Source organism: Photobacterium sp. AWH4_225 (assembly GCF_056158405.1).
This window is the reverse complement of sequence record NZ_JBSWTF010000001.1, coordinates 2420762-2536104: the sequence shown is the minus strand read 5'-3', so window position 1 is coordinate 2536104 and position 115343 is coordinate 2420762. Positions and strand designations below refer to the sequence as shown.

Here is a 115343-nt window from a genome sequence, read left to right as displayed (position 1 = left end):
TAAATACCCCCCACTATTTAACCCACCGCGTTTGATTTGGTTATTGGAATTTCGGTGGTTTTATTTAAATCATAGTCAGAAATGGAAATGATGTGCTAGAAGAAACAATAAGATTTTTAGCAGTTTACAACGTATGAGACAGTCATGGTGAGATAGTACAGAAGGAGAGCAGCGTATGAATAACTCTTTAGGGATAGGGTTGTGTATACCCCCCAGAGGCTGGTAGGGCAACCTCTGGGAGGGGAACTGTTTTATTTCTCTGCTTCGACTTTTGCTTCTTCCTTACGTTTTATCGGCTGGTCGCCAATTGTCGTCTTCCCTGGGCAGATTCTTTTGACCGGACACTTTGGACAGCCCCACACTGCAGCGTACGGACATAGTGCCATTTCCTTGCTTTTCTTCGACATTGAACACCTCTTTTCTCTCAACGATTGCTTTTTATATAAGAAAGCCGGGCCACATAAGTGGCCCAGCCTTTATTTACGCGATGATCACTTCACAAGTTCAGCAATCACCAGTTTGCGTGTGATTTTTTCTTGTAGGTTTTCAGGTTTATCAAGGCCAACGCGCTTTAGCAGAATATCAATATCATGGCCCGGCTTAGGTGCAGACAATGACTGGGCGATAGCTTTCAGTTTACCTGTTGGCGTGGCACATTTAGATTTCAGTGTCTTCAGTGCTTTACCCAGTTTTAGCTCTTGGTCGGTGAAGCTACATCCAAATGGGAATGGGCCGAAAATATCCTGGTCAGTGTACTTCTTGTAGAAAGCCTGAATCGCTTCTGGCGTGTTGTTGGCATACTCTTTCGGGATTTGGTAATCCTTGGCGACTTTGCCAGCTGCTTTGGCTTCTTCTAGCAATTGTTGCTGGAAGCGTGAGTCGGCAATCTTGATAAGCTCGGTGTATACCACGTGGTCTGGTTTACTACGCAAGTTGGCAATACCGTACTCAGTAACCACGATATCTCGCAACTGGCGTGGAATAGTGTTGTGGCCATAGTTGAATAGGATGTTCGAGCGCAGCTTACCGTTACGGAAAGAGCAGCTACGGATCTTGATAATAGAGCGGGATTCGCGCATTTGGCCTGACTGGGCAACAAAGTTGTACTGGCCGCCGACACCACTGACCACTTGACCGTTTTCCAGCGCATCGGAAACGACCGAACCATCCAAGGTGACCATCATGCCCGAGTTCATGAAGCGGGCATGCTGGCGCTGAGCCTGTTTAAGCTGCTGGCTACCAAGGAAATGATCATATAGGTCATTGACGTAATTCACGCTGGTCATGCAGAACTTGTCGTGATCTTCCTGGGTAAAGTTGTTTAGCTCGTGGTAGAAGTCTTTCGGGCCGATGAAGAAAGCACCGTGCATCACTGTACCGCCTTTCAGGCGTTGGCCTAGTGCGTATTTAGTGATCCACTCAAGGGCATCCTTGTCTTGGATATTAGCTTTACTGGTGCCATCGGTGGTTTTCAATTTACCGTCTACAAATTCAACGTTATCGTTGAAAATACCAAAGCGCTTGAGGTACTTAACGTCGGCAGCGGTTAGCTCAGCTGAAATCGCTTCACGCTCAAGCAGTGCCAACAAGGTCATTACCGTCACTTCGTGAGTGATCAATTCATCGTTGAGCAGGCGCTGGATAGTGAGGTCTTCAAACACTTCACGCTTGAGGATGCCGGCGCGGTAAAGATGGACAAAGCCATCGACCATTAGCTCACTACAGCCGTAGAGGCCTTTCTCGAAAGTACCTGTATCACCCACTTCTTTGCAGACAGGGAATTTTTCGTAGATGTTCAGCTCAGACAGCATTTTGTTATACATACGGTTCTGCTGGTGGCGAACAAGGGCGCTGTAGGAGAGGGCACTACTAAGGGAGCCGATCCCCACCTGAAGGGTACCGCCGTCTTTGATCAAGGCGCTGGCGTAGAGGCCGATCATATGGTCTTCCGCAGAAATGCTGGCATGCGGCGCAGCAAACAGTTGGTAGTCTTTGTGATCAGGCAGGCTGTTGCCATCTAGGATGAAATCGAACTCAGAGCTCGCCACTTCAGCATGGTTTTGCATGAAAGGCATGTTGCTGTTTACTTCGCCGATAATGGTGATATTTCGGCCTTGCGCTTTCTGCTTCTCGATTTCGATGGCGAAGTCCAGTGCCAGATCAGAGTTACTGCTTAGGCTGTAAGTCGTCACACCGTCCACAGTGCGTGCTGCGACCAACTGACCAATGACGTTGACGCCTTTATCCAGCAAATCACGAACAGCATGGGTGTAGTTGGTAGACGTGTAGTTTTGCTGCTGCGGTGAATTCATAAAGCTACCGGCTTTGAAGAAGAATTCACTGATAGTGATGTTACTCGGCACCTTGCCAGCACGCAGATCCATGATGTAGTCAATATCAGGGACATCTTCAAACTCACGGGCAACGAACGGTTCTAGGAAGCCGCGTTCAATTTTGCTTTTGCCTACCGGCTTTTCTAGGGTGATCCCGGTTTCGATCCTCAAGCTGATGCTTGGATCTTTCTTTGCTCGTTGATAAAGCGCATTCACAAAGCTAACAGGCTTACCGATAGCAAGTGGCGCGCCAAGGACAATGTTCTTACCGACAGTTGCAATGATTTGATCAACCAGATCGTCTGGCTTGGCGATAACTTTTGCGGGAGCTTTCGTTGCGGAGTCAGACGCTTCAAGGGATGGGTTTGGGTATGATGAATCTACGATTTCTAAAACTGACATAGTGCATTCCTTGTTCGATATTATTCATATATGTTCTTATAGTTGTTATCCCCTCATTGTTGCGCCTGAACTTAGAGCGTTCACTCTATTTTTGGACAAAAAAGCCCCAAATTTTGTCTAGTGTGTGGTTTTGGGACTTCAGTCACGTGTATGCGCAATCGGCATTGCTAATGTGTACGCATACCATGAAACCAGTGATTGTTACCTGCAGAGCGTTGTGTGAGCTGCTTACCAATTCCTTGGTTGAATTAGAAAGATTGATCTAATTCTAATTGGTAGGGTTTAAGCATCGAAAAAGATATTTCTCTGATTTGTTGAGGATAAAGTGATGATTACTCCTAAGAAAATTATTGGAACTGTAAAATCTGCCACCCAGATGGGTGAGTCTTCTGTCCGTACTGTGATTTACGCAGGCCTAGGTGCATACAGCAAAGGTACCGAGCAAGTGGGCATGGCGCAGCACATGGTAAGCAAGCAAGTTCAAGATTTGGTTTCCAAAGGCAGCGAAGTGGAAACTGAAATGGTTGAGCGCATTAAAGATACTAAGCGTGGCTTGTTCGGTCAGGCTGAGTCGCAATTCAATCATGCCTTCAACGCGACTTGCGGTATTGACCGCGATCGTTTGAGCAACTTCGAAGAGAAAGTGGACCGTCTTCAAGAGATGGTAGAAAAGCTGTCTGCAAAGTCGAAGTAACGGAAATTACACAATAGCGACAATGGCAAAGGGACAGACCTTGATTGGGTGGCATTAGCGCCAACTAGTTATCAAGTCAGGAGTTATTGCTCACCCGTCAGACCATGCCACACCGCAAGAAAGGATTAGATTTATGCCGAGTTTGTCTCTGCTGGATTTCAGCTTCATTGCCTTTGAAACGGCAAAAACCCCTATGCATGTTACTGGTTTGGTCATTCTTGATCCGCCACAGGAGCATGCCGGGACTTATGCCCAAGAACTCTATGCCAGTTTCCTGCAGCAGCCGGAAATGGTGCCACCGTTTAACTGGAAGCTTAATTGGTCACTGACAGGTCGTCCGAGCTGGACCACGGTAAACCACGTTAATTTGGAAGATCACCTGCGTATTACCATGCTTCCGTCCCCGGGGAACGAGCAGCAGTTGCAGCAGGTAGTCGGTCGCTTGCACAGCCAAGTGTTGGATCGAAGCCGCCCGATGTGGGAAGTGTGGGTGATCGGCGGGCTTGAAAATAACCGTGTTGCGCTAGTGCTGAAGATCCATCACTCGATGGCAGACGGCGTTCGAGCCAGTAAGATCTTTACCCAGAGCTGTGCCACTTCGGTGGAAGAGTCATTCAACAAGCCAATCTGGCAGTGTGATTTAAGAAAAACCCCGCGTCAGCGCCGTGAAGAATCTCACCTTACCGACATGGTGATGAAAACCGCAGTGGCAGCGACCAAGCAGATTTCCTTGATCCCATCAATGTTCAGGTTGGGTAGCAAACTGGCACTAAAAGCGGTCAATATTGCTGATTGTGACTTGAAAGTACCATTTACTGCACCGAAAACGCCTTTTAACCTGAGCCCTAAGCGCAGCCGTGCGGTTAGCCTAGGTCACTTTTCTATTAAGCAGCTGAAACACATTAGCCGCATCACTGGCGCATCGATGAACGATATCCTGTTCACCATCAGTGATATTGCGCTCAACCGTTACCTCAACGACAGGGCGATCCCTATCCGTAAGCCGTTGGTAGCAATGATGCCTATCAACCTGCGTGCGAAAGGGGATGAAGGCAAATCGGGCAATAAGATGTCGATTGGCCATGTTGAGTTGGGTAAGCAAGGGTTGTCTCCGCTTGAGCGCCTTGAGTCTATCCAGCACGCGACTACGGATCTGAAAAACGAAGCCCTGAATATTTCGCCAGATGCTTACATCAACTACTCATTGCTGGTAAATGGTGTTTCGCTGTTCAGTGGTAAATTTGGTTTGAATAACTTCATTCCGCCAGCCAGTAACCTCCTTATCTCCAATGTGCCAGGTGCTAAAGAAGAGCTTTACTTTATGGGCGCCAAGGTTCGCGAGCAGTACCCTGTATCTTTGTTGATGCCGGGTCAGACTCTGAACATTACCTTCTTCAGTAATGCCGACACTATGTACTTCTCGTTGGTGGCCTGTAACCAGTCGCTACCGGGCTTCGAGGTGATCACCGACTACATGTGTGATGCCTTTGCCGAGATTGAGCAGGAAGTGATGGAAACGGCTGCACAGGCTGTCGCCGAGCAGCTTGGTTATCAGCATGATGAGTCGTTGGCGGTTGAGCTGGCTGTTGAAGCGGCACAGGAGTCGTTGACGCCAGAAGATGATGAGTTCGAAAAGCTTTATCAGGAAAAGCAGCGCAAAGTCGAAGAGCTTGAAAAGCAGTTGGCAAAACTGACCGAGATGCTATCAGCGACTGTCGATATTGACCCGGAAACCCCTGCGACTAACCAGGACGAAATCAGCCCTGCACCTCGCAAAGTGAGAGTGAGAAAGGCCAAGAGCGCTAGCTAGTTAGCCAAGATTACCAGCTAGTTAGCAAGGCTGTTTAAACCTTCGAAAGCCAGAACTACGAAAGTGGTTCTGGTTTTTTTATCGTATGCGCATATTTAGTTGTATGTGCATGTTTTTTCGTGACTGGCGCAGGTAGGGCAGACAGATATAAAAAAAGGCCGCATTGCGACCTTTCGTAAAAGTTGGGAGCGAGCTGTGTGAGGCTTATGCGTAAGCGGCAGTCAGTTCAGCGACTTTGTCGACATACTGCTGCATGGCTGTTTCTGCATCCATACCTTTTAGTTTTTCCCACGCGTCGTATTTCGCGCCGCCTTTGAAGTCAAACATGCCAGGGCGTTTGCCTTTCACGTCACCGTCTGTTGCTTGCTTGAACAGCGAGTATAGTGCTAGTAGCTCGTCGTTAGATGGGCGTTTAGTCAATGCTTTTACGTCAACTTGAGCTTGTTCAAAACTCGCTTTTAGATCTGCCATGATGTGTTCCTTTACTTGTACCTAGCCAGCACAAAAAAGTGTGCCGAGATAATTGATGAAAACTCTTTGCGTCCAGTAAATGGACAAGAGGAAACCGTTAGGTTTAATGAATATAGAAAATGCTGTATTCCTTTAGCCAATACATATTTGCACTGGTCTGAGGTCATGTCTCCTATTAAATGCAAAAAGTTTAATATGGATCACTATTTAATTTTCAGTGATGAAATAATTCATAATCTATGAGGTATTTGCCCAATCAGAATTAAACTACACTATGATTAAATGAAACAAAAAATAGATGATAAAGACTGGAATTATTAATTGGCTGGCTGAACAAGGATTATTCTATTGAGGGAAAGCTATGTATGACTTCATTATTGTAGGGGCGGGTTCGGCAGGATGCGTGCTTGCAAATAGACTATCATCTGATCCTTCTTTAAAAGTCTGCCTCATTGAGGCCGGCCCAAAAGACAGTAGTCCGGTTGTCCATGTTCCTTTGGGCATTATCGGCATGATGCATTCAAAGAAAATGAACTGGCGCTACTACACCGACAAAGAACCTAATCTGCAAAGCCGCCAACTGTTCTGGCCGCGGGGCAAGACATTGGGAGGAAGTTCCTCATCCAATGCGATGTGCTATATCCGTGGCCATGCCAGTGACTATGATGAGTGGTCAGCGCTGGGCAATAAAGGCTGGAGTTACGATGAAGTGCTGCCGTATTTCAGAAAATCAGAAGCGCAAGAACGTGGTAGCGATGACTATCACGGTGCGGATGGACCATTGCATGTATCTGATTTGCGGATAAATAACCCACTCTCTGATGCATTCCTCAAGGCAGCAGAGCAAGCAGGGCACAGCATCACCACAGACTTCAATGGCAAGGAGCAAGAAGGGGTCGGCTATTATCAAGTAACCCAAAAAAACGGCCAGCGCTGCAGTTCGGCGGTAGCCTACCTGCGCCCAGCCGAGCCACGTTCAAATCTGACGGTTATTACTGATGCAACCACATCTAAGGTGCTGATTAAAGAGGGTAAAGCAACAGGGGTTGAATACTTCAAAGGCGGCCAGAAACATCAAGTTATGGCGAGCAAAGAAGTTATTTTAAGTGGTGGGGCGATTAATAGCCCACAGCTGCTGATGCTCTCTGGTGTCGGGGACCAGCAAGAACTTAACGCCCATGGTATTGAAGTGAAGCACCACCTTCCTGGGGTAGGAAAGAACCTTCAAGACCACCTTGATGTGCTGGTGGTAACCCGTGAGCGTACTTTCCATTCTGTCGGTTTTTCGCCGGTCGCTCTTACCAGGGCGATCAAAGGAATTTTTGATTACTTATTGTTTAGAAAGGGAAATTTTACGACTAATATCGCAGAGGCTGGGGGATTTGCCAAAACGTCGCCGGAGCTTGATAAACCGGATGTTCAGTTCCATTTTTCTCCGTGCTACTTGGATAACCATGGTTTGAACTTATGGCAAACGGTGAAGCATGGCTATTCACTACATGCTTGTAATTTAAGGCCAAAAAGCCGAGGTAGCTTGGGGTTAGTCAGTGCTGATCCGCTAGAGCCACCACGTATAACCGCGAATTACCTCAGTCATCCTGAAGATATGGAAGTCATGCTCAAAGCGATTAAGCTTTCACGGCAGATATTGAAGCAGGCTGGGTTTGATCATTACCGCGGCAAAGAGGTCTTCCCGGGTAAGGAAGTACAAACTGACGCACAGTTAGAAGAGTTTATCAGGCGTAAAGCGGAATCTATTTATCACCCGGTGGGCACCTGTAAGATGGGGCATGATGACCAAGCCGTGGTCGATGAAAGGTTGCGTGTTCATGGGGTAAAAGGACTCCGTGTTGTCGATGCGTCGATTATGCCAACCTTGATTGGTGGTAATACGAATGCACCTACCATCATGATTGGTGAGAAAGCAGCTGACATGATATTGGATGATATATCCATCATCGAGACGAATATTTCCAAGCTGAAAGATTGTGTAGCGTAAATAGATTGATATAAATGTTTAAGACGCGATAAAAATACTTTTATCGTGTCTTTTCTTTTTACGTGAAAGTTAGTATGAACATTCTAATTTTTTATTCTATTATGGTTTGTTGCTTTTGGTTTTATTTGCATTTATTAATTTTCTAATTAAGATTGAAAATCTGCTTTTCTTCTCCCTGCTAAAATCGGTTGTTAATTCTAATCCATATGCTTAATATCAGATAAATAGATGGTATTTATTTGAGGTAGTAATGATTTCTAAAAACGAATGGAGCGAAAAGCTCAAAAGCCTCAAGGAAGATATTTCTAGCAAAGTGATAGAAAACTCGGAGTTTGCCAAACAACGGGTGGTTGAGCTGCTGGAGCACGGACTGCCGCCAGCTCAAGGGGATGCTTTGCTAGCAAGTTTCAATGGTTTGGTTGGTGACCATTTACTGCAGAGAAACAGCCGTTTCGCCATACCTATGGTGTTCACTGATCATACCCAGCATTTAAGCGATGATGCCGAAGCGCTTGAGCGCCAGATCCCTGATGCGTCTGGGCGCATCGTATTGTGTGTCCATGGCTGGTGTATGGCTGATAAAGGTTGGGTCAGGAAAGGCCACGATCACGGTAAGCAATTTATCAATGCGGGCTATACCCCTATCTACCTGTGGTACAACACCGGCAACCATATCTCCCTCAATGGCGAAGAGTTTGCCTTTAGGTTAGAAAAGCTCTTGCAGGCTTGGCCTTGTGAGGTCAAGGAGCTGGTGATCATCGGTCATAGCATGGGCGGTTTGGTTACGCGCAGTGCTTGTTACTATGCTGGCATCAATCAACTACAGTGGCTGCAGGTACTTCGTACCTTTATTACCTTGGGGACACCGCACAATGGTGCACCACTGGCGAAGCTAGCTTGTTGGATTGATGAACAAGTGGCAGATACACCTCAGTTGAAGTTTTTGCAAAAACTGGGGGAGATACGCAGTAGTGGCAGTAAGGATCTTAGCCGGGGTTACATTGTTCACGAGGATTGGCAGGCACCGACGATTCCTTTCAAGCAAGCGGATCAGGACAAAGCCACTGGCACGGCGTTGATCCAAAGGCCTACGCTGCCTGATACGGTTCAGTGTTATGCTATTGCGTCTTGTCTTGGCAAGAACATCCAGGATGAGAACAACCGCAAACTAGGGGATGGGTTGGTGCCTGTATCCAGTGCGCTAGCAGAGAGCTCAAAAGGAGTAATGGCACTCAATTACCCGCCAGAAAATAAGTGGGTTGTTGGTGGGGTTGATCATCTTGACTTGCTAAACCATCCTGCAGTCGCGGCGAAAGTCAGCGAGTGGGTGCTTGGTAACACGCTGTAACGCAATAGCCTGGCCATACATACTCTTCAGAAAAGCGCCTGACTGATTCATTACGCGGGGATTTACATATAATGGAAAGCATATATAATGCTTTCCATATGTATTGTTTGCTGCCGTGAGTCACATGAGACGCATCTTATTTTTATGTACCGGAAACTCAGCCCGTTCTCAGTTAGCAGAAGCCGCTATGCGGCACATGGCGGGTGAGCATTACCAAGTTGTTAGTGCAGGGATGGCACCAGAGGAAGTGGATCCTCGTGTTTACCGTGTATTGGCCGAGCGCGGCATCAATAGCGATAACTTAAAGAGTTGTTCGGCTGCTGAGCTTGAAGGGCAGCACTTCGATACCGTGATCACCCTGTGCGACAAGGCCAGTAATGAATGTGCCTTGTTCCCTGACTCCGACGCACTCCTTCACTGGGATTTTAAAGATCCCAAGCCACAGAGCGGCGATCAACCTTTTCGTGACACCTTAGACGGCTTGGAAAGTCGCATGGCACTGTTTCTGATGCTCAATGGTGAAGAACACGATTCGGTGATTGGCCCAGTTGAATTATTTAAAGTGCTTAGCGATCCGCTACGCCTGCGTATCTTGATGTTGATTGAAGATGAGCAAGCGCTGACAGTTGGCGATCTGGTCGATGTACTTGGCGTGAGCCAGCCTAAAGTCTCCCGCCATCTTGCCTTGCTGCGTGACGGTGGTGTGCTGGAGACCCAGCGGGAAGGGCAGTGGATTTTTTATCATTTGGCTATGCAATTGCCGGTTTGGATTCGCCATATCCTTGCTACAGTGAGAAATGGTAATCCGGGTATGATCAATGACGAAAAGATCAAACTCAGCCATCGTGAAGAGCGTAAAAAGCCAGGCTTTAGCAAAGTTAGCTAGTATTTTTATTTTAAAATTAATTAGAAGTAAGTTACTTATTTATAGGTGCAAATATGTCAAACACACACCCATTCTGGACCCTGCCTTTAGAAGATAGCGGCAAACTGCTACTGACTCCATGTCCAGGTACCAAAGAAGTTTCTCTGCACGACTCGCTAGTGCAACTTAAAGAAGCTGGCGCAACAGCAGTACTAACAGCCCTTGAGCCAGAAGATCTACCGGAAGGTGGTTTGGAAGCGCTGGCGGAAGAGTGCCGTGGCCTAGGTATGCGTTGGTTCCACCTACCTATCGAAGATGACTGTGCACCGGGTGCTCAGTTTGATGCAAACTTCCCTGAAGCTAACAAAGCCGCTCAGGCCATGTTGGATAACGGTGATGCGATTGCTGTTCACTGCATGGGTGGTTCTGGCCGCACAGGTTTGATTGCAGCACGCATTATGCTTTCTCGCGGTGCAGAACTGAACTCAACAATAGAGAAGATCCAAGCACTTCGCCCGGGTGCCTTCCAGCGTCAGCCGCATATCGATTACATCCAGCAGTACAAGTAAGTCATTGCCGTCAGGCTTTCCTTACTCAATGAATGAATGCCCTGCTTTTGCAGGGCATTTTTGTATCTGGCACTTATCAACTAGATTCCGTCATTCTCTCGTTATCTCGTAACGGTAGCTTGGAAATAGCGTAACTATAATTTGCTTTGTGACCCACTCATACAGCGAAGGAAAAGTGCCTATCTCAGTACCTAACGTCACTGTGCTATGCCCTTGGCAGTTACAGTAGTAATTAATTGAAAAAAGATCTGGAAAAGCAGTTCGGATCTGGCTAGTATATGCGGCATACCATATATATGCTAAATCATATGTTCAAGTTAACGGTTTAAGGAAAGTGGATTATGGCTATCAAAGTAGGCATTAACGGTTTTGGTCGTATTGGTCGTTTGGCGATGCGCGCTGCGTTTGATTGGGAAGAAGTGGAATTTGTTCAAATCAATGATGTAGCGGGTGACGCGAAAACATTAGCTCATTTGATGGAGTTCGATTCAGTACAAGGCCGCTGGCATCATGCCGTGACTTCTGATGGTCAATCGATGCAGATTGGTGACTCTGTGATCCGCTGTACGCAAGAGCGCGATATCGATGCGGTAGATTGGTCTGGTTGTGATGTGGTTCTGGAAGCGACCGGTGTTCACCGTGAAATGGAATACCTGAACAAGTACCTAGCACAAGGCGTTAAGCGTGTTGTCGTTTCTGCGCCAGTGAAAGATGACAGCGTGTTGAACGTGGTAGTGGGTGTGAACGATTACCTGTTTGATGCTGACAAGCATAAGATTGTCACAGCGGCTTCTTGTACTACCAACTGTATTGCCCCTGTTGTTAAGGTTATCCACGAGAAATTCGGTATCGAGCAGTCGTCATTTACGACGATTCACGATCTGACAAACACGCAAACTATCCTAGATGCGCCGCACAAAGATCTTCGTCGTGCCCGTGCATGTGGTATGAGCCTTATTCCAACCACTACTGGTTCTGCGAAAGCGATCATTGATATCTTCCCTGAGCTTGAAGGCAAGATTAACGGCCACGCGGTTCGCGTACCTCTAGCTAATGCGTCACTAACAGACATCATCTTTGATCTAAGCCGCGATGTGACAGCGGAAGAAGTTAACGCAGCACTGAAAGAAGCGTCTGAAAACGAGCTTGCAGGTATCCTAGGTTACGAAGACCGTCCTCTGGTATCTATCGACTACAAAGGCGACCAGCGCTCAACCATCGTTGATGCACTATCAACCATGGTTGTGAACGACCGTATGGTGAAAGTGTACGCTTGGTACGATAACGAAATGGGTTACGCAACCCGTACGTCTGAGCTAATCCGTAAGGTTGGCCTAGCGTAACTAACACAGTACCAATGGCCAGCCCCAGTTATTGGGGCTGGCCTTTGTAATATATAGTGGTACACAGCAACAAACAGTAGAGTGAGTTATTGCATGATTTCGGCTATTGCCAACCTCTCCAAAGATGTTCGCCAGTACATGCTGGTGACATTCAATTACTGGAACTTCACCATTACCGACGGCGCGCTGCGCATGTTGGTCGTCTTACATTTCCACCAGTTGGGTTACAGCTCGCTGCAGATCGCCTCGCTCTTCTTGTTCTACGAATTTTTTGGTGTAGTCACCAACTTGATTGGTGGCTGGCTGGGTGCCAAGTTGGGACTGAACCGTACTATGAATATTGGTTTGGCGATGCAGGTCGGTGCGCTGGTTATGCTAGCGGTACCGTCGGCGTATCTGACTGTACCTTGGGTGATGTTGGCGCAGGCAGTTTCAGGTATCGCTAAAGATCTCAATAAGATGAGCGCTAAGAGTGCCATCAAAACCTTGGTTCCAGATGAAAAGCAGGGCGCTTTATACAAGTGGATTGCTATCCTGACTGGTTCTAAGAACGCGCTGAAAGGTGCTGGCTTCTTTATCGGTGGTTTGCTACTGGCCGTTGTTGGCTTCAAAGGCGCAGTTCTAGCTATGGCAGCGGTATTGGCGTTGGTACTTATCCTCAGCTTGGTGTCACTAGAAAAAGACATGGGCAAGGCCAAAAACAAAATCAAATTTAAGCAGATCTTCTCGAAAAGCGAGAGCATCAACATTCTCTCTGCGGCCCGTATGTTCCTGTTCGGCGCAAGGGATGTTTGGTTCGTCGTTGCCCTGCCAATCTATCTAAGTCAGGTGTTTGATTGGGACCATACTATGGTCGGCGGCTTTTTGGCCCTATGGGTAATTGCTTACGGTTTTGTTCAGGGTATCGCACCGAAAATTACCGGTAAATCGAAGGGCACAGTGCCTGACGGTCGTGCCGCGATGGGGTGGGCCGGTTTGCTGAGCCTTATCACCATGGGGGTTGCCCTCGGCGTGCAGTTCAACTGGCAGCCAGAGTTTACTATCGTGGTTGGCTTGTTGATCTTCGGCGCGGTGTTCGCGGTTAACTCTTCACTGCACTCATACCTGATTGTGAGCTATGCCAAAGACGACGGTGTTTCACTTGATGTCGGCTTCTACTACATGGCTAACGCGATGGGTCGTTTGATTGGTACCGTACTGTCTGGTTTGGTTTATCAGTATGCGGGTTTGGCAGCATGTTTGTGGGTATCGGTGATCTTCTTGGTACTGACAACGATTATCTCAATTCGTCTGCCTGCACACCCTGAAAAAGCGAAAGCCTGATTGCGTGATGTCATCGCTGAATCAATAAAACGCTTATAATTTATAGCCCAGCCACCGAGCTGGGCTTTTTAGTATGAGAAGACTAAGAGAACTGCAAATTTAGTGGTTGAAAAATGTGAGATATTTCTTCTTCTTGATCGAGTTTTGTTCATTCAAATCAAAACATTAAAAAAACGCGTTGACTCATTTCTGTAATCGGTTAAAGTAATTCTCGTCTTCAGGGCAAAGTCCACAAGAAGCAATGCGACACTAGCTCAGTTGGTAGAGCGCAACCTTGCCAAGGTTGAGGTCACGAGTTCGAACCTCGTGTGTCGCTCCAAATTTAAAGATGGTGTTTACAATACTAAACGGCATCGCAAAGAATTGCGTGCCCTGGTGGTGGAATTGGTAGACACAAGGGATTTAAAATCCCTCGGCGTTCGCGCTGTGCCGGTTCAAGTCCGGCCCGGGGCACCATCTACACAGAAGCCTCAGCAGAAATGCTGGGGCTTTTTTGTGCCTGATCATCTTTATAAACAATCTCAACATATGTCGAGATTGTTGCCTGCAATCCAAAACTTTCTGTTATTCGTTCAATCCCAGCAATCCAGCCAAAGTTAAGCCGAAAAGCTGCTGGATAAGCGCTAAGCCGTCTTCGTTTGGTAATTTATGCCGAATGATATTGAGAAGACCTTTCGCACCTAATGCGCCTTGTCCCTGATTTTCGTGCTTAGCAGCGTGCATCATGAGCATCTTCATGATCATTTTGAACTCTTTGGATTCAAGCGACTCAGTCCAAGATTGGATGAGCGCCTCTTTAGACTCGAATGACAGATGATCCATGATAATCGGTAGCACCTTTCCGTCCATGGCTACAGCAAAATCCTGATTGGAAGGGTAGTAGCCTTGTAAGGTGCTTTTGCGAAGTCCGGTTTCTTTGCTCAGGCGATCATACGTCACGTATTCCCAGCCTTCATTAAGAAAGATTTTCAAAATTATCGCATTATAGGTGGCAAAATTTTCTTGCCACTTTTCTTTAGTAATACGGGCCATGTCATACCCCATAAAAAATGAAGTGTGGATATTATCATACTTACCCTGGCCTCTTATAATGGCTACCGTGAGTTATTAACCCGCTATGTTTGGGTCATATTTTTAGGTTTGTCCCTCTAGGGCAGTATCTCTGTCATCATTTGCTACAGCATCTCTTGTATTTTTTTCCGCTGCCACAAGGGCAGGGATCATTTCGCCCCAGTCCTTGTGCTGAAGAGGGCAGTGGTGGCAAGTAGCGCTGGATGTCAGACGCTGGCCTGTTATGTCGCAATAGATCAGCCATGATCGCCATTGGCTCTTCAACATGTTTGAAATACATGAAGTAGCCAGGGCAGAGGTAGTTGTGATCAATTTTGCCCGACGGCCCGCGTTCAAATCTTTGTTTGGGACAACCGCCATTACAAGCTGGTAGATATCGACATTGTCGGCATTTGTCATTGAGAGTGTCGAATTTGTCCTTCCCGAACTGAAGTGCGCTTTCACTATGGTTCATGGACGAGATAGAAGTTTCATGGATATTGCCGAGCTTGTACTCAGGGTATACATAGTGATCGCACTGGTACAAATCACCATTGGCTTCCAGCGCAAAAGCATGGCCACATTGCTTGGAGAAAATACAAATGCCGGGAGGTTGTCCTAACCAGCTTGCAAGTGTTGTATCAAAAATTTGCACGAAGGTCTGGCCGACATCGTGACGTATCCAATAATCAAATATGGTCGTTAAAAACTGGCCATACTCCTCAGGATCGACAGACCACTTGGTGACTTTACCAAAAGATTGGTCTGGGCTGGCAAGCGTTTGTTGAGGGAAACCTTGTTGGGCATTATCGCGTTCTACCAAAGGAATAAATTGCAAGAAGTTTGAGCCGGTACTTTTGAGGTATTGGTAGACCCGTAATGGATGCTTCACATTCTGTGCATTTACGACGGTAAGTGTATTGAATTCAACCTGATGTTTTTTCAATAGTTCGATAGCGGCTACTACCTTTTGGTGAGTCCCTTTGCCGCTTCGTGTCACGCGATAATGGTCATGTAAATCTTGTGGTCCGTCGATTGAAACCCCAATTAAGAAGTTATGCTCTTTGAAAAACCGGCACCACTTTTCGTTAAGTAAAATGCCATTGGTTTGAAATGCATGAGTGATGTGTTTGTTATGGCCATACTTGTCACACAACTCTACAACCCGTTGGTAGAACGCTAACCCCATGAGAGTCGGCTCTCCACCTTGCCAGGTAAACTGAACGCTTTGGCCGGGTTGGGCTTCTATATGCTGTTTGATGTAAGCGTCCAGTGTTTCATCAGGCATCTGCCAATCACTTTGCCTGTCTGGGTAAAGCTTGTCTTTTTCTAAGTAGAAACAGTATTCACAATCTATGTTGCAGACTGAACCTGTAGGTTTGGCCATTACATGGCAGCCAAGAGATTGATGCATTGTTGATCCTAATTGCTGTTTGGTGTCCACATGTAGATAAGGTAACCGACTGTCATAAGGGTAATCAGTGATGATAGATACCTTTTTACCCAATACTCCGTACGTGTAACTGCCATCATATTCTCGAAAACTTGAGTGAAGCGGAAGCGGCAGTACACTGTTCCAAGAATGGCTGAAAACATCATTAATAGGCCGATTAAGGACAGACGGGGGAAAGCATATTGATCAGTAGCCTTGAAAAACGGTAGTCCCAGAGCGAACAATACCAGCTGGGTTCTTAGCCAAGACATCGCGGTTCGTTCTGGTTGTAGGCCTGGGTCCTTATTCATAGGTTGATGACCAGTATTATCACAGAGGTGAGAAACAACATGATGATACTGATTACTTTGAGAAAACCGGTGTAGTGGAGGTCGGTTTTTGTCCGCATCGCTTTTTCATTTTGTGCCCAGCGGCGGTATGCAAAAATAGCCAGTAAGCCAGAGCAGAGACACAAAAATGAGGAAATTATTATTCGTACTGAAGGATTGGCGAGATCTGGTGTCAATTGATCGATACCTATCGCACCGGCAAGCAGCGCAAGGGAGGTGCGTATCCAGGCTAAGTAAGTGCGTTCGTTAGCCAGGGAGAATCGGTAGTCCGGGGCTTCTCCTTCATTTCGCCAGGCCGTTTTGGAATTTAGTGTTGTATTTTTCATAGATAAATTAATTGTGCAGTAATGTTTTTCGGTAGTTTGCTAATTGCTCTAGATCTACCGGAAGCGGTTTTCGACTGCTTTTGTCAAGAATTCCTGAGTCTTTTAACGTCTTGCAATATCTGATCACTGTGGTGGTATCAGTACCGCTGTATTCACCTATTTCACGGTAGGTCCAAGGATATTCAGGATATGTTTGAAACATATAATAAATTGTATCGAGAATACGTTTCTTGGCACTAAAGGCATTAAATTGCATTAATCTTTTTTCGGCTTCACCTAATTCAGAGCACACTTCCTGCATTAATAAATTGGCCAAATTAGGAGAGGCTGTGTCGAGATATTTAAAATCGTTTACATTCACTCTAATTAAAGCACTATCTAGCATTGCTCTGGCTGTAGATGGGTAGTTTTGTGCGGTAAAGAGAGAACGGTAGCCAAAGTATGAGCCTGGCCCATAGATCCTTAGTAAGGATTCTTTCCCGCTTTCAGAAACTTGGTATAAACCCACTAAACCTTGATCTACATAGTAAAAACCCTTAGCAGGCAAGCCATTATGGTATACGACTTGCTTTTTGCTAACGTCAATGTTGTCTATGTGATCTTTTAATTGCTTGCGAATATCAATAGCCATCAGTAAGAGTATGCCTGAAAAATCACTAGAGATACTTTACCCGATATTTAGCTAAACAAATATGATCATCGCCATAAAATATAAGCTTGTTGATCCCGTAAAGTAATTATTAGTGAAAGCGTTTACAAGCATATAATTACAACTGTTTATTGGGGTTCACATATCATGGATATGGTAGATCTTTTCGTGGGTGTATTAGCAACAGAAGCCTTAATGCTAAAAATAGCGTTGGGAAGTATTTTTGGATTATGTCTGGGGCTAACAGGTGTTGGAGGTGGGGTATTATTAATCCCGATGTTACAGCTCTTCTGTGGCATGCCGCCAGTACTTGCAGTGGGTACGGCAAGTTTGATATCAGCGCTGGTAAAAGTGAATGCATCTATTGTTCATGTGAAAGCAAAGAATGTCTCTTGGCGGAAAATTTCAATCCTGTTTGCTGGCGCTTTACCTGTGACCCTTTTGGTGACTCAGGTGGTGATTTATTTCAATGAGCACCCATTACACCAGGAGACCACGCAATCAATTATTACAACTCTGGTGACTGTTGTGATGGTTGGTTCATTAATGTCGGTATTTCACAAATATAGGTCCTCACCCAAAAGCAAGAATACGGCTGCGGCTGTAAGTAACAGCGATAAAAAGGCACTCGTCTCTGGTATGTTTTGCGGTTCAATATTAGGTTCAACGGGGGTCGGTGGCGGGGTTTTGCTACTTCCTGTGCTCAATAATGTTTTGAACCTTGATATCAAGAAAGCTATTGGCTCATCTGTGGTTCTCGCCCTATTTTTATCAGGCTTTGCAGCGCTTGGTTATGCCAAAGGAGGGCAGGCAGACATCTATACAGCAATATGGTTTGTCGTTGGCTCATTCATCGGTGTACCTGTCGCAGCGTCTTTGCTGAGTAAAATTTCGGAGCAAACAACCTATATCATTACCTTGCTGGTTATCTTGGTGAGCCTAGTACTGTATACAGTGTTCTGAGTTTTCAAAGCAATCTTAACTTAACCAAAAGATTAAGCCCCTTTCCATTATTCAATAATGGGAAGGGGCTTTTTAGTGATGTCTATGTTGGCCAATGATTATGATGCAGTATAAGTCGAGAGTATTTTCGAAAGCTCGTCTACTTGAAAACCAATTGGTTGGGTAAAGTTGGTCAAGGCAATGAGCCCACCATCAAGTTGGTTGATATCAGCTAGCATGGCTGCATTTTCTGCTTTTAGGCCGCCGCCATATACAACAGGTAATACGGTATTGAAGTTTGCTTCTACCGTTTGCTTTATAAAGTCTGTGATAAGACCAATATAGTCGCTGTTAGGAGGCGTTTTACCTGGGCCAATAGCCCATACTGGTTCATAAGCTAGCAGAACATTATTGTTCAGTTGCTCTGCTGGGATGTGTGAGAGACTGGAAATGATCTGGCTTTCCAGCGAACTTTTAGCTCGTGCAAGTTGCTCTTCCTCAGTACCGGTCCCGCGCTCTTCTGCTGTTTCGCCAATGCAGATGACAGCTTTCATGCTTTGCTCCAGTGCACAGCAGGCTTTTTCACTGATAATGGTACTTACCACTTTGTTTGCGGAGTAACTACAAAACTCTTCTGCGCCACTGTATTGGGAGATAACAAAATTAAGGTGGCGGCGTTCTTCGCAGTGCCCAATGATACTTGCTTTGCTCCCTAGTGTTGCTTGTGTAGCTGCTATAGGGTGCGAGGTAAAAGCACCGAAATTTCCCCCGACAGCAACGTCTTCACGGTGGCAGCTTTGGCTACCGATAGACATATTTTTGATATCTGTATCTGGGTTTGATTGTAACTGTTCGATTGCTGTATGCAGAAGAATATCAGGAACGAATACAGATAGGTTTATTTTGTCATTTTTTCCCCAGCCTGTATCAACAATACTTTGGATAGTTTCTTTTATCCATACAACAGGGTTATCTGATGGACAAACGCCACCTCTTTCTCTGCTAACTTCAAATCTTTTTAAATTAATAAGTATGTTCTTTTTCATTTATTTTGTTCGCATATTGGTAGGGAGTGTGGAGCAAATATAACAGTGTTTGAAATTTTGGTGTGTGATATTGATCGCTATTTTATATAGTGTGATTATTGTCACATTACCGATTTAGGTGTTGTATAAGTTGAGCTTGCTCAACGCCTTTTAGGGCTGATATTTGGTTGGCAAGTGCTTGGACATCCGTACTTTTACCTATGATAACGGTATTTTCTAGGCACAACTCGTGCTGCAAATGAACGTGTGTCGTACATTGAACCTGAGTGCGGCTATCATGTTGAAGGTGATTGATTTTTTCACTGAGGCCCCGCTGGTGGTGGTTGTAGACGATGCTGAGTACTCCCACGACGTTTCTGTTTGGCGTCCGCCAGTCGTCATTTGTTCGGTTTTCACGAAAGAGATCACGGAAATACTCAGAGCGCGAGCCATATTGGCGTTCCGTCAGTGTATCCATCATTTCTTGATAAAGTTGCTTGGGAAAAGACAGTGAAAATCGGACAATTTCTTTATTTGAATTACTCATGTGATATAGATCACTCTTACTGTTTGTGTGATTTGTATCACTCACGTTAACACGAATTTGATGATAGTGTTAACTGTACTTACCGTCCGAAAATTAAAAATGTGATGTCGTCTAAAAAATATTTCCTACAGATCTTTGCGGTGTTTTTTTGCGCTTTTATTTCAACACAAATTTATGCTGCAAATAATAAGCAATGGATATTAGGGCTTAGCGATGAGCCTGAAATGGGACTGGATCCAGTGATGGGGTGGGGGAGGTATGGTGATCCCCTGATTCAGTCAACATTGTTAAAACGCGGTGATGATTTAGCACTTCAACCGGATTTAGCACGGCATGTTTCGGTTTCTGATGATCGCCATGAATGGAGTGTCGACTTAAGAGAGGATGCCCGTTTTGGCGATGGTTCAGCTGTGACCTCGGAAGATGTTGCCTTTACATACAGCCAATTGCAGCAGGGCCTCTCTTTACATGATGCGAGCATGATTAGAGAAATAATCGTCGACGATGAATACAAATTACGTTTTCGTTTGGTATCACCTGATTTGGGGTTTGCAGATTTATTGGCGTCTGTTGGTATCGTACCGAAACACGCTTACGGGCCTAATTATGGTCAGATGCCTTTAGGTAGTGGACCGTTCCGGTTCGTGCGTTGGGATAAAGGCCAGCAGGTTGTCTTAGAGCAAAACCCTTATTATTACGGTCAAAAGCCCGCAGTCGACCGATTGATCATCGTCTTTGCCAGCGAGGATAGCCTTATTTCTTTGGTTCGTAGTGGTCAGATCCACTTGGCTTCCATTCCGCAAAGATATGCTCGCCTTGTTCCTGATAATTATCAACTCTTGACTGTTGAGACGAATGACAACCGTGGCATCGTTTGGCCTTTTAATGCTCCTTCGGCTAACCAGCCTGGAAACAGCGTGACGTCGGATATTGTTATTCGTCGTGCCGTCGATCAGGTTATTGACCGTGAGTTGTTGGTTAAAAGTGTTCTGCAAGGCTACGGTCGACCAGCCTTTTCCCTTGCCGATGGTTTGCCATGGGGACCTACAAATCAGCAGCGTGAAGAGACTAACGTGGGTGAAATATCTCATCAGCTAGAGCAGGCAGGCTGGTTGCTGGATAAGCAACGAAACATAAGAGTAAAACAAGGAACAGCAGCAAGCTTTACCCTCTATTACCCTGCGGGAGACAGCCTTCGAGAGCAACTCTCGCTTGCCGTAGCGTCTATGGTTGAGCCGCTGGGCATTAATGTCGTCGTTCGTGGAGCCAGTTGGACACAGATAGGACACGCGATGACAACGAATCCAGTTCTGATGGGGTTTGGTAGCCATGCAATCAACGAAATGTTCTTGGTTTATGGCAGCGAATATGCTGGCGAAGGGTGGTATAACTCCGGTTACTATGGCAATGAAGTCGTTGATTTATCATTGAATGCGATTAAACATGCCACAAATAATCAAGAGGCTCAGCCATACTGGGACACGGTCTACAAACAGTTAGAAGATGATCTGCCATGGAGTTGGCTAGTCAACATTGATCACCTTTACGCGGTAAATGAATGCCTAGATATCGGCTCGCCGCTTCCTGAACCTCACCAACATGGCTGGCCAATCACCCGTACTATCGAGCAATGGCAATGGAGATGCCAGTAATGGGTCATAAACTTCAACACCTTGCTACTGTATGGCGTCTGCTATTACTGACTATATTGGTGTTAGCCATGACGTTCAGTTTGCTGGCTGTTTCACCGGTTGATCCCGTGCTTTATTACACCAGTGATAATTTGTTTGCGATGAGCGCAGATCATACGGCGCAGTTTTCCGCCCAGTTAGGACTCGACCAATCCCTGTCTACCCGCTTTGGCAATTGGTTTTGGCTCTTGCTGCAAGGGGAGCTTGGTTATTCGATTTCTCAGCAGCAGCCAGTTATGGAGATCTTACAACAGAGGGTACCACTAACACTCAGGCTGATGGTTATGGGGTGGGTCGGCTCGCTTATTCTTGGCTATTGCTCGGGGATTTTGGCCGCTTTTTTCCGTGGTAGACCCATTGATCGATTGATCCGTGGGTTGTGTTGGGTTTCTGCTTCTGCTCCGGCATTTTGGATTGCTTTGCTGGCGCTGAGCTTGTTTGGAGTTTCGCTGCAATGGGCGCCGGTTTGTTGTGGTGCACCTATTGGCATTTCTCCCGACTCGATTGGTTGGGCTGAACAGCTGCCTTACTTGGTGTTGCCTACCATTGTTCTATCGCTAACAGGCATGGGGCATATCGCAATGCATACCCGCGAGAAAGCCGTTCAGGTGCTTGAAAGCGAGCATGTATTGTATGCCCGTATGCACGGCAAAACAGGATGGGCGATATATCATCAGCATCTGCTTCGAAATACGTTGACTCCAGCTATTGTTTTGCAATTTGCCGGGTTATCGGAATTGCTCGGTGGCTCGGCGCTTATTGAGACGGTGTTTAATTTTCCCGGTATTGGAATGACAATGGTTGTTGCAGGTTTGAATGGTGACATTGCTCTGTTGATGGCCGTGACTATGTTGTCTATGCTCTTGGTGTTTGCTGGTAATGGGATTGCCCGGTTCATCAGTGTCAAATTACTTCCTGAAGGGAGGTCGCATGTCTGAACCCAAGCAAAAGAGCATATCTCGTTTACGAAGGAATATTGCGTCCCTTACTGCTGTTTTTATCGGCATCCTATTTTATTGCGCGATACTGCCAGTTCAGAGCCAAGCCGTGGACTTGCATCAGGTGCTTATGCCTCCATCGGTTGATAACTGGTTTGGCACGGATGTCATGGGGCGGGATATGTGGGGACGAACCGTCAAAGGGCTGTTGCTGAGTATACAAATCGGCGTCGGCTCAGCACTGCTCAGCGGGCTTATTGCATTGTTGCTGACAGTAATCGCAGGCCTTAATCGACGCTGCGAGTGGGGGGTGTCCCTAATTGTCGATACGTTCATGGCCATTCCGCATTTATTGTTGCTGATCATTATGACATTGGCTCTTGGGGGAGGAATGAATGGCGTTATTTGGGCTGTAGCGCTAACCCACTGGCCTAAGCTCACCCGCTTGCTGGTGGAAGAGCAGCGCGGGCTGTTAATGTGTCAGTTTGTTCTACTCGCAGGGCAATTCGGCCGGCCAAAGTGGTCTATCATATGGCACCATGTGTTTCCCTTCCTGCTTCCTCATTGCCTTATTGGCATCTTACTGATGATCCCGCATGCATTGATTCATGTGTCGGGACTTACCTTTCTTGGTTTTGGTTTAGAGCCGACTACTCCTTCCATCGGCATTTTATTGTCTGAAGCAAGTCGTTATATGTTATCGGGCAATTGGTGGTTGGCGGTATTCCCAGGCCTGGTTCTATTGGCGGTATTGCTGCTGCTTTCAGCCATAGGGCAAGCATGTGTTCGACTCTCTCAAATTAAGGGCTACTAATGCTATCAGTTAATCAATTAACGGTCTGTTGTGGTGAAAGTGGTTTACTCGATGACGTAACATTTTCGGTGAAAAGTGGTGAAAAGGTCGGGATCGTGGGCGCAAGTGGCAGTGGAAAAACCATTCTTGCTTATGCATTGCTGGGACATTGCCCTGAGGGGTTTGAGATGAAGGGCGCGGTTGACTGCGGCGGGGATATTGCATTGGTCCCGCAGTCAGCGGCTTGCCTTAACCCGACGACACGCATTGAACGGCAGTTAGCAGAGCTCGCTTGCAGTGATGACGAGTATCACAAGGTTGTTAACCACTGCCAATTGAATGAGATTTTATTGCATAAATACCCCGGTGAATTATCGGGCGGAATGGCCAAGCGCGCACTGATAGCTTTGGGGCTTGTGCAAGGGAAGGAGATTATTGTCGCCGATGAACCGACTTCAGGTTTGGATTTTACGCGAAGCGAACAACTGCTGTCGTTATTGACCTCACCAAGGTTAAACCAGCAAGCAATGATTATTATCAGCCATGATATTGTAGCGCTTACCCGGCATGTCGATCGCTTATTGGTATTCAGAGACGGTCAGTTGGTTGATGATGTCACTATTGAGCCTGGTTGGGATAAAGGGTGTCACCCTTATACCCATGCTCTTTGGCAGGCCGCACCAGAACATTGGTTTAATGATAACGAGGAACACTATGCTAAGTCTGCGTAATGGTGCGTTTGAATATGGGCACCAGCGTTTATCTTTTCCCGATGTCAGCATCCAACCTGGCGAGCGGGTGGGTTTATATGGTCCAAGCGGCTGCGGTAAGTCAACGTTGGCACAGGTGCTAGCTGGATTACTTACGCAATCCCAGGGGGTATTGTCACAGCCATTAAAACGAAAAGGGGCGGGTTCGCCGGTTCAATGGATCAGTCAGTCACCTGAGTTCGCGTTCAATCCTCGTTGGCGCCTCTCTCGGTCTTTGGCCGAGAGCTACTCTGTGTCAGAGTCGGTATTGGCTCGCTATCGGGTAAAACCGCAATGGTTAGAGCGGTTACCAAAACAGTTGTCAGGCGGTGAATTACAAAGGCTGAATATTGTCAGGGCATTGGCTCCTTCAACTGAGTTTTTGATTTGTGATGAAATCACGGCGCAGCTCGATGCTATTACCCAACAAGAAATATGGCAGGTGTTACTGCAGGATCTAAAGACGAGAAATATGGGGGCATTGGTTATTTCTCACAGCTACCCATTATTGAAGAATGTCTGTGATAGGGTAATTGAATGGCCTGAAGACATTGACCTAGATGCGCAGCTAAAAGCGCAATAAAAAGCGCACGTAACAGCGGGCTAATCCAGATTGAAAATGCTGGTGTTAATGTGAGTAACTGAACGGTTCTCTTATCAAGAGAATATTAAAGCCCCTCGAAATAGATGACTATTTCGAGGGGCTTTTCTTCGAGGGGGCTTCAACAATATGTGGGCTGTGCGAAATGAAACTTAGCTAGGCTATTAAGATTGGCGCAATACTTCTTGGGCTTTTTCACAGCTGGCAAGCTGTCTGGCTCCCATGAATTCGCAGCTTAAAGCTGCTACGTGGTTGGCGGTAATAATCGCTTGCTCGAAAGCGTGTCCTTTACCGACCTGCATCGCCAATATACCGATGAAAATGTCTCCAGCACCAGTCGTGTCAGCGACTTCGACCTGATGACCAGGCAGGTTTTCAAAGTGTCCCTCATGCATCCAAGCACAACCTCGTTGGCTTAGTGTAACCACGGCAGAGCCGCCAACACGCTTAATGGCTTTATTCAGGGCACGCTTATGTTGAATATCCGAGGTCATTGCCAGCAATGAAGGGTGGTTGAAGACGCAATAATCAGCGAGTTCGAGGAGCTCAATGAGTGCGTTGTCAAAGTAGCTGACTCGAAGGAACGTAGGGATCCCTTTTTGTTTAGCCAGTTCAAACAGTACTTTTGCACCTTCAGGCCATGTCAAATCGGCGACGATAGCGGCGGTGTTTGATAAATCCATGCCAAAGAGTGAGGACGTGTCTTTGGGCATTGAAGGATCATTGTAGACGTATATTTTCGATGAAAGCTGTTCGTCGAGGATGATGGTCGCGATTGATGACTGGACTTGCTCGTATTTTAGGCAGTGCTCAATGTTGACGCCATGGGCAAGGAGCTCGTCCGAAATTTGCTGACCCACCATATCGATACCCATGCGACCGATGAAGTCAACTTTCTCTCCCGCGTTTGCAATGGCAACGGCTGCGGTAGCCGCGACGCCCCCGCCACTGACAGAGAACCCTTCAGCGTAAGACTTTGCGGCTTGCAGTTGCGATGTACTGACCGAAAAAGTTTGGTCCCAAGTGGCGTTTCCGATGCAAATGACTGTTTTCAAATTAATCTTCTTCTAATTGTTGTTTGGTAACCAAATTACTGATTATTGTAACGGATTAGTATTTTAAGTGGTATTGAAAGTCACATGGTGAAGAATCGGGCCACCGAAGTGGCCCTAACCACTACACCAGAAGGTGCTATGCGCCTGGTATATGCGCGGGGCTCATTGGCTGTTAGGCTGTAGACTAACGGCAGAATTGGTTGATGAGTTTTATTGCAGCGCAGGCTGCACCAAAGCCATTATCAATGTTGACAGTGGTTAGTCCGGCTGCACAACTGCCTAAGCAGGATTTCAGGGCAAGGTGGCCACCTTCGCTGACGCCGTAACCGACGGAAGTTGGCACCGCGATAATCGGATTGGCTATCATGCCGGATAATACGGTCGGTAAGGCGGCTTCCATTCCTGCAACGGCAATAATAATATTGGCTTGCTGTATTTCTTCTAATCTGTTGGTCAGGCGCCATAGTGCAGCTACGCCGATATCTTCATAGCGTTCACAGTGTATGCCGTGATATTGCAGGGTGACAGCAACTTCATTGCAGACTGCCGCATCTGATGCCCCTCCTGAGACAATAGCGACTTTTGCTGCTTTTCTCGGAGGCTCAAGCTCCCCTAGAACGGCTGTTCTTCCCAGTGGGTCAAACATCAGTAGCTCTTGATATGCTGGGGCGAGGAGCTCAAACTTATCTTGGCTTAGCCTAGTCAGCAACAACCGACGCTGTTGTTCAGTGGCCATCCTGATAATCGTGTTAATTTGCTCAGCGTTTTTACCTTCACAGAAAACCGCTTCTTCTATGCCACAGCGCGCTCGGCGCTCAAAGTCCATTGTTATATTGTTCATTATGCGACCCTCACGAAAGCACTGCCGCGTTTGTATGGGGCAACGTCAACCGGTAATGTCAGGCCTACTTCACTGGCCATGGATTCTGTATCTGCAATGATGCGATTGATTAGCGTTTCGTGCAGAGTGCTGAGTTCATCTTCATCAATTTGTAATACCAACCTTTGGGCAAGCAATCGGCAGCGGATATTTTCGGCGTTAATTTGCTGGCGCAGGCTGGTTTCAACCCGGTTAATCAAATCGAGTTGCTCTGGCTGGATGAAAACCCCTGTTTCTACACGGCTTGCAAGGCAAGGAGAGGCGGGTAGAAAGGCAATATCAGCCAATTGATAATGCTGGGCAATTCGACGAATGGTGGCTTTATCGATGTCGGCTTCTACGAATGGGTGGCGAATAGCTTTTTCATTTGCGGCAATCAACCCCGGTCTGTAATCGCTAAGGTCGTCCATGTTTGTCCCGGACACCACCTGGCCAAAATCTAAGGACTTTAGGGTTGAATACAGCGCTGACTTGCAATGGTAGCAACGGTTGACAGGGTTATTTCGGTAAGCCATATCCTGCATCTCACCGGCTTGAACCAACTCCAATTGCCACCCTTGCTCTTTGGCGTACTTCTGGATACGGCGTGTATCAGCACTTGGTACGGCAGATGAGGTAGCATGGACCATCTTTGCCTTTCGGCCCAAGGTTTGGTGGGCCACATAAGCTAGAGTCATGCTATCGACACCGCCACTTACAGCAACCGTTACCTTGTCGATTTGCTGAAGGATGCCTTGCAAAACCTGTATTTTATTCACTGTACTCATAGCTCGACTCCCTCAGCTTGAAGCTCAACTGCATGTTTTAGCTGTTGTTTTTTGTGGTAGCTGTTGCCCGCCTCATTGAGATGATCGGCTTCTAGTTTGCTTGTGTGGCTACCATCTGGACGCTGGACGGTTTTAACGTTGAACGCTTTATCTTTGTGGGTAATTTGATGGTGAAGGCGAGGTAAGCTAACCCGGTCACACAGCCAATGCCTAACCCCCAAAGTGGACGTTTGGTTGAGAATGGCCTCAATAACTTCATTGAGGTGGTGAGGTTGGCATAGCAGGGTCAACGTGCTTATTAGTCGGTGCTTTTTGCCGTGAGCGACTGCCTCAGTGATTTCCAATACACCGGGTTGTTGACGTAGTGACTCTCTGGCATTGGCAAGCATCTCGCCTGTCATATCGTCAATATCACATTGGATAATGGCAATACGTTCTTTGTGCTGGGATTTAGAGGGTTTGATTAAGTTTGCTCGGACCACATTGGCACGCTGAGATAGCTTTTTGGTGCCGAAACCATAACCAGCCATTTGAAATTGCCCAGTCGCAACAGACTGCTCTGGTGATAGCCAGGCTAGAATGGCTGCACCTGTTGGTGTAATGCGTTCACCAACTTCGCCATCATCAACAAAGTTAAACCCTTTTAACAAGTTAAGAGTCGCTGGTGCCGGAACGGGAATGATGCCGTGTGCACATTTAACCGTACCGCCACCCCAAGGTAGTGAAGATATTGACCAGCTGGTGGCTTTACTGTGATGAATAAGCCAAGCGGCTGAAATGATATCAACAATGCAATCCCAAGCACCGACCTCATGAAACTGAACATGTTCAATGTCCATGTTATGTACTTTTGCTTCTGCAGCGGCCATTAAACTAAAGATACCTATGGCCGTCTCTTTAACTTCAGCTTCAAGCTGGCTGCTCGCAAGGTAACTACGAATGTGCTGCCAGTCATGATGATGGTGATGATCATGACTGTGCTGATGCTCGTGATAGTGATAGTGATGGTGATGGTGATGGTTGTGATCGTGGTCGCCGTGACTATGTTGATGCTCATGGTGCTCATGGTCATGTGAACTTTCTTTCAGCTCTACACTAAAGCGTTTACCATTTAGCCCCTTATCTTCGCCATGGCTCAGTGTTACCTTCACTTGCTCTTCAAGCTGCAGTGAATTTAGCATGTCGAGTAGAGGTTGTTCTAAGTGCGGATGCGCATCTAGCATTGCTGCAGAGAACATGTCTCCAGCAATTCCGCCAATGATATCAAGATGAATATGCATTTTTGCCCCACGCGTTGTCATCTGGATGGAAAAAAGGCCACCGCCGAGACGGTGGCAAACTCAGGAAAATATTGTTTTTCGTTATAGTTCTTCTTTGCTACCCAAATGCATTGCTGCACGGGTGAATGCTTGCGGCAGAGCAAGGATGTTAGGGTTTGCTCCGGTGTAACGGACTGCATCAGCCAATGCATCTTCAAAAGTTGCTCGGGTTTTCATGCCCATCTGGCGCGCCAAACCTGGCTCTTGAGCGCCGACGATGTATACCGCTTTGGTGTTCATTTCGGCAATATGGCCACATGAAGTCATCGAGAAACCATGGAAAGGGTGGTATCCGTAGTTGAAGCGGTATTGCTTGATCATTTCCTCGTCACGGGCGATATATTCAATGTGCTTGTTGATATCAATCAGTGTGTTGCAGTAGTCCGTTTGGAATAGCTCGAATAACTTGCGGTATGAAGGGAATTCTTCATCGTGGAAATATCCGTTACACAGCGAAGAGCAGATCACGACGCAGTTGTCGGACATTACTCGTTTATGACGGATGATCTGTGCACCGATGGCCTGCATCATCAGAACCGGGTTGGTGCCGTGGCCATTTCCGTAGTGGAAATTCTGCGGCATACCGAAGACCATGATGTCGTATTTTTTCTCAGCCCAGTTGGCATAGGTTCGCTTGTCGGCATCGGCAAAGCATAGAGGTTGAATATCTTCGCAACCACCGGTGTATACCGAGATTTGTTGGGAGAAAGTATTCAGTACCGCATCACAGGTAAAGAACTTCTTACCCATACGTTCTTCCATGTGCTTGCCAATCTGATCAAATTTCTGGCGCATCAGGCTTTTGCTTGATACTGGGGTGAAGTCTTCACGGTGCATAACCCGTGGAATATGGTGAGAAGCAATACATTCCCAGTTGGTGATCCCTGTTGCACAGTGCTTGTAGCCACCAGAGTAACCACCGTAAGGGTTTCCGAGGGTATGTCCGATCATGACAGCAAGATCTGCTTCGAATACGGTTTTGTTCATGACAACTTTATCGCCATGCTCGTTGCGGCCTAGATCAACAAGGTTGTCCCAGTCTTCACTGTCGTGGTTAACCACTTGGCCTTCCCAGTAAAACGCGTTGAAGACTTCATCGCCTAGGATTTCACGTAGTTCTTTCTCAGTATTCTTACGGTGTAGGCCGTTACTACAGATAAGCGTAATGTCTTTTTTCTCTACGCCGGCTTTGCGGCACTCTTCCAAAATAATTGGGATAGAGATTCGGCGGTGTGCAGTATCATGGCAACCGCCTTTAACTCGGTCAGGGAAGACAATCGCGACCTTTGAGCCTTGTTTAACCTGCTCGCTAATTGGTGGCATACCAATTGGGTTTAGAATTGAGTCACGCGTCGCTGAAATAGGGTCAGCCAGAGCCTCCGGATCTTTGACCGTTTCACCAGGAATAAATACATCTGCAGAGTCTGGTAGTTGTGCGGCCATAAAACCTGGGCCATATTCAAATTGAATTGTTTTCATATTTTCCTCAATATAATTTTTTTTAACCCAGTGGTTTATTTCGCTTGGCCGCTGCTACCAAAGACTTGCATAATTCGCGCAGCATGCTGCTTAGTAGCTTCGATTGAGCAAAGAATAGTGTCGTGGTAATACGCTTCATCTTTGCTGTTCAGCATGGTTTGAATTTGCTTACCGACATCGTGAGACATGTTTGTAAAGTAATTTATCTTGCATACGCCACAGGCAATGGCATCGCGATAGACGCTGTCGTCCAAGCCTGAGCCACCGTGCATGACAAGTGGGACATCAACAGCTTTGTTGATTTCGTTTAGGCGGTCGAAGTCGAGCTTTGGTTCACCATGGTAAAGGCCGTGAGCGGTACCAAATGCAACAGCAAGGGCATCAAGACCCGTTGCGCCTTCGGCAAAGGCTTTGGCTTCTTCCGGTTTGGTGAGCTGATCTTCTGTTTGCTCTTGAGCGGCCTGAACTTCTTCTTCATCACCGGTTTCTGTATTGCCGACTTTTCCGATTTCAGCTTCGACAGATGCGCCGTAATATTTAGCAAACCGAATGACTTCTTGAGTGTTTTTTAGATTTTCTTCGAATGATAAGGCAGAGCCGTCATACATAATGGACGAGAAGCCAAGGCGAAGAGCACGAATACATGTTTCGACATCTTTACCATGATCAAGGTGCAGCACGACAGGTACTGATGCTTCTTGTGCCATCTTAACCATAGTCGGAGCAAGCAACTCTGGTGGTGTCAGGCGAAATTGACCTTGGCCTAAATTAATAATAATTGGCGATTTCTCTTCTTCTGCTGCTGCAATTAAGCCACGAAGAAGATTAAAATCAACAGCATTAAAACTGCCAACGGCATATTTATTTTCTTTCGCGTGAGCTAATACTTCTTTTAATGTGACAAGAGCCATAAATAAATTCCTGTTTAATGCGATTTAATAAAGTTAATAACTTGGTCGTAGTCTGGAATACCGGCTCGGCCCCCAGGTTTGGTACATTTCAGTGCCGCAACAGCATTAGCGAAATTAACAGCGTTCTCGCCTTTGAGTTTTTTGGCAATGGCAAAAGCCAGAGCACCGTGGAAAACATCTCCGGCCCCCGTCGTATCAACAACATTTACTCGATACCCAGAGACATGTTTTACAATATTGTCTTCGACCCAATAACAGCCGTGTTCACCATTGGTCACATATACGGTGCCGTTGGTATTTTGCTGTGCTGCAAGCAGCGCTTTTTCTATGTCTGTTTCCCCAGTCATCTGACATAGGGCAGGGTATGAGAAAGCTACATCAGTGCCTAAGCTGACTAACTTAGCCATTGTCTCGCCACCTAGATCAGCATCAATAACTGATGGGATCCCTTTGCTATTGGCTAGGGTGAGAAGTTTTTCTGCACCTTCACTCCATGTACAATCACATAAAATACAATCAATGTTCTCGAGCAATTCTTCAGTTATCCAGTCACTATTTACTGGTAAATTCGGATCCCTATGAACAGTGATTTGACGCTCACCGGCGGGATCTACATGCACGACAGCGTTACTTGAACTGGTGTCATTAAATTGCTGGAGAAGTGAAGTATCGACACCCCATTTATTAAGATCTTCTTTGATTGCGCGTCCTACATTGTCATTACCTAAACGGGTTAACAATGAGACATTAGCCCCAAGTGTTGCAATTGCTACTGCAGCAGTCGCTGCCACTCCACCACCTATTTCATGGTATGAAGTTGAAAAGTACTTTGTTGCCTCAGAAGGGATTTCATTCACATTGAATATACGATCCCAAGTGGCATTACCAATACACAAAATATTCAAAACGAGTTCCTCACAAATATAAATAATTGGAAGCCAGAGAAACCCAAACCAGTGACTATATTGTCATCCTAAACTCATTGTTTGATCAATACCTCACTTTTTAAAATAGTGATCGGTGTCTCTATAATTAAATATTGTCCTTTAAAAACAATGGTTTATGTTTTTGTTGTTATCGCATGAGATCACAAAAGCGGGGTGACATAGATCACATTTGTGATTAGTGTGATCTATGTCGATAAATTGTATGGGGCAAATGTTTAAATTAGAAAAAACGGAAGCCAGAAAATAGAGTTCATTTTGAATGAACCATTCAAACCAATAATTAGTTAACTCCAATAACGTGATAAGGATATATTATGAAGAGGTCTGTAACTGTTCTTGCCGCTGCCCTAACTATGGCAATTACCTCAACGTCAGCATTTGCTAAGAACACACATTTGACCATTGCCAACACAACGCAAGAAAATACGCCAATGTCTCAGACAATGATTGCGTTTCAAGAGAGGGCGCAAGAGTTATCTGATGGCTCGATTACTGTGCAAACGAGTTTTGGTGGTGCGTTGGGTAATGATACACAGCTGTTGCAGAAAGCTCAGATTGGTAGTCAAGTACACGCTGCGCAAACGTCTGGCGCGAACTTGGGTACTGTTGTTGATGCTTTTAAGGCCTTCGATGTGCCATTTTTGCTAGATGGTCCAGAGCAGAGTATTGAGTTGCTATATGAAGATGGTCGACTTTCTGGTGACGTTGCTGATCAATTACAAGCGTTTTTGGGTGAAAAGAACCTTCGTTTACTCTATGCAACACCGTTTGAATTTCGTGGGGTGTTAACCAACGGGAAAGAAGTTCGTACTATGGATGATGTTAGTGGTATGAAATTCCGTGTAACTCCAAACCCGGTCGAGCGAGGCATTGTAGAAAGCTGGGGAGCAGCTGGTACTACAATGGGGATTTCCGAAGTCTACACATCTCTGCAAACAGGTATTGTTGATGGCCTGGCGATACCTCCTGTGACCGCTCAAGCATTTGCTCTCAATGAAGTGGCGAAAGTGTTTAATAACCTGAACTTCCAGGCGCATCCAACGTTCGTTGTAATTAATAAACGTTTCTGGGACCGTCTTCCAGAAGAGCAGCAAGCAATATTACAGCAAGCTGCTGATGAAGCGGTAATGAAAACCAAGCAACTCCATTATGATGCGATTGATGTAGCTTTCACTTCGTTTGAAGACAATGGCGCAACGGTTATTCAGCCAACCGATGAGGAATTAAATTCATTCCGCCGTGCGGCAATTGAAGCCGCTGAGCCTCTAGCGACACGTGGCCTGAGTGAAGACGAACTTAAGTTTATCAAATTGATTAAAACCGCAGCAGTACAGTAATTCTGCAACAACGTCACCTGCACATCAGTGCAGGTGACTAATGGTAGAGGTAGTTATGTTACTGACCATCATAAAAAAAATTGACCAGCATTTTGAAGAGTTCTTTTGTTCACTCATGCTTGGTTATATCGCCATCTCTTTAAATATTGAAGTACTGAACCGATATGTATTCATGTCGCCGTCAGCATTTACTGATGAAATCGCAAGAATGTTGATGTTGTTTATTGTATTTCTTGGTGTGCCTTGGGCTGTAAAAATGAATAGGCATATAATCATTGATTTGTGGCCGCAAGATATTTCAGCAGCAAAGAAACTATGTTTGGATGTTATTTCCAATATCCTGTTTTTGATATTTGCGTATCTATTTACCCAAGCTGCATTAGAGGCCGTTGATTTTCATAAAATGCTTGGTACTAAAACAGAAGCATTAGGGTTTGAATATTGGATTCAACTGTCAATGTTGCCTTTTGCTTTCGGCTTAACATGTATTCGTATTATCCAAAAAATTATTTCTGCCGTAATGGACTACAGAAAGTCTGGAAATACAGAACTAGCACTTCATGAGGAGGTGTAAGCAATGACCACTGTACAGGTATTAATGTTAATTTTTGGCTTTATCGCCATGGTGATGGTCAGAGTGCCCGTTGCAATAGCAATTGGTATTATTCTTATTGTTTACAATAAAATGCTCGGACTTGAAATATTCGAGATGGCGCTAGATACCTTCCAGTCCATTGATAGCTTCCCGCTACTGGCAATACCGATGTTTGTTTTAGCTGGAACCATTATGGCAACTGGTGGTGTAGCTCAGCGTATTTTGGACCTATCTGAAGAGTTCTTTGGTCATATGTATGGTGGCCTTGCTATCGTAACCATTATGACCAGCGTAATTTTCGGCGGCCTATCCGGTTCTGCACCTGCAACCGTTGCTGCGGTGGGAAGTATCACCATTCCGGCCATGATAAAGCAAGGTTATAACCCTGGATTTGCTGCAGGGGTGGCAGCGTGTTCTGGTGTTATTGCCATTATCATTCCGCCAAGTAACCCGATGATCATTTACTCTCTGACCCAGTACGCGACCTCGGTGTCCGATATGTTCTTGGCTGGCATTATTCCAGGTTTCTTATTGGCTGTTGGGATGGCAGTACCGGCATGGTGGATCTCTAAGCTAAATGGCTGGGGAGCGCATCGTGAGAAAGGTACTTTCAAGACACGTATGGCCGCCTTTAAGCATGCTCGCTGGGCTATCCTGACACCTGTAATTATTCTTGGTGGTATTTATTCCGGTATCTTTACGCCAACAGAGTCAGCTGCGGTAGCGTGTTTCTATTCGTATATTATTGGGGTGTTTGTCCATAAAGACCTTAAGATCCGCGACACGTTCAAGGTGTTATCGACAGCGGCGATGATCACCGTTGTAGCAATGTTCCTGATGACCTTTGCGACAGCCTTCGGCAAAGTATTGACCTCCCAGAATGTCCCGGCACTTATTGCTGGAATGATGTCAGATAACGTCAGTACGATGTTGATGACATTGCTGATGATTAATCTGTTCCTTCTGTTTGTTGGCTGTTTTATGGATACACTGGCTGCAATCATTATCTTGACGCCACTGTTATATCCATTACTGCAGCAATTCGGAATGGGAGTCTATCAGTTTGGTATTATGATGATCATCAATTTGGGTATTGGCTTTGTCACACCACCGTTTGGTGGCAATTTGTTTATCGCCAATCAGCTAAGTAATACCTCAGTTCCTCAGGTCTTCAAGGGGGCATATCCTCTAGTCTTAGGCATGATTGTATCGCTATTGCTGATTACATTCATTCCATTCTTCTCGACAATGTGGCTGTAGCGTTATGAGTACTTATTCCATATTAGGTAAACCACGCCATTATGCCTGGGGAGGTGAGTCTTATATCCCCTCACTCGTTGGGGTGGAAAATTCGGACTCCAAACCCTATGCCGAGTGGTGGTTAGGCGCGCACCCTGATGATTCTTCTTTGGTTGAGATCAATGGTGAGAAGCTGCCATTACTAGACTGGCTTAGAGCCAATCAGCAGGTACAGGCTCAAGAAGAGCGCCAAGGCGAATTCCCACTTCCATTTTTGATGAAGATTCTCGATGTGAATCACATGCTGGCGATACAGGTCCACCCGACTAAAGCTCAGGCTGAAGAAGGATTCGAACGGCAGGACCAACTTGGTATTGAACGAACAGCACCAGAGAGAACTTACCGTGATCGCAATGATAAGCCAGAGATGATGGTTGCTCTGACGCCCTGTTGGTTAGCACATGGCTTTATGGCATCAGAGGCAATAATCAGGCGTTTCTCTGCGTATTCCTCGTTTGGCTACCTGTGTGATCAACTTCGCTTGTTTGGCGTTCAGGCTGCTTTTGAATTGTTGATGCGGATGCCACAGGCAGATATCAATGTTTTACTCGCTGAAATTATAGATACGAACAAAGAGCTCTATACTCGTGGTCACATCAGTAAACTGCAGCCAGAATTTTGGGCTTGCAGGGCAGTTCTGGAGCATAGTAGCGGTTTCGATCGTGGTTTGGTTGCTATGTTTATGATGAATATTGTTAAGGTGCCTGTAGGGCAAGGGATCTACCAAAGTGCTGGGATCCCACATGCCTATCTTGCTGGCCAGAATATCGAGATCATGTCGAACTCTGACAATGTAGTACGCATTGGGCCTACCAAACTGCACGTCGATCTTGATGAAGTACATCACCTGATTGATTACCGTGAAGTTAAACCGCAACTATTAGTACCTACTTCGTTAAAAGGCAAAGCGAATATTAGTTGTTATAAACATAATGGCACAGAAGCATTTATTTTAAGTCAACTTAATCTCGATAGTGAAAATAACGAGATTGAATACCATTCAGATTATTTAACAATGGTCTTTGTTGCGGAAAAGCAGTTATCTGTTTGGTCTTCTGGAAATTTAAAGAAATACTGTCAGGGTGAGACATTTATCATACCTGCCAATACAAAAGTTTTATTAAGCTCTACCAATTGTGTGGGGTATATTGCAAGTTATGGAGCAAAAAATGCTATCAATAAATACTGAATATCTTAACCAGGCAGTAAAAGGCCATGAATACATTCAATTAGCTCCTTATGCGAAGTTGGCCCACCAACAGCTGGTGACAGGTGAAGGTGTCGGGAGCGATTTTCACGGCTGGATCCGCCTACCAGAAACTATTGATTCAGAAGAAGTTGCTGACATCAAGCAACGAGCTGAAAACATTCAGCAACAGTTTGACGCATTTGTTTGTATTGGGATCGGTGGCTCATACTTGGGTCATAAAGCGATTATGGAAGCGCTTCAACCTGCGGTTGATAAACAACATAAAACAGAAATTCTATTTACTGCACATAACTTGAGCTCGCGTTACCTAGATGAGGTAATGCAGTATTTAGCAGATAAGAACTATTGCATTAACGTTATTGCGAAAGAAGGTATTGCACTTGAAACCGCAGTGACATTTAGAATCTTGCGTGCAGAACTTGAGCGCCGATTTGGCAAAGAGGGGGCAAAGGAACGTATCATCGTCACAACGGATAAATTCCGTGGCCCATTGAAGGATATCGTTGCCGAGCAAGGCTATCCAATGTATCACCTACCTAACGAAGTCGGTGGGCGTTTCTCTGTATTTACGCCAGTTGGTTTGTTGCCTTTAGCTGTTGCTGGTATCGACATTGATGCTCTACTTACCGGCGCAAAACAGATGATGACGGTTTGTGAGTCTGACGAGGTAGAAGCCAACCCTGCACTTAAATATGCCATTATCCGAAATATCATGACCCATAAAGGCAAAGAGATTGAGCTTTTTGTTAATTATGAACCTTATATGATGTATTTCTCTGAATGGCTTAAGCAGCTCTTTGGCGAAAGTGACGGAAAAGATGGCAAAGGCCTGTTTCCTGCTAGCGCGCTTTACTCTACCGACCTACACTCGTTGGGCCAATGGGTACAGGAAGGGCGACGCAATCTTTTCGAGACAGTCCTTCATGTGATTGATAAACCAGTTGATGTGCCTGTGCCTACACTGGAAGAAGACTTGGATAACTTGGGTTTCCTTGCGGGTTCATCTTTGAATCATATTCAAGCTTCTATCAAACAAGCAAGTATGGTTGCTCATTCCGAAGGTGGTGTTCCTAACCTAGAGATCTCTATTGATAAACTCGATGAGTATCACTTAGGTGGCATGATGTATTTCTTCATGATGAGTGTAGCTATTGGTGGCTACATGGCTGGTGTTAATCCATTTGATCAAAATGGTGTCGATCAGTACAAAGCTGAAATGATGAAAATATTGAAGAGTTAATTATTTCATATTTGAAATTAGTGAGAAAAGAGCCGGCTAAATGCCGGCTCTTTTTTTTAAATTGTCTCTTGTAAGGAAACAGAACCCCAAATATGGGTGAAAAGCAAAGTAATAAACTGCCCGCCCCTTGAAGTGAGTATTATTTAAAAGTGTAAAGTTAATACTAAATGCGATTTTAAAATGGTTCGATCACAGAACATAAATTGCTCAATTCCACATAAATACCAAATAAGGTATATTTTAAATATGGAATTAAAGAGTGGATTACATATTTGGAATCAGTGAATATTCCGTCCAATAACGCTTATTAACTGCTTTGATAAAAATATAAAGGAACCCCTATGCGTGTGTTGTACCTTGATCTTGATACCCTACGTCCTGACCATTTAGGTTGTTATGGATACCAACGTAATACTTCCCCTAATATCGATAAAATTGCTGCACAAGGGGTTAGGTTTAATAACTATTACGCATCCGATGCACCGTGTGCTCCATCACGTACGGCGATGATGACAGGTATGCAGGGGATCCATAACGGTGCCGTCAGCCATGGCGGTACGGCCGGTGATATTAGGGGGCAGGGTGCAAGCCGCAAATTTAAGAGTTATGTAGAGCATAATGCATTGCCAACCTTGTTCAGACAGAACAATATGCGAACGGTGTTGGTCAGTCCATTTCCTGAGCGCCATTCGTTATTTCATTATTATGCCGGTTTTACTGAAATGTATAACACCGGTGGGTCTGGTCATGAATCCGCAGAAGAAGTGACGCCTACCGTGCTTGATTGGATTGAGCGAAATGGTGATGAGGATGATTGGTATCTGCATGTTAACTATTGGGATGCACATACGCCGTATCGCGCGCCAGAAGAGTTTGGTAATCCGTTCAGTGATGATCCTCTGCCTGAATGGATGACAGAAGAAAAGATGGCTGAATATTGGAAAAAAGCGGGGCCGCATTCAGCTCAAGACTTTAATATGTGGGATAACAATACCTATGAGCAATATCCCCGCCAGCCTGGTGAGATTGAAGGAATGGCAGGATTCCGCCGAATGATTGATGGCTATGATTGCGGTATTCGGTATATGGATCAACACCTAGGCAAGATCTTTGCGGCTCTTGAGGCAAAGGGGGTAATGGATGATCTCATTATCGTGATTAGCTCTGACCACGGTGAAAATCTTGGCGAACTTGGATTATTCGGCGAGCATGCCACCGCTGATAATATCACCTGCCGTGTGCCATTTATTGTCCGCTGGCCTGGCATGCAATCAGGTATTGAAAATAATGCACTGCATTACAATATCGACTGGGCTCCAACTTTAGCAGAAATGATGGGGAAATCTCCTTTACCGCTGTGGACAGGTAAGAGCTTTGCTTCTGCAGTTACTCAAGGAAAAGAAGAGGGGCACGAATCATTGGTGTTAAGCCAGTGTGCTCATGTCTGTCAGCGCAGTGTAAGGCATGGTGACTATATATATATCCGCACCTACCATGATGGTCTTCACTTATTCCCGCAGGAAATGCTATTCAACATTAAAAATGACCCTCATCAGCAATACAATTTAGCAGATGAATTACCTGAAATTGTCAAAGATATGGCATACCGGTATTTGCAGTGGTATGACCATATGATGACAACTCAACCGTTTGGTAATACCGAAGATCCCATGCGTGTAGTCATGCAAGAGGGGGGGCCGCACCATGCTAAATGTGAAGATATCCAAGCATACTTTAAAAGGCTGGAAGAGACTGGGCGTGAAGATCAAATAGAAAAAATAAAACAAAAGCACCCGAAAATTATAAAAAAATAGTTCTGCTCTCTGAATAAAAATATATGGGTTGAGTAAAACTCAGCCCAGCAATAAATAAAATCCAATAATGTGAATCTCGGAGTCTAATATGACCGTAGCAAAAGCAGCGGCAGATCCCGCCGTAATAGAAAAACCCAAAAGCAAGTTTTTGGCAACGTTATCGAAAAAAGAACTCTTTGCGTATGGTATGGGAGGAGTTGGTTCAAATTTAATGTTCCATTTTATTGGTACATTCTTGATGTTCTTCCTGACTGATATGTATGGCATAGATCCATTGACAGTTGGTAAGATTTTTCTGGTAACGCGTCTTATCGATGCGGTAACAGATCCACTATTTGGCATGATTTCTGACGCCACCCGAACCAAAATGGGTCGATATCGTCCTTATTTAATTTTTGGTGCTCCCGTTCTTGGCTTGACTATTGCTGCTTTATTCTGGGCTCCAGAATTATCAGTAACATCCAAAGTGGTATTCGCTTATGTGGCCTATATTACCTACTCGTTGGCGCAAACTGTAATTAACGTTCCATACCATGCGCTGACACCGGTAATGACCACGAACTACCACGAAAGGACAACGGTTGTTGCCATGAAACAAGGGCTGGGGATCTTGGCGACTTTCGTGGCTACAGCATTGCCGTTGATCATGGTTGACTGGTTTGGCGGTGGCCTTGAAGGCTGGCGCGTAACTGGGGTTATTTTCGGTGCGCTGGTAACGGTAAACTTCTGGATTTGCGCCTATGGAGCCAAAAAGCGTGATACGCTGGAAAGTGCGCAGCAGGTAACGACTCAGAAAGTAACTCCTAAACAGGTCTACAAAACCGTTAAGGCTAACAAGCCTTTGATTGCCCTGGTAACCGCCCATGCGACCAATATCTTTGGTTTTGCTATGGAAACTTCCATAGCCATTTATTTCTTCAAATATTACATGATGAATGAAGCCTTGTTTCCCATGCTTAAAGGGGTTGGCAGCTTCATCCCGTTTATCATGGTCGCCTCATTGCCGTTGCTAGGACGTCTGTTTTCTAAAAAAGGGATGTTTCTCGGTGGGAGCTGGGCGGGCTTGCTTATCTGCGTATTTTGCTACTTCACCGCTGACTTTCTGCCGGTATGGTTGATGTTCAGCTTACTGGTTGCATCAATGGCGTGTAATGTCTTTGCCGGGAACTTGACGTGGGTACTTATTCCAGACTGTGTGGAATACGGTGAGTATAAAACAGGTAATAACGCCAATGCTCTGACCACAGCAATAATGACATTTGTCGCTAAGTGCAGCAGTGCGATGGCTGGCCTATTGACCGGTTATGCATTGGCATCGGTTAACTACACGCCAAACGAAGTCCAGCCTGATGACGTGCTGAACACCATATTAGTTTTAAAATTCCTCACAGTAGCGTTCGCCCATGCTTGCTCGATTATTGCGATGCGCTGGTATTACATCACCCCCGAGTTGTTCGAAAAGATTACGGCTGAGCTAAAACTTCGTCGTACCGCCAAAAACGAAGCTTAAATCGCAATCTTAATGGCGCAATGAGTCCACCATATTGCGCCATGATGCTACAAGGATAATTATGATGACACTGGACTATAAAAAACCTGATTTGCCGATTGCGGCTCGTGTTGAAGATTTGCTCAATCGTATGACGGTTTCTGAAAAGGTCGGCCAACTCTGTCAAACACCGATGCGCAATTATGAACAGCGCCGTGAAGAACATTTGGATGCGGTAAGGCAAGGTCGCTTCGGTTCGAGAATTTTGGCTGATACCGCTTGGGCAGGTAATGCCCCAGCTGAAGTGGTGGACCCTGTTCAGCTTAATGAGATACAGCGAGCTGCGGTTGAAGAAAGTCGACTGGGGATCCCTTTGATCATCGCACGAGATGTTATCTACGGCCAGCAAACCGTTTTGCCAATACCTTTGGCACAGGCTGCATCATGGAACCCTGGGTTGGTGGAAGAAGCATACCGTTGTGTAGCGACAGAAGCGGCATCACTTGGCATACACTGGACCTTTGCACCGATGCTGGACATTGTCCGAGACCCTCGCTGGGGAAGGGTGATAGAGAGCAGTGGTGAAGATCCGTATTTGAGTGCTCAGTTTGCAGGAGCTGTCGTGCGCGGTTTTCAGGGCAAAGAGGCTTCAGAGCCAGATTCATTGCTGGCTTGCGCAAAGCATTTCGTGGGATACGGTGCTGCGGAGGGTGGGCGTGATTACGATACGACTGAAATCACCGATAATACACTTCACAATGTGTATTTGCTGCCGTTCAAAGCTGCGCTCGAAAGTGGCGTTGCCACCTTGATGTCAGGGTTCAATGATCTTGGTGGTACACCGGTAACGGGAAGCCAGAAACTGCTACAGGGTTGGCTGAAAACGGATCAGCAATTTGATGGCATGGTGGTAAGTGATTGGGGCTCTATCTCTGATTTGGATTACTTTGGAGTGGCTGAAGATCTTGCTGATGCAGCAGCCCAAGGGCTCAATGCTGGTGTCGATATGGCCATGACGTTTGAAGTCTATGATGAAAATTTGGCCCGGTTGCTCGATGCTGGTCGTATTGATGAGGCCAGGCTTGATGATGCCGTCAGCCGGGTTCTTACGGCTAAATTCAGGGCGGGCCTGTTTGAAAGACCTTATGTTGATGAACAGTGGCACAAAACAACACTGCGCGCTGAGGAGCATGTCGATAAAGCGCTGGAACTGGCCGAGCAATGTGTTGTGATGCTTAAAAACCGTGAGCAGGTTCTGCCATTGCCCAAGAAAGGGGTGAAGCTCGCGGTACTTGGGCCACATGCACATTCAAAGAGACAGCATTTAGGCTCTTGGTGTCTAGACGGTAAAGCCGAAGATGTGACTTCTATCTTTGAGGGGGTTGTGACTGCTGCACCGGAAATCGAGGTGATCACGGAATCCGCGGTATTTAGCGATGAAATGGTTGAGCAGGCGCATCGTGCCGACATTGTGGTTCTTTGTGTCGGTGAAAGCCACCGCCGCACGGGAGAGGCACGAAATGTCGCAGAGCTGGCCCTGCCTGCTGGTCAGGAAGAGCTAATCACTGCGATTGGACAAACAGGTAAGCCGCTGATTGTGGTTCAATGTACCGGACGGCCTTTGCCTTCGCCTGCGACAGAGCAATATGCTGATGCACTCTTGTATGCATGGCAGTCAGGGACAGAAACGGGTAAGGCGGTAGCACGTATTTTATTTGGTGACACTGCGCCAAGCGGTAAGTTGCCAATGTCAGTTCCCCGTTCAACTGGGCAAGTACCTATCTATTATGCTCGAAAACCTATTGGGAAGATGCGTGCGTTCCAGGAATATATGCCCTACAAAGATCAGTGCGACACGCCCCTCTATCCATTCGGCTTTGGTTTGACATACACCCGTTTTGCTTATTCTGATGTTAGCGTGCTAAGCCCCGTGATGACAGAACAAGACAATCAAACGGTTTCCGTGACTGTGACGAACACCGGGGCGGTTAAAGCAACAGAAATTGTTCAGTGCTATATTCGCCAGAATATTGCTCGGACAACACGCCCAGCCAGAGAGCTGAAAGATTTCAGGCGTATTGAGCTCGAACCCGGGCAATCAGGAGAAGTGAGATTCCACTTGCCTGCTGAGAAACTGGGCTATTTTTCCAATGAGGGCGACTTAATCTTATCCTCTTCTCGTATTGATGTGTTCGTGGGGGGGAGTTCGGAGACACAGAATCGTGGTTATTTTGATTTAATTGTGAAGTAATACTTTATGCCATCTATCAATTGCCATAGCCACCTATATGGCAATTGATAACTTTATCTAAATCAATCAATTGTTGTTGATAAATACATCGAATAGGTCACATCTAAAAAGTATATTTAAAATTGAATTTTTGATATATTCCAAATATGAAATTTAATGAATCTGATAATTATTCCGCACCTGCTTGTGCTCGGGGATTTTGGGTACTTCAGTGCCTAAACACGGCGAAGAAACCGTTGACGTTGGATCAGCTGTTTCAAATATCTGGTGTTCCCAAAGCGACGCTTTCGAGGATTCTCGAGACTTTGTTGCAGATGGAAGTTCTTTATCGAAATAAAGATAAAACCTATGAACCGTTACGGCAGTTAACCGCCATTCACGAAGAAGATATTGTCAGCTTCGAAAATACCTTGAAGGTTGAAATGACCTCTTTGAGTAAGAAGTGCGGCTATACGGTAGAGTGGTATGAGTTTTCGAAGAATGGCATGGTGTTGCAGCAAAGCGTTAGTCCTATACAGGAGCGCAGGGTGTGGGCTAAAGAAGGCTATGTACGTAACTGGTTAGGGGAGGTTGATGCTGTATATATCGTGGGGAAAACCTTTTCACCAACGGTAGTCGCCGAAAATGAAACCCCCTGGCGTTACGGCGCAAAAGGTGTCCGCAATATAATCAGCCGTGAAGAAGAATTAAGCCAAATAGCGCTGGCAAAGGAAAGCGGTTGTCACGTTGATTTGATGTTTAACGAGAATGGTGTCAGACGAAGTGCGGTTGCACTTTCATATCATGATCGGGTTCGAGGGGTTCTTGCGATTGCTGAATGTTGGACACCTTCAATTAATACTGAAGAAAGCGATGCGGTAAATCACCTGCAAGCCATAAGAAAAAGATTTTTATAACAAGTAACCCTCATAGCAATTAATCATGTTCGATGGCAATTAACTGCTGCGAGGTGTGCATGATAGGTTCAACAGTTGAAGGCGGGTAACCAAAGCGCTTTTTGAATACATTGCTGAAATGAAAAGCGTCGGAAAAGCCAAGTTCATAAGCAATTTGCGATACAGATTTGTTGCCTCTTTTCAGTACACCCAATGCGATATCGAGTTTAAGTTGAAGGTAATACTCTTTGGGTGATCTTCTTGTATGATTTAGAAAGAGTTTTCTTAAATGCTGTTCACTACAGCCTATAAAAGCAGCCATAGATTTAACTTGCCAGTTTTCGGAAAGTCGATGGTGCATTTCTTCTATTACTAGCATTACGCTATTGTATGATTTAGATCGTTGCTCGCTGTGAATAGTCAGAAGCCATTCGTAAAATATCTTGTTAAATAAGGCGGCCGCATAGTGCTTGAATGTATCTTTTTGCTTTTTAAGTGAATCTTTGAGTTCTTCGAATTGAATTTCGAAATGCCTATGATTATCGATCTGGATCACTTTTTGTTTAGGGATATCCATTGAAGTCGTGCGCTCGATAAAAATCTCTATCCAATATAGCTTCCAAATAAGCCCATCACACCAGTAGCAATTAATGGTTTTAGGATCGAGGAATATTAAGCAGTTACCACGGATCTGTATTCTTTTTCCGCTTTTTAACTCTATGATCCCATTGCCTTTTTCAGTATAAACTATAACTAGAGTGTCATCAGATATAGGCAGCCGCCTGTCGCGTGGCCATACATTTATGTAGTTCTCATCTCCATTCACATCCCAAAAAGATCGAATGCCAACGCTGCGAAAGCTCACATTTTTCGTAATAACCAAAGGTTGATTCTTCATAGTTTCGTTTTTCACATGGATTGGTTCGATAACTACATCTAATAATGTGTGAAATTAAATTATATTCCTAGTTGATATTTAGAAGTAAAGAATATTTGTGATGGCGGTCAATAATATTGGGCGCATGTTAACAAAGCGGAATTTTACATAAAGATAGAATTTTTAAAGCGTATAAAAATAATAAACGCTACCTACATGGAGAGTTTTCACATGATAGCAATGAGCTCGTTCATATTATTTACCTTGTTGGTTGCTTGGATATCATACAAAGCAACAAAACAAGAAAACCTCAAACAATCAACTGGTTATTTTTTAGCGGGGCGGAGTTTGCCTTGGTTTGTAGTTGCAGGGTCACTCTTTTTAACCAACATATCAGCTGAACAGCTAACAGGGCTTAATGGTAATGCATTTGCGAGTGGTGCCAGCGTGATGGCATGGGAAACCGTGGCTGCCGTAACCATGATCATTCTGGCTGTCGTATTCTTACCAAGGTTTTTAAAAGGAGGGGTTGCTACTGTTCCTCAGTTTTTGGAAGCGCGCTACGGTAAGCGGATGCGCTCAGTGGCATCTTTTATCTTCATTTACGCCATCGTTATTGGGTTCTTGCCTTTCGTGCTGTACGCAGGCGCCATCACTTTAGGGAAACTGTTCGGTGTGGCAGAAATTCTCGGTGTTAGTGAAACGGCTGCTACCTGGTTCATGGTTATCGGGCTTGGCATTGTCGGCGGTATCTATGCGGTATTTGGCGGTCTCAAGGCGGTGGCTGTATCCGATACTGTCAATGGGGTTGGCTTGCTTTTCGGCGGATTTCTCGTACCTGTTCTGGCGCTTTATCAGCTGGGCGATAGTAGCGTTGCCGAAGGGTTCAATGTCCTCATAACGGAAGCCCCAGAAAGAATGGCTGCGGCTGGTGTGGGGGAGGGTGCGGCCGTTCCTTGGCATACTTTATTCTCAGGTATTCTGTTAATTAACTTGTTCTATTGGTGTACAAATCAGGCAATAGTACAGCGCTCATTGGGGGCAAAAAACTTAGCTGAAGGTCAAAAAGGTGTACTGGCTGCAGCGGCAATGAAGGTTGTGGGGGTAGCCATGTTGGTTTTACCTGGGATCATTGCATGGCATATGCACCAAAAAGGGATGATCACCGTACCTACCCGAGGTTTTACCGAAGCCGGTGAAGCAATTCTGGCGAAGGATATGGCATACCCAACTTTAGTTCGTGAGGTTATGCCGTCATGGTTGACCGGGTTCTTTGGTGCAGTGTTGTTCGGTGCCGTTATGAGCTCTTTCAATAGTGGTGTAAACAGTCTTTCGACGCTTGTTAGTTTGGATATATACAAACAGATCATCAACCCTAAAGCAGATGATTTAAAAGTCGTGAGAATGGGAAAAGTCTTTGGTGCCGTTACTATTGCCATCTGCGTTTGCATCGCGCCATTTATTGCGCAGGCTGATGGGCTTTATACCTTGATGAGAACGATCATGGCGGTGATCAATGTACCGATATTAACCGTGATTTTGGTCGGCATCGTTTCTAAACGTACCCCGGCACTTGCGGCCTATATCGCTTTACCTGTTGGGATGATGTCCTTCTATACCGCCCACTTTGTACTTAAAGGTGATTTAGGCTTTGTACAAGTTCATTGGCTACATCTCGTTGGGCTGAATTTCCTATGGATGGTCGGCATTATGATGGTCGTGCGTTACCTCAAACCTATGTCCCAGCCTTATGAGCAAGTGTATACCAATCAAGTTGAGGTCAAGCCCTGGAAATATGCTGCTCATGCTAGTTGGGCAATCGTTGGCTTGCTGGCTTTGCTTTACACCGTATTTTCTGAAATTGGCATACTTGGAGAGCAGGGAAGTGCCGGTAAAGTCATTGCTGCGCTATCGCTGGTGGCAGTGCTGTGCTTCGCTCTTCATCGTTTCCTAACCCACCACACATCGAAGAAATCCACCGCGGTCGGCGTGGCCAGAGAGGTATAGCCTCAGTGTAATTAAGGCAAGGAGTTTTCCTTGCCTAACTTTTAATGCAATTGCCTGTAATGTGAGAGAAAAAGATGTCGTTATTTAAGGATACTAGCCTCAATCACAAATTCCTTAATCCGAAGTTACGCCAAGGAAGTTATTGTGTCGATTCAACGGGCAGAAAGCCCAATATCGTTTTCATTACTGTCGATATGATATCGCCAGATTGTTATTTTGATACAAGACCGCTTTCAAAAGTGATTAATACGCCAAACATTGACTTGATTGCGGCTGAGGGCACACGGTTCAACCGGACCTATACCACGAGCCCTCTATGTGGACCTGCCAGGGCCGCGATGTTTACCGGGATGCACCCTCCTTATTTGACCAATGGCGAGCGCGCCCCTTGTGGCTCACAGGTAGATTTGGGCGTCGATGATGTTATTTTCCAGGATTACCTAAAATCTGAAGGGTATGTACTCAAACATGCTGGGAAATGCCATGTCGGGGTCGATAAATTCATTCGTACATTCGGAGAGAACTTACATGCTTGGGATCGGTGGGGCCCACCGGTTGCCGATGATGATCGTTACCTGGATTACCTCGATGCATTAAACGTGGAACCTCCGCGTTACCGTAGGGAGTTACGGGGACTAAGGGCAGATAAACAGACGCCAGCCAATTCTTTTGGTGGTTGGATAGAGCAAGCCGATGGTGCAGATTTCCCTAAAGAGGCCCATTATTCGACGTTTTTGGCTGATCTGACCATCCGTCAGATAAAAGCCGCGAAGAGGCAGGAGCCAGATAGTCCTTTCTTCGCGCAGCTGGATTTCTTCGACCCACATCAGCCTTACTCCATTCCTAGTGGGTTCGAGTCTCGCTATGCTGAGATTAAACGGTCAGTTCGTTTGCCAGCGAGTTATGCCGAACTGCAGGAGAATGACATTCTGCCGGATAACCCAATTTATGCTTTATACCGAAAGTACTGGGGGATGTACGATGAAGAGACCGTCATCGACTATATAGCCGGGCACCTGCTACAGGTCGAAGTTATTGATTATGCGGTCGGTCGCCTAGTTGATTATTTGAAGTCTGAGGGTTTGTGGGATGACTGTGTCGTTGTTTTCTCAGCAGACCATGGTGATATGAATGGTCGGCTGGGAATGGCCGACAAAGGTGTCTATTTTCAGCCTGATATATTTTCGATTCCACTTTATATCAAACCACCAAAGGCAAACTTACCGGTACTTGAGAATGTAGAAACGGTGTGTTCGGCATTGGATATTGGCCCGACACTGCTGGCATTTGCAGGTATTGAAAAACCAAGTCATATGGAAGGAAGTGATTTGTCGAAAGTGGCAAGAGGTGAAGAAAGGGATCCTTTGGTACAAGTCTTCCAGACTGGCATGCATGTTGGGATGAACTTAGGGGCAGCTATCCGACTCGAGCTATCTGGGAAGGAATGGTTCTACGGCTATAATGCCTCAACCGGATATCAAGAATTGTATGATGTTGACGCTGATATACAGGTTAATCAGTTCTATGAAGAACAAGGGGAGACCTTGCGGTCAGAGCTTGTCGAACAAATGGCGAAGGTATTGAGTTCGGATGTTCGCTGGCGAGGTTACTGGGCGTCATATCGGTTGCACAATATGGAATACTTACCTGACGATACCGGTGCTGATATGCAAATGCTAAAGCCTGTTTAGGGTTTCGGCTGGTTACGCTTAAATGCTCTCGTATTCTTTTATCACCATAATTATGACAGACTGGTAATTAGTTATAATCAAGGATTGTTAAGTAGGAATACAATGAAACGTGTACTAGTAACTGGCGCCACCAGTGGTATAGGGTACGAGTTGGCCAAGACGCTGTGCGAGAAAGGGCACAGTGTCGTTGCGACTGGTCGTAACTTGGCAAAATTGGAAGAACTCAGTGCGCTAACTGGATGTCAGGTGGTGCAAGCCGATCTGAGTGATCCGCAGCAAGCTCTTGAGCTGGTGGGCAAAGCTGTCGAGCAGTTAGGTGGTTTGGATGTGTTGGTCAACAACGCCGGGATGAACTCCCGTAAATGTGGTATTGATGAATTCACAGTAGAAGAGTTTGATTACCAGTATGCGGTGAACCTGCGTGCTCCTGCTGTGTTAAGTCGCGAAGCACTGAAACTGATGAAGCCTGCCAAGGCTGGCCAAATCATCAATGTCCTCAGCACGGTTGCCAAGCGATCCAATGAAACCATGAGCGTGTACACGGCCATGAAGCAGGGTCTGGCGGGGTTCAGTGCTATTTTGATGAAAGAGGCGCAGCCACATGGTATCAAGGTTACCTCCTTATTCCCTGGCGGTGCTGATACCAATTTTAGAGACGTTGACCGCCCGCAGTACATGCACCCAAAAAGTGTTGCCGACACGATTGCTGTGTTGCTTGAACTACCTCAAGACGTCGTCATGCATGAAATGGTGTTTAGGCCGCCGGTTGAGCTTGAGTGATAGCCAGGCCTAACTTATTTTTTCAAGACCAGATTCTAATATCAGTCTTCAAGCTCAGATCGCCTTCTGAGCTTGATTCCTACTGGCTTCAGTCGCTTATCAGTGCGCTTTTCCATTCGCCTCTTCATTCCAACACTCCTTCCTTGTTGTCCCATCATTTGATCAATTTTAAAAAATTTAAAGCGCTTTAAATCGTTGTACGTTTCGATATATATGTCACACATGTTGCATTACATGGTTGATGCTTATGGGGGATAAATGCAAACTTAAAGCGCTTTAAATAATTTGAAAAAGAAGAATATGACGACTTTAGCAGCAATATCAAAACACCTTGGCCTGTCGATGGCGACAGTGAGCAGAGCGCTCAATGGTTATCCGGAAGTCAACGCCAAAACCCGGCAGCGTGTGGTTGAGGCTGCTGAACAACTAGGCTACAAGCCCAACAGCGTGGCCCAACGCCTTGCAACGGGTAAGTCCAAAATGGTGGGGATCATGCTTCAGTCTCCCGAGGAGCTAGTGTGTGCGCCGACTTTCTTGCAGGAGCTGTTTTATATTAGCCACACACTTCAAGCCAACGGCTATGACCTGCTGATTAACTCATCGACGATGGGGGATAATGTCGAGGGTTTGAAAAACTTCGTTTCGAAAAGTGCCGTTGATGGCATTATCGTAAAAGCACCGCTGGTGAATGACGAGCGTATCAAGTTCCTTATCGAGAAAAATATTCCGTTTGTTGTGCATGGCCACGATACCAGTGCTCTCGAATATGCGTATTACGATATTGATAACAGCTCGATATCTTCTAAAGCCGTGGAATATTTGTGCGAATTAGGCCATGAGAGAATTGTGCTCATCAATGGCGATGAGAAACAAGCGTTCGCCAAAAAACGCTCGGACAGTTTTATTCAAGCGGTTACTGAAAATAACCTCAATACTAATCAGTGCCAGGTATTACATTGCGCCCCTTCAGTGAGGGACGGCGAAAACCTGGCCAAGCAATTACTTGACGGAAAAGATAAACCAACCGCTATTATTTGTTACAGCAGCAAGGTTGCCCATGGCATATACACCATCGCAAAAGAGGTGGGGCTGAAAATTGGTACTGACCTTTCTGTTATTGCCCACGATGATGGGGTCGCTCATTTTGAAACCGAAAAATTTGAGCCACCTATGACGGTAACATGTGCACCTTTAACTAATTCGAGTGAACCTATTGCTAAGGCAATCACTCAACTTATTTCTGGTGAGTCACCAACAAAGCTTCAAACCTTGATGCCAGTGGAACTTATTATTAGGGAGTCTACCGGCACGCCACGTAATTAATGATATAGGGAACAAGAATGAGTGGATTTAACCATCCCGAATGGACTAAAGACAAAAATATCTATGAAGTGAACCTGCGCCAATATACCGAGGACGGATCCATTAATGCATTTATGGAACACCTTCCTCGATTAAAATCGATGGGTGTTGATATTCTTTGGTTGATGCCAATTCATCCGGTTGGCGAAAAAAACAGAAAAGGCACATTAGGTAGCCAGTATGCATCGAGGGACTATTTAGCCATCGATGAATCGTTAGGCACAGAGTCGGATCTCAAAGAGCTAGTAAACACCGCCCATGATATGGGGATGTATGTCATCCTTGACTGGGTTGCCAACCATACCGCTTGGGACAATGTATGGGTTGAGCAGCACCCTGACTGGTATCAGCGTAATGAAAAGGGGGAATTATTCCCTTACACCTATGTTGACCCAAGGAAAACGGAATACTGGACTGATGTTATCGGCCTTGACTACCAAAACAAGGAACTATGGCAAGGCATGACGGACGCCATGGCTTACTGGGTCAATGAGTTTGATATCGATGGCTTCCGTTGCGATGTCGCCGGCCTGGTGCCAACCGCTTTTTGGGAGTTTGCCACAGAACAGCTACACCAAATTAAGCACTTGTTTATGCTAGCCGAATGGTCGTCGCCGGAGTTGCACAATAAAGCCTTTGATATGACCTATGACTGGGGCTTTTATGAACTGATGGGTGCAATCGTTAAAAAGGAAAAGACCGCACAAGATATTGCTAAGTACCTTGATGCGTTATTTACTGAATATCCGACAGATGCCTATCGAATGGTCTTTACCACCAATCATGATAAGAATACATGGGAAGCCAGTGATGAAGAGTTTTTCGGTGACGCATTCAAGGCATTTTCAGTATTAGCCGCAACACTGTATGGCATGCCACTTATTTATAGTGGGCAAGAAGCTTACTTGGATAAACGACTGGCCTTCTTTGAAAAAGATAACATTGACTGGAAAACGTTTGAGCTAGAGAGCTTCTATTCTGAATTATTGACTCTTAAACGTGAAAACCAAGCATTGTGGAACGGACCATATGGTGCAATGCCTTTGATGCTGGAAACAGGTAATCCAAGTGTTGTTGCTTTTAGCCGGGAAAAAGAAGCGAATTGTGTTGAGGTAATCATTAATTTATCTGAACAAACTCAAGAATATCAAATTAACAATATTAATAAACAAGGAAAGTTATCACCATTTGAATATATCATCATAGTGAAATGATAATTTCACGTCCATTCTAAATAAAACTTATTAAATATCTTAATCACCATATATAACTGTGGTGGTAGAGGGTGCTTGATTTTTAATATGCAATAACGAACAAATCGTTTGATTGTTTGGGGGATTTCTACACCCCAAATAAATCTAACAATACAAGCTATAGGGATATGAATATGAAAAATAAAACCATCTTGAGTCTAGCTGTATCATGTGCAATCGCTTCTTTTAATGCTGCTGCGTTTTCTGATTCGGAATTAACCGTATGGATGCCTTTGGATAAAGGCCAAAAAGGCATGACTTATGCGGTTGAAAAATTCGAAGAAGAAATGGGCATTAAGGTTAATGTTGAATTTCCTGTCCAACTTGAAGAAAGGTTTACCCAAGTCGCTTCGGTGGGTAAAGGGCCTGACATTATGATTTTTGCCCATGATAGGTTCGGAGGTTATGCCGAGGCTGGATTCGTCAAAGAAATCAAACCGTCAGCGAGCTTTAAAGAGAAATTTGCGCCTTATACATGGGAAGCAATGAGCTATAAGAGCAAGATTTATGGTTACCCTATAGCTGCAGAGTCACTCTCACTGATTTACAACAAAGATGTTATCAAGGAGCCACTGAAAAATTGGGAAGACCTGTATAAAGTCGATGAAGAACTGCGTAAGCAAGGGAAAAAAGCGATTGCTTGGGATCTGAGAAACCCATATTTCACGCATCCTTTGTTCTCAAGTGCGGGGGCTTATACCTTTGAGCTTACCCCAGAAGGGTTCAACCCGAATAACACGGGTGTGAATAGCCCTGAAGCGATTCGGACAATGCAATTCCTTAAAGATATTGTCGATAAAGATATTATCTCCGGTGATATGGATTACTCGCGCGCCGAGGCCGCATTCATTAATGGCGAGGTCGCTTATACCATCAATGGTCCATGGTCATGGGCCAATATCGATAAGCTCGGCGTTAATTATGGTATTGCGGAATTACCTAAGTTTGAAGGGAAGCCTTCACGGCCTTTCGTCGGCATTTTGATGGCCGGGATCAATACCTCAACCCCGAATGCGGATATCGCTGCGGAGTTTATTGAAAACTACCTCCTTTCCAAAGATTCACTTGAATACATGAATAGCCAGGTACCGATTGGTGTGCCAGCGCTCACTGCTTTTTCTGAGGAGTTAGCGAATGATCCAAGAATTGAGGCTTCTCTCATCAATGCGAGCAACGGCGATGTCATGCCAAACATTCCGCAGTTGTTGGGATACTGGCACGGAATGACCGATGCCATTGCCAATATTGTTGAAGATCGAGAATCCATTGAAAAATCATTACAACGTCTTGAAACCCGTGTGCTGGCCAACGCGGAAAAAACAGAAAACTAGGAACAACCATGAAAACCATTAAAGATATCAACACATCATCGCTGGGTTTTGGCTGCTGGGCAATCGGCGGCACCTGGAACAATACCAGTGATAGCGACTCGATTGATGCGATTCGTGCGGCGGTGGATTATGGCATCCACTTCTTCGATGTTGCGCCAGTGTATGGGCTAGGGCATGCTGAAAAGGTGCTGGGTAGAGCGCTTGAGGGAGTGGAACGCTCCAAAGTAGTGATTGCGACCAAGTGCGGCCTGGTTTGGGATAGCAACAACAATGTGAAGAATGACTTGAGTGCCAGCAGTATCTTCCGCGAGGTGGATGAATCATTGGCTCGTTTGAAGACAGACCATATTGATCTCTACCAAGTGCATTGGCCTGATCCCGATACGCCGATTTCAGAAACAGCCCAAGCGCTTGCCGAGCTTAAACAACAAGGCAAGATCCGGCATGTAGGGGTATCTAACTACTCTTTGGATATGACCCGTGAAATGATGGAGGGCGTGGAAGTCGCGACTTTCCAAGGGCTGTATAACCTAATTGAGCAAAACCCTAAGAGTTACCACGGTATTCCGCTAGATTACCGGGCGCGTGATGAAGTTATCCCGTTTTGTGCTGACAATGACATCAAATATTTGCCGTATTCACCTTTGATGCAGGGGCTGCTAACGGGTAAGTTGATGCGAACAAACAACTGGGATCAGAATGATGATCGCCATAACAACCCGAAACTCAATGGGGAAGCGTTCGATACATATTTCAACTGTGTTGAAGAGCTTAAATTGCTAGCCCAGACAGCCCAAGTCCCACTGTCGCATATTGCTATCCAGTGGCTAACTCGTCAGCCTGAGGTAGGGCCGGTGATTGCAGGTGCGCATACGATTGAGCAGGTGAGGGAAAACGCACTATGCCTCAACAAGGTCTTGGACAATGAGGTATTACTGAAGGCTGAAGACATTGTCCGTAAGTGGGGCGTTGAGTAAAAGAAACTAACGGATAAAAACAAGGCCTGCAGGTTACCTGTGGGCCTTTTTATTATCGGCCTTTTATTATCGGCATTAGATTATTGCTTTCACCACAATATCTTAGTGATATGCTTGAAACACGGCATCAAGCATTTAAGGTCAATATGGAAACTCAGACCCCCATCGATAACCCGGTGTTGAACCAGGAGAGCCAGACGAAAGCCAAACGCAAGAGCCTCAGTATCTTGTTGGAGTTGGTGAAGTTTGTACAGCCATATCGTGGCAAGGTATTGGCCGCGCTGGTGGCATTGGTCTTTACCGCCTCGCTCACCTTGTCTGTAGGGCACGGGGTACGTATTTTGATTGATGAGGGCTTTTCCCAGCAATCGACTACTGAACTTGCCAATGCCATTCAGTTTATCCTTGTCGTCACCGTGCTTATCTCTATTGGGACCTTCTTCCGCTTTTATTTAGTTTCTTCGGTCGGGGAGCGAGTCAGTGCCGATATTCGGCTGGCAGTGTTTAATCACGTCATTACTTTGCATCCGAGTTACTTCGAGACCAATGGTAGCGGCGAGATCATGTCGCGCCTCACCACTGACACTACCTTATTGCAGAGCATAATCGGCTCGTCGTTTTCCATGGCAATGCGCAGTGCCTTGATGTGTTTAGGCGCGATTATCATGCTGTTCGCGACCAATATAAAACTGACGCTGATTGTATTGGCATCGGTGCCTTTTGTGTTGGTTCCGATCTTGATTTACGGCAGGCGAGTTAGAGCATTGTCGCGTAAAAGCCAAGATTCAATGGCTGATGTTGGCAGCTATGCCGGGGAAGCTATTGAGCATATCAAGACGGTACAGAGCTATAGCCATGAACAGCAGGAAAGGGCTTCATTTGCTGATGAGGTCGAGAAAGCTTTTGAGATCGGCCGCCAAAGGGTTAAGCAGCGGGCGATTTTGATTTCTGGCGTGATTGTGATTGTGTTCAGTGCCATCGCTGGGATGCTGTGGGTCGGTGGTAGCGATGTTATCAATGGGGTGATGTCAGCGGGTGATCTCGGGGCGTTCGTCTTTTATGCCATTATGGTCGCTTCTTCGTTGGCGACTATTTCTGAAGTAATGGGCGAATTACAGCGCGCAGCGGGTGCAACAGAAAGGCTGGTTGAACTGCTTCATGTCGACAGCCACATTGTTGCGCCCAGCCAAAACTCAGCCTCTACCCAATCACTGTCGGCTGAGGTGAAGTTTGATGATGTGACGTTCTGCTACCCATCTAGGCCGGATCAAGCTGCAATCAAGCAGTTACAATTGATAGCCGAAGAAGGCAAGGTACTCGCGTTAGTCGGGCCTTCAGGTGCCGGCAAGACGACTTTGTTCGAGCTGTTGCAGCGATTTTACGATCCGCAATCAGGCAAGGTTACATTGGGCGGGGTCGATATCCGTCAGTTTGAGCCCGGTGAATTACGTCAGCAAATGGCGCTGGTACCTCAGCAACCGGCTTTGTTCAGCCATGATGTATTCCACAATATTCGTTACGGTAATCCAGAAGCAACGGATGAACAGGTGATTGAGGCAGCCAAGAAAGCCCACGCCCATGAGTTTATTCAAAACTTGCCGGATGGCTACAACAGCTTCCTAGGCGAACGCGGGGTTAGGCTGTCTGGCGGTCAACGCCAGAGAATTGCCATTGCCAGGGCGATCTTGAAAGATCCGAAGATCTTGTTGCTCGATGAGGCAACCAGCGCACTGGACAGTGAAAGCGAATACCATGTACAGCTTGCTCTTGAGGAGTTGATGCGAGGAAGAACAACCTTGATTATTGCCCACCGCCTTTCAACGATCCAGCATGCCGATCAAATTGCTGTGTTCGATCAGGGTCAGCTGGTGGATATCGGCGATCACACTTCATTGATGCAAAGTAGCGAGCTATACCAGCGCCTAGTCGAGCTGCAGTTCAAGCATATGAAAGGTTAGGATTGGCTTATCGCCAAGTGGAATAATAAATACCATATAGATCTATATTGGTGCTAATTAAGTGTTTGATCTATTAACAAGGCGCTATATTATGGACGTTCAGACGTCTAAAGTAACTTGTCTGAACTCACGCATCTAAGTAAAGAAGTAGAAATGCTTATTCAAGGAAGAGCCATGAAGAAATATACCAAGCTGAATCGATGGATAATTGCGGCTGTTGCCTTAGTCGGCCTAACGGCTTGCGGCCAGCAGGAATCGTCAGTGATTAAAATTGGCGCGACGTCAGGGCCGCATGCACAGGTGGTTGAAGCAGTTGCTGTTGAGGCGAAGAAACAAGGCTTGGATATCGAGGTGGTGGAGTTTTCTGATTACATCACGCCCAATGCCGCGCTAGCTGATGGCAGTATTCAGCTGAACAGCTACCAGCACCTGCCGTTTTTGCAGAACTTCAATAAAGGCCATAACAGTGACTTGGTTTCGATTGGCGAGTCGATTCTGATGCGGATGGGCATTTACTCCAATAAATACAGCTCGCTTAACGATTTGCCAGCCAATGCACAGGTTGCCATTCCTAACGACCCAACCAATGGCGGGCGTGGTTTGCTACTGCTAGAAGATGCTGGGCTAATTACGTTGAAACCAGATGTTGGCTTCACCGCGACATTGCATGACATTGCTGAAAACCCGAAAGGGCTGAAGTTCATTGAGGTTGAGGCCGCTCAACTACCAAGAAGCTTGGATGATGTTGATGCCGCAGCCATTACTATGAACTACGTGATGTCAGCGGGCCTAAATCCTAAAGAGCAGGGTTTATTCCTCGAAGCCAAAGACGCGCCTTTAGCGGTAATGGTCATCGCTGCCCGTGAGGAAGATAAAGCGAACACTACCTACCAAAAAATCGTAGGCATCTTCCAGTCACAGCCGATTAAGGACTTCATGCAGGACACCTTCAAAGGGACTATTGAGCCTGCGAGTTAATTCTTTTGTACTTTTATTAATGAAATCCCGATAAAACTGTCGGGATATTCCATTCTCACCCTTAATAACTCGACTCATAAAGCGAAATGTCGCGCAATTAACAAGTTCATTCAAAATCATCTGACTAATTTTTTAAGTAACAGTTTCGAAGGGAGCGGTGTCGCTCCGTTAGTGATAACTGGAATAAAGATAATAACAGAGGGTTAGGTGTATGAAACTTCATGCTTTTGAGCGAATAAAGCGGCACGCTCTATGGGGAATCGCTTTCTCATTGGGTATTTCGACATTGCCTGTTCAGGCATTCGAACAGGCTCCAAACACTGTTCAATTTACGTTATAAGGGTGCCGTAACGACGGTAACCCCACACTAATTGATGGCAGTAATACTCTTCCTAATACGGATTTAAATTTCACTTGTCAAGATCCAAATAGCTTAGGGGGTAATGATACCCCATATACAACAGGTAATTTAGGTAAAGGCTGGAATGAACTCGACCTTGTTCCCCATCGTCTAATTACCCGTAATAACAATAATGGAGGGACGGTTACTTACGATGTGATTATTGCTGCAGATAATGCAGACTCTAATGGTACTTTGGGATATGACCAAATATTTGATGTTCAGCTAATTAAATCCCCAGATACTTTAAACCTGTTCTCAGATAACTCTTGTGCGCTAACAGTTGGTGAGCAACTAATAGATGACAGCGGTACAGTTACCGGTGGGATAGAGGATGTGATTTATCGTCAATTGACAATTACCCAGGGAGCTGGAACAACGTGTGTTATTGATTGGGCTAATCGACTTGCGATCGGAGCTAGTGAGTTTCCTGGCTCATCATTGCAATCGTATATGTTTGAGTCAGAAGACTTTCAAATTGGTAAGCGGACGGTTCCAATACCAGTTAAGGATATTGTTGCTACATCAATCAGGAAAGATATGAATGCAACAGCTGGGGGAAATGGTGTTGTATGGAATGTTACGAAACAAGCCACACCTGCAACAGTCAATTTAGGCAATACTTGTGATGAGACAGTTGATAACACTGCTAATGTTGCTATCCGTGTTGATTGGCAGGTTTTCCCTGTTTCTGGTGATAGTGTTTTAGTTGTGACCAATATCTTTGCTTTTAACCCTTCCTCACGAGAAATAAGTGTTTCAATTACCGATACCATTTTTGGTGACCCCGATGGTGATAGTAATGGGCAAGGCGTTATATCTCTTGATGAAGAGACATCACCTGATGTAGTTGTGTCGCCTGGTGTCGAAGCATTGATTTTGACTCATACGTATAGTGCGCCTGCCGCTGTAACTCAATTAAGCGATACGGCTGTCGCGACATTTACTGATACTGCAACAGGAATTGTTTTTTCAGAGCAACCTCAAGTCTCATTTGATTTGGATACCGATGGCGTGGGTATACAGCCGGGTCCAAGTGAATTTACGACGGCTATTATCAGTGATACCGAGAAAATTACTGGAACTGGATTGCGTTATAAAGTGACAAGCCTGACTAATGGTAGTGCTGATGGTTCATTTTCAGACAACTATATGCTTAACACGCTGCTATCACCAAGCGACTCAGATTTAGTTTGGACATCAGTAACGCAAGAAACAGATTGCTCAAATTCGTTGGGGTGTGATGTAGGCTTTGCCGAGTTCAATAAAACGATCGAGGCGGATCCCGTAACATCAACAACAGGTTCGCTCGCGGATTGGGCTTTGTTGACGGCATCTGATGGCTCTATGTCGATGAGTGGTACCGCACAATCGCCAGTGCAAATTATTGTGACCAGTTCAGCTTTGGTAGACTTAGATGTTCGTCTTGCCGTTCCTACTTTAACTGATGATTTGGCGTGTACAGTGGAGGTTAAAAACTCATCCAATGTACTTATTGAGACATTAACGTATAACTTCACTGATACCGTTAATGACATTACTCAAACCATTGACGATATCGCCCCAGATAACTACACCGGTGAAGTGACCAGTTGTGGCAACTTTGTTGGGGATACAGTCAAAATGGTTGACCTAACCTTCCCAGAGCAACCAACGTTAGCTAACTGTTCTGGTGATTTGGAATTTGTACTTGTTGCACCTGAACCACCTGCACCGGTGTATGCGGCTGTTGATAAGATTACAATGCCATACGGTGAGGAGAATGGCTGGACAATGACATTAACAGGGCCGAATACAGGAGATGATGGGATTGTATTGGTCACCAGTGATTCGCAGCCTGGTGCATTTGAGCTGTTTGAGGATCAAAATGGTCCATTTGAATTAGTTGAGGGTGACTATACCGTTACTGAGACTTTACGCGAAGGGTGGGTACAAACAGCAAGTTCTGGGTGTGAGTTTACCGTCAATCTGCCTGAGGATGAAGGTACGGTTAAACAGTGCTCATTTACCAATAAGAAACTCGGTAAAATTATCATCCATAAATTGACCAAGCCAAAATATGGTACTGGGTTTAGCTTCACGCAAAACATAGAGGGTGATTACGAGTTCATGCTCGACCATGGTCAGAGTAAGGTGTTTGAAGGTGTGGTGCCTGGCAATTATCGAGTAACAGAGAACGATCCTGCGCCAGAGTTTGAGCTTGTTGATTTGGTTTGTACTGAGTCTAAAATGGCCAATACCCAAACCAATACAATGACCAGACAGGCAGATATCGTATTGGATCCCGGTGAAGTGGTCGAATGTACTTACACCAATCGTGAAAACGGCATGGTGCTAGTGAAGAAACTGACGAATGGCTATGCAACCAACGATGAATGGAAGTTTACGTTAACCGGGCCTGGAGTTAATACCTTTGCGTTGACCCCACCGCACTTGTTCGACTTTGATGGCATCAAGCTTACTCCATACGAAAAATATACCTTGTGTGAAGTAGACATGCCTTATGGTTGGCAGTCATTCTGGATGGTTGATATCAACGGGGATAATCAATTTGATGAGCGATTGAGGCTGGAGAATAGCAATAACGACTCACCGATTAATTACTATCTTCAAGTCAGTGAGTTGTTCAACCCGGACTATGGCAACATTCAGTCTATATACGATGATTTAACGCTGTGTGTTAACTTCATTGTGAAACCAGGGCAGACCTTGTTCTTCCAGGTAGACAACAGGCAGGTGAAGAAAACAGAGCCAGTAGCTTGTTACGATAAGCCTATCTACGGTAATTATCTAAGCAATGACGATCTGCAGGCAAACACCTATATGCTTGGTGGGTATCATGTCGATACCTGTGAAGAAGCAAAAGAGGTATTGGATAAGCCTTCGTCATACGCAAGTGCTGATCATTTGGCCTCAAGGTTGTTCAATGCAAAACTGCATGAGCAGTATGGGTTGAACACCTGCCAGCAAGCACAAACGGCAATGTATGAGACGCAATCTATGCTCGAAAGCTCTGGCTACAGTGACTATGGTCATCAGCCACGAACGTGGAGCAACTGGCAAGCCAGTAATCTAATTCGTGATTTAGATACCTATATTGCAGGGTTTATGTGTCGATAACGTATAACCTTGGGTGCTAACTAAAAGGTCGAAGTGGGCTTTCCCTTCGGCCTTTTAATTTGTGAAATAGCCGCATACCCAAGGCTATTTTATGTTGTTTTAGATTATGCCCAAATAGAATGTGCAACTCATTTTGCATGTTATGTAAACGATTGGATTTCATTAGAGTGATGTTAATCAATATTTTGCTATATCGCTTTTATGAATGCTCGCCATTGCTTTTATCTGCCATTCGCATGCGGTAAAGTCCGCAGCGGGTGAGGTGATAGTGTTATTACCAAGCAAGCAGTAGGGTTGCTTTTGGTAATAATTGAATAGCTGATGGATTACAAAAAAATAAATACGTTTAATCAACTTTGCGGACAGGCGCTCTTTGATACTGTTGGTCTAAGTTTGTATGAAGCTTTTGCCGTAGATAAGGTTATCATTGGTTCAATTTATGATGATAATGAAGGCGTACATATCCTTTCTAGTTGTTTTCAGGGGGAAAATGGGGAGAAGAGCTATTTCCCGCTAAAAGATGCTCCTGAAAATGAAGTCGTAGAATTGTGTCAGCGGGTGATTATCCCGAATGCACTCGAACAAACTTACCCTCTCTACACACACCAGCATGTTGAGTCTGCCGAGACTTATGTTGGTATTCCTCTGTTTGCGAGAAACCAACAGTTGGTTGGTGTTCTTTCCTGTACTTTTAAACGTCGTTTTGATTCCGTTGACGCCTTGTGCGAGTTTTGCGAGACATTTAGTGCGTATCTTGGTCAAGAAGTTGGTTATGAAGCCTTATTAATGCGTCAGTCGCAGTTGCAATGGCAGCTGGAAGAAGGACAAAGAGTCGCAAAAGTAGGGAGTTGGATCTGGAATCTCCAAGAAGAGTATTTTGAATGGAGCAAAGAAGTCTACCGTATCTATGACATCAAAGATGAATCGGTATTACCTACTCTGTCTTTACTATCAGCTTTGATTCATCCGGAAGATCGCGAGTGGGTGCTCGATACACTTCAACGTTCTATTGAAAGTGATGCCGTCAATTACAACTTGGTTCACCGAGTGCAGCTTTGGGATGGCAGCATCAAGTATCTGCGTAAGCGTGCCGAGGTGCTGCGTGACAGTCAAGGCAAGGCGATAGAGATGCGTGGTACTGTTCATGATGTGACGGATGTGTACCAAATATCGGCTAAATTGAATAAAGCCTCCCGACAGCTGACAACCACCTTCAACTCTGTGGATGAGGGGATTTGGGAATTTGATCTTGAACGCAGGGAGCTAGCGACATCTGCTAAGTTTTGGCACCTGCTAGGCCGTGAAAAGCCAAAAGAAGTAGACGATCTGGAGGCTTGGTTGTCTTGCATCGTTGAGGAAGACCGCGATGAAGGCGTTGATTATTTTGACCGCTTTATTCAGCAACAACATGCCTCCGTTTTTCAGTTTGAGTTTCGGTTAAAACCCTGTAGCCGGGTTGCGGTAGATGGCAATGAGTGCTGGTTGACTGTCAAAGGCAGTATTGTCGCTCGCGATGAGAATGGGAAACCAACCAAAGTGGCGGGTATCCAGCGGGATATTACCCATACCGTTGAAGCTAAGCGGCAATTGGACCGCGCCCAGGTGGTGTTTGACAATACCTCCGAATGTATTTTGATCACCGATAGATACAACAAAATCATATCGGTTAACCGTGCATTCGAAGAGACAACGGGCTACCGGGAAAAAGAATTACTCGGCCTGTCACCGAATATCTTGTCTTCAGGGATCCATGATGCAAAGTACTATCAGTCACTGTGGCATAACTTGAACCGTTATGGGCACTGGAAAGGTGAAGTATGGAACCGGCGCAAGAATGGTGAGATTTATCCTGAAGAAATATCTATCAATGTGATCCGCGATGATAACGAAGAGATCATTAACTACGTGGCTGTATTTCGTGATATCAGCCATTGGAAAAAAGCGGAAGAGCAACTGACCTTCTTTGCTTATAAAGATCCGCTTACTGGCTTGGTGAACCGTCGTAGCTTCGTTCAGCGTGTCAAAAAACACATAGCATCGATTGATGACAAGCGTGCTCAAACATTCTCACTATTGTTCATTGATATGGATGATTTCAAGTCACTGAACGATCTTTACGGCCATGATTTCGGTGACAAGGTGTTGGTTCATATTGCAAACTGCCTTAAGCGTGTTTTTCCTGCTGCAGACGATATCTGCCGTTACGGTGGTGATGAATTCTGTGTCCTTTTGCCTGAAACCACCTCCGGAGCGGCAAGAGTATGGGGGCAGCAAGTTGTAGATAGCGTTGCTGAAGCCTTTGTTCTTGATGATATCGAGGTGAATACTACCGTTAGCATTGGTATTTCGACTTACCCAGAGAGCGGCGAAACCCATACTGAACTGTTAAAAAACGCCGACTATGCGATGTACAACATGAAAGGCCAGGGACGGAATGGTATTTGCCAATATGACAGCGCTCTTCAATCAGACTATATAGAAAAGCTTAAAATGCGTGATCGCTTGAAAAAGGCGATCTCCGATGAGTTGCTGACCGTATATTACCAACCTGTTGTTGATGCAAAATCGGGGCAAATCAGCCGATTTGAAGCCTTGATTCGATGGGTTGATGATCTAGAAGGGAACATTTCACCCGCAGAGTTTATTCCTGTCGCAGAGCGTTACGGTTTGATTAGACCGCTGGGAGATTTTGTCCTCCATCAAGTGTGCCGTGATCTAAAGCAACTACACCAATCTGGTTTCTCAGATGTGACGATCAGTCTGAACCGGTCGGTGAAAGAGTTCATCAGCAGCAATGGGCTTCCTCCTATCTGGGATACTATCGAATCTTATGGTTTGCCACTGAACGCAATTGTTGTCGAGATCACCGAATCGACGGCATCCAGCGAAAGTAGTGATATCCAATCGCTGTTATCGTCGTTTAAACAGAAGGGGATTGAAATTGCTCTGGATGATTTCGGTACTGGTTATTCTTCATTAAGTTCGATTGTTGAGCTTAGACCCAATATCATCAAAATCGATCGCAGCTTTATTGAAGGGATCGACAAGCAGGAAAATCGAACCTTGGTGTCCTTGATTATTGATTTGAGCCATAAGCTGGGGATCCAAGTCGTTGCCGAAGGTGTTGAGACTCGTAAGCAGCTGAATATTCTGCGAGAGATGAACTGCCACTTTGTTCAGGGGTTCTTTTACAGTCCTGCTGTTCCATTTTCTAGCTGTATTTCAATCCTTGAAGGCCAGTTGTTAGGTAAAGTGTTGGCTAAACAGATGGGTAAGTAAACTTGACTTGGCTTTGTTGGGTTTAACTGAGTAAGATGGCGGTCTTGTTGTTCGTGGAGTAGGCCCATGCAGGCAGTTTGTTTTGATTTTGATGGTACTTTGGTCGATTCTGAAATTTTTCATGCTCAGAATTGGAGCCAATATCTGTCGGGATTGAATATCGAGATCTCAGCATATGATTTTTTAGCTGATTTCGCAGGTGTACCTTGGGAGAAAGTCGCTAACCACTTCTCTTCTATTGCTTCTCTCCCTCATAATACATCGACCGTAGTGTCTGATATGGAGCGATTGACCTATCAAGCTATTGTTGAAAGAGGGATCCCTGCTAAACAGGGGGCTTTTGATTTGATTACATCTCTCCATGGCTCTCTACCATTAGCAGTGGTGACTGGCTCTCCAAGGGTGTATGTCGAGGGGATCTTGGAGCATCTTGGTTGGCTGCATTATTTTGATCATGTGTTCTGCGGTGAAGATGTTGAAAATAATAAGCCCGCACCGGAAATCTACCAACTTGCTTGTCGCACCCTTGGGGTACCTGAATTCCAAGCTGTCGCTATTGAAGATAGCCAGACCGGTGCACAATCTGCTTATACCGCTGGGCTGAGATTGGTGGTTGTCAATGATCTGCATCCGTTTGGCGCGGAGATGACACCTTATCGCTACGACACTTTAGTGGAAGCACAAGCGCAGCAGGCTAAATGGCTTGTCGCCTAACCCTTGTTATATTACCTATGATATAACCGAGGATTGAAAGACTTAGAACCCCGGCCAACATATTGGCTCAATTGAAGGCATTGCTATGCAAGACGACGATATCATGACTGGCGATATGCTAGTTCAAACCGTAGAGAACCAGTTAGAAGAAGGTAACCCTATCAAGGTGAAAGAAACTTTGATGCGTTTGATGATGACAGGTACACCTCGTGAAGAGGCGGTACAAATGATCGCATGTGCTCTGTCAATTGAAGTGTTTGATGTTGCAAAGAATGGCGGCAGCTTCGATTTGAAACGATATAGTGAAAATTTAAACGCCCTGCCAGATATGCCTTGGGAGTTTGAAGACTAACTTTTGGGTTAGCTCACACAAAAGCCGCTTTTTAGCGGCTTTTTTGTTGTCTGTATGTTTCTGGTTTGTTTCTCATGCTTGTTCGAAAACCATTTAGAGAAAAATCTGCACTGGATACCAAAATAGAGAAAAATCTTGCGCAGGGATGCTCTGGTGTCACTTTTTTTAAAATAAGCACTTGAAAACAACAAAAAACGCGAGATTTTTCTCGTGCTAGTATAGCGTATTAAACTGCTTTCATGGCTTTTGTGTGGTTTAAATAACTGGATGATCGAGAAAAGATAGATAACTGGTCTGGTTTGTTGTGATATATTGGGTTTTTCTTGTGTGACCAAGCTCAAAAACAGTTTCTTGTGCTGATTTGGAATAAAATACTAGTTTGTTTTGTTGTCTTTAAGTTAAAAAACGGTCACACATTCCAAGGTTTTTTCTTTATTGTGTGTATATCTTTTAACGAGGCAGCAAGGAAACAAAAGATGATTATTGGTGTACCTAAGGAAATCAAAGTTCACGAATACCGTGTGGGTATGGTACCGGCTTCAGTTAGCGAGGCGGTTGCTCATGGACATAAGGTATACGTTGAGACCAATGCAGGTTCTGGTATCGGCTTTAGCGATCAGGACTACATTGATGCAGGTGCCCAGATTCTGCCAACAGCTGAAGCGGTATTTGCAGAGTCAGAGATGATTGTAAAGGTTAAGGAGCCACAAGCCGTAGAACGTGCAATGCTTCGTGAAGGCCAAATCCTATTTACTTACCTTCACCTTGCGCCAGACCCAGAGCAGACTCACGACCTAATCAACAGCAAGGCTGTGTGTATTGCTTACGAAACCGTTACAGATGATAAAGGTCGCCTACCACTATTGGCTCCTATGTCAGAAGTCGCAGGCCGCATGTCAATTCAGGCCGGTGCACAGGCACTAGAGAAATCCCACGGTGGCCGCGGCATGCTACTAGCAGGCGTACCAGGTGTAGAGCCAGCGAAAGTTGTTATCATCGGTGGTGGTGTTGTAGGTGCAAATGCTGCGCAAATGGCAGTAGGCCTACGTGCTGATGTTGTCGTGCTAGACCGCAATATCGATGTATTGCGTCAGCTTGATGCCCAGTTTGGTGGCTCAGTACAGTGTGTGTACTCAACCAAAGATGCGATTGAGAAACATGTACTGGAAGCTGACCTTGTTGTTGGTGGTGTACTGGTTGCCGGTGCTGCTGCACCTAAGCTAGTGACTGCTGAAATGATCAAGAAGATGAAGCCTGGTGCTGCGATTGTCGACGTCGCTATCGACCAAGGCGGCTGTGTTGAAACTTCACATGCAACCACTCACAGCGATCCTACTTACATTGTTGACGATGTTGTTCACTACTGTGTGGCTAATATGCCGGGTGCGGTTGCTCGTACTTCTACATTCGCACTGAACAACGTTACACTGCCTTACATCCTGAAGTTGGCAGACAAAGGCTACAAAGCAGCATTGCAAGAAGACAAGCACCTGCTGAACGGTTTGAATGTTTACCGTGGCCAGATCACTTGCGAAGAAGTGTCGGAAGCATTGGATCTTCCATACCTAGCACCAGAAAAAGCGCTAGCGTAAGCTACACTCGCGAACATCAAATCCCTGCTCAGGCAGGGATTTTTTTTGCCTGCGTATACTGAGAGGCGTTGGCCGATAATCTCCACGGGAGATCAAGCGTTATATTTGTCTTTGAGTTTAACTGCTTACTGATGATTAGGAGCAAATATTAAATGAGTTTGTTCACTATTTATAGATGGCAATTAATCTTCAGGGGTGTTTACTGATTGCTAATTTAGACACGAATGTAAGAATTAAAAATAACTAAATACAGATAGTTAAATTAAAATATATGACAATTTAGCCATTGATGTTCGTATAATTAGAGAACAAGCTAAATAGCCAATAGCCAATAGCCAATAGCCAATAGCCAATAGCCAATAGCCAATAGCCAATAGCCAATAGCCAATAGCCAATAGCCAATAGCCAATAGCCAATAGCCAATAGCCAATAGCCAATAGCCAATAGCCAATAGCCAATAGCCAATAGCCAATAGCCAATAGCCAATAGCCAATAGCCAATAGCCAATAGCCAATAGCCAATAGCCAATAGCCAATAGCCAATAGCCAATAGCCAATAGCCAATAGCCAATAGCCAATAGCCAATAGCCAATAGCCAATAGCCAATAGCCAAATAAAAAAACAGCAGCTTAAATAAGCTGCTGTTTACTAAACAATAATAACAGGGATTGTGAAATTATGCGTGTGCGTATATAACGCTGCCACCTTTAATGGTGTCGATTATTTCTCTTGAAAGCTCAGTAGGCAGGGCCGGACAACCCCAACTACGGCCAAGGTAACCGTGACGGTTGATGAATGACTGCGTTGCGTAATCGGCACCATGAATAACGATGTAGCGCTTGCGGGCCTTGTCATTTACACCTGGGGTCAAGCCATCAAGACGCAACGAGTAACCATTGCCACCATAGTAGGTGGTGTCTGTCAGGAAGGTACCAAGAGATGTCTGGCGAGAGTTAACGATGTTCGAGAACTTTGTCGCATTTTTACCGCCGCTGTTCACGCCATGTGAAACGAAAGTACGGTAGAGCAGCTTGTTGCGATTAAGATCAACAACAAAGAAACGCTCTTTGGTCGAAGGCAGGCTGTAATCGATAATTGTCAGAACCGGCTTTTTACGGCCCTTGGTATTGTAATAAGCCTCGTAGGCTTCTTTAAATACTTGATAGTTAATAACTCCATTTAACTTTGCTTTGTTATAAGCATCTTTTACCAAGATGTCTGCTTGTTCTTGATTAGCGTAAGGCTGGCTAGATATAACACTTGCGGTCGCCTGCAGTGGCAGAATGAATAGTGCCATTGCAAATAGTACGGTTAGCTTTTTCATTGTCCCTGTAAAATGTTCAATAATGTTGTTGATGTTGGTTGAAGCTGACTTTAACACAAAAAATTGGACATTTAAGGTGAGCCCCCGAGGAAAGGGTGAGGTGAAAAAAGCAAAAAAATCCTGTTTTATTAATGTCGGCTGTTCAAAAAATAATTAATTACAAGTAATTAAAAGCGATTGTCATTTTTATATGAAATTTTGTCTCAAAGGTGAAAAAATCCGTCAATTTCTTCACTGTTACAATTGTCAATACGATAATTGGTTGTTTGTAAAAGCCAAATCGTGTGTCATATTTTGAAAACAAAGAAATGTTAGCAGTTTGACTGTTTGATTGAAAATTGAGCGCTTTATCGCAATTTTTTACTTTCCAAAGTTAGAGTAAGAAACCTTACAAAGAGCGTGGTTGCATATACATACCTCTAATGTTGCTTGAAACTTGTCATTTTAAGAATGATGAACTCACTGTTTTTGTTGTTTTTTGGATAAAAAATGCGCAGGAAAGAGCCTGCGCATTGTTATTAGTCTGAATCGGTTAAATTGTGCACACTAGTGCCCAGCTACCATCACTGCCGGGTGTAGAGCTGCTCCACCAGTTTGCCTGGTAAACCACACCGTTGTAGATGATTTTATCCCCTTGGTTGGCATGGCTTGGGTTACCCGCCCAATCAGTTTGAGGCCAGTTAGGGTAGGTGTTGATGCCGGTTGTGTCACAGGTACCATCACCACCACCAGGGTTACTACCGCCGCCATTGCCGCTACCGATTGAACCTAGTGGTAGATCAGGTTGTTCTGACTTGAACGCGTAATCCTTACCGTTAATGTTGACGCTGTAGTTGGCAGGGCCAGAAATAGGCAGGTAGTAAACCATGTCTAGTTCGTAAGTACCGCCAGCAGGCAGGTTCTTCCATCCCGGTAGAGTAAAGGCAACGCGGTGCATTACGCCGTCCAATCCACCAATGTTATTAGCACGGGTATGGCCGGATGCGATAACCTTCAAGCCACCGCCTGATTGATCTTTGGCGTTGTCCGGTGCTGATGTTGGAATGTCAAACTGGAACTCTGTACCGCCAGGGATATCTTGGCCAGTGTTGTTGGTAAAGGTAATTTTCGGGTTAATAGGGTAGTTCTGATCGCCCACCTTAAAGCCTGACACGTCGACGGCAATATCAAGCGCTTCGGTAGGGATCGCCCCCGTTGCTATCTTGTTGCCATACGGTGTTGCAGACTTGAACTTCTCGTAGATGGCTTTGGTCATGGTATTACCCATGTGGTACTCACCATTGCCCGTCTTACACGCATTTTCAGTGGCATCGACGGTTGTGCGGTTACCGTTGGCATCAAAGAGATAACAGTTGTAGTCGCCCGCTAGCTCCCAGAACATGATCCCACCGATTTCTTTGTCGATGACATAATCGGCTTTGACATTGATCGATGCTTTATCTTCAGTTGACAGGAAGACTTTCTTCTCGGCATTCCATAGCCATGGAGCGACGGCAACACTGTCATAGTGGCGCGTGTAACTGCCAACTAATTGGTGCTCAGGGTTGTTAACCGGATCTAGGCTGTAAGCCGTGCTGTAACTACCAAAGATACCTTGGGCAAGGTTCATGACGTGCCACATTGGGTTTGAACCTGCTCCCATCTCGTCACCTGCCGCATTCTTGTCATGCCATAGGTTATCGATACCCACAGCACCATAGCCACAGTTGTTCTTCTCACCTTCGCCGGTGCCTGGTGCACACTGCGATTGGTTAGGAAGAGGAGCGCGACCCCAAAGGCCATTTTCACCGCCGGTTACGCCTTGCCAACCACGGGTATAGTAAGGTACCCCGATGTTAATACGACCTGCTGGCATCGAGCCGCGGAAATAGTGGTATGCCCAGTCAGTGTTTAGGTAACCAATACCACCATAAGCGGCTGTACCATAGACATTCCATTGAGCTAGCTCAGAGTCTTTACCGGTGTCGAACAGGGCGGCATTGTGGCCGACATGATCGTTCCATGCACCGTGTAAGTCGTATGACATAATGTTGACGTAATCAAGGTACTTGGTGACATCGAAGTCTTCCATACCGCGCAGTAGGTAGCCAGACGAAGGCGCCGCGATAGTCAGCATATAGTGAATGCCATCTTGCGCAGATGCCTGATCAAGCTTCTGGCGAAGTACCTTCATCAATTCCTGGTAGGAGGCCCACAGGTAAGCACGGCGTGGTTCCATGAAGGCTTTGTCGTCCGGGTTACCGGCTCCTGCCATTGAGGTCGGGTATTCGTAGTCGATGTCCAGACCATCGAATTGGTATTGGCGCATCATAGCTACCGCAGAAGTAGTAAACTTCTCGATACCGGCATGGTTGATTGAGCCATCTGCATTGGTGGTCATGGTGTAGAAGCCACCATCTGCGACACGGCTACCATCGGCGCCGAAGTGGCCACCTGTTTCAGCCCAACCGCCAATTGAGATCAGAGTCTTGACGTCGTGCTTCTTCTTATAGCTAGCAAGCGCACCAAAGTGTCCTTTGAAGCCGAGGGTTGGATCTATTTCGACACCCGGCCACTCTTTACCTGTTGCAGGGTTGGTTGGGTCGGTAGTGTCCCCCACATTGACTTTGCCATCGCTGCCGATACTGACAAAGGCATAATTGATATGGGTGAGCAGTTCCCACGGAATATCATTCACTAAATAGGAAGCCTGCGGATCGTCACCACTGCGCCAGCTGGTGAAGTAACCAATGACACGGCGAGGGTGGTCTGCGCCCATGATTTCACGGCCTTGGTCATCGTAAATCGTACAGTAAGGGACGTTCACCCCTTCGGTTTGGTACAAGCCGTCTGGTCGGCAGTTTTGGGTCGTTGTTCCACCATTTACGGTCAGTGTTGATGAGCTGGAGTCTGCTGTGCCACCGAGGTTGTCGGTTGCACGGGCAAAAAGGGTGACACTGCCAGATTGAGTAGGTGTGTAGTCAAGTGTATAAGGGGCCGTCGCCACGGTGCCAACTAATGAGCCGTTGGCATAAAAGTCGACTTTCTCTACGGTCCCATCGCTGTCGTCGGCTGTGGAAGTGAGCGTAATGGACGTGCCAAGATCAATACTCGCCGCAGATAGGGAAAGAGTGAACGAAGGCAGGTTATTGGCTGTCTCCTGCACAGTCACTGTTTGTGTCGCTTCCGTTTGCTCCCCTTGGTCATCAGTGGCGATCACTCTGAGTACCTGAGTACCTGCAACGGCAGTCCAGCTCATGCTATAAGGCGGTTGCGAGACTGAGCCTATCAGAGAGGTTCCAAGGTAGAAATCAACACTTGCAACCGAGCCATCACTGTCGCTTGCATCTGCAGCTAATGTCACGATATCACCGACGAGCAGTTGTGCGCTGGATGAGGGGGAGGTGATGGAAACCGTTGGAGGTTGGTTTGTTGCGCCGGTGGAGCAATCATCGACATATGACCACTCTTGGCTGGTGCCTGAATGGGTGGTTGGGTTATTACCCCTAGTCCACCAATTCGCTTTATAGACTTTGTTGGCCTCTTGAACCTGAGCTCCGCCAGTATAGGCAACAGTGCTGCTCCATGGTTCGATGTTCGTACAGTCCATTGCTGCATGGGCATTCATTGCCGCCATGCATGAAACGGCGAGGGTACTGAGCTGGAGTGCTCGAGTCAACGCCTGTCCGTGTTTCAGGTGTTCCATTGAATAATTCCTTTAAGTTGAAACGCGTTAGTTGAATAAAATACCGGCGTCTTGATCTTATGTTGCGCCGTGAAAAAAGTATAAGAGGAAAAGTCGAACACGGAGGGGAAATAGTTGTGTTTCTTACGGTGTCTCGCAAAAAGTTGCTATTTTCATGTAAATTAAACAAGGTTATTTTGCACCGATAACTAATTTTTCAAGACGTACTTTGCAGACGATTAGCTGAAGATGCCGTTCAAAGAATCAATGGCGGGAGAACTGGCTAGGGTTGTTCTAAATTACAGACCATAACCTTGAAAAGGAGGCTGATGGGTAAGTGGTTGAAAAATAGTACGAGTAAAGACTGAGTTAGTGTAAACAGGCGAGCATATGCATAAGAGAGGGGGATAAAAGAGCCCGAAGGCTCTTTTGGCAAGATTACTCTTGGTTGATTTTTGCTTTGAAGCGCGCACGTGTTGCTTCATCAGCTTGCTCGTACCAGTAATTAAGCATGTTTTCAGCCACATTACGTGTCTGCTGATCAACAGGTGGCTTTGGTGACGTTGCTGCTGGTGCTGCGGTCGCCGGAAGTGTAGTTGGTACTGCAGCAGTTGCAGCAACCGCTGCAGTTGTCGTTGTAGCAGCGACAGCCGCCGCTTTACCTGACTGGTTGTAAACCGTGATTTCTTTTTCGAAATCACGACCGAACTGAAGGCCAGACTTAATTAACTTGTCTTGCTCGAAGCTAATCTTCTCGCCGTTGGCTGCAACCAAAGAAAGCTTAGGTGACTTGTTGAACTTACGCGCATCTTGAGCAGTACGAAGCTTTGGTAGTTCAAGCTTTAATGCTTCATCACTGGCATCGAACTTAACAATAATGACATCAGACTTGTAGAGGTAGTCATCGCCATTTTCACGCAGTGAATCGATATAAGTGAATGCAAATTGGTTTACACCGTTTGGAAGCGTTAACGTGTCGTTGCCGTCTTGCTCTACACCATTGACCAATACAAGATCTGCTTGGTGTGGAAGATCCAGTTTTACGTCAGCAAGAGAGGAGAAGCTGATGCCGCATGCTGCAAGAGCCATTAACGCAGTACGAAATTTCATAGCGGTTCCTTGAAAAACAATGTCCGAATTAGATTGTAGTTATCGGGATTAGCCTAGCAGTTTGTCGCTAGGTAGCTGAATAAGGGCTGAATACTGGTTTTGATGCCCTCATAAACTAATCATCAAATATAACACTTTGTTTAATGTATTGGGTATATTGCGTATAGACAAAAAACGTAATTGCTATGGACAGAATATTACAATGGATATGTCATTACTGCAGGCCAGCTTGCTGATCGGAACCGGGTTTCTTGCCGGCATTATCAATACATTGGCTGGTGGGGGATCAAACCTGACCCTTCCAGCGCTAATGGTGATGGGTATGCCGGCAGAAGTGGCGAATGCCACTAACAGGGTTGGTGTCGCGGTACAAGGAATCACTGCGCTGTTTGGGTTCCGTCGCCATGGAAAACTCGAAACCTCAGATACCGGGCCAATATTACTTCCGACCATTATTGGCGGTTTGTTGGGAGCTGTCGGCGCTGCTTATGCTCCCTCAACTTGGATCAAGCCTTTGCTGCTTGGCACTATGGTGACTATGGCTTTGATTATCTTAGTTCGCCCTGCCATCGTTGCTCCTCCTGCCGGTACTGAACCCAGAAAAGTGAGAAATACCCCGAGCTCGTGGTGGGGGCTAGGGCTGGCTGGCTTTTATGGTGGCTTTGTTCAAGCCGGTGTTGGTTTCGTTTTGTTGGCGGCTCTGGCAGGAACACTACGATATGATTTGGTGAGAGCCAATGCATTGAAAATGCTGTGTGCTTTGGCATTTACCTTAGTGGCGCTGGTGCTTTTTATTGTCGAGGACTTAGTGATGTGGGGGCCGGGGCTGATCCTTGCTGCCGGGACCATGGTCGGGTCACATATCGCGGTTAAAATGGCTATTTCAGCCCGGCCAGAAACCTTGAAGTGGTTTCTGTTCTTGATGACGCTGTGTGGTTCGGTAGCAGCAATGTTGACCGATTAGGGCATAAGATAAAAAGAAGCCAGCAAATATATTGCTGGCTTCATTTCTAATGACCGATAGTGTATCGAATCGCGCTGACTTATTTCACGTAGCAGGCAAAACCTTTCAGGTAGAAACCTTCAGGGTAGGCACTGTCTAGTGGGTGGTCAGCGGCTTGGCCGAAGCGTTCGATAAATTGCACTTCACGATGAGCATCCAATGCGGCATCTGCAATGATCTTCTGGAACAGATTGTTGTCCATCAGGCCAGAACAAGAGTAGGTCAGCAATGTGCCACCCGGTTTCAGGATCTGCATCGCTAGCATGTTGATGTCTTTGTAGCCTCGGCAAGCACCTACTAGCTGTGACTTAGATTCCGCAAACTTAGGTGGATCCATGATCACGACATCAAATAGTTCACCGCGTTCACGGTATTCGCGAAGCAGTTTGAAAACATCTGCGTTTAGGAACTGCGCATTCTCTAGCGGGTAGCCGTTTGCCTCTGCGTTCATACGTGCAGTGTCTAGTGCTGGCTGTGAAACATCCACATTCACCACTTCACTCGCGCCGCCTTTCAGTGCGTACAGACCAAAGCCACCGGTGTAGCAGAAACAGTTCAGAACACGCTTGCCGTTAACGTACTTAACGGCCGCTTCACGGCTGTCACGCTGATCAAGGTAGAAACCGGTTTTGTGACCACCAACAATATCTACATTGATTTTCACGCCGTTCTCTTCGATGGTAACGAACTTTGGCGGCTCTTCACCCGATAGCACGCCGGTACGCTGTTTCAGGCCTTCTTTCTTGCGCACTGATACATCAGAACGCTCATACACGCTGCACTCTGGGTAACAGATGTTTAGGGCTTCTACCAACGCGTCTTTTTGCGCCTCCGCACCGGCACTTAGCAACTGGCACACTAGGAAGTCTTGGTAGCGGTCGATAGTAATACCAGGCAGACCATCAGACTCAGCAGCAATCAAGCGGTAGCCGGTAAGGCCATCGCGAGCAGCGAGAATGTCACGCAGACCTTGGGCAGCTTTCAAGCGGTTAACGAAGAAATCGACATTGATTTCTTGGTTACGATCAAAGGTCCATACTCGAACGCGGATCTGAGATTGCGGAGAAAAAGCACCGCGTGCTAACCACTCACCTTTGTGGTCGAAGATATCAACGGTTTCACCAAGTTCAGGTTTGCCTTCTACACGTTGAATACCGCGAGAGAAAACCCATGGGTGGCGGCGGCGAAGTGATTTTTCACGGCCTTTAACCAGATAAATTGAAGCTGTCATGACTTGCCCAGTATGGAGTAAGGAATGGGGGCGTATTATGTTGTCGAAAGCACATAAAATCAAATTTATATGGCTGATCGCAGGTGGCAGTGCCGATGTGGCGGCACTGCCAGAAGGGTAGGAGTTAGACTTTGAGTCCTCGCATTAACGACTCCAGCACTTCTGCTTGCTTATTGAGCTGCTCGATGTCATTTGCCGACGCGTTAATGGCACTGCAAATTTCATGAGACTGACTACGTACCTGTTCAACATTGCTGGCGATATCATCCGCCACGGCACCTTGTTGCTCGGCTGCTGCGGCAATCTCGGTACTGCGATCCGAAATATGCTGGTTTCGCTCGGTGATCTGTGAGATTTCACTGTCTACCGAGTCCATCAGGGCTTCGCTATTTTGCGCATTCTCAACCGTATTCTTCATCACAGCCATTAACTTCTGGCTGTTTTGCTGCAAGGCTTCAATCATCTGCTGAATTTCAACCGTTGCACTTTGCGTTCTACCTGCCAAGGTTCGTACCTCATCGGCAACGACGGCGAAACCACGGCCTTGTTCTCCGGCTCGGGCGGCTTCGATAGCTGCGTTAAGCGCGAGCAGGTTAGTTTGCTCTGAAATACCATTGATGGTGGTCACGACATCGTCGATTTTAGCTGCGTTGGTATCAAGCTCTGCGACAGCATCGGCAGCCTGGTTGATCTCTGTGCTCAGATGGCTGATCGCATTGCGGGTCTGGTTGACTTGCGCCCGACCTTGCTCGGATACCTGCTGAGCCTCGCGGGTTTGCTCTGAAGTTTGATGGGCGTGGGTCGCTACTTCGCGGATTGAGGTGGCCATTTCTTCGGTCGCACTGGCCAGCGAATCAAGATGCTGCTGTTGCGATGTGGAGAGTTGTTCACTGCCAGCGCTGCGTTGACGCAAGCTATTACTGATCTGCTGCATCAGCGCGATGGCTTGCTGAGTCGCCTGTACCAGTTGGTGTTCTCTCTCACTCACCCTGTCGATAGTGATGGCGATAGAGCTGAATTCATCACGCACTTTGAAAAAGTTCAGACGGTTGGTCAAATCGCCATCAGCAAGACTCTGAAGTGCTTTGTTGGTGGTGAACATCGCGCCACCAATGAAGGTCATAATGTAGTACACCGCCGCCAAGCTAATGAGCAAAATGGCTGCCATGATGATCCATTGGTTGGTACTGACATGGGAAAACAGTCCCGCTGCGGCATCCGACGAAATGCTGTAGTTCATCCCGCTAACATAAGCTGAGATATCACCTTGGCCAACATGTAAGTTGGTATTGGCTAATACGCGCTGAGCATCAGCTTGGCTGACTTGTTGTTGAGAGAGTAGTGAAGCGGTGGTTTCCAGCTGCTGTGTCGTGATTTCAATACGTTGCTGGCTAGCGCTATCGGCTAATATTGTAGCTACGCTCATCAGCGCAATAACGGGCAGCAGGAACAACAAATAGAATTTTTCCTGCAGGGTGATATGGATTAAGTAACGGTCAATCCATCGGAAAGCAACTTCTTTCATATTAATTCCTAAAAACAGAAGCTTAGAGCATTTTTTGTGCGAGTAATATTATATTGTTATCGTGTTCAGAGTAGGAAGCTTGAGGTGATCTATGTCACAAATCTGTGTAAAGGCACAAATTACCGGTATGGTTCAAGGGGTTGGGTTCAGGTTCCATACAGCCCATGAAGGATTGAAGTGCGGCTTGACGGGGTACGCAAAGAATCTGCCGGATGGTAGCGTCGAAGTGATGGCCTGTGGTCAAGAAGAACAAGTGAAACAGTTGCTTGCTTGGCTGGAGGATGGGCCGAGAACCTCACGTGTCGATAGCATTGATTGGGAACAGATCGACTGGCGTCATTATGACGGCTTTGAAATTATGTAGTTGGGGCTATGATACTGGGGCAGAAATAGGATATAGCTGGCGGCGATAGGCGAGTGGTCGCTTCCACCCGCGCTATCGTTACTGATTTGCCGATCTACGCACTTAATGTTAGATGCTGTGGTTAGATGCAATAGTTAGATGCACTTCACCGGTTTTGGTAGGCCAGCCAGTTTAGTTGCCTGCTTTGCAGGACCTTTCGGGAAAAGTTTGTAGAGGTAGCGTGAACTGCCTTTCTCTTCACCGTATTTTTTCGCCATCGCCTTCACCAGCATTCTGATGGCTGGTGAGGTGTTGAATTCCTGATAGAACTCTCGGACAAAACGAACAACTTCCCAATGGGCTTCTGTCAGGGTGATACCTTCTTCTTCGGCCAGCATAGGTACCAGAGCTTCACTCCAGTCGTCGGTGTTTTTCAGATAGCCGTGGGCGTCGGTTTCTATTTGTTTACCTTCAAATTCAAGCATGTTTGCCTCGCATATAGAACGGCAAAAGGATAGTGATATTCGAGGTTGGCTGCAAGGCTGCGGCTACAAAAAAAGCGCCTTTCGGCGCTTTTTGTATATTTGTGACTTAATCAGAGATTAGTCGTTGCTACCCATGATGCCTAGGATTTGCAGTAGGCTCAGGAATAGGTTGTAGATAGAAACATACAACGTAACGGTAGCAGAGATGTAGTTTGTTTCACCGCCGCGCACAATGTTCTGCGTAGTCAGCAGGATAGCTGCAGACGAGAACAGAACAAACATACCGCTGATTGCCAGTGATAGCATTGGCATCTGTAGGAAGATGTTTGCTACAACCATAACTAGGATTGCAACAAAACCAGCTAGTAGCATGCCGCCTAGGAAAGACAGATCACGCTTAGTAGTCAGTGCGTAAGCTGAACATGCCATAAAGGTCAGTGCTGTACCGCCTAGGGCAGGGACGATTGCGTGGCCCATGCCGGCACCAATGTACATATTGAGGATTGGCCCCAATGTGTAGCCCATAAAGCCTGTTAGCGCGAAGGTAAATACGATACCTAGGCTGCTGTTACGGTTTTTCTCTGTCAGGAACATCAGACCGTAGAAGCCAACCAATGTGATGATTAGACCTGGGTGAGGCATATTCATCGCCATTGCAAAGCCTGCAACGACAGCTGACCATACAAGCGTTAGAGACAGAAGAAAATAAGTGTTACGTAGAACCTTGTTTGTAGAAAGTACGCTTTCGTAAGCTGTGCCACGATTGACAATACGATCGTTCATAAATAGTCCCCTCAGGGTTAGATATGTGATTGCTAATGTAAATGTATATTGGGGCATTTCATCGTTATTGCAAGCCGTTTGTCAAATTAATGCGGCTGTCCCCAAACAATAAACTCAGTGTAACGATATGACCTGAATGATACTTAACAATTCCTTATCTTTGTGGTCAAAGTTGTAAATGAATGTTACAGCACATTCTTGCTGCGCCTCAATAACGTCATGATTAATATACGACTTAGTGCAGTATTTGGTTCAAGAATAGTTGTGTTCTGTCTGATTGTGGGTTGTCGAAGAACGCCTGCGGGGTGTTTTCTTCGATGATTTCGCCCATGTCCATGAAAATCACCCGATCGGCTACCTGCCTAGCAAAGCCCATCTCATGGGTTACACAAATCATGGTCATTCCCTCATTGGCGAGCTCAACCATGACTTCCAGCACCTCCCTGACCATTTCCGGATCCAGTGCCGATGTCGGTTCATCAAACAGCATAACTTGCGGGTTCATGCACAGCGAGCGGGCAATCGCGACACGTTGTTGTTGACCACCGGAGAGCTGGCCGGGATATTTATGAGCTTGCTCCGGGATTTTTACTCGCTCCAAGTACTGCATAGCGATTTTCTCGGCTTCTTTCTGCGGCATCTTCTTTACCCATATAGGGGCCAAGGTACAGTTTTCGAGTACGGTGAGGTGGGGGAAAAGGTTGAAGTGCTGGAAGCACATGCCTACTTCACGTCGAACCAGCTCGATGTTTTTCAGATCGCTGGTAAGTTCGTTGCCTCCGACAATGATTTGCCCTTGTTGGTGTTCTTCCAAACGGTTGATACATCGGATAAGCGTGGATTTCCCCGAACCGGAAGGGCCGCAGATGACGATTTTTTCACCTTTTTTTACCGTGAGGTTGATGTCTTTGAGAACGTGAAACTCCCCATACCATTTATTCACTTCAGTCATGGTGATCATGGCTGTATGCGGAGCTGAATGATTTGTTGAGTCATTGTTTTTATTATCTTTATTGATAGTCGAACTGTCTGTCATATCATCCCTCTTTATGACCTAACGCTTATGACCAGTATGGAGTTTGTTTTCTAGATAGATGCTGTATCTCGACATACCAAAACAGAAGATCCAGAACACCAGCGCAACGAAGACATAGCTTTCTGTCGCGAAGCCCAACCATTTGGGGTCGGTATTGGCCGCTTGGCCTATCCCAAGAACATCGAACATACCGATAATGAGCACCAGGCTGGTGTCTTTAAACAACCCAATGAAAGTGTTAACAATGGCTGGGATACTTATCTTCAGCGCCTGAGGCAGCACGATGAGGTACATTTTCTTCCAGTAATTTAGCCCAAGCGCGTCAGCCGCTTCATATTGCCCTGATGGGATGGCTTGCAAGCCGCCTCGGACGACTTCTGCCATGTAGGCTGCACTGAATAGCACCACGCCAATAAGTGCACGGAATAACTTGTTGGTTTCAGTTTCGGCATTCAGAAAAAGGGGAAGCATGACAGATGCCATGAATAGTACGGTGATCAGCGGGACTCCACGCCAGATCTCTATGTAGACGGTACAAAGGCTACGGATCACTGGCATGTTTGAGCGTCTGCCCAGTGCCAGTGCGATGCCTATGGGCAGAGAAACCACGATACCGACAATTGCAATAATCAGAGTGATGAGAAGACCACCCCACAGATGGGTTTCCACAACAGGAAGGCCAAAAATTCCGCCATACAGTAAGCCAGCGATTATGAAAGGATAAATGTTGACGAAAAACAGCCAAATCCATGTACGGCCAGGTGTTTTTTCGAAGGCGAGTAATGTAATAAAAATGGCGAGGGTGAAGTAGAACAGTTGAGGTCGCCACAATTCTTCCTGAGGATAAAACCCAAACATGAACTGCTCAAAACGCACAGAGATAAACACCCAACAAGCGCCATCCCGATGACAGTCATCACGGGTGGTACCAATCCAATCAGCCTTGAGAAATGCCCAGTCAACCATGTTCCAAACCATAACAATGGCAAAGTAGCCAAGAATAAGGGTTAGGCAAGTGTTGATAGCATTGGAAAACAGGTGTTTACGTAGCCAACCTACAATACCCACCGTATTCGCGGGTGGAGGCAAGTCAGGGCGAAATTGATGTTGATGCATTGCCATTCCTCCTAACGTTCAACCAGCGCAACTTTGCGGTTGTAAATGTTCATTAGTAGCGATGTCAGCAAGCTGAGAGTGAGGTAAACCGCCATCGTCATAGCAATGATCTCGATAGCTTGGCCGGTTTGGTTGAGCGTTGTCCCGGCAAACACCGAAACCAGATCCGGATAGCCGATTGCCATTGCCAATGATGAGTTTTTGGTCAGATTAAGGTACTGACTGGTTAAGGGAGGGATGATGATCCGCAGTGCTTGAGGGATCACGACCAAGCGTAGGGTTTTGCCTTGGGGTAACCCGAGTGACAAAGCGGCCTCAGTTTGGCCGTGGCTGACAGCGTTGATCCCGGCTCGGACAATCTCCGCGATGAAAGAAGCGGTATAGATACTCAATGCCAGCAGCAATGCTGCTAGCTCGGGTATGATCCCAATGCCACCTCTGAAATTGAACCCTTTGAGTACCGGGGCTTCCATATGAACCGGTTGCCCACTGGCAAAATAAGCGACGGTGGGAAGGAGTATCAGTAGGCTTAATGAGACCCATAAAATGGGCGACTGCCTACCAGATACCTTTTGTTTTCTTTTTGCATGAATGGTGTAGATGATGCTCAGCACGACAGCGGTAATGAGGGCAAGGCCAATCCAGTAGGCGTTTTGCTCGAAAATAGGTTTGGCAAAATAGAGCCCTCGAACATTAAGGAACACACTTTCGCCAAGACTGATACTATTACGTGGCGAGGGAAGGGCTTGCAATACAGCGAAATACCAAAAGAAAATTTGCAGTAGCAAGGGGATATTACGGAAAGTCTCTATATAAATCGCAGCAAAACGACTCACCAGCCAGTTGGAAGAAAGTCGGGCAATGCCGATGACAAAACCCAAAATAGTTGCGAGGAAAATCCCCATGACAGAAACCAGAGCGGTATTAAGCAAACCGACAAAAAAGGTTCGGCCATAACTGTAGGTTTCGTCGTAATCGATCAGGCTCAACCCGATCCCAAATCCTGCTTCCTGACTAAGAAAGCCAAACCCCGTAGCAATGCCGCGCTGATCAAGGTTGGTCAGGGCATTATTAATTATTGAATAGATAAAATAGGCCAACGCTGCTGCTGCCAATGCCTGGAACAGCAGAGCGCGAAAGGTCGGGTTATAAAAGAGACTTGTTTTCTTCGCTGCCAAAACAACACATCCTGTGTAAAAGATTATCATGGCAGGAGGGGAAGCTATTGCTCCCCTCCAAATGGGTTAACATTTGCGATGGGTACTAGCGCATCGGTGGTGCGTATAGGAAGCCACCATCGTTCCATAGCGCGTTGGCGCCTCGTTTAATTTCTAGCGGTGAGCTCATACCCACAGTGCGTTCGAAGCTTTCACCATAATTACCCACTTGCTTGATAACTTGGTAAGACCAATCGTCGTTGAGGCCAAGCCCTTTCCCTTTCGGTCCGTCAACGCCAATCAAGCGGCGGATATTTGGATCGTTAGACTTCTTCATGTCATCAACATTGTGCGAAGACACACCTAACTCTTCGGCATTGATCATCGCATTGAGGGTCCATTTCACGATATTGAACCACTGATCATCCCCTTGGCGAACTGCTGGACCAAGCGGCTCTTTAGAGATGATATCTGGCAATACCACAGCTGAAGATGGATCTTGAAGGTTCAGGCGAAGGGCATACAGGCCTGATTGGTCAGTGGTGAGTACATCACAGCGACCTGCCTCAAAGCCTTTCACAGTTTGTGCGGCGGTATCAAAGACAACAGGGGTATATTTCATTTCACGGTGGCGGAAGTAATCGGCCAGGTTCAGCTCGGTCGTTGTGCCTGATTGAACGCAAACAGCAGCACCATCGAGTTCAGTGGCACTTTCAATCTCAAGCTCTTTGTTGATCATAAAGCCTTGGCCATCATAATAATTCACACCCGCAAAATTGATCCCCAATGCAGTATCACGGTGTAACGTCCAAGTGGTATTTCGGGATAACAGATCGATTTCACCGGACTGAAGAGCGGTAAAGCGTTCTTTAGCGGTTAGCGGAATATATTTCACCTTGGTCTTGTCGCCAAGTGTAGCGGCGGCAACAGCCTGACAAAACTCAACATCAATCCCTTCCCATTCTCCTTTCTCATTAGGGTTTGAAAAGCCTGGTAACCCAGTTGTCACCCCGCACTGGAGATAACCTTGTTTTTGGATTTGCGCGAGGGTATCCGAGCTTGCTGTTGTTGCTGCTGGAGTGGTTGATGTGGAAGCTTCACTACTCCCTTTGTCAGCCAGTTGCTTTTCAAGTTCAGCGATTTTAGCTTTGAGGTCTTCTGTGCCAGACTCTACGGCTTGTACTGTACCGCCAGAGGCGTCAGCTAATTGTTGTTCGAGGGTTGCGACTTTATCCTGTAGCGATTGGATCATTTCTTTGTCTTGACTGCTACCACCACTATCACAGCCGGCAAGAATGAGAGCAAGAGTTGATACTGCCAAGGTAGAGGTAAGGGTTTGCTTCATAATTACGTCCTGTTATTCCTTATCAAGAGAATTGACGCTTCTTATCGTCATTATTAGCAGTTATCTCCAAAAGGGTGCCCCGTGATTTATCCATCTAAAAGGCACTTTCTTTCAGCCATAAAAAATAACTGTCTGTTTTTGTGTCACTATTTAGTATAGAAACACTTTGAAATAGTTCTAGTTAATAAGTTGTTAACAAGTCAAAGGCAAAAAGAAAGCCCCGCACAGGGCGGGGCTTGAGTCATATTGAAGCTATGTTACTGCGTTAGGACTTACTAGCGGTACACATTAAGGTTGATGGTTGCCACGTTAGATTCATAACCACTGCTGTCTTTCACAGAGTAGGTAATGCTCATGTCGTAGTCCTTCAGTGGTGTCACTGTAATGCTACCGTCAGTGTGGATGTAGTAGCGACAATCTCGACTGCTAGGGGCATTGTGAATCACAATACTTCTTGGATCGATGTCATAGCTACCTGCTACATCATTATCGAGCGGCTTGATAGATGTCGAACGACCGTATTTAGCAGAGAAAGAATCATCTTTCGCTTCTAGGTAGTTACCTGAAGGCTCAGAACCTGAACCATAGTCACCACCACCTGAACCTGCACCATAAGAGTTCACACCATCTAGGAAAGGTTTCAGTGGTTCTAGACCTTTCGCAGCACGACCGTAAGCACCCACCATTGGAATTTCAATCCACTCTTCACGAGATGAACCATTGGCGTTAGTTCTGGCGTAGTTTTCGTCACCTTCTACACCATTTGGAATGAACAGCTGTGGATGGTCAAATGGCGCTTTCTCTTGACGTACACGCTCATCCGTTAGTGCCTTCATAAAGGCAACCAGTGCTTTCTTCTCGTAATCCGTCAATTCTAGGCTACGAATATCTGGGTCAAGGTTCGAAGAAATGGTATCAAAGCCAGAAGAGTCGCCAGTACCTTCGCTAGTACGGTTACCACCACGGTTGTAGAACTCAACCACTTGCTCAAGTGTTGCCATACTACCATCGTGCATGTAAGGACCTGTTAGCTCAATGTTACGTAGCGTAGGGGTCTTGAATGCACCGTCGACAGCACTCTTCTCTTTGCCTTTGATTAATCGGTTTCTCAAGCGATTGGTTTGTTTAGTTGAATTACAAGGATCTTGTTCAAACACTAACACTTCAAACGCTTTACATGGGTCAACCTCGAAGTTATCAGGCACGTCTTCACCCAACAGTTTTTTAAAGTACTGCTTGGTATGAGACAGTGGGTTACCCCATGGGTCTTCACCGCCTAGGCCAAGATCTTCTTTGGTTGGTGTGACACCAATGTTGTAGAAGCCGTTGTCGTAGAGTGAAATGGTTTCATCACCCATGTGCATCCGCTCAACCAGACCTTCTTCCTGCTCTTCGGCAATCAAGTGAGTCATGGCTTTCGAGAACTCAGGACCACTGTGACAGTTCACACAGTTACCTTTGTCAACGAACACTTCCATGCCGTATTTTTCAAGATCATTCAACGCGTACTTGTCACCATCCATGAAACGGTCGAAACGAGAATCATCAGAGATCAACGTTGCTTCGTAAAGTTGGATAGCCAATCCCCAGAATAGACTGAAGTTTTCTTCCATCTGGTTGTAGCCGCCAAAGTCCTGATTAGAGCCCCAGTATTCAATGTTGAAGGCAGCTTTGATCATGTCCTCGTAGCGAGTTCGTAGACCATCGTTCGGATAGCTAGAGTCATAGCCCAACACACTGTCTGAACGGTCAACCTGCTGCAAACCGAGAGGTTTCAAGCCCATTAGCTTTCTACCCATATCTTTGAAGGCTTTGTCAGCACACGTCATCTCAAAGGCACTACCCGGAGGACCTACTGCCTGAGAGGCTGCACTGGAGTTGATGAGGTTCACTTCTTTCAAGCTCACATATTCGGTGTAAGGGTCGAAGTGCAATACTTTGGCGCTTTCGTTACGTCGACCAAATGGGTCAACACCGTTGAACACGTTATTCGCTCGACCGTCCCAGAAGTTTCGGAAATTAAAGATGGCATTAATGACAGTCGGCGTATTTCGAGGTTCAACCCGACGTGTCGCTACACCACCGACATGAAAAATATCCGTGACGAGTTCACAACCTTCGCGGCGGTCAGAGTACCTTGGATCGCCGTAAGTACCACCATACAGCTCGTCGAAGACGGCACCAAATACCCCTTGTGAAGATACGACATCGTCACTATCGAATAGCACTTCTGAATCGCGATCATCCGGATCGGCATAGACTCGGAACGGGAAATCATTAGGGACTAACGTATAGTTTGGCCCTCCAGCCCCTGTCTGCGTCGGATCGAAAATTTCACGTTTAGCCGGGTCTGTATGGTTTAGCCCCGGGCTGATTTGGTTCTTGGTTCGGTTATCGGCACCGGCGTTGTAGTGACAGCTACCACAGGCTTGCCCCTGACTACCTGCCTGCATGTCCCAGAATAATGCCTTACCCAATTTGATTGCTGCTTTTTCGTCTTTTATGTACTCATCGAGCCCTGGTACAGGAGCCGGTTTAATACCTTTGAGTGAGCCGAGGCCAGAAAAATCTGGACCTTCGACTTCTTCTTCGGCATGAACACTGGCAATACCGGTAGCCAACCCAAATAGTGAAGCTGCTACTAAGGCTGTTAGTCGATGACGTTTATATAACGTTTTGTTGTTCATCACTCACCCCTAACGTCCATTACGAAATGTTGCTTTTATGTACGAGAAGTTCTCGTGCAATAAAGATGGGTGAAATTTGCGGTCTTAATTATCACTTTTGTGAATCGTGCAAATGGCAAAAAAAGCGCACTAATACTTTTGAGCAAGGGGATGTTCGTAAATAGGAAGAGCGTATAAAAATGATACAGTTCTTAAAAATAAACGAATGAAATAATAAGGAAGTACAAAGAAATAATGAATGATATTAAGGCTTGGGGAAGCTTTGAAATTGAATAATAACAGGGTGTTATTTTAAATTTGGCTTAAAAGTGGGGCAGTGGTGTTGAATTTGCACAATTAATAATTGATACAAAAGAGTGGAAGTTATCTTGAAAGGGTGAATAGGAAGTCTTGAATGAGAAGAAAAAATAAAAAGCACAGCGAGGCTGTGCTTTTTTATGATCTTGAGTAGAGATTATTAGGCGTTAGCCAGTTTCTTCTCTAGAGCTTCTGCATCAACAGGTTTAGTGATAACAGAAAGAAGAACGTTGATACCCAACATTACCGCACAGATTGTGTATGCAAGGGTGTAGTTACCTGAAACACTCATTGCAATAGCTGTGATAGCAGAACCGATAAAGCCACTCACGCCCCATGCAGTGTATAGCACACCGAAGTTCGCACCGTAGTTTTTCAGTCCGTAGAACTCAGCAGTCAGGGTAGGGAATACTGCTAGTAGTGTACCGTAGCCAACACCTGCTAGTGCAGCACCAATCATTAGCGTGAAGCTTGAGTCAAAGCTTGCGAATAGCGCCATGTTGATACCCTGCATGATAAATGCAATGGTCAGGGTACGTAGGCCACCAATTTTATCTGCAAGCATACCTGCAGCAACACGGCCACCAGAGTTGAAGATAGAAAGAACAACAACTAGGAATGCTGCTTCAGTGATGTTTGCTTGCTGAGAGGCAATCAGAGTGATGTTACCAATCACCATTAGACCAGCTGAAGATGCAAGAGCAAACATGATCCACAGAGAGTAGAACTGAGGTGTTTTCAGCATTGCACGCCACTGGATATCGACAGGCTTAGATGCTTTAGCCTTGTAGTTAGCAGGAACCTGTGGCTTGTAACCTTCTGGTGGGTTAGTGATAGTGCTTGCCAATGGAACAGTGATAAGCAGGATCGCTACACCCAGGATAAGGAAGCTAGTGCTGATACCGAAAGAATCAATAAGCAGAGACGTTAGTGGTGCTAGGTATACCGCTGCAAGACCGAAGCCCGCTGCGATTAGGCCGTTTACCAAACCTTTCTTAGAAGGGTGGAACCACTTCATTGCAGAAGGGGCAAGACATGCGTAGCCGAAGCCGATACCTGCACCTGTCATTAGACCAAATGTGATAAGAAGTAGCAGAGGGCTAGTGGCAAAGCTTGAAATGATCATGCCCGAACCAACAAGAACAGTACCCAAGATAAGGATCTTACGCGGGCCCATTTTGTCTTGAAGTACACCAGCTACCAATAGTGATAGAGCAAAAGTGATTACAGCAACTGAGTATGGCATAGAAGCATCAGCATCAGACCAGCCCATATCTAGAACGAGTGCTTGCTTGAATACACTCCAAGCATACAGGATGCCCATACATAGGTTGATACAGAAGCCTGCCAGCAGGATCTGTTTTGCTTTATCGAATTTAGTCATTGTTTTCTCGGTCACTACAAGGGAAACAGTACGAGCTTCATACTGTGCTCAAAAAAAATTGTTCTTTATTAACAAAAGTTGATTGTCATTAAAGGTGCGCGGATTCTATCAACATTTTTTGAATAGGAAACCGCTAGAAATATTCAGTTACAATTGTTTCTGTGGTGATTTGACCTGTTCACATCCTGTTAATATGAATATTTCTTTATATTCAGTTGGTTATGTTGGTTTGTTTCAGGGATTACATGGTGTGTAGAAAGTGTGAAATTATGTCCACCTCACAGCGTGTAAACCTGTGAAGTGAACATATTCGGCATCTTGCGTTACGGCAGGATCAGTGTGAAAGAATACTGTAGATTTTGTCTTTCAGCTGGACGCGTTCTAATTTGAGTTGAGTGAAGTGATGGTCGTCTGTGGGAATGTTGTTACCTTCTAGGCCTCTTATCTTGTGATCTAGCTGGTGGTAACGGTCAGCCATTTGTTTGAAGTGTTGGTCGGATTGCTTTAGCTCCTTGATTCTATCTTGATGTTCAGGGTACTCGATAAACAGTGCATGATTTTCACCTAACATATTGATACTCCCACGCTCTTCATAATCCTACCGAATTGGACGATAGGTACAGATTCAACGTTAAGCCACAGAGGCGTGTGGCCATTGACTAAGCGCACCCCAAACGAGAGAAGATAGTTATTCTGATAATGTTATAAAGCCAAGTTGATGTACCCATCAACCTTCAAACTAAGGCCAATAAATTAATAATAGCTGGGAGAAGCCGAACGGCAAAGCCGGACCTTGCGAGGTCCGGCTTGGGGGGTTACTGAATGAAGCTGATGTAGGTTTGCAGCACAATCAAGTTGGCAATGTCGATGAAGAAGGCACCAACAATAGGAACGACCATGAAGGCTTGCGGAGACGGGCCATTACGCGACACCAAAGCACCCATATTCATCACAGCGGTTGGGGTAGCACCCATACCAAAGCCACAGTGACCACCGGCGATAACAGCTGCATCGTATGTCTTACCCATCAATCTAAAGGTAACAAAGTAGGCAAACGCTGCTAGCGTGATTGTTTGTACCGACAGAATCGCAATCATAGGCAGGGCAAGGCCAAGCAGCTCCCACAGCTGTAGGCTCATCAGCGCCATCGCCAGGAACAGTGACAGTGAAATAGTACCTAGTGCATCCACCGTTTCATTGTTGATCTTGTAGACTTTGGTCGTTTCACAAATATTGGTGATGAACACACCAATAAACAGTGCATAGACAAAATCAGGGATACGCAGCCAGTTGATGCCGAAGCTGTCTACCAATTCTTTGACGTGGGCCGCGCCCGCAACACAGATCAACAGGATGAACAGTACCTCAATGGTGTTTTTTGCAGTAATACGATCTTCTTCGTTGTCACTATAGGTGACCAAGTCGGGATGTTCGATATGATGCTTTTCACCACTGCCAAATTCTGATTTGAGAGAGAATTTGTTGATCAGTCGCTGTGCAACGGGGCCACCGATAATACCGCCCATGACCAAACCAAAGGTTGCAGCTGCCATGGACAGCTCTAAGGTTTGCAGGCCATACATATCGGCGAAGGTCTGTGACCAAGCGGCGCCAGTCCCGTGTCCGCCAGACAGGGTAATCGAGCCCACCATCAGGCCGAGCAGAGGGTCAAGGCCTAGCATAGTACTTAGACTAACACCGACGGCATTTTGAATAATGATGTACAGTGTGGCAATACCAAGGAACAAGAATACCCGTGAGCCACCTTTGGCTAACAGTTTAAAACTGGCTGCTAAACCAACCGTGGCAAAGAACATCTGCATCAGGGTGTCTTTGAGGCTTAGCTTGAAGGTAATGTCTACACCTTGTGTATGTAAGATTGCAATAAGTACGGCAACAATCAATCCGCCAACAATAGGCTCAGGAATATTGTACTTCCGGAATACCTTTACTTTGCTATTAATGAAGTAGCCAAGAAAAAGCACAATAATCGCAATGAGAAACGACTCAAGTTCGCTTACTTGTATAACTGAATTCATGATTATGTCTTTTCATTGTTTTTTTAGGCGTTAATTTTACCCCCTAAAATGGCGACTGCCTATATTGCCATTTTAACTTCAATAGTGTAGACCTGTGGTTATGAGTTGGTTGTTTATGTTTTGATTATTGAGGGTATGTATATTTAAAGGATAAGCTTTAAGGTGCTTTGTTATTGCAATGTTCTTATTTATGATTTTCTCATGCGATATTGATAATTCAGTTAAAGAATAAGAATAGTCTCAATTAGAAAGCACGAGTGCTTTAAAATCAGTAGGCTAATGCTGAACTGTTTAATATCCATACGAAAAAAGCGGAATATATCATCCATTAATTAATGTAATTAGTATGTTACGCCACTAAATTTGTCGCTTATTTAATAATCGTGTGAGTCATTTTGTGGGAGATATCATCGAAACGAATGATTTCTGCACGATATTTTTTTGATTTTTTTTATGATGCCACCCAATTTGAAGCAAGAATGGTGGAGGTAGAGGTATTATTGAACAATAAAACAGCGTATAAAACATAAATAAGATCAAAAGTTTTGCAGTTTTATCTATTAAGGTGTGTCACAGGTGAATAGATATACCCAAGTCATGGTGGTATATACGTAATGGGGCTGAGCACCGGTATTGGTGCCCAATAAAGGCTCTACCTCCCGCTTTATACTGTGCTCTTATCCTCATGTAGGAAAAGCTGCTCAAACTCACTGACTGGTTGTGGACGTCCGAAAAGATAGCCTTGGAATTCCTCGACACCAATACTGGCCAAGAAATCACGTTGCGACTGGTTCTCGACACCTTCTGCGACGACTAGCATTTTTAAGTTATGGGCGAGTTCAACAATTGAACGGGTGATGGCGATATTATCTTTATTCCAAGGCAGATCTTTGATGAACTCACGATCAATCTTCAATATATGTACAGGGAAGCGACTTAGGTATGCCAGAGATGAGTAGCCTGTACCAAAGTCATCAATCGCAATCTTCACCCCAAGCGCTTCGAGTTTGATCAGCTTATCTAATGCTGTGTTTACATCGGACATGATCACAGACTCGGTGATCTCTATTTCCAGATATTTGGGATCGCATCCACTTTGGATAATTGCTTTATCGATGGATTCAACAATGTTCGAGCCTAACAACTGTTGGGCAGAAATGTTTATGGCAAAATTGAGATAGATGCCGTTTGATTGCCATTTCCTTAATTGGCGACAGGCTTTCTGAATCAGGTGCTCACCTGCCTCAATGATTACACCAGAGCGTTCTAGGATCGGAATAATGTTCAGTGGTGATTCATGATCACCAAATTCATTTCGCCAGCGGAGCAAGGCTTCGACACCGCAGACCTCATGATTATTAGCATTAACTTTAGGCTGGTAGAAAAATTCATAGCGATCTGTGCCTACTGTACGGCGTAGTTCGGACTCCAACTGGATTTGATGAAGGCTGTGAACACCCATTTCAGTGGTATAGAAACAGAATTGATTACGTCCTTGCTCTTTTGCCCGGTAAAGCGCGATGTCTGCATATTTGCTGAGGTTTTCTGCAACATCGGAATCATCAGGGAAGAAACTGATCCCTATGCTGGCTGTTAAAAATAGCTCTTTGCCTTCAATCACCAATGGTGCAGAGATATGTTTGAGAATACGAGCTGCGATATTGGTGACATTTTGCAAGTTAGCATTTTGAGAGAGCAGAACAGCGAACTCATCCCCACCGAGTCTTGCCAAGAAGTCGGTTTCCCGCAATAGACGCTGGATGCGTTTAGCTGCCGTTTGGATCACTTTGTCTCCAACGGCATGGCCCAAAGAATCATTGATCTGCTTGAAGTAGTCGAGATCTATCGAGAGGAGGGCAATGTTATCGCCAGTTACCTTGTTGCATTTTACTGCGGCTCCGATTTGCTGCTGAAGCAAGGTGCGGTTAGGCAGTTCGGTTAGCAGATCATAATGGACTAACCGGTGTAAGCGGTTTTCGAACATTACACGTTCAGTGATATCTTTGCCGGTCGAAATGTAATGGCTAATTCGGCCTCGGCTATTACGAATAGGGGCAATGGTTTTTTCTTCGTACATGATTTGCTCATCGCCATGCTTATGGGCGATGACACGCTCGATTACATGGCCTTGTTTGAGCTGTTTTTGTACATGCTTAACATCATTGATGTTATTGAGGGTGTTTCTTAGCAGCTCTATTGATTGCTTGCCAACAATATCCTTCGACTTGATACCGTTATGCTTTTCAAAGGAGCGGTTCACGTATTCCACCACGCCTCTTTTATCTGTAATGATGATGGAATCATTACTTTGCTCGAGGGCACGTGACATACTCTTGAGCTTCTCTTCTCGTTCAATCCAGTAGGTCACATCGCGGAGGTTCAACAAAATTTCCCGGCTGGAGCTGTAGGCCGTTTCTGTTGCAATGATTTCGATATGCTTGGTTTTGAGGTTGTTGAACTGCAAACGGATTTTTATAGTTGGTTGTTTTTTCTCCCTCAGTTGCTGCAACTGTTCGATAATTGCTTCAATCTGACGGCGCGACTGTGTTCCCGGCAATAATTTAGCTAAGTTGCTGCCGATAATGTCTTTATTTTGAAGGGATAAGATCTGTATTGCCGCGGTATTAGCCGTCAAAATCTTCATATCATGATCGAGAGACATTAGTCCATCAGGAACATGGCGAAGAACGGTGGCGTATTGTAGCGCTGTGTCTTCTATTTTTAATGTCATTTTGCGCTGGGCATTTAATAGTTGCGATAAGTGCCAAGCCAGAACCAGACAACCAGAGGCCAAACAAACGATTAATCCTGCAAAGATGACCAGTTTGAGTATTCGCTCTTGGGTAAAGGCTAACTCAGTGACGGCCTCGGTCATATTGACTCTAGAGATAATTGTCCAAGGAAGATCTGTCCCTTGAAAAGGTAGGGTAAAACTGGCTTCGCCCCTGAAAGTGGTACCTGAAAAGAAGCGGGTAAAGGTATACAGGTAATCACCAATGATGACCTGACCGTGATTGCTATTTTGAATGTTTTGCCATAAGTCAGGGTAGCGAGAATAAAAGTCTTGTTGAGCAGGGTCGATAGTTGAAGACATGAATTGCCAAGCGCTTTCTGTGGAAGGCCCCAGCAGCCACTGGCCATTGCTGTTAATTAGCCAGTTTTGTACTTCATCCCAACCATATTGGTCTTTTAATTCTTCCAGGTAGTCTATGCCAAGGTAATTCAAGGTGATAAGCCAGCTTTGGCCATTCATTTTGAAATGACTGACAAAACGCAGCATGGGTTTGTGGGGTAGTTCGATTTGCCCGTTTTCCTGGTTCAAATCAAATTGGGATGTGTAAAAGCTTCCCGTTGGGACCTTTAACGCTTTCTGAACGTAATCACGATGGCTTTTGTCTTGAAGGTTAGCTTTATCAACGGCGATAGCTTCTTTCCCATCTTTATTAACTCTTATGACTTCCTGGCCTGCATCGTTGATTAATCTGACTTGATCATAATAAGCGCGAGTAGAAGAAAGGCGCTGAAAGGTCGCCGTAAGGATTTCTCTCTGCCTTTCAACAGTATGGTGTGTTTCCGACAATTCTTTGGCTTTCTCACTCAGATAACGAAGATCTTCAATAATTGGGGCGAAATGCAACCTTGTGATATGCAAAGAAGACTGGTGACGGCTATTTTCGCGATCTTGAATACGATGGTTTAGCTGGGAGATGTCTTCACTATAAATGTAGTAAATCGACGCTGACGTGATAGTCAGTAGGGGAATGAAAAAGAGTAAAAAACGTAATATCGCAGTCTTCATACTTCATCCGTGAGGTACATATAACTGATTCAGTATAGCGGTTAAATGCTAATTAGTGCATATCTGGATGCCAAATTAGCCTTATGCATCACACTGTATAAGCGCGCTAAGTTTTCATTTCAAATATATTTCGAGTAACTATTTCACTCACTGTGCTTCAAGGTTAATCGTTTCCACATTCTAGTTTTACCCGGTTACTGTGGTTGTGCGAAGGTAAATTATGACAAAGAAGTATTTTAGAAGAAATGAATTAGCGTTATCTTTATGTTATTTAAGGCTTTTATCTGGATTGTTTTTCTGGGTGATAAACTAGTCGCTGTTAGAGCAAGAATGTGATTTTTGTGAAATTAGTGAAAACGTTTACACAATGTGGCAATGATCACAGTATTCATTTTGGGCTTATTGATAAACTTGCTCTCAGTTAAGAACAAGATGTTGTTTCTTGGGTGGTTGAGTAAAGCCACTGGCAGTGATTTGGGAGAGAGTGATGAAGGTATTAGTAACAGGTGGTATGGGCTATATCGGAAGCCATACCTGTGTACAAATGATTGAAGCAGGCCTTGAGCCAATCATTCTGGATAACCTTTGCAACAGTAAAGAAGCCGTGCTTGAGCGTGTTGAAACACTTGCAGGCACCAAACCGACTTTCTATCAAGGCGACATCCGTGATCGCGAGATCCTCGATCAAGTCTTCTCTGAGCACGAAATCAGCTCTGTGATCCATTTTGCAGGCCTGAAGGCTGTCGGGGAGTCGGTCGAAAAACCACTTGAGTATTACGACAACAACGTTCACGGCACCTTGATGCTGGTGGATGCGATGAAACATGCGGGCGTCAATAGCTTGGTGTTTAGCTCATCAGCAACGGTTTATGGTGATCCGGAAGAAATCCCAATCAAAGAAACCACACCGACAGGCAAAGTGACCAATCCATATGGTCGCAGTAAGTACATGGTCGAAGAGTGCCTGCGCGATATCCAGGTAGCTGCGCCGGAAATGAGTATCACGCTACTGCGTTACTTTAACCCTGTAGGGGCTCACCCTTCAGGCATTATGGGCGAAGACCCGCAGGGTATCCCGAACAACCTTATGCCGTTCATAGCCCAGGTTGCAGTAGGCCGCCGAGAGTACCTATCTGTCTTTGGCAATGACTACCCAACGCCAGATGGCACCGGTATCCGCGATTACATTCACGTGATGGACTTGGCCGATGGCCATATTGCAGCATTGCGAGCAGTGGGAGAAAAAGCGGGTTTGCATATCTTCAACTTGGGTACTGGCAAAGGCAGCAGCGTACTTGAGATGGTCGATGCCTTTAGCAAAGCTTGTGGTCACGATGTTGCTTACAAAATCTGCCCGCGCCGCCCTGGCGATATTGCCGAGTGCTGGGCTGATCCGGCTAAAGCCCGCGCGGAGTTGGGTTGGGAAGCCAAGTTCGATGTCACTGCAATGGCTGCCGATACATGGCGCTGGCAGTCTGAAAACCCGAATGGCTACTAATTGGTCTTGAGATGATTTTGGGAGTAGGTGGCGTCTCACCCCTAAGTTTGCCTGCTCCTACCTTTATTTAGTTTGCAGTATCACTGTAATGGCGAGTTTTGAAAATGTCTGAGCAAAAATTTAATCCAGTAGATCACCCTCACCGTCGCTACAATCCGCTGACGGGGCAATATATTTTAGTTTCACCTCACCGTGCGAAGCGTCCTTGGCAGGGGGCAGATGAAACACCGGAAGAAGCAGAAGATAAAGCATACGATAGCGAGTGCTTCCTATGCCCAACCAATACCCGTGTATCAGGCGACGAAAACCCTGACTACGCCAATACCTATGTCTTTAACAATGACCATGCGGCTTTGACGCCAGATACACCGGATGCTCCGGAATCTGACAACCCACTTTTCCGCTGCGAAAGTGCCCGCGGTTTGAGCCGAGTGATTTGTTTCTCACCTGATCACAGCAAAACCTTGCCTGAGCTACCAGTCGGAACCATTCGCAAGGTGATTGATACCTGGAATGAGCAAATTGAAGAGCTAGGCCAAGAGTACGTTTGGGTTCAGGCTTTTGAAAACAAAGGATCAGCGATGGGCTGCTCTCAGCCTCACCCACATGGCCAGATCTGGGCAAACAGCTTTTTGCCAAACGAGATCGCGCGTAAAGATGAAAATCTACGTGCCTACTATCAAGAGCAAGGCACAAACTTACTGGTGGATTATGCCAAAGCCGAAATGGCTGACGGTTCGCGTACGGTCGTTGAAACGGAACATTGGATCGCCGTAGTTCCTTACTGGGCTGCATGGCCATTTGAAACCATGCTGATGCCGAAAACCCATATTCGTCGTATGAACGAATTGACTGACGAACAGCGTGATGATTTGGCCGTGGCAATCAAAAAGCTGACCAGCCGTTATGACAACCTGTTTAAGTGCTCATTCCCTTATTCAATGGGCTGGCATTACGCGCCGTTCTTCAAAGACGGTGATACCTCTACAGAGCATTGGCAGCTTCATGCGATTTTCTATCCGCCGCTACTGCGCTCAGCCACCGTCCGTAAGTTCATGGTGGGCTACGAAATGCTAGCAGAAAGCCAGCGTGACCTTACCGCAGAGCAGGCCGCAGACAAACTGCGTGCCCTAAGCGATGTTCACTACCGTGAAAACCAACAATAACAACTGACCCATACAGAAAGATAGGAACCGATTATGTCTAAAACACAACTGCTGATTGACGCTGTTAATACTTCATTTTCTTCCGTACTGGGTTATGAAGCGACGCATCTTATCCAAGCGCCGGGTCGCGTAAACCTTATCGGGGAGCACACTGACTACAATGATGGTTTCGTACTGCCATGTGCCATTGACTATCAAGCCGTAGTGGCGGCTGCACGACGTGACGATAATATCGTCCGTGTTGTATCAGTTGACTATGACAACCAAACCAAAGAGTTTGATCTGGCCTCTGAAATCACTTTTGACCAAGAGTGTATGTGGATCAACTACATCAAGGGTGTGGTGAAGTGCCTGCGTGAGCGTGGCTACGAGTTTGCTGGTGCAGATATTGCTGTTAGCGGTAATGTGCCTCAAGGCGCGGGTTTGAGCTCTTCGGCGGCATTGGAAGTGGTAATTGGCCAGACATTCAAAACACTCTATGCGCTAGAAATCAGCCAGCAGGAAATCGCGCTTAACGGCCAGCAGGCAGAAAACGAATTCGTTGGTTGTAACTGCGGCATTATGGATCAGCTTATTTCTGCTGAGGGTGAAGAAAACCATGCGTTGCTGATTGATTGCCGCTCGCTGGAAACTAAAGCGGTGTCGATGCCGGAAGATATGGCGGTTGTCATCATCAACTCGAACAAGAAGCGTGGTTTGGTTGATAGCGAGTACAACACCCGCCGTGAGCAGTGTGAAGAAGCGGCACGTATTTTCGGGGTGAAAGCCCTTCGTGACGTCACTATCGAGCAGTTCAACGCCCGTGTTGATGAACTTGACGAGATGGTTGCCAAGCGTGCTCGCCACGTGATCACTGAAAATGACCGTACCGAAGAAGCGGCGATTGCTCTAAGCAAGGGTGATATCAAGCGTATGGGTGAGCTGATGGCCGAATCTCACGCCTCTATGCGTGATGATTTTGAAATCACAGTGCGTGAGATTGATTACATTGTTGATACCGTGAAAGCCCTGATTGGCGATCAAGGTGGCGTGCGCATGACAGGCGGTGGCTTTGGTGGTTGTGTGGTATCGATTGTGCCACCGGCATTAGTTGAGGAAGTGAAAGCGGTACTTGCTGAGAAATACGAAGCAGAAACTGGCCTGAAAGAAACTATCTACGTGTGTAAAGCTAAAGCGGGTGCAGGCGTGATTGCCTGAGCTGTGAAGAAAAATCACGTATAAGGATTGACAATGACACTACCTCATAAGGTGTTATCGCTACACGAAACCATGACCATGGAGGCGGCCAGCGATGGCCGCCCTGCAAAACTGTTCACCCTGACCAATGCTTCGGGGATGACGGCGACTTTCATGGACATAGGCGCGACGTGGTTAAGTTGTACCGTCCCGGTCGATGGCGAGGCGAGGGAAGTACTACTGCACTGCTCATCCATGGCCGATCACCAAAAGCAAAGCGCCTATTTGGGTGCGACGGTCGGACGCTACGCCAACCGTATTGCTAATGGTCAATTCACGATTGATGGTGTAACGACTCAAGTGGCTACCAACCAAGCGGGCAATACTCTGCACGGTGGCCCTGATGGCTACAATGAACGCCGTTGGGCGCTGGAACATCAAAGTGATAGCAAGCTGGTTTTCAGCCTAGTGTCAGAAGATGGCGACCAAGGCTTTCCAGGTACTTTGCAAGCTAAAGTCACGTTTGAACTCACAGTAGATAATACGGTTGCGATTAGCTATCAAGCTGATTGTGATAAGCCTTGTCCGGTAAACTTTACTAACCATGCTTACTTTAATTTGGCGGGTGAGGATACGGACCAAGATTGCCTGCAGCATGAACTGATGATCAAAGCGGATCGTTTTGTACCGACGTCTGATGTTGGGATCCCGACCGGCGAGTTGAAATCAGTCGAGCAGACAGGGTTTGATTTCCGTGATGGGAAAACGATAGCGCAGGACTTACTGAAAGATCCTGAGCAAGTATTAGCGAAAGGCTACGATCATGCTTTCATTCTGGTACCGGACGTCACTGATGGTATTGCAGACTTTGCCAAAGTAGTCTCGCCAGATCAGAAAGTGTCCATGACGGTACAGACTACCAAGCCGGCTGTTCAACTCTATACGGGTAATTTCTTGGCGGGTACGAAAGGCACTTCCGGTGAATATGGTATTCATCAAGGCTTCTGCCTAGAAACAGAACATCTGCCAGATGCGCCAAACCATCCTGAGTGGCCAGGGGATTGTATTGTGCGTCCCGAGCAGATCTATGCCCATTACACCGGTTATCGATTTCATTTTTAGTGTTCTATTTACTTTGTTGAAATAGGGGTTTGCCCGCTCACATGAGCGGGCTTTTTTATTAATCCATAAAGGTATTTAGAGTTAACACACTTTGACTCACAAATTTTGTTGAGAGGTAGCTGTAGCTCGCAAAATAATATGTAATTCATTGCTTACTAAAAGGCTGTCTTATAACGTGTGAGCTTAATTTTGCTTTCATGTGGATGGTTAACTATGAATTTACTAAGAATTTCAGCTGTATTGATTGCAGGATCACTGCTGTTTGGTTGTGCTTCGCCTGCTCAAGTTGAAAATATGCAAATCGACGATTCGACCAATATGACATTTGACGAGATGTTATCAAACTCCATTGAGGTCAATGAAGTAGGGGGAGGAGAAGAGACCAATCCAATGTGGACATCAGAAATTGGGAATACGGAGTTTGAGTCGGCATTAAAAGATTCTCTTAAATTATTGTATTTGATCTCGAAAGACGACCAGCCAGAATATGAATTATCGGCTCAGTTAATGGAGGTTGACCAGCCTTCCTTCGGCTTGGATATGGAGGTAACTTCATCTATACGTTATGTATTAGTTGAGAAGAGTAGCCAAGAAGTTCTCTTTGACGAAGTTATCGTGGCACCTTATACCGCAACATTCGGTGATGCATTCAGTGGTGTGGAGAGATTGAGAATGGCAAATGAAGGCTCTGCGAAATCAAATATTACACATTTCCTCGAAAAACTGTCCGAATTAAAAATTGATAAGTCTAATGTTGAACTGATTAATTAAAACTAGCAGTTTGTGCTTTTTTCACCATTTGCTCGTTGGCTGCTGTGTCAGCCAACGTTACTTTTATGGTGGCGGGTGAGTTAGAGCTTGTCTACGCCAGTGAGGATTTTAAGGCTAAATACGGTAAAGAGTGGCTGGAGCTGTTTCAGCGAATGAATAGCTATCTTAGCCAGCCTGCAAGAGAGGCTTACAAGTTATCTTTATGCGATTAACTCAATCAAACGTATAATCGTCCAAATATTATCTACAAAATTGTATTTGGTTGAAGATGAAGAAAAATACCATGACATTCATCGTCACATTCGTGTCGGTGTTCTGTGCGATAACACTCAAGAACATTCTGGTAGGCACTTTCCTATCAGCAGGTGAGCTTAACTTTGTGGTGGATACGCTGATTTTGTTAGTGATCTACGTGCCAATTTATTTCGCGTTTACTCGCCTCGGTAAGCGGTTTATAACCAAACAGTAAATTGAACAAAGAAACTGTATGTTAGCTGGTACTTGTACTTTTTAGTATGGGTACCAGCTATCGGAGAAGTTCAGTCATCAGCTTGGATTGGCCTTAACGACGATTGGCGTGGGTGAGAAGGTCTATGAGTTCGCTTTCTGTCTTTGGGGTTTTGTCTAATTGGATATGAGGAGAGGTTCCGCCCCAAAGCATGTAGGCTGTATCGGTACAATGGTCATGGTGAAACCATTTTCCATCAATGCAGATGTCGGTATAACATCTTGGATCTTGTATTAGCTCCATATATACACGTCCTTTTTGGTTTAACATGTTTACAACATACGACCAATGTATATGCAATAAATTGATCTTGGTCATTAATGCATAATTTTTTTCTATTATGTGTTCCGCAAAGCACTTTGTAACGTGCAACAAAAGCAACCCAACAAACTGTGATAGGTTTTCCGTACTTGTCATTTGACAAATAACCTTAATGGTTACGCTTATTTTCTTGGACTAAAGACAAAGGTGATTTTTGTGTTTTTTACTCAAGGAAATAGAGCATGGCGAAGACAACGAGTATTGGAAAAAAGACTAAAGCGGATAAAAAGCCTAAGGTGTGTTTAGTACTTCAAGGTGGCGGAGCACTGGGAGCCTATCATATAGGCGCGTATCAAGCCTTGGAGGAAGCCGGTTATACACCGGATTGGTTTGCAGGGATTTCTATAGGTGCGCTTAATGCCACTGTGTTGGCTGGCAATAAACCTGAAGAGCGGCTTCCTAAGCTTGAACGGTTCTGGGAAATGATCTCTAGGCCTGGTACGGATGTGAATATTCCCACCGAATTTGCTTTGGCCTTTAATACGTTAAGTGCATCGTCGGCACTGGCTTTTGGTCAGCCCAATTTCTTCTCTCCGAGGTTGGTAAACCCTTGGGTTGCTCCTCCTGGTGAAGGGGCGACCAGCTTTTATAATACTGATCCTTTGTTTGGCACCTTGGCAAAGCTCTCAGACTTCGAATTGATCAATAGCAATGAAGTTCGGCTGACAGTTGGGGCGACGAGGGTGACAGATGGTGAATTGGTATTTTTTGATAGTGAGTCGGATACCATGGTGCCAGCCCATGCCGTTGCGAGTGGATCGCTTCCACCGGGCTTCCCGGCCACCAAGATCGGCGATGATCATTACTGGGATGGAGGCGTTGTATCTAATACGCCTCTCAACGGTATTCTTGATCTGGCAGGAGATGAAGATCTACTGATCTTTATGGTCGACTTGTGGAATGCCAACGGAGAGCTGCCGAAAACCATGCCTGAAGTACTTTGGCGCGAGAAGGAAATTCAATATGCAAGCCGTACTTGCGAACACCTTGAAGCCCTTGTGGCGAAGAAGAATCTTGACCACTTGAAGCAAGCGGCTCCTGAGTTAATTGCAAGTGCCCAAGTACCTGATGTGGCAGCATTAAAGGCTGGGCAAAAAATAGATATTGTCCATATCACCTTTGATCCGCTGCAGGGACATATTCCGCTAAGCGATACCGAGTTCTCTCGGCGATCCATTCGGTTACGCCGTGAATGTGGTTACACGGATATGAAAAAGGCACTGGAAGAGGCTCCTTGGACACAAGCTGATGATCCATTGCCCGCACATTTCCACCCTAGACACAAAGATGGCTCTTGGCTGAATCAGCGCAAAGTGAAACCACTGAAGAAAGTTTCCTAATCGTAAGCGGTATGAAAGTGATATACCCAATGGTTGGGTATATCACTATGCGGGTTACGCGAAACTCAAAGCTCAACGCTGAGAAAGGGTGAATCTGTCAACGGATACGTGAAAATCAGCAACGAGGCTATTCATTTCCTTCGCTGCACCTTGCACGTCAGTCGCTGACTGTTGGTTGCTAGAAGCCATTTCAGCTATCTGTTGTACACGCTCTGCCAGTTCTTGGTTTGCGCTGGATTGCTCATGGAGGGAGCAAGTCACTTCATCAATCAACATAATGAGGTTTTGCGACATTTTGTGCATTGAATTAACGCTTTTCTCGGCATCCTTCGTTTGGGTCATATTTTGATCGACAGAGGAAACGCTGCCTTCGATATGGTGAACGGTTAATTCGATCCCTGAGCGAAGCTCGTGAATGGTTGAAGCTATCTGTTTTGTTGACTCCGATGTCCGAACCGCGAGGTTTCTCACCTCATCTGCTACGACGGCAAAGCCTCGACCTTGCTCGCCAGCTCGCGCGGCTTCTATCGCGGCATTTAGCGCCAATAAGTTGGTTTGTTCCGCAACATCATTGATGACACTGACGATGCCCTCTATTTCTTTTGAGTGCTGGTCTAGTTCTGACACAGCCTCACTGGAAAGGCGTGATTTTTCAGACATCTCATTAAGATTTTCCATCGCTTCCTGCATTGTCGTCGCCCCCAATTCAGCCTGCTCTCCGCTTTCATTGGATAAGGATTTGATCTTATCGGCATCGGTAGAAATGGTATGGATACCCTGGCTGAACTGTTCGATTAATGCTGCGATGGAGCTGGTATCATCGGATTGTCGGTTAGAGGCGCTGACAATATGATCCGACAGTGTTTCTAGCCTTTCCGCTTCTTGGTCTAGCGCTTCCGCCCCACGTTGAATCCCCTTTAATGTTGTTTCAAAACTAGCCATCAAGCTGTTGAATGCTAGGGCAACGTCTGAGATTTCATTGCTTCCTCTTGTCGGAACCCTAACCGTGAGATCCAAATGACTTTCAGCTTGCTGAAAATGGGATTGGAGAATTGCAAGGGGAGAGGTAATGGTTTTGGTAATGTAAAGAGAGATGATGATCAGTCCGCCAGTCAGTAGAGCAATTAATCCAAGTAGCTCATTTATGTTTTGGTAAAAGACGGTATCAACATCATCTACATAGAGCCCTGTGTTTAACACCCAGCCCCAAGGTTGAAAAGGCATTGAGAAGGCGATTTTAGGATAGGGCGTTTTATCGGGCCCGGCTTTTTGCCAATGATAAGTAACGAATCCACCTCCTTGCCTAGCAGCTTCAACTTGCTCACTGACTATAAGTACGCCGTTGATATCTTTAAGGCCGGAGAGATCCCGCCCATTCAAGTGTGGGCTTATCGGGTGGTGCACCATGGTACTGTTCATGTCGTACACCATAAAGTAACCGTTGTCGCCGTAGCGCATGGCATCAAGTGCCGATATGGCTCTTTGCTGCGCTTCCTGCTCAGTGATTTCACCTTGCTGGGCTTGTTGATAGAGAGCAGAAACGAGCGTTTCCGCTGACTCGACAAGGACTTGAATTTGGTGCTTACGTTCACCGAGCATGCTATCTCTTTTATCAAAGAGTGCAAATAAGGTGGCTGAGACGAGGGATACTACCGCGATCAGGATGATCAGCATCAAGCGTTGCTTAATTGATAGAGCGTTCATGGTTTCCTCCATGTCCCCACAAAATGTAAGTAATTTATAAAGTTACAGCTCAACTTATATGAGTCTAGCAATGCAGATATGAATTGCTTGAAATTTATACAGCCAGAGCCGTATACAGAGTTTTCATTGCTGGGTGTTAAATCTAGGTGTGCTGAATAGGGGTTTATTCAGTGATATGCGCTGTAAAATGACTTTTGTATGGGGGCTGTTTTTTGCTCGTCGTATTGAGTCGAGGAAAGAAGTTTGTTTTGGCTAGTTTTAAAGTCATTGGTTACTTCAAGCGCCTGAATCGTTAGGCGCTAACCGATTAAAGCAAAAGTTATCTCAACTGAACCGACTTCACATAGGTCGTCGACAGTTTGAAGGATTCACAGGTGTGCTTGGCGACAGAGTGTTCAAACAGCTGGCCGTTATCCAAGTAAGCGCGCTGGGCAACAATGACTAGATGTTCACCCTCTGAAATTGCCAGCCATTGGCTTTCTTGATTAGTAGCATGATCAACCGTGATCGTCAGGTTTGCACTGTGGATCCCTTCTTTTAGAGTATCAGTGATGTAACCGTAGATGGAGTCTTCGGCCTGCTCCAAGGTTAGCCCCGGGACTACCGTAATGGGCATATAGGTGTATTCGACAATGGTTGGTTGATTATCGATTGAGCGTACTCGAATGATTTCATAGAGGTGATCGCCTACCTGCCCGCAGACTAACTCAGCCGTATCATTATCTGCCTCGACAATGCGAAAGCGCATAACTTTGGTTGTTACAGCTTTTCCTGTGCCTTCATAACGCAACTTGGTTCCCTGCAAGTGGGTGTCAGGTTGTTGAGGTGGGGTGCTCTTGATAAAGGATCCTGAGCCTCTCTTACGCACAACAATGCCTTCTTTTACCAGGATATCCATTGCTTTTTTGAGGGTGATCTCGCTGCATTCGAATTCAGCTGCCAGTCTTTTTCCCTCAGGCAGCTTTTCCGAAGCGCAGTATTGGCCGGAATCAATACGAGCCTTAAGCTGCTGATAGATATCTTTATATTTGCTCATTACCGTTTTGTACTCGTGCAAGGTAGAGGAGAGCAGGTTACCTTAATTTTGATTTGTTAACAGCGGAAAATCTAAAACTTATTGTGATCTATGTTTTGTTTTCAGCCTTGCTTGGCTGTAAAACCATATGGTTTTGTTTAGTGTGGCGTAAACATTTAATAGTCATGCCTGGGCCACGAAGGTGGATTACGGGTAGTTCATAGGGTGAGTGATGAGTTTTCAAAAGAATTTTTTGTGGGGAAGTGCATCGGCAGCGTACCAGATTGAAGGGGCTGCAAGTCTAGATGGAAAGGGCGATTCCATCTGGGATGTGTATTCTCGTGTGCCGGGTAACACCTTCAAAAATACCACGGGTGAAGTCGCTATCGATTTCTATCACCGTTTCGAAGAAGACATTGCATTAATGAAAGAGATGGGGCTTCAAGCTTACCGCTTTTCGGTGTCTTGGCCACGAATAATGGCTGATGGCCGTACTGTTAATCCGCAGGGTGTCGAGTTCTACCATAAAGTCATCGATACCCTGATTGCCAATGGTATCACCCCAATTTTGACGGTCTACCACTGGGATCTACCGCAGACGCTACAAGAAGAATACCAAGGGTGGGAAAGCCGTAAAATCATTGAAGACTTTACCCGCTACTGTGAAGTACTGTTTGATGAGTATGGCGACAAAGTTCCGTACTGGGTCAGCCTAAATGAGCAAAACATCTTTACCAGCTTAGGCTATCTACAAGCGATTCACCCGCCGAAAGTCTCTGATTTCCAGCGCTTTATCAATGCCAATCATATTGCCAACCTTGCTAATGCAAGCGCGGTGAAGAGATTCCGCGAAATGGGCATTAATGCCCAAATTGGTGCCAGCTTCGCCTACAGCCCAGCTTATGCACAGTCTGCCAAACCTGAAGATGTGATTGCAGCGGAAGATGCCCAAGAGCTACAGGATCTGTTCTGGATGGATGTGTATGCCAAAGGCCGTTATCCAAAAATTGCTTTGAAGCGACTGGAGAAGCTGGGTATTCATATTGATTTTCAGCCAGGTGACAAAGAGTTGTTGGCTGCCGGCGTCTGTGATTTCATGGGCTTGAACTACTACCAGTCTGCTACGTTTGTGGCTGCCGAGAATAAGCAAGCTACAGCGCAGACCGGGAATGCTTCCCAAGTGTCAGTTGTCTCTGAAATCAGCGATATTCCTACCGACAAGCTATTTGCCCGTGCAGATAACGAATACTTGGATATGACTGACTGGAACTGGGCCATTGATCCAAACGGTCTTCGTGTTGCGCTGCGCCGTATCACTTCCCGTTATGAGCTGCCAATCCTTATCAGTGAAAACGGTCTTGGGGCGTTTGACACGTTAACAGAAGAGGGCAAGGTACATGATGATTACCGCATCAACTTCCTTCGCCGTCATGTAGAAGCCATTTCTGATGCCATTGATGATGGATGTGAAGTGATTGGTTATTGTACGTGGTCGTGCCAAGACTTGTTTAGCTGGTTAAATGGCTATGCCAAGCGTTATGGCTTTATTTATGTCGACCGAGATGAAGAGAGCGAGAAAGAGCTCAAGCGTTATAAGAAAGACAGCTTCTACTGGTATCAAAAAGTGATTGAGTCTAATGGCGAGCAGCTAGACTAAATTACCCCAAAGCTTGTTTTATCAGCCCACGCAACCGCGTGGGCTTTCTTTTAATGACTTTTTTGTTCATTTCTATTTTATCCCTGAAAATGATAGTGTTAGGGGCTGTATTTTGCTTTGCTTTTTATTTCAAGGGATATGATGAAAAGGCTAATTTAACAAATCGCGATAGTTAATTTAATTGCTGCAATTGTGGTGATGATTTTATCTCAGTATGTACCCGCTTTTGAAACGACGGGGCTAAGTGATTTTCTTTTCTATATCGTAATCGTCGTCTGGGCCATCGCTGGGTTGACCTGGGATGGTGGCCGAGAGAGCCGAACATGGGATGATGACCCAGCCGCAAAGCAGTCGAGCTCAATGGTTTCAGGTCATGACTTCAACAGTGATCAGCAGACACAAAACAATCTCAATCATCAGTTCGGCCTGATGATGTTTATTGCGGGGTTCCCTGCTTTGTTTGGCTGCATTATTCTTCGTTGGTTCTTCTAGGTTCTAGCTTTTAGGTAATGACAAAATAAAACTGGTAATACCGTTGTCTGAGCGTACCAGAATATCTCCATGGTGGATTTTGGCGATCGAGCGAGAGATTGCGAGTCCTAACCCTGCGCCGGCAGTGGTCCTGTGCATGCGCGCTTTATCCACTCTATAGAAGCGTTCGAAGATATATGGCAGATATTCAGCTGGAATGTCTTCTCCCTTGTTGATGACAGCAATTTTAGTCGTATCGTTTATTTCACTGATTTGAATATTGATTGCCTCGTTATCATCACTGTGCCTGACGGCATTGGATATCAGGTTGCCAAGAGCACGCTTGAGCATGTCTTTGTCGCCGTGAACCGTTCCGGAGCCTGAAAGGTGGATAGTCACCCCTTTCTCATCCCCCGCTAGCTCATAGTATTCAACTAAATCTTCAACCAGTGGCTGAAGTTCAATGTCTTCATTGGCGGTTTGCAACAGGTTGTGCTCCGACTTGGCGAGATAAAGCATGTCGGTGATAGTTTTGGTTAAGCGGCTTAGTTCTTCTGATGTTGAAATTAAGCTCTCTTGGTACTCTTCGGATGTACGAGGGTGGGCGAGGATCACCTGGGTCTGGGTCATCATATTACTGATCGGGGTACGAAGTTCATGGGCGATATCAGAGGAGTATTCAGATAATCGTTCGAACTCTTTTTCTAGCCTCGAAAGCATGTCATTCGAGACAATCACAAGCTGTTGTAGTTCACTGGGAAAAAGCGCTGGCTCTATACGCAAGTCCAGCTTTTCCGTCGAGATCTGCTGTATATGCTCTTCAAGATGTTTCACCGGTCGCATGCCTCGTCGAACAATCAACCAGCCAAGAAAGCCACTGACGATGCTGGCAAATAGCGTGGTCCAAATAAGTACAGTGGTAAAGCTGGTTAGAAATACATGCTGGTGGTTGATATTTATACCTAAAATGACATCGACATTGGGCTCTTTATCAACCGGGAAGCGAAAGGCTCGGTAGCGCACGCCGTTATCCTGCCAATCAAAGCTCTTGATCGAGCGGCTCAAGAGGTAGTTGTCAGGCAAGGCAATATCTTCGGTTTGGTAATGGAACTCCCCGTTATCAATTAGCCACAGTTTGGTTTCCCCTAGCTCAAAAAAGGTTCCGTACTTGGCAATGAAGTCATTCTGCAATTGCAGAATATTGATAGTATTGAATTTTTGCTCAAGGGTATATTTGTCTTGCTCGTAGAAATGACGCTTTAGGTGATAAAGGGTAACCGTACTTAGCGCACATAGCACAAGGAGGGAGGCAGTAAAGAAAGAGACGATGAGCTTGGCTGACATCGAGTTGAAAAGACGGTTACCGCTATTTTTGCTCATCTAGCATATACCCCATACCGCGAATAGTGTGGATCAACTTGGGCTCATAATCTTTGTCGACTTTGCCCCTTAGTCTTTTAACGGCGACATCTATTACATTGGTGTCACTGTCAAAATTCATGTCCCATACAATAGAGGCAATTTCAGATCGAGATAGCACCTCGCCTTGCCGCCGCATGAGAAGCTCAAGCAAAGAAAACTCTTTGGCGGTTAGAGTAATGCTGTCTCCTGCTCGTGATACACGGCGTTTAAGTAAATCGAGGTGAAGGTTGGCGACTTCCAGGGCAAGTTCTCTCGATGGGGAAGGCTGCTTCCGGCGCAGGGTATTCTTGATACGAGCGACCAGCTCAACAAAGGCAAAAGGCTTAACTATATAATCGTCCGCACCTAGCTCGAGCCCTTTTACTCGATCTTCGACTTGATCTCTGGCGGTCAACATAATTACAGGGGTTTCAATATTACTGGCTCGTAGCGTTGTTAAAACTTGCCAGCCATTTAATTGTGGCAACATGACATCCAAGATGATGAGATCATAGTTGGCGCTAGTGGCCTGGTATAAGCCATCAACGCCGTCTGATGAGAGGTCGACAATGTAGCCCGCTTCGGTCAGCCCCTTTCTGAGGTATTCGCCGGTTTTGGGTTCATCTTCAATTAGCAGTAACTTCATTTTCGCCTCGACTCTTATTCATTTGGTCATCAGGGGTGGGTCCTTCAACCCCTTTTTGCTTGTGTGTATCAGGTATACCTGCTAGCTACTTGATACCTATTAGTTATTATCGTAGCGGAGGTGCTCGTAGTGAACATTGACGTTTGCACGATATTCGATATTTCCGTCTGAACCCATCATCTCATCGACAGTGACGTAACCGTTGTCTTGTATGCGCAAGCTGGAGATTTCTTTTGGTCCCCACGCCATAACGCGTAGCATTTTGTGTAATTCAGCAGGTTTGCTGGTTTCCAGTACATTCAATACATGCTGGCCTTCAGCATAGGCAGCTTCTTTGGTCTCGAAGGTTTGTGTTGTCACCACACGATCACTGCTTTGCACACTATATTTGCTACCTGCAACCAGCGGTGTGTATGCCATTGATGGTAAGCTAAACAGTACAAGGGTGGTGGCGACGGCGATAGATTTGAATGATTTCATGATGTTGTCCTCTCAGTGTTTGACTTTACGTTAGAGAGAATAACGAATTGTTCCTGACCTAATCCGGACGCCAAAATGACATTTTTGTCATGTTAGCGCCGTTGCTACTTTTCTATTAAGGGAGGGGGCTATTGCTTGAGTGAAGAGGCTCGGACGATAACATCCCCTTCAACTTTTATTGTTGAAGACATCAGAGGCTGTTTATTAACCAGCTCGATAAGGGCTTCCACAGATTGCCGACCCATGTCGGAATAGGGAAGTTCGACTGAGGTTAAGCCCGGGGTAAACTCACTCGCCACTTGCTGGTTGTCGAAGCTGACTAAGGCGATATCTCCGGGAATTGATAAGCCGCGTTCAGCAATCGCTTGGTAGCAGCCGATAGCCATGTAATCACTTCCGATAAAGATAGCCTCTGGCGGGGTTGGCTGATCAAGCAATGCCAGCGTTTGTTGGTGTGCTTCTTTTAACGACCAATTGCCTTCTTTGATAAGGTGATCATCTGGAATGATGTCGTTATTGATTAATGCTTGACGGTAGCCGTTCAATCGGTCAGTGCTCGCATCCATCCATTTTTCACCGCAGATCATACCTATACGCCGGAAGCCTTGAGCAAGCAGGTGCTCAGTGACTTTGTATGCACCAAGCTTGTCTGCAGGAAGGACACAAGGTTGATTGGCATTGTCTTTGTTGTAGCAATTCAAAAATACGGTTGGGGCATCAATACTTATGTTTGGTGATAGCGCTCGAGTCATACTTGACGCATAGATTAGACCATCGTATTCCCCGTGTTCGATTTCTGCTTGGATCTGACCCGCTAACAGCTTGTCGTTGCTGTAATCAAATGTCACTAACACGCGGTCTTGCTGCCATGCGGCCTCGCGCGCAGCGTTGACCGCCTCGATAAACGGATCATAGTGATTAAGGCCATTAATGACTAATGCTATTTTTTTTGGTCTGCCTTTGGAATGAGAGGTGCGTTTGTGTACATATCCCAAATCTTTCGCAGCATCCAGCACTTTCTTTTTGGTCGCTTCAGCCAACTTAATTGACTGAGAGCCGTTAAGAACCAGTGAGACAGTCGGTTGAGACACTCCCGCGGCAGAGGCGATATCCCGCATGGTGATCCGCTTTTTGATACTCATTGATGTTGCATCTTCATTAGCTAATAAATTAGCCAGTATATTAGCAAACAACCGGCTTACATTTCATCACTGAAGTGGCACAGATCACATTTCGATCCACGATTGTCAGAAATATTGTGATCAGTTTTACAACTCGTAAGAGGACCAGTTGAATAAATACCTTCTAATAATACATTAGCTAATATATTAGCTAATCATTAGTATTGAGGTTGAAATGATTAAACAGTGGTCTTCAGAACAAGCATGGTCGTGGCATAAAGAGCAAGGGTGGTTGCGCGGTTTTAACTACTTACCCCGAACCGCGGTTAACTGGACAGAGATGTGGCAAGCCCACACTTTCGATCTGGAAACGATTGAGCAAGAGCTGAAATGGTCTGTGGAGGTCGGCTACAACACCCTGCGGACCAACTTACCGTTTATCGTCTGGCAGGCTGACCGCGATGGGTTGCATCAGCGCATTAATGCTTTCCTGGCGATTTGTGAGCGCCTGCAGATCAAGGTGATGATGACACTGATGGATGACTGCGGCTTCTCTGGCGATCACCCATACCTCGGACCGCAAAAAGAGCCGGTACCTGATCTGCACAACAGCCAAGCCGCCGCCAGCCCGGGCCGAAATATTGTTATGGAGCCAAGCCAGTGGGGCGAGGTTGAAACCTATGTACGTGATATTATTTCTACATATCAAACAGATAGCCGTATCACTATTTGGGATTTGTACAATGAACCGACCAACCGAATGATTTTCGGTCTGGACGGTGAACATGCTTTTGATGAAGCGATGGAAACATTCAGCCATCAATTGATGGAAAAAGCGTTTGAGTGGGCGCGCGATTGTGATCCGGTTCAGCCGTTGACGGTGGGGGCTTGGCATGCTCCGAGCATTCTCGACAGAAGCCTACCTATTTTTGAGCACCCGACGGACCGCCGTGCATTGGAGCTCTCAGATATTATCACTTTCCACGCCTATCTTCCTTTGGATCTCTTTGCAAAAGCCGTTGAGGTTGTCTCTGCCTATGAGAGGCCGATGATGTGTACGGAATGGCTGGGGCGCCATGCGAAGTCGTACTTACATGAACAGTTGCCGTTGTTCCATGAGCAGCAAATCGGTTGCTACCAGTGGGGCTTGGTGAAAGGAAGAACCCAGACTCATTTGCCGTGGCCGGAAATCAAGCGCTCAGATAGCGACTATCAATCCCGCTGGTTCCACGACTTGTTGCATGAAGACGGCACGCCATACGATCAGTCTGAAGTTGACCTGATTCAGAAGTTAGCAATGACTAAATAACCCTACACAGAGTGAGCCAGCATGCACTTCTGTGCTGGCTTGCTTGCACCTGATTACAATGATAAGCACAGTGTGAGACGTGAAGATGACTACCCTACAAAATAAACTGCAACCCAAAGAGCTCATGTCCTATTTTGGATATGGTGTAGGCCAATGTTTTAGCTTTGGTCTAGTTGGTTCCTTCATCTTGTTTTTCTATACCGATATCTTGGGCATTTCGCCGATAGCGGCGAGTATGATTTTCCTCATTGCCAGGGTCTGGGATGCGGTTAATGACCCGCTCATCGCGGGCTACATGGATACGCTAAACTCCCGTTTTGGCAAGTTTCGCCCCTATATGCTGTTCACCCCCTTCTTGATTGTGTTGGTGACCATTGCCTCTTTCTACAATATCGATGCAGATATGTCGACCAAGGTGTTCTATGCCGGTGTGACGTACATTTTGTGGGGGACGCTATACACTATCTCTGACGTACCATTCTGGTCGATGTCTTCAGTGATGACCGATGAGCCTCAGGAGCGGGCAAAAGCCGCGACTTGCGCCATGCTCGGGGTGAATGCTGGTATCGGCGCCACGATGATTTTGTTCCCCAAGCTGTCTGCAATGTTTGCCGATGGCAGGGCGGATCAGGGCTACCTTCCGGCGGTGATTATCCTCATGCTGATTGGGCTGGCCTTCATGCTCAACGGTTTCTTCAATACCCGCGAGCGTATTGAAACCGCCTCAGACGGTAAGGTGACCCTAAAAGAGACATTTCACGCGGTTCGCCAGAACAAGCCGCTGTTTTTTATTCTTGCCGCCTTTTTCATGAATGTGTTTTTTAACATCGTCAATGGCATGTATATTTTCTTCTTTACCTACAACATGGGTGACGCGTCGCTGGTATCGATCATTGGTACGATTACTCTGGTCAGTGCGATTGCCTGCTTGGCAACCCCTATGCTGACAAAGCGCTTCCGTAAGCGTGATATCTTTATTGTTCTGTGTGCTATGGAAGTGGTGGCGCGTGTCGGCTTCTACCTGACGGGCTATGAAAATCCGACCATGGTGATGGTCTGGCTGTCAGTGATCACGGCTATCTTCATGATGACTAACCCGCTGATTTCGGCAATGATTGCAGATACCGTCGAGTATTCTTACTACCGTACCGGCAAGCGTTGTGCGGCGATCACGTTCTCTGGGCAAACCTTTACCGGCAAGTTGTCTGTCGCGGTAGCGGGTGGCTTGACAGGCATCATCCTGACTATGATTGGTTATGTCCCTAATGCAGAGCAATCCGCATCGGCGTTGTCAGGTTTATTCTTCTGCGTCTCACTATTGCCAGCTCTCGGTGCAGTGATCCGTATTGTTATCATGTCGCGCTATACATTTACTGAAGAAGAGCACGCAAAAGTAAGGGCAAAAATTCAGCGCGGTGAATTCTATAGTGCAGAGCCGGAACTAAAAGAGGCAGAAGCCCAACAGTAAACGATCCTATTTTAAATAGAGAAAAGGCCACTTTGTGGCCTTTTTTGTTTGCAGTGATCTGTATTTAAGAAGGCGCTAAGATGATGTGGGTTATGTATAAAAGGAAATATCATGGAACCGCGGATCAGCATTATTACGCTAGGCGTTCAAGACTTAGAAGCCTCTTTTGAGTTTTACAGCAAACTTGGTTTTTCATCCTCGAAAACACCGGAAGATGGCATCATTTTCTTTAAAACAGGTGGGGTATGCTTGGCGCTATATCCATTGGATGCCTTGGCCGAGGATGTATCACCTGATTTCAAAGCAGTAAAAGATGGGTTTTCCGGTGTAACTTTGGCACATAACACCCGTTCTAAACCTGAGGTCGATGCCGTATTAGCTTTGGCTGAAACCGCAGGCGGGAAAATTGAGAAACCGGCTCAGGATGTATTTTGGGGTGGCTACAGTGGTTATTTCTCTGATCCCGACGGGTATCTTTGGGAAGTTGCCTATGGTGACTGCTGGGAGTTCAATGACGATGGTAGCTTAGTGATCGACTAGTGCGACAACTATGCCACAAGCAACTCAAGACAAGGAAGAAAGATGATCAGAAAAGTCGGTGAAACAGAAATCCAAGCCAAGCATAAAGCCACCTGCCATTGCGGAGCTGTAGAAATAGAATTGAGCTTACCCAATGGGATAGAAAATCCCCGCCGTTGCGATTGCTCGATATGCCGTCGTAAAGGGGCGATCGTGGGTTCGGTAAAGCTTGATGGTATTCGAATCATTAAAGGGCAAGACGCCCTGAAGCTCTACCAATTTAATACCCATACCGCTAAACACTATTTTTGCTCTGAATGTGGCATATATACCCACCACCAGAGACGTTCAAATCCCGAAGAGTATGGCTACAACATAGGGTGTTTAGAAGGCGTCAATCCGTTTGATTTAGGTGATGTGGTGACGAATGATGGTGTAAACCATCCAGCAGATCGCAAATAGGCACAAGTAATGGACCAACCGATTACCGGTTATCATAAAGACGAAGAAAACCACTGGGTGGCCGAATTAGCATGCGGCCACAATCAGCATGTGCGTCATCAGCCTCCTTTTATTTGCCGTCCGTGGGTAATAACGGAAGTTGGCCGTGCAGCAATGATAGGCTACCTGCTCAAATGCAAGAAATGTGACGAAGGGGCACCGTTAGATAGCAGATGACATCGACAATAAATACACCAGCTAAATACCATGAGCCTTTGATATTTGCATGGTGATTTTTCTGGCGTTTTATGGCTCATCTTTGATTATTTAATAACATTTCGCTGACAATCGCAGCATATTGCTTCCTACAATGGGGCGTTTAGATTTGTTGCTTAAGGTTGTCAGGGACTATGAAATCGCAGGTTGCTATTGCGCTATCCGTTATTCTTGTTGTCACTCATTCTGTTGTGGTTCAAGCGGCTGAAGATGAAGAATCTGGCCCATGGAGCGGTAATGCTAAGTTGGGCTTTATATTTACCGAAACAACCACAAGTTCACTTTCAGTAAATTCTGGAGCCAGTCTGGCTTACGACTTTAATGACTGGCAACAAAAGGGTGAAATTTACACTTACTACACCAGTGCGAGTGAAGGCGAAGATGGGACTAACAAATACAATCTGAGCTATGGTTTACGCCACTTCGTTAATGATGCGTGGTTTATTTATGGCAATGGTAAATACGAGCATGATCAATTCGCAACATATCGTCATCAACTGACTATTGCCTCGGGCTTTGGTGCAACGTTAATTGATACGGGCGACAGTAAACTAGATATTGGTGCGGGTCCGGGTTACCGATTTTCACAGCGTCAGTCTTTCGATCCGGACTTTCCAAAAAAGAACGAAGATGAAGTTATTGCCAATGCTTTTGCTGAGGCAAACACCAAAATTAATGATAGGTTCGAGCTTGGTGGGCGCCTTAGTGTCGATTACGGTGAGGCAAATACGTCGACTAATCTGAAAGGGTTTGTCAAAAATCAGTTGATGGAAGATGTTTCACTGCAATTGGATTTGGAATATATCTACAATTCAACAGTTGCCTCTGACCAGAGCAATGATGAGTTATACAGTACGGTTAGTTTAAATTACGATTTTTAATTGTGAGTTAATCGAATAAATCTCTTAATAAACAGGTGTAAATTATCTTTACGATATAGCAATAAAATATCGTTTGATTGACGGTTGTTTACATGAATTTACCGTTAACTTGTATCACTTTTGAGAAATTGAACGACTTATATAACTTTGTTGTATCTTATGCTCTATAGCTTAAACATGTAGGGTAGAGAAATAAAGTTGTTGAGAAATAGTTATTGTCTAGATGCATAATTTGACGATGTATTGTTCTGATAGAACAGAAAAATTGGCTAATTATGCTGTTGGTAAATAGTTTGTACTTAAACGTAAACTAATGTCAGGGCGATAAATCATGTTCGAATAATTCGAACGACATGTTTAATTCTTAATGTTTCTTTATCTTGATGCTCTAGCTAAATTTAACTCCGAACCCAAACAAATATTTCAAGGAGAAAAGATATGCTTAAGCTTACAGGTATCATGATCGCTGCAACTGTATTACTAAGTGCACCAGTGATGGCCGATTTAAACTTAAGAGTGACTCCGCAAAACGAGGGAGCATGGGTCAAAGTCAGTGAAAACGGATCACCCGCTAGCAATGTGACAATTACGACCAATGTTCCAGGTTCTGGCTCTTTCACTACAGATGAGCATGGTAGGGCTTTTGTAACCATTGCATCTAACCGTTCAGGTAGTGTGAAGTTCAGGGCAATGGATCAAGAAGGTAACCTTGCTTACAAAACGGCGCTGATTAATAAAGACAAGTAAACGCAGAACAATATGGATTTTAGAGAAAAGGAATTTCTCATCAGTCATGGCATCGAACTATGTGTCAGTGATTTTGTAAACAAAAGGCCGTGAGGATTGCACTAATCTCCACGGCCTTTGTGATCAGGTCTTGATGATGTCAGTATTAGTTGTCGACAAGCCAACCATTCTTGACCGCGAGGTCAATCTGCCCGCAAGCGTATTGCCATAGTTTAGGCGTGACTTTTTCCAGATACTCATTACGCTTAAGTACTTGCTGTTTGGTTACTGTGTGTTTAACCCAGCTGCCACCCTCATTGGACATGTTCTGGATAAGCGGCAAGATGCGATCCATCGCTTTAGCAAAGCGGGCGTCAGCGGTTTGGGCTTGCTCAAACTCCATCCATAACGCCTTCATTTCTACAAATTGTGCTTCTGGTAGTAGACCGAACAAACGGTTGGCCGCTTCGATTTCTTTCTCTTCTTGGCCATCTAGCTCATGTTGTTCGGCAAAAGCAAAAGTATCACCGGCATCGATCTCAACAATGTCGTGGATCAGCAGCATCATGACAGCACGATTCACATCGACAGGCTCTTCAATGTAGTCTTT

Annotated in this window: 99 protein-coding genes and 2 tRNA genes (2 of these 101 running past the window's edge); 58 read left to right on the top strand and 43 right to left on the bottom strand. The window is 45.7% G+C overall.

Annotated elements, in window-relative coordinates; genetic code table 11:
- Together ACXAD4_RS11885 and ACXAD4_RS11880 are read right to left on the bottom strand one after the other, a co-directional pair.
- A protein-coding gene (locus ACXAD4_RS11885; RefSeq protein WP_475241578.1) for a LysE family transporter crosses the window boundary here: on the bottom strand, nucleotide 1 shows a 1-nt sliver of it. Its footprint begins 605 nt before the window's first position; a 1-nt sliver of its 606-nt coding sequence is all that appears in the window; the start codon is cut by the window's left edge — 1 of its three bases falls inside, at nucleotide 1; its stop codon lies off the left edge, out of view.
- A 490-nt stretch (nucleotides 2-491) separates the two neighbouring features.
- The gene (locus ACXAD4_RS11880) at nucleotides 492-2735 is read right to left on the bottom strand and encodes an acetyl-CoA hydrolase/transferase C-terminal domain-containing protein (RefSeq protein WP_475241576.1); all 2244 of its coding nucleotides are present in this window, start codon (nucleotides 2733-2735) and stop codon (nucleotides 492-494) included.
- A gap of 328 nt (nucleotides 2736-3063) precedes the next feature.
- On the opposite strand from ACXAD4_RS11880, the gene ACXAD4_RS11875 reads away from it, so the two are divergent.
- Together ACXAD4_RS11875 and ACXAD4_RS11870 are read left to right on the top strand one after the other, a co-directional pair.
- On the top strand, nucleotides 3064-3429 hold the full coding sequence (locus ACXAD4_RS11875) for a phasin-related domain-containing protein (protein ID WP_475241575.1): 366 nt from the start codon (nucleotides 3064-3066) through the stop codon (nucleotides 3427-3429).
- Nucleotides 3430-3562: 133 nt separating this feature from the next.
- Nucleotides 3563-5239 (top strand): wax ester/triacylglycerol synthase family O-acyltransferase, encoded by a 1677-nt coding sequence (locus ACXAD4_RS11870; RefSeq protein WP_475241573.1) that lies wholly within the window; start codon nucleotides 3563-3565, stop codon nucleotides 5237-5239.
- A 204-nt stretch (nucleotides 5240-5443) separates the two neighbouring features.
- Here the strand turns inward: ACXAD4_RS11870 and ACXAD4_RS11865 are convergent, their stop codons facing one another.
- Nucleotides 5444-5710, bottom strand: a complete 267-nt coding sequence (locus tag ACXAD4_RS11865; RefSeq protein ID WP_475241572.1) for an acyl-CoA-binding protein — start codon at nucleotides 5708-5710, stop codon at nucleotides 5444-5446.
- A gap of 361 nt (nucleotides 5711-6071) precedes the next feature.
- On the opposite strand from ACXAD4_RS11865, the gene ACXAD4_RS11860 reads away from it, so the two are divergent.
- From ACXAD4_RS11860 to ACXAD4_RS11825, 8 genes are all read left to right on the top strand, one after another.
- Nucleotides 6072-7709 (top strand): GMC family oxidoreductase, encoded by a 1638-nt coding sequence (locus ACXAD4_RS11860; RefSeq protein ID WP_475241570.1) that lies wholly within the window; start codon nucleotides 6072-6074, stop codon nucleotides 7707-7709.
- 250 nt (nucleotides 7710-7959) lie between these two features.
- Nucleotides 7960-9057: a PGAP1-like alpha/beta domain-containing protein gene (locus tag ACXAD4_RS11855; protein ID WP_475241568.1), complete on the top strand. Its 1098-nt coding sequence runs from the start codon at nucleotides 7960-7962 to the stop codon at nucleotides 9055-9057.
- Between the two features lie 124 nt (nucleotides 9058-9181).
- Nucleotides 9182-9943: a metalloregulator ArsR/SmtB family transcription factor gene (locus tag ACXAD4_RS11850; protein WP_475241567.1), complete on the top strand. Its 762-nt coding sequence runs from the start codon at nucleotides 9182-9184 to the stop codon at nucleotides 9941-9943.
- 53 nt (nucleotides 9944-9996) lie between these two features.
- Nucleotides 9997-10491: a phosphatase domain-containing putative toxin gene (locus ACXAD4_RS11845; protein ID WP_107300418.1), complete on the top strand. Its 495-nt coding sequence runs from the start codon at nucleotides 9997-9999 to the stop codon at nucleotides 10489-10491.
- Between the two features lie 341 nt (nucleotides 10492-10832).
- Nucleotides 10833-11834: an ArsJ-associated glyceraldehyde-3-phosphate dehydrogenase gene (locus ACXAD4_RS11840; protein WP_107300419.1), complete on the top strand. Its 1002-nt coding sequence runs from the start codon at nucleotides 10833-10835 to the stop codon at nucleotides 11832-11834.
- A gap of 93 nt (nucleotides 11835-11927) precedes the next feature.
- A complete protein-coding gene (gene arsJ / locus ACXAD4_RS11835) occupies nucleotides 11928-13157 on the top strand; it encodes an organoarsenical effux MFS transporter ArsJ (RefSeq protein ID WP_475241565.1) in 1230 nt (409 codons plus the stop codon).
- Between the two features lie 243 nt (nucleotides 13158-13400).
- Nucleotides 13401-13476 (top strand) — tRNA-Gly (locus ACXAD4_RS11830).
- A 50-nt stretch (nucleotides 13477-13526) separates the two neighbouring features.
- Nucleotides 13527-13613, top strand: a tRNA-Leu gene (locus ACXAD4_RS11825).
- A 108-nt stretch (nucleotides 13614-13721) separates the two neighbouring features.
- On the opposite strand, the gene ACXAD4_RS11820 is transcribed toward ACXAD4_RS11825, so the two are convergent.
- From ACXAD4_RS11820 to ACXAD4_RS11800, 5 genes are all read right to left on the bottom strand, one after another.
- Nucleotides 13722-14189: a hypothetical protein gene (locus ACXAD4_RS11820; RefSeq protein ID WP_475241563.1), complete on the bottom strand. Its 468-nt coding sequence runs from the start codon at nucleotides 14187-14189 to the stop codon at nucleotides 13722-13724.
- Nucleotides 14190-14325: 136 nt separating this feature from the next.
- Complete coding sequence (locus tag ACXAD4_RS11815; protein WP_475241562.1) at nucleotides 14326-15621, bottom strand: anaerobic sulfatase maturase; 1296 nt, start codon at nucleotides 15619-15621, stop codon at nucleotides 14326-14328.
- Between the two features lie 8 nt (nucleotides 15622-15629).
- Nucleotides 15630-15950 carry a DUF202 domain-containing protein gene (locus ACXAD4_RS11810; protein WP_475241560.1) on the bottom strand — a complete coding sequence of 107 codons (321 nt, stop codon included), beginning with the start codon at nucleotides 15948-15950 and terminating at the stop codon, nucleotides 15630-15632.
- The gene (locus tag ACXAD4_RS11805; RefSeq protein WP_475241558.1) at nucleotides 15947-16315 is read right to left on the bottom strand and encodes a YidH family protein; all 369 of its coding nucleotides are present in this window, start codon (nucleotides 16313-16315) and stop codon (nucleotides 15947-15949) included. The genes ACXAD4_RS11810 and ACXAD4_RS11805 overlap by 4 nt, the downstream gene beginning before the upstream one ends.
- A 7-nt stretch (nucleotides 16316-16322) precedes the next feature.
- Nucleotides 16323-16946: a Crp/Fnr family transcriptional regulator gene (locus tag ACXAD4_RS11800; protein ID WP_475241556.1), complete on the bottom strand. Its 624-nt coding sequence runs from the start codon at nucleotides 16944-16946 to the stop codon at nucleotides 16323-16325.
- A 165-nt stretch (nucleotides 16947-17111) separates the two neighbouring features.
- Between ACXAD4_RS11800 and ACXAD4_RS11795 the strand changes: the two genes are divergently transcribed.
- A complete protein-coding gene (locus ACXAD4_RS11795; RefSeq protein WP_475241555.1) occupies nucleotides 17112-17927 on the top strand; it encodes a sulfite exporter TauE/SafE family protein in 816 nt (271 codons plus the stop codon).
- Between the two features lie 98 nt (nucleotides 17928-18025).
- Here ACXAD4_RS11795 and ACXAD4_RS11790 read toward each other — a convergent pair whose 3' ends face one another.
- Together ACXAD4_RS11790 and nikR are read right to left on the bottom strand one after the other, a co-directional pair.
- On the bottom strand, nucleotides 18026-18952 hold the full coding sequence (locus ACXAD4_RS11790) for a triose-phosphate isomerase (protein ID WP_475241553.1): 927 nt from the start codon (nucleotides 18950-18952) through the stop codon (nucleotides 18026-18028).
- Nucleotides 18953-19058: 106 nt separating this feature from the next.
- On the bottom strand, nucleotides 19059-19478 hold the full coding sequence (gene nikR / locus ACXAD4_RS11785) for a nickel-responsive transcriptional regulator NikR (RefSeq protein WP_475241552.1): 420 nt from the start codon (nucleotides 19476-19478) through the stop codon (nucleotides 19059-19061).
- 224 nt (nucleotides 19479-19702) lie between these two features.
- Here nikR and ACXAD4_RS11780 point away from each other — a divergent pair, with 224 nt between their 5' ends.
- Genes ACXAD4_RS11780 through ACXAD4_RS11760 form a run of 5 tightly spaced genes read left to right on the top strand, consistent with a single transcriptional unit; the run spans nucleotide 19703 to nucleotide 24232 of the window.
- Nucleotides 19703-21130 carry an ABC transporter substrate-binding protein gene (locus ACXAD4_RS11780; protein ID WP_475241550.1) on the top strand — a complete coding sequence of 476 codons (1428 nt, stop codon included), beginning with the start codon at nucleotides 19703-19705 and terminating at the stop codon, nucleotides 21128-21130.
- Nucleotides 21130-22107, top strand: coding sequence for an ABC transporter permease (locus ACXAD4_RS11775; RefSeq protein ID WP_475241549.1), 978 nt, complete (start codon nucleotides 21130-21132; stop codon nucleotides 22105-22107). Before ACXAD4_RS11780 ends, ACXAD4_RS11775 begins: the two co-directional genes overlap by 1 nt.
- On the top strand, nucleotides 22100-22921 hold the full coding sequence (locus ACXAD4_RS11770; RefSeq protein WP_475241547.1) for an ABC transporter permease: 822 nt from the start codon (nucleotides 22100-22102) through the stop codon (nucleotides 22919-22921). Before ACXAD4_RS11775 ends, ACXAD4_RS11770 begins: the two co-directional genes overlap by 8 nt.
- Entirely contained in the window at nucleotides 22921-23631 is a 711-nt protein-coding gene (locus ACXAD4_RS11765) for an ATP-binding cassette domain-containing protein (protein WP_475241546.1), read from the top strand. The genes ACXAD4_RS11770 and ACXAD4_RS11765 overlap by 1 nt, the downstream gene beginning before the upstream one ends.
- Nucleotides 23615-24232: an ATP-binding cassette domain-containing protein gene (locus ACXAD4_RS11760; RefSeq protein WP_475241545.1), complete on the top strand. Its 618-nt coding sequence runs from the start codon at nucleotides 23615-23617 to the stop codon at nucleotides 24230-24232. The genes ACXAD4_RS11765 and ACXAD4_RS11760 overlap by 17 nt, the downstream gene beginning before the upstream one ends.
- 182 nt (nucleotides 24233-24414) lie before the next feature.
- On the opposite strand, the gene ACXAD4_RS11755 is transcribed toward ACXAD4_RS11760, so the two are convergent.
- The 7 genes from ACXAD4_RS11755 to ACXAD4_RS11725 all read right to left on the bottom strand — a co-directional run bounded on the left by ACXAD4_RS11755 (nucleotide 24415) and on the right by ACXAD4_RS11725 (nucleotide 31566).
- Nucleotides 24415-25305, bottom strand: a complete 891-nt coding sequence (locus tag ACXAD4_RS11755) for a PfkB family carbohydrate kinase (protein ID WP_475241543.1) — start codon at nucleotides 25303-25305, stop codon at nucleotides 24415-24417.
- Nucleotides 25306-25489: 184 nt separating this feature from the next.
- On the bottom strand, nucleotides 25490-26146 hold the full coding sequence (larB, locus tag ACXAD4_RS11750) for a nickel pincer cofactor biosynthesis protein LarB (protein ID WP_475241541.1): 657 nt from the start codon (nucleotides 26144-26146) through the stop codon (nucleotides 25490-25492).
- Nucleotides 26146-26952: an ATP-dependent sacrificial sulfur transferase LarE gene (larE, locus tag ACXAD4_RS11745; RefSeq protein ID WP_475241539.1), complete on the bottom strand. Its 807-nt coding sequence runs from the start codon at nucleotides 26950-26952 to the stop codon at nucleotides 26146-26148. The genes larB and larE overlap by 1 nt, the downstream gene beginning before the upstream one ends.
- Nucleotides 26949-28232: a nickel pincer cofactor biosynthesis protein LarC gene (gene larC / locus ACXAD4_RS11740; protein ID WP_475241537.1), complete on the bottom strand. Its 1284-nt coding sequence runs from the start codon at nucleotides 28230-28232 to the stop codon at nucleotides 26949-26951. Before larC ends, larE begins: the two co-directional genes overlap by 4 nt.
- 81 nt (nucleotides 28233-28313) lie before the next feature.
- Nucleotides 28314-29750, bottom strand: coding sequence for a lactate racemase domain-containing protein (locus ACXAD4_RS11735; RefSeq protein WP_475241536.1), 1437 nt, complete (start codon nucleotides 29748-29750; stop codon nucleotides 28314-28316).
- Nucleotides 29751-29785: 35 nt separating this feature from the next.
- On the bottom strand, nucleotides 29786-30661 hold the full coding sequence (locus ACXAD4_RS11730; protein WP_475241535.1) for a class II fructose-bisphosphate aldolase: 876 nt from the start codon (nucleotides 30659-30661) through the stop codon (nucleotides 29786-29788).
- A 14-nt stretch (nucleotides 30662-30675) separates the two neighbouring features.
- Nucleotides 30676-31566 carry a PfkB family carbohydrate kinase gene (locus tag ACXAD4_RS11725; protein WP_475241533.1) on the bottom strand — a complete coding sequence of 297 codons (891 nt, stop codon included), beginning with the start codon at nucleotides 31564-31566 and terminating at the stop codon, nucleotides 30676-30678.
- Between the two features lie 356 nt (nucleotides 31567-31922).
- On the opposite strand from ACXAD4_RS11725, the gene ACXAD4_RS11720 reads away from it, so the two are divergent.
- The 9 genes from ACXAD4_RS11720 to ACXAD4_RS11680 all read left to right on the top strand — a co-directional run bounded on the left by ACXAD4_RS11720 (nucleotide 31923) and on the right by ACXAD4_RS11680 (nucleotide 43739).
- Nucleotides 31923-32945 carry a TRAP transporter substrate-binding protein gene (locus ACXAD4_RS11720; RefSeq protein WP_475241532.1) on the top strand — a complete coding sequence of 341 codons (1023 nt, stop codon included), beginning with the start codon at nucleotides 31923-31925 and terminating at the stop codon, nucleotides 32943-32945.
- A gap of 40 nt (nucleotides 32946-32985) precedes the next feature.
- The gene (locus tag ACXAD4_RS11715; RefSeq protein ID WP_475241531.1) at nucleotides 32986-33519 is read left to right on the top strand and encodes a TRAP transporter small permease; all 534 of its coding nucleotides are present in this window, start codon (nucleotides 32986-32988) and stop codon (nucleotides 33517-33519) included.
- Nucleotides 33520-33522: 3 nt separating this feature from the next.
- On the top strand, nucleotides 33523-34800 hold the full coding sequence (locus ACXAD4_RS11710) for a TRAP transporter large permease (protein ID WP_475241529.1): 1278 nt from the start codon (nucleotides 33523-33525) through the stop codon (nucleotides 34798-34800).
- Between the two features lie 4 nt (nucleotides 34801-34804).
- Nucleotides 34805-36028, top strand: a complete 1224-nt coding sequence (gene manA, locus ACXAD4_RS11705) for a mannose-6-phosphate isomerase, class I (protein ID WP_475241527.1) — start codon at nucleotides 34805-34807, stop codon at nucleotides 36026-36028.
- Nucleotides 36009-37289 carry a glucose-6-phosphate isomerase gene (locus tag ACXAD4_RS11700; protein ID WP_475241526.1) on the top strand — a complete coding sequence of 427 codons (1281 nt, stop codon included), beginning with the start codon at nucleotides 36009-36011 and terminating at the stop codon, nucleotides 37287-37289. Before manA ends, ACXAD4_RS11700 begins: the two co-directional genes overlap by 20 nt.
- 341 nt (nucleotides 37290-37630) lie before the next feature.
- The gene (locus ACXAD4_RS11695) at nucleotides 37631-39103 is read left to right on the top strand and encodes a sulfatase family protein (RefSeq protein WP_475241524.1); all 1473 of its coding nucleotides are present in this window, start codon (nucleotides 37631-37633) and stop codon (nucleotides 39101-39103) included.
- An 88-nt stretch (nucleotides 39104-39191) separates the two neighbouring features.
- Nucleotides 39192-40613, top strand: a complete 1422-nt coding sequence (locus ACXAD4_RS11690) for an MFS transporter (RefSeq protein ID WP_475241522.1) — start codon at nucleotides 39192-39194, stop codon at nucleotides 40611-40613.
- A 61-nt stretch (nucleotides 40614-40674) separates the two neighbouring features.
- Nucleotides 40675-42843: a glycoside hydrolase family 3 N-terminal domain-containing protein gene (locus ACXAD4_RS11685; RefSeq protein WP_475241520.1), complete on the top strand. Its 2169-nt coding sequence runs from the start codon at nucleotides 40675-40677 to the stop codon at nucleotides 42841-42843.
- Nucleotides 42844-42989: 146 nt separating this feature from the next.
- Nucleotides 42990-43739 (top strand): helix-turn-helix domain-containing protein, encoded by a 750-nt coding sequence (locus ACXAD4_RS11680; RefSeq protein WP_475241518.1) that lies wholly within the window; start codon nucleotides 42990-42992, stop codon nucleotides 43737-43739.
- 19 nt (nucleotides 43740-43758) lie between these two features.
- Here ACXAD4_RS11680 and ACXAD4_RS11675 read toward each other — a convergent pair whose 3' ends face one another.
- Nucleotides 43759-44616, bottom strand: coding sequence for a helix-turn-helix transcriptional regulator (locus tag ACXAD4_RS11675; RefSeq protein ID WP_475241517.1), 858 nt, complete (start codon nucleotides 44614-44616; stop codon nucleotides 43759-43761).
- Between the two features lie 210 nt (nucleotides 44617-44826).
- Here ACXAD4_RS11675 and ACXAD4_RS11670 point away from each other — a divergent pair, with 210 nt between their 5' ends.
- The 14 genes from ACXAD4_RS11670 to ald all read left to right on the top strand — a co-directional run bounded on the left by ACXAD4_RS11670 (nucleotide 44827) and on the right by ald (nucleotide 66389).
- Complete coding sequence (locus ACXAD4_RS11670; RefSeq protein WP_475241516.1) at nucleotides 44827-46602, top strand: solute:sodium symporter family transporter; 1776 nt, start codon at nucleotides 44827-44829, stop codon at nucleotides 46600-46602.
- A 74-nt stretch (nucleotides 46603-46676) separates the two neighbouring features.
- Entirely contained in the window at nucleotides 46677-48293 is a 1617-nt protein-coding gene (locus ACXAD4_RS11665) for a sulfatase-like hydrolase/transferase (RefSeq protein ID WP_475241514.1), read from the top strand.
- A 102-nt stretch (nucleotides 48294-48395) separates the two neighbouring features.
- Nucleotides 48396-49073, top strand: a complete 678-nt coding sequence (locus tag ACXAD4_RS11660) for an SDR family oxidoreductase (protein ID WP_475241512.1) — start codon at nucleotides 48396-48398, stop codon at nucleotides 49071-49073.
- A 300-nt stretch (nucleotides 49074-49373) separates the two neighbouring features.
- Nucleotides 49374-50396, top strand: a complete 1023-nt coding sequence (locus ACXAD4_RS11655; RefSeq protein ID WP_475241510.1) for a LacI family DNA-binding transcriptional regulator — start codon at nucleotides 49374-49376, stop codon at nucleotides 50394-50396.
- Nucleotides 50397-50413: 17 nt separating this feature from the next.
- A complete protein-coding gene (locus ACXAD4_RS11650; protein ID WP_475241509.1) occupies nucleotides 50414-51649 on the top strand; it encodes an alpha-amylase family glycosyl hydrolase in 1236 nt (411 codons plus the stop codon).
- A gap of 173 nt (nucleotides 51650-51822) precedes the next feature.
- On the top strand, nucleotides 51823-53019 hold the full coding sequence (malE, locus tag ACXAD4_RS11645; protein ID WP_475241507.1) for a maltose/maltodextrin ABC transporter substrate-binding protein MalE: 1197 nt from the start codon (nucleotides 51823-51825) through the stop codon (nucleotides 53017-53019).
- 8 nt (nucleotides 53020-53027) lie between these two features.
- A complete protein-coding gene (locus tag ACXAD4_RS11640; RefSeq protein ID WP_475241505.1) occupies nucleotides 53028-53996 on the top strand; it encodes an aldo/keto reductase in 969 nt (322 codons plus the stop codon).
- 146 nt (nucleotides 53997-54142) lie between these two features.
- A complete protein-coding gene (locus ACXAD4_RS11635) occupies nucleotides 54143-55954 on the top strand; it encodes an ABC transporter ATP-binding protein/permease (protein WP_475241504.1) in 1812 nt (603 codons plus the stop codon).
- 174 nt (nucleotides 55955-56128) lie between these two features.
- Complete coding sequence (locus ACXAD4_RS11630; protein WP_475241502.1) at nucleotides 56129-56932, top strand: MetQ/NlpA family ABC transporter substrate-binding protein; 804 nt, start codon at nucleotides 56129-56131, stop codon at nucleotides 56930-56932.
- A gap of 556 nt (nucleotides 56933-57488) precedes the next feature.
- Nucleotides 57489-60452: a prealbumin-like fold domain-containing protein gene (locus ACXAD4_RS11625; RefSeq protein ID WP_475241501.1), complete on the top strand. Its 2964-nt coding sequence runs from the start codon at nucleotides 57489-57491 to the stop codon at nucleotides 60450-60452.
- Between the two features lie 321 nt (nucleotides 60453-60773).
- Entirely contained in the window at nucleotides 60774-63731 is a 2958-nt protein-coding gene (locus ACXAD4_RS11620; protein ID WP_475241499.1) for a sensor domain-containing protein, read from the top strand.
- A gap of 66 nt (nucleotides 63732-63797) precedes the next feature.
- Complete coding sequence (locus ACXAD4_RS11615) at nucleotides 63798-64445, top strand: HAD family hydrolase (protein ID WP_475241497.1); 648 nt, start codon at nucleotides 63798-63800, stop codon at nucleotides 64443-64445.
- A gap of 85 nt (nucleotides 64446-64530) precedes the next feature.
- Entirely contained in the window at nucleotides 64531-64797 is a 267-nt protein-coding gene (locus ACXAD4_RS11610; RefSeq protein WP_475241496.1) for a hypothetical protein, read from the top strand.
- A 476-nt stretch (nucleotides 64798-65273) separates the two neighbouring features.
- Nucleotides 65274-66389 (top strand): alanine dehydrogenase, encoded by a 1116-nt coding sequence (ald, locus tag ACXAD4_RS11605; RefSeq protein ID WP_475241494.1) that lies wholly within the window; start codon nucleotides 65274-65276, stop codon nucleotides 66387-66389.
- Nucleotides 66390-66668: 279 nt separating this feature from the next.
- Here the strand turns inward: ald and ACXAD4_RS11600 are convergent, their stop codons facing one another.
- The 4 genes from ACXAD4_RS11600 to ACXAD4_RS11585 all read right to left on the bottom strand — a co-directional run bounded on the left by ACXAD4_RS11600 (nucleotide 66669) and on the right by ACXAD4_RS11585 (nucleotide 72486).
- Entirely contained in the window at nucleotides 66669-67001 is a 333-nt protein-coding gene (locus ACXAD4_RS11600) for a hypothetical protein (protein WP_475241492.1), read from the bottom strand.
- A gap of 63 nt (nucleotides 67002-67064) precedes the next feature.
- A complete protein-coding gene (locus ACXAD4_RS11595) occupies nucleotides 67065-67712 on the bottom strand; it encodes a murein L,D-transpeptidase catalytic domain family protein (protein ID WP_475241491.1) in 648 nt (215 codons plus the stop codon).
- Between the two features lie 532 nt (nucleotides 67713-68244).
- The gene (locus ACXAD4_RS11590) at nucleotides 68245-71397 is read right to left on the bottom strand and encodes a chitinase C-terminal domain-containing protein (RefSeq protein ID WP_475241489.1); all 3153 of its coding nucleotides are present in this window, start codon (nucleotides 71395-71397) and stop codon (nucleotides 68245-68247) included.
- A 417-nt stretch (nucleotides 71398-71814) separates the two neighbouring features.
- A complete protein-coding gene (locus ACXAD4_RS11585) occupies nucleotides 71815-72486 on the bottom strand; it encodes a YccT family protein (RefSeq protein ID WP_475241487.1) in 672 nt (223 codons plus the stop codon).
- Nucleotides 72487-72688: 202 nt separating this feature from the next.
- Between ACXAD4_RS11585 and ACXAD4_RS11580 the strand changes: the two genes are divergently transcribed.
- Nucleotides 72689-73450, top strand: a complete 762-nt coding sequence (locus tag ACXAD4_RS11580) for a sulfite exporter TauE/SafE family protein (RefSeq protein WP_475241485.1) — start codon at nucleotides 72689-72691, stop codon at nucleotides 73448-73450.
- 79 nt (nucleotides 73451-73529) lie between these two features.
- Here the strand turns inward: ACXAD4_RS11580 and ACXAD4_RS11575 are convergent, their stop codons facing one another.
- Nucleotides 73530-74720, bottom strand: coding sequence for a class I SAM-dependent methyltransferase (locus ACXAD4_RS11575; RefSeq protein ID WP_475241484.1), 1191 nt, complete (start codon nucleotides 74718-74720; stop codon nucleotides 73530-73532).
- Between ACXAD4_RS11575 and ACXAD4_RS11570 the strand changes: the two genes are divergently transcribed.
- Nucleotides 74719-74841, top strand: coding sequence for a hypothetical protein (locus ACXAD4_RS11570; RefSeq protein ID WP_475241482.1), 123 nt, complete (start codon nucleotides 74719-74721; stop codon nucleotides 74839-74841). The two genes, ACXAD4_RS11575 and ACXAD4_RS11570, sit on opposite strands and share 2 nt — an antisense overlap.
- 3 nt (nucleotides 74842-74844) lie before the next feature.
- On the opposite strand, the gene ACXAD4_RS11565 is transcribed toward ACXAD4_RS11570, so the two are convergent.
- Entirely contained in the window at nucleotides 74845-76245 is a 1401-nt protein-coding gene (locus ACXAD4_RS11565; protein ID WP_475241481.1) for a methyl-accepting chemotaxis protein, read from the bottom strand.
- A 91-nt stretch (nucleotides 76246-76336) separates the two neighbouring features.
- Between ACXAD4_RS11565 and yccX the strand changes: the two genes are divergently transcribed.
- Nucleotides 76337-76609, top strand: coding sequence for an acylphosphatase (gene yccX, locus ACXAD4_RS11560; protein ID WP_475241480.1), 273 nt, complete (start codon nucleotides 76337-76339; stop codon nucleotides 76607-76609).
- Between the two features lie 134 nt (nucleotides 76610-76743).
- Here the strand turns inward: yccX and tusE are convergent, their stop codons facing one another.
- The 11 genes from tusE to ACXAD4_RS11505 form a co-directional block, all read right to left on the bottom strand.
- A complete protein-coding gene (gene tusE, locus ACXAD4_RS11555) occupies nucleotides 76744-77073 on the bottom strand; it encodes a sulfurtransferase TusE (protein WP_107300446.1) in 330 nt (109 codons plus the stop codon).
- A gap of 117 nt (nucleotides 77074-77190) precedes the next feature.
- Nucleotides 77191-77856: a Bax inhibitor-1/YccA family protein gene (locus tag ACXAD4_RS11550; RefSeq protein ID WP_107300447.1), complete on the bottom strand. Its 666-nt coding sequence runs from the start codon at nucleotides 77854-77856 to the stop codon at nucleotides 77191-77193.
- 235 nt (nucleotides 77857-78091) lie between these two features.
- Nucleotides 78092-78817 carry an amino acid ABC transporter ATP-binding protein gene (locus ACXAD4_RS11545; protein ID WP_475242764.1) on the bottom strand — a complete coding sequence of 242 codons (726 nt, stop codon included), beginning with the start codon at nucleotides 78815-78817 and terminating at the stop codon, nucleotides 78092-78094.
- Between the two features lie 93 nt (nucleotides 78818-78910).
- Nucleotides 78911-80008, bottom strand: a complete 1098-nt coding sequence (locus tag ACXAD4_RS11540) for an amino acid ABC transporter permease (RefSeq protein WP_475241478.1) — start codon at nucleotides 80006-80008, stop codon at nucleotides 78911-78913.
- 11 nt (nucleotides 80009-80019) lie between these two features.
- Nucleotides 80020-81186: an amino acid ABC transporter permease gene (locus tag ACXAD4_RS11535; RefSeq protein ID WP_475241477.1), complete on the bottom strand. Its 1167-nt coding sequence runs from the start codon at nucleotides 81184-81186 to the stop codon at nucleotides 80020-80022.
- 85 nt (nucleotides 81187-81271) lie between these two features.
- The gene (locus ACXAD4_RS11530) at nucleotides 81272-82510 is read right to left on the bottom strand and encodes an amino acid ABC transporter substrate-binding protein (protein WP_475241475.1); all 1239 of its coding nucleotides are present in this window, start codon (nucleotides 82508-82510) and stop codon (nucleotides 81272-81274) included.
- Nucleotides 82511-82785: 275 nt separating this feature from the next.
- Nucleotides 82786-85197, bottom strand: coding sequence for a cytochrome c peroxidase (locus tag ACXAD4_RS11525; protein ID WP_475241474.1), 2412 nt, complete (start codon nucleotides 85195-85197; stop codon nucleotides 82786-82788).
- A gap of 457 nt (nucleotides 85198-85654) precedes the next feature.
- The gene (locus ACXAD4_RS11520; RefSeq protein WP_475241472.1) at nucleotides 85655-86878 is read right to left on the bottom strand and encodes an L-lactate MFS transporter; all 1224 of its coding nucleotides are present in this window, start codon (nucleotides 86876-86878) and stop codon (nucleotides 85655-85657) included.
- 334 nt (nucleotides 86879-87212) lie between these two features.
- Nucleotides 87213-87449, bottom strand: coding sequence for an HP1242/YdcH family protein (locus tag ACXAD4_RS11515; protein WP_317521903.1), 237 nt, complete (start codon nucleotides 87447-87449; stop codon nucleotides 87213-87215).
- 244 nt (nucleotides 87450-87693) lie between these two features.
- The gene (gene gltS / locus ACXAD4_RS11510; RefSeq protein WP_475241470.1) at nucleotides 87694-88917 is read right to left on the bottom strand and encodes a sodium/glutamate symporter; all 1224 of its coding nucleotides are present in this window, start codon (nucleotides 88915-88917) and stop codon (nucleotides 87694-87696) included.
- 664 nt (nucleotides 88918-89581) lie between these two features.
- The gene (locus tag ACXAD4_RS11505; RefSeq protein WP_475241468.1) at nucleotides 89582-92716 is read right to left on the bottom strand and encodes an EAL domain-containing protein; all 3135 of its coding nucleotides are present in this window, start codon (nucleotides 92714-92716) and stop codon (nucleotides 89582-89584) included.
- A gap of 487 nt (nucleotides 92717-93203) precedes the next feature.
- On the opposite strand from ACXAD4_RS11505, the gene galE reads away from it, so the two are divergent.
- The 6 genes from galE (at nucleotide 93204) to ACXAD4_RS11475 (ending at nucleotide 98918) form a co-directional block, all read left to right on the top strand.
- Nucleotides 93204-94214, top strand: coding sequence for a UDP-glucose 4-epimerase GalE (gene galE / locus ACXAD4_RS11500; RefSeq protein WP_475241467.1), 1011 nt, complete (start codon nucleotides 93204-93206; stop codon nucleotides 94212-94214).
- 104 nt (nucleotides 94215-94318) lie between these two features.
- Complete coding sequence (locus ACXAD4_RS11495) at nucleotides 94319-95380, top strand: UDP-glucose--hexose-1-phosphate uridylyltransferase (RefSeq protein ID WP_475241465.1); 1062 nt, start codon at nucleotides 94319-94321, stop codon at nucleotides 95378-95380.
- Between the two features lie 33 nt (nucleotides 95381-95413).
- Nucleotides 95414-96577 carry a galactokinase gene (galK, locus tag ACXAD4_RS11490; RefSeq protein WP_475241464.1) on the top strand — a complete coding sequence of 388 codons (1164 nt, stop codon included), beginning with the start codon at nucleotides 95414-95416 and terminating at the stop codon, nucleotides 96575-96577.
- Between the two features lie 33 nt (nucleotides 96578-96610).
- The gene (gene galM, locus ACXAD4_RS11485; protein WP_475241462.1) at nucleotides 96611-97678 is read left to right on the top strand and encodes a galactose-1-epimerase; all 1068 of its coding nucleotides are present in this window, start codon (nucleotides 96611-96613) and stop codon (nucleotides 97676-97678) included.
- Between the two features lie 213 nt (nucleotides 97679-97891).
- The gene (locus ACXAD4_RS11480; protein WP_475241460.1) at nucleotides 97892-98449 is read left to right on the top strand and encodes a hypothetical protein; all 558 of its coding nucleotides are present in this window, start codon (nucleotides 97892-97894) and stop codon (nucleotides 98447-98449) included.
- Nucleotides 98450-98717: 268 nt separating this feature from the next.
- Nucleotides 98718-98918, top strand: coding sequence for a hypothetical protein (locus ACXAD4_RS11475; RefSeq protein WP_475241458.1), 201 nt, complete (start codon nucleotides 98718-98720; stop codon nucleotides 98916-98918).
- A gap of 93 nt (nucleotides 98919-99011) precedes the next feature.
- Here the strand turns inward: ACXAD4_RS11475 and ACXAD4_RS11470 are convergent, their stop codons facing one another.
- Nucleotides 99012-99200 carry a hypothetical protein gene (locus ACXAD4_RS11470; RefSeq protein ID WP_187462400.1) on the bottom strand — a complete coding sequence of 63 codons (189 nt, stop codon included), beginning with the start codon at nucleotides 99198-99200 and terminating at the stop codon, nucleotides 99012-99014.
- Nucleotides 99201-99460: 260 nt separating this feature from the next.
- Here ACXAD4_RS11470 and ACXAD4_RS11465 point away from each other — a divergent pair, with 260 nt between their 5' ends.
- The gene (locus tag ACXAD4_RS11465; protein WP_475241456.1) at nucleotides 99461-100618 is read left to right on the top strand and encodes a patatin-like phospholipase family protein; all 1158 of its coding nucleotides are present in this window, start codon (nucleotides 99461-99463) and stop codon (nucleotides 100616-100618) included.
- Nucleotides 100619-100690: 72 nt separating this feature from the next.
- Here the strand turns inward: ACXAD4_RS11465 and ACXAD4_RS11460 are convergent, their stop codons facing one another.
- Nucleotides 100691-102322, bottom strand: coding sequence for a methyl-accepting chemotaxis protein (locus tag ACXAD4_RS11460; RefSeq protein ID WP_475241454.1), 1632 nt, complete (start codon nucleotides 102320-102322; stop codon nucleotides 100691-100693).
- Between the two features lie 319 nt (nucleotides 102323-102641).
- Nucleotides 102642-103358, bottom strand: a complete 717-nt coding sequence (locus ACXAD4_RS11455; RefSeq protein ID WP_475241452.1) for a GntR family transcriptional regulator — start codon at nucleotides 103356-103358, stop codon at nucleotides 102642-102644.
- Between the two features lie 211 nt (nucleotides 103359-103569).
- On the opposite strand from ACXAD4_RS11455, the gene ACXAD4_RS11450 reads away from it, so the two are divergent.
- Both ACXAD4_RS11450 and ACXAD4_RS11445 read left to right on the top strand, forming a co-directional pair.
- Nucleotides 103570-104994 (top strand): glycoside hydrolase family 1 protein, encoded by a 1425-nt coding sequence (locus tag ACXAD4_RS11450; protein ID WP_475241450.1) that lies wholly within the window; start codon nucleotides 103570-103572, stop codon nucleotides 104992-104994.
- 198 nt (nucleotides 104995-105192) lie between these two features.
- Nucleotides 105193-105486, top strand: coding sequence for a hypothetical protein (locus ACXAD4_RS11445; protein WP_475241449.1), 294 nt, complete (start codon nucleotides 105193-105195; stop codon nucleotides 105484-105486).
- Nucleotides 105487-105489: 3 nt separating this feature from the next.
- On the opposite strand, the gene ACXAD4_RS11440 is transcribed toward ACXAD4_RS11445, so the two are convergent.
- From ACXAD4_RS11440 to ACXAD4_RS11425, 4 genes are all read right to left on the bottom strand, one after another.
- A complete protein-coding gene (locus ACXAD4_RS11440) occupies nucleotides 105490-106845 on the bottom strand; it encodes a heavy metal sensor histidine kinase (protein ID WP_475241447.1) in 1356 nt (451 codons plus the stop codon).
- Entirely contained in the window at nucleotides 106832-107512 is a 681-nt protein-coding gene (locus ACXAD4_RS11435) for a heavy metal response regulator transcription factor (protein ID WP_475241446.1), read from the bottom strand. The genes ACXAD4_RS11440 and ACXAD4_RS11435 overlap by 14 nt, the downstream gene beginning before the upstream one ends.
- 99 nt (nucleotides 107513-107611) lie before the next feature.
- Complete coding sequence (locus ACXAD4_RS11430) at nucleotides 107612-107992, bottom strand: DUF3316 domain-containing protein (protein ID WP_475241444.1); 381 nt, start codon at nucleotides 107990-107992, stop codon at nucleotides 107612-107614.
- Between the two features lie 128 nt (nucleotides 107993-108120).
- The gene (locus ACXAD4_RS11425) at nucleotides 108121-109134 is read right to left on the bottom strand and encodes a LacI family DNA-binding transcriptional regulator (protein ID WP_475241443.1); all 1014 of its coding nucleotides are present in this window, start codon (nucleotides 109132-109134) and stop codon (nucleotides 108121-108123) included.
- A 217-nt stretch (nucleotides 109135-109351) separates the two neighbouring features.
- Between ACXAD4_RS11425 and ACXAD4_RS11420 the strand changes: the two genes are divergently transcribed.
- The 7 genes from ACXAD4_RS11420 to ACXAD4_RS11390 all read left to right on the top strand — a co-directional run bounded on the left by ACXAD4_RS11420 (nucleotide 109352) and on the right by ACXAD4_RS11390 (nucleotide 114754).
- Complete coding sequence (locus ACXAD4_RS11420) at nucleotides 109352-110422, top strand: glycoside hydrolase 5 family protein (RefSeq protein ID WP_475242763.1); 1071 nt, start codon at nucleotides 109352-109354, stop codon at nucleotides 110420-110422.
- An 85-nt stretch (nucleotides 110423-110507) separates the two neighbouring features.
- On the top strand, nucleotides 110508-111890 hold the full coding sequence (locus tag ACXAD4_RS11415) for an MFS transporter (RefSeq protein ID WP_475241442.1): 1383 nt from the start codon (nucleotides 110508-110510) through the stop codon (nucleotides 111888-111890).
- Nucleotides 111891-112001: 111 nt separating this feature from the next.
- Nucleotides 112002-112430, top strand: a complete 429-nt coding sequence (locus tag ACXAD4_RS11410; RefSeq protein ID WP_475241441.1) for a VOC family protein — start codon at nucleotides 112002-112004, stop codon at nucleotides 112428-112430.
- Nucleotides 112431-112472: 42 nt separating this feature from the next.
- Nucleotides 112473-112871 carry a GFA family protein gene (locus tag ACXAD4_RS11405; protein WP_475241439.1) on the top strand — a complete coding sequence of 133 codons (399 nt, stop codon included), beginning with the start codon at nucleotides 112473-112475 and terminating at the stop codon, nucleotides 112869-112871.
- Nucleotides 112872-112880: 9 nt separating this feature from the next.
- Nucleotides 112881-113087 carry a DUF3565 domain-containing protein gene (locus tag ACXAD4_RS11400; RefSeq protein ID WP_475241438.1) on the top strand — a complete coding sequence of 69 codons (207 nt, stop codon included), beginning with the start codon at nucleotides 112881-112883 and terminating at the stop codon, nucleotides 113085-113087.
- A gap of 173 nt (nucleotides 113088-113260) precedes the next feature.
- A complete protein-coding gene (locus ACXAD4_RS11395; RefSeq protein ID WP_475241437.1) occupies nucleotides 113261-114007 on the top strand; it encodes a DUF481 domain-containing protein in 747 nt (248 codons plus the stop codon).
- A 438-nt stretch (nucleotides 114008-114445) separates the two neighbouring features.
- Nucleotides 114446-114754: a hypothetical protein gene (locus ACXAD4_RS11390; protein WP_475241435.1), complete on the top strand. Its 309-nt coding sequence runs from the start codon at nucleotides 114446-114448 to the stop codon at nucleotides 114752-114754.
- 145 nt (nucleotides 114755-114899) lie between these two features.
- On the opposite strand, the gene ACXAD4_RS11385 is transcribed toward ACXAD4_RS11390, so the two are convergent.
- On the bottom strand, nucleotides 114900-115343 hold the 3' portion of the coding sequence (locus tag ACXAD4_RS11385; protein WP_475241434.1) for an HD domain-containing protein. It continues 150 nt past the right edge of the window; only the last 444 of its 594 coding nucleotides appear in the window; its start codon lies off the right edge, out of view; the stop codon is at nucleotides 114900-114902.

Excerpts from the sequence above, each read along its gene's own strand:
- ACXAD4_RS11880 (WP_475241576.1), bottom strand. The coding sequence starts at position 2,735 with ATGTCAGTTTTAGAAATCGTAGATTCATCATACCCAAACCCATCCCTT.
- ACXAD4_RS11875 (WP_475241575.1), top strand. The coding sequence starts at position 3,064 with ATGATTACTCCTAAGAAAATTATTGGAACTGTAAAATCTGCCACCCAG.
- ACXAD4_RS11870 (WP_475241573.1), top strand. The coding sequence starts at position 3,563 with ATGCCGAGTTTGTCTCTGCTGGATTTCAGCTTCATTGCCTTTGAAACG.
- ACXAD4_RS11865 (WP_475241572.1), bottom strand. The coding sequence starts at position 5,710 with ATGGCAGATCTAAAAGCGAGTTTTGAACAAGCTCAAGTTGACGTAAAA.
- ACXAD4_RS11860 (WP_475241570.1), top strand. The coding sequence starts at position 6,072 with ATGTATGACTTCATTATTGTAGGGGCGGGTTCGGCAGGATGCGTGCTT.
- ACXAD4_RS11855 (WP_475241568.1), top strand. The coding sequence starts at position 7,960 with ATGATTTCTAAAAACGAATGGAGCGAAAAGCTCAAAAGCCTCAAGGAA.
- ACXAD4_RS11850 (WP_475241567.1), top strand. The coding sequence starts at position 9,182 with ATGAGACGCATCTTATTTTTATGTACCGGAAACTCAGCCCGTTCTCAG.
- ACXAD4_RS11845 (WP_107300418.1), top strand. The coding sequence starts at position 9,997 with ATGTCAAACACACACCCATTCTGGACCCTGCCTTTAGAAGATAGCGGC.
- ACXAD4_RS11840 (WP_107300419.1), top strand. The coding sequence starts at position 10,833 with ATGGCTATCAAAGTAGGCATTAACGGTTTTGGTCGTATTGGTCGTTTG.
- arsJ (WP_475241565.1), top strand. The coding sequence starts at position 11,928 with ATGATTTCGGCTATTGCCAACCTCTCCAAAGATGTTCGCCAGTACATG.
- ACXAD4_RS11820 (WP_475241563.1), bottom strand. The coding sequence starts at position 14,189 with ATGGCCCGTATTACTAAAGAAAAGTGGCAAGAAAATTTTGCCACCTAT.
- ACXAD4_RS11815 (WP_475241562.1), bottom strand. The coding sequence starts at position 15,621 with ATGCATCAATCTCTTGGCTGCCATGTAATGGCCAAACCTACAGGTTCA.
- ACXAD4_RS11810 (WP_475241560.1), bottom strand. The coding sequence starts at position 15,950 with ATGAATAAGGACCCAGGCCTACAACCAGAACGAACCGCGATGTCTTGG.
- ACXAD4_RS11805 (WP_475241558.1), bottom strand. The coding sequence starts at position 16,315 with ATGAAAAATACAACACTAAATTCCAAAACGGCCTGGCGAAATGAAGGA.
- ACXAD4_RS11800 (WP_475241556.1), bottom strand. The coding sequence starts at position 16,946 with ATGGCTATTGATATTCGCAAGCAATTAAAAGATCACATAGACAACATT.
- ACXAD4_RS11795 (WP_475241555.1), top strand. The coding sequence starts at position 17,112 with ATGGATATGGTAGATCTTTTCGTGGGTGTATTAGCAACAGAAGCCTTA.
- ACXAD4_RS11790 (WP_475241553.1), bottom strand. The coding sequence starts at position 18,952 with ATGAAAAAGAACATACTTATTAATTTAAAAAGATTTGAAGTTAGCAGA.
- nikR (WP_475241552.1), bottom strand. The coding sequence starts at position 19,478 with ATGAGTAATTCAAATAAAGAAATTGTCCGATTTTCACTGTCTTTTCCC.
- ACXAD4_RS11780 (WP_475241550.1), top strand. The coding sequence starts at position 19,703 with ATGGGACTGGATCCAGTGATGGGGTGGGGGAGGTATGGTGATCCCCTG.
- ACXAD4_RS11775 (WP_475241549.1), top strand. The coding sequence starts at position 21,130 with ATGGGTCATAAACTTCAACACCTTGCTACTGTATGGCGTCTGCTATTA.
- ACXAD4_RS11770 (WP_475241547.1), top strand. The coding sequence starts at position 22,100 with ATGTCTGAACCCAAGCAAAAGAGCATATCTCGTTTACGAAGGAATATT.
- ACXAD4_RS11765 (WP_475241546.1), top strand. The coding sequence starts at position 22,921 with ATGCTATCAGTTAATCAATTAACGGTCTGTTGTGGTGAAAGTGGTTTA.
- ACXAD4_RS11760 (WP_475241545.1), top strand. The coding sequence starts at position 23,615 with ATGCTAAGTCTGCGTAATGGTGCGTTTGAATATGGGCACCAGCGTTTA.
- larB (WP_475241541.1), bottom strand. The coding sequence starts at position 26,146 with ATGAACAATATAACAATGGACTTTGAGCGCCGAGCGCGCTGTGGCATA.
- larE (WP_475241539.1), bottom strand. The coding sequence starts at position 26,952 with ATGAGTACAGTGAATAAAATACAGGTTTTGCAAGGCATCCTTCAGCAA.
- larC (WP_475241537.1), bottom strand. The coding sequence starts at position 28,232 with ATGCATATTCATCTTGATATCATTGGCGGAATTGCTGGAGACATGTTC.
- ACXAD4_RS11735 (WP_475241536.1), bottom strand. The coding sequence starts at position 29,750 with ATGAAAACAATTCAATTTGAATATGGCCCAGGTTTTATGGCCGCACAA.
- ACXAD4_RS11730 (WP_475241535.1), bottom strand. The coding sequence starts at position 30,661 with ATGGCTCTTGTCACATTAAAAGAAGTATTAGCTCACGCGAAAGAAAAT.
- ACXAD4_RS11720 (WP_475241532.1), top strand. The coding sequence starts at position 31,923 with ATGAAGAGGTCTGTAACTGTTCTTGCCGCTGCCCTAACTATGGCAATT.
- ACXAD4_RS11715 (WP_475241531.1), top strand. The coding sequence starts at position 32,986 with ATGGTAGAGGTAGTTATGTTACTGACCATCATAAAAAAAATTGACCAG.
- ACXAD4_RS11710 (WP_475241529.1), top strand. The coding sequence starts at position 33,523 with ATGACCACTGTACAGGTATTAATGTTAATTTTTGGCTTTATCGCCATG.
- manA (WP_475241527.1), top strand. The coding sequence starts at position 34,805 with ATGAGTACTTATTCCATATTAGGTAAACCACGCCATTATGCCTGGGGA.
- ACXAD4_RS11700 (WP_475241526.1), top strand. The coding sequence starts at position 36,009 with ATGCTATCAATAAATACTGAATATCTTAACCAGGCAGTAAAAGGCCAT.
- ACXAD4_RS11695 (WP_475241524.1), top strand. The coding sequence starts at position 37,631 with ATGCGTGTGTTGTACCTTGATCTTGATACCCTACGTCCTGACCATTTA.
- ACXAD4_RS11690 (WP_475241522.1), top strand. The coding sequence starts at position 39,192 with ATGACCGTAGCAAAAGCAGCGGCAGATCCCGCCGTAATAGAAAAACCC.
- ACXAD4_RS11685 (WP_475241520.1), top strand. The coding sequence starts at position 40,675 with ATGATGACACTGGACTATAAAAAACCTGATTTGCCGATTGCGGCTCGT.
- ACXAD4_RS11680 (WP_475241518.1), top strand. The coding sequence starts at position 42,990 with ATGAAATTTAATGAATCTGATAATTATTCCGCACCTGCTTGTGCTCGG.
- ACXAD4_RS11675 (WP_475241517.1), bottom strand. The coding sequence starts at position 44,616 with ATGAAGAATCAACCTTTGGTTATTACGAAAAATGTGAGCTTTCGCAGC.
- ACXAD4_RS11670 (WP_475241516.1), top strand. The coding sequence starts at position 44,827 with ATGATAGCAATGAGCTCGTTCATATTATTTACCTTGTTGGTTGCTTGG.
- ACXAD4_RS11665 (WP_475241514.1), top strand. The coding sequence starts at position 46,677 with ATGTCGTTATTTAAGGATACTAGCCTCAATCACAAATTCCTTAATCCG.
- ACXAD4_RS11660 (WP_475241512.1), top strand. The coding sequence starts at position 48,396 with ATGAAACGTGTACTAGTAACTGGCGCCACCAGTGGTATAGGGTACGAG.
- ACXAD4_RS11655 (WP_475241510.1), top strand. The coding sequence starts at position 49,374 with ATGACGACTTTAGCAGCAATATCAAAACACCTTGGCCTGTCGATGGCG.
- ACXAD4_RS11650 (WP_475241509.1), top strand. The coding sequence starts at position 50,414 with ATGAGTGGATTTAACCATCCCGAATGGACTAAAGACAAAAATATCTAT.
- malE (WP_475241507.1), top strand. The coding sequence starts at position 51,823 with ATGAAAAATAAAACCATCTTGAGTCTAGCTGTATCATGTGCAATCGCT.
- ACXAD4_RS11640 (WP_475241505.1), top strand. The coding sequence starts at position 53,028 with ATGAAAACCATTAAAGATATCAACACATCATCGCTGGGTTTTGGCTGC.
- ACXAD4_RS11635 (WP_475241504.1), top strand. The coding sequence starts at position 54,143 with ATGGAAACTCAGACCCCCATCGATAACCCGGTGTTGAACCAGGAGAGC.
- ACXAD4_RS11630 (WP_475241502.1), top strand. The coding sequence starts at position 56,129 with ATGAAGAAATATACCAAGCTGAATCGATGGATAATTGCGGCTGTTGCC.
- ACXAD4_RS11620 (WP_475241499.1), top strand. The coding sequence starts at position 60,774 with ATGGATTACAAAAAAATAAATACGTTTAATCAACTTTGCGGACAGGCG.
- ACXAD4_RS11615 (WP_475241497.1), top strand. The coding sequence starts at position 63,798 with ATGCAGGCAGTTTGTTTTGATTTTGATGGTACTTTGGTCGATTCTGAA.
- ACXAD4_RS11610 (WP_475241496.1), top strand. The coding sequence starts at position 64,531 with ATGCAAGACGACGATATCATGACTGGCGATATGCTAGTTCAAACCGTA.
- ald (WP_475241494.1), top strand. The coding sequence starts at position 65,274 with ATGATTATTGGTGTACCTAAGGAAATCAAAGTTCACGAATACCGTGTG.
- ACXAD4_RS11595 (WP_475241491.1), bottom strand. The coding sequence starts at position 67,712 with ATGAAAAAGCTAACCGTACTATTTGCAATGGCACTATTCATTCTGCCA.
- ACXAD4_RS11590 (WP_475241489.1), bottom strand. The coding sequence starts at position 71,397 with ATGGAACACCTGAAACACGGACAGGCGTTGACTCGAGCACTCCAGCTC.
- ACXAD4_RS11585 (WP_475241487.1), bottom strand. The coding sequence starts at position 72,486 with ATGAAATTTCGTACTGCGTTAATGGCTCTTGCAGCATGCGGCATCAGC.
- ACXAD4_RS11580 (WP_475241485.1), top strand. The coding sequence starts at position 72,689 with ATGGATATGTCATTACTGCAGGCCAGCTTGCTGATCGGAACCGGGTTT.
- ACXAD4_RS11570 (WP_475241482.1), top strand. The coding sequence starts at position 74,719 with ATGACTTGCCCAGTATGGAGTAAGGAATGGGGGCGTATTATGTTGTCG.
- ACXAD4_RS11575 (WP_475241484.1), bottom strand. The coding sequence starts at position 74,720 with ATGACAGCTTCAATTTATCTGGTTAAAGGCCGTGAAAAATCACTTCGC.
- ACXAD4_RS11565 (WP_475241481.1), bottom strand. The coding sequence starts at position 76,245 with ATGAAAGAAGTTGCTTTCCGATGGATTGACCGTTACTTAATCCATATC.
- yccX (WP_475241480.1), top strand. The coding sequence starts at position 76,337 with ATGTCACAAATCTGTGTAAAGGCACAAATTACCGGTATGGTTCAAGGG.
- tusE (WP_107300446.1), bottom strand. The coding sequence starts at position 77,073 with ATGCTTGAATTTGAAGGTAAACAAATAGAAACCGACGCCCACGGCTAT.
- ACXAD4_RS11550 (WP_107300447.1), bottom strand. The coding sequence starts at position 77,856 with ATGAACGATCGTATTGTCAATCGTGGCACAGCTTACGAAAGCGTACTT.
- ACXAD4_RS11545 (WP_475242764.1), bottom strand. The coding sequence starts at position 78,817 with ATGATCACCATGACTGAAGTGAATAAATGGTATGGGGAGTTTCACGTT.
- ACXAD4_RS11540 (WP_475241478.1), bottom strand. The coding sequence starts at position 80,008 with ATGCATCAACATCAATTTCGCCCTGACTTGCCTCCACCCGCGAATACG.
- ACXAD4_RS11530 (WP_475241475.1), bottom strand. The coding sequence starts at position 82,510 with ATGAAGCAAACCCTTACCTCTACCTTGGCAGTATCAACTCTTGCTCTC.
- ACXAD4_RS11525 (WP_475241474.1), bottom strand. The coding sequence starts at position 85,197 with ATGAACAACAAAACGTTATATAAACGTCATCGACTAACAGCCTTAGTA.
- ACXAD4_RS11520 (WP_475241472.1), bottom strand. The coding sequence starts at position 86,878 with ATGACTAAATTCGATAAAGCAAAACAGATCCTGCTGGCAGGCTTCTGT.
- ACXAD4_RS11515 (WP_317521903.1), bottom strand. The coding sequence starts at position 87,449 with ATGTTAGGTGAAAATCATGCACTGTTTATCGAGTACCCTGAACATCAA.
- gltS (WP_475241470.1), bottom strand. The coding sequence starts at position 88,917 with ATGAATTCAGTTATACAAGTAAGCGAACTTGAGTCGTTTCTCATTGCG.
- ACXAD4_RS11505 (WP_475241468.1), bottom strand. The coding sequence starts at position 92,716 with ATGAAGACTGCGATATTACGTTTTTTACTCTTTTTCATTCCCCTACTG.
- galE (WP_475241467.1), top strand. The coding sequence starts at position 93,204 with ATGAAGGTATTAGTAACAGGTGGTATGGGCTATATCGGAAGCCATACC.
- ACXAD4_RS11495 (WP_475241465.1), top strand. The coding sequence starts at position 94,319 with ATGTCTGAGCAAAAATTTAATCCAGTAGATCACCCTCACCGTCGCTAC.
- galK (WP_475241464.1), top strand. The coding sequence starts at position 95,414 with ATGTCTAAAACACAACTGCTGATTGACGCTGTTAATACTTCATTTTCT.
- galM (WP_475241462.1), top strand. The coding sequence starts at position 96,611 with ATGACACTACCTCATAAGGTGTTATCGCTACACGAAACCATGACCATG.
- ACXAD4_RS11480 (WP_475241460.1), top strand. The coding sequence starts at position 97,892 with ATGAATTTACTAAGAATTTCAGCTGTATTGATTGCAGGATCACTGCTG.
- ACXAD4_RS11475 (WP_475241458.1), top strand. The coding sequence starts at position 98,718 with ATGAAGAAAAATACCATGACATTCATCGTCACATTCGTGTCGGTGTTC.
- ACXAD4_RS11470 (WP_187462400.1), bottom strand. The coding sequence starts at position 99,200 with ATGGAGCTAATACAAGATCCAAGATGTTATACCGACATCTGCATTGAT.
- ACXAD4_RS11465 (WP_475241456.1), top strand. The coding sequence starts at position 99,461 with ATGGCGAAGACAACGAGTATTGGAAAAAAGACTAAAGCGGATAAAAAG.
- ACXAD4_RS11460 (WP_475241454.1), bottom strand. The coding sequence starts at position 102,322 with ATGAACGCTCTATCAATTAAGCAACGCTTGATGCTGATCATCCTGATC.
- ACXAD4_RS11455 (WP_475241452.1), bottom strand. The coding sequence starts at position 103,358 with ATGAGCAAATATAAAGATATCTATCAGCAGCTTAAGGCTCGTATTGAT.
- ACXAD4_RS11450 (WP_475241450.1), top strand. The coding sequence starts at position 103,570 with ATGAGTTTTCAAAAGAATTTTTTGTGGGGAAGTGCATCGGCAGCGTAC.
- ACXAD4_RS11445 (WP_475241449.1), top strand. The coding sequence starts at position 105,193 with ATGATTTTATCTCAGTATGTACCCGCTTTTGAAACGACGGGGCTAAGT.
- ACXAD4_RS11440 (WP_475241447.1), bottom strand. The coding sequence starts at position 106,845 with ATGAGCAAAAATAGCGGTAACCGTCTTTTCAACTCGATGTCAGCCAAG.
- ACXAD4_RS11435 (WP_475241446.1), bottom strand. The coding sequence starts at position 107,512 with ATGAAGTTACTGCTAATTGAAGATGAACCCAAAACCGGCGAATACCTC.
- ACXAD4_RS11430 (WP_475241444.1), bottom strand. The coding sequence starts at position 107,992 with ATGAAATCATTCAAATCTATCGCCGTCGCCACCACCCTTGTACTGTTT.
- ACXAD4_RS11425 (WP_475241443.1), bottom strand. The coding sequence starts at position 109,134 with ATGAGTATCAAAAAGCGGATCACCATGCGGGATATCGCCTCTGCCGCG.
- ACXAD4_RS11415 (WP_475241442.1), top strand. The coding sequence starts at position 110,508 with ATGACTACCCTACAAAATAAACTGCAACCCAAAGAGCTCATGTCCTAT.
- ACXAD4_RS11410 (WP_475241441.1), top strand. The coding sequence starts at position 112,002 with ATGGAACCGCGGATCAGCATTATTACGCTAGGCGTTCAAGACTTAGAA.
- ACXAD4_RS11405 (WP_475241439.1), top strand. The coding sequence starts at position 112,473 with ATGATCAGAAAAGTCGGTGAAACAGAAATCCAAGCCAAGCATAAAGCC.
- ACXAD4_RS11400 (WP_475241438.1), top strand. The coding sequence starts at position 112,881 with ATGGACCAACCGATTACCGGTTATCATAAAGACGAAGAAAACCACTGG.
- ACXAD4_RS11395 (WP_475241437.1), top strand. The coding sequence starts at position 113,261 with ATGAAATCGCAGGTTGCTATTGCGCTATCCGTTATTCTTGTTGTCACT.
- ACXAD4_RS11390 (WP_475241435.1), top strand. The coding sequence starts at position 114,446 with ATGCTTAAGCTTACAGGTATCATGATCGCTGCAACTGTATTACTAAGT.